This window comes from Chitinophaga sp. SVR4-12A (assembly GCF_056754765.1).
Genome location: NZ_JBPGWP010000001.1, coordinates 6,320,241 through 6,435,583 on the forward strand (window position 1 = coordinate 6,320,241; position 115,343 = coordinate 6,435,583).

Genomic DNA, 115,343 nt, shown 5'->3' on the forward strand with positions numbered 1-115,343 from the left:
AGAAACTGGTGTATGCCGCTGAAAGGAACGGCAACTGGGATATTTACCAGAGCACTATCGTAAGAAAAGAAGATCCCTATTTCTTTGCCGCCACCCTTTTAAAGGAAGAACCGCTGATCGCTACACCTGCTGAAGAATATCAGCCGGTATTCTCCCCGGATGGCAAGGAGATCGCCTATGTAGAAGACCGTAATGTGCTGAAAGTATTTACGGTGGCAAGCGGTAAAACCCGTGTAATATTGCCTAAAGGGCACAACCATTCTTATTCAGACGGCGACTGGAGCTTTACCTGGAGCCCGGATGGCAAATGGATCGTAACAGATGATCAGCAAGGCTTCTTCGGTTCGCGCAATGCCGCCCTGCTGCCTGTAGATGGTAAAGGTTCGATCATCTACCCTGTGAACAGTGGTTTTGGTGAGTCTAACAGCAAATGGTATGCAGACGGACGTATGCTTACCTGGGAAACCAGCCGCGATGGCCGTAAGTCACTGGCCAGGCAAGGCAGCCGGGAAACAGATATATACGCTGTATTCTTTGACCAGGAAACGTATGATAAATACAAGCTCACAAAAGATGAGTTCAACCTGCTGAAGGAGAAAGAAGACAACGCGGCAAAAGGGAAGGATACCAGCACTGGAAAGGCGAAGGATACTGCTGCCCCAAAGAAACCATTTACCCCGGATTTTGATAACCTGGAGAACAGGGTACTGCGCTTAACTATCAACAGCGCCTCTATCAGTGATTATGTGATGAATAAAGACGCCAGTAAGCTGTATTACACGGCATCTTTCGAGAAAGGCTATGATCTGTGGGTAACAGAACCGCGTACCGGCGATACAAAGATCCTGGCTAAACTGGGCGGTAGCCCCGGCAGCCTTGCCCTGAGCAAGGACGGCAATACCGTGTTTGTAAGCAATAACGGCAGTGTGGTGAAAGTGGAAACTGCTTCCGGTAAGATCACGCCTGTCACCATCAAATCAGAAATGATCCTGAACCAGGAAGCAGAGCGTGCATATATACTGGATCATGCCTGGAAACAGGTGAAAGAGAAATTCTATGATCCCACGATCCGCGGTATGGACTGGAAAATGTACCACGATAATTACGCCCGTTTTCTGCCGCATATCAGCAATAACTATGATTTCCAGGAGCTGCTGAGCGAAATGCTGGGAGAGCTGAACGGATCGCATACCGGCGGCCGTTATAGTCCGCAGCGTACGGATGGCGACAACACCGCTTCCCTGGGCCTGCTGTATGACGAAACGTACAAAGCCGACGGATTGAAAGTGGATGAAGTGATCGCCGGAGGGCCTTTTGATAAAGCCGCCAGCAAACTGAGGAAAGGCGCCGTGATCGAAAAGATAGACGGCGTACCGGTTAGTACGCTGGTTGACTGGGCAGCCCTGCTGAACCGCAAAGCCGGTAACAATGTACTGGTAAGCATTTACGACCCTGCCACCAAAACCCGTTGGGAGGAGACCGTGAAACCCATTAGCGAGGGAGACGAAGGAACACTGATGTATAAACGCTGGATCAATAACATGCGTAAAATGGTGGACCGCCTCAGTAACGGCAAAGTAGGCTATGTGCACGTACAAGGGATGAACGATGCCAGCTTCCGTTCTGTATACGATGAAGTGATGGGCAAGAACCGTGAAAAGCAGGCGCTGATCGTAGACACCCGCTTTAACGGCGGTGGATGGCTGCATGATGACCTGTACAATTTCCTGAGCGGTAAGAAGTACCTGGAATTTGCCCCGCAGGGAGAGAAACTGAAAGGCGGCGAACCGCAGGGCCAGTGGCAGCGCCCCAGCTGTGTGCTGATGAGCGAAAGCAATTACAGCGATGCGTTTATCTTCCCCTACGTCTATAAACAGGGGCATGTTGGTAAGCTGATCGGTATGCCGGTAGCCGGTACCGGAACGGCGGTATGGTGGGAGAGGCAGATCGATCCTTCGCTGGTATTCGGTATCCCGATGATAGCTACGATCGGTAAGGAAGGCCGTCCTACGGAGAACCTGCAGGTAGAGCCGGATATACGGGTGCCTTTGCGCTATGAAGATTTTCTAGCTGGAAAAGATACACAGCTGGAAGCGGCGGTGAAGGAAATGCTGAAAGAAATAGAGTAAGCGGATCATCTATAAATGCAGCCGGGCTATTCGGGGAGTCTTCCTTTGGATAGCCCGGCTGTTTTTGTATCTTGTCCGCATGTCCCTGGCTACCTATAGAAAGAAGACTATCCAATCCTGCTGTTTATTGCTGCTATCTGTAATCTCGTTTGCCCAGACCAGGCAGTCGCCCTATACTATCAAGCATTATACAGACGAAGATGGCTTACCCCAGAACAGTGTAAAATGCCTGACGCCGGATGAATATGGTTTTATGTGGATGGCCACGGAGAATGGCCTCGTGCGGTTTGACGGAAAACAATTCCTCGCTTTTAACGGCGGTAATCTTCCCATCCGTAGCAGCCGTATACTCCATGTCTGCCCGGATGTAAACAGGAAGGGTATTTTTGCCAGGACAACGGACCAGGAGGTACTGCTGATCCGGAACGGAAAGGCTGCTGTATCTGTCTCCAGGGATTTTAACTACATCTATTATACCGATACCTCTACTGTTTATCCTGTTACAGGGTTGCCCGATATTTTTTTACCCAAGCCGTTCACTGACCGTTACCTGATGGCGTTGGGCCCGGATGCATACTTCCTGGTCACGAAGGATGACATCTCTTTTTTGGAAAAGGGAAAAGTACGTTACACGATACGCAACCCGGGCATCATCCGCGGAAATCTTTTTATACTGGGCGAACAGCTTTGTTATATGGATAAGGACGGGCAATTTATCCTGCTTAACCAGGATGGGCCCCATTTCCTCAACCTGGAAGGAGACCTGTTACAACGGCGCAGCTTATCGGCCGCCAGGCAACAGGAAGAAATATATTGGAATTTTGCAGCCGGGCAGGCGTTTGTTTACACCGATCATTCCTGTTACCGTTTATCATTGGTGAATGCTACCACAGTCAGTTCCAGGCTGGTATTAAAAGATTTCGATTTTCATAGTAACGCTATTGTAAGCGTGTATCATGATGACAAACAGCAACGGGTATTCGTGGGCAGCCGTACTAAAGGATTATATGTATGCAAATGGCAGCAATTCAGCAATTTTAAAGCCGGAAAAGGAGAGGAAGTATATTATGCGCAGGCTCCCTTTGATAAGAACAAAATTGTAACCCCGGGCGGAGCTGTATTCAGCCCGGATGGAAAAGTGAACCGGCTTCCGCTGTTGAGCAGTGGGGATACTGTGGACAGGTATAGCATTGCCCGGGATATGAATGGTAACTACTGGTACAAAGGTTACTGGACCGTCATCAAATTTAACCCGGATATGAGCGCCATCCTGTGGTCGCAAAAACTGGAGGATGGTATCACCCAGCTCTATGTAGACGCCAGCGGCCGCTTATGGATAGGCAGCAGGAGAAAAGGTTTATATTTTCTGGAAACATCAGCGGCTCACCCGGTGGCTCAACATTACCGGGCAGACCTGAAGGATATCAGCTACCTCATGTCCGAGGGACCTGATACCCTCTGGGTGGGCACCGGAAATGGTTTGTACCGCATTCATTTATCCTCCGGGAAAACTGATACCATCCCCGCTTTCAATAACCGCTATGTTCGCAGCCTTTATATACCGCGAAACGGAGAGGTATGGATCACCACTTATAATTACGGGGTATTTCTTTATAAAGACGGGCGATTGACAAAGCTTCCCCTGGACACAAAAGGGTACCTGGAAGCTGCTCACTGTATTGTTGCCGACAACCGGGGCTTCCTGTGGATCACTACCAACAAGGGACTTTTCCAGCTAAGCTATGCGGATGTGATGGCTTATGAAAAAGGGGAGCGGCAGGAGCTGTTCTATCTTTATTACGGAAAAGACCAGGGTTTCAATACAAATGAATTTAATGGCGGTTGCCAGCCTTGCGCATTGAAATTACAAAACGGCGATATTTCACTGCCGTCGCTGGACGGGCTTGTTTATTTCTCGCCTGCTGCAATACAGCCGGAGCTGCCCGACAAACAAATATTCATAGACCAGGTGGAGGTGGATGGCAAAACGATCGACGCGGACAGCACGATCCTGTTGCCGGATCGTTTCCGTCACCTCGCGCTTTTTATCAGTACACCTTATTTTGGGGATCATAACAATCTTCGGCTATACTACTCACTGGAAGACGAAAACGACAGAGATAAAGCGCTGTGGTTAAAGGTGAATGACAGCAGGATCATCGAGTTTTCATCCACTCATTCCGGGCGGTATAAACTGCGCATCCGTAAAGTGAGCGGTTTTGGGAACGACCAGGTAATGGAGCGGGTATTTATGATCCGTGTGGAGGAAGCGTTCTATGAAACATCCTGGTTCCGCGTACTGGCAATGGTAGCGCTGATGCTGATGGCATTTGTGATCTTCCTGTTGCTGGTAGAAAGGGTGAAACGCAAAAACCGCATGCTGGAAGCGCATGTAAAGGAACGTACAAGAGAACTGAAGGAAACGCTGGATAACCTACAGCTCTCCGAGCAGCAGTTACGCAGGCAGGGCTTCATTCAACAGCAGTTAACGGCGGCGATGTCTCACGACCTCAAGACGCCTTTGAAATACATGATGCAGGTGCTGCGCAAAGGAGCCGGTGATAAAACTGAAATAGGGAAAGATGAAAGGAATGTGATCTATGAGAGCCTGTACAATATGTTTCACCTGGTGGAGAACCTGATCTCTTACATGAAATCGCAGTATATCAGTGATGACTCATCGCTGGAGATAACGGATCTCTATTTTCTGCTGGAAGAAAAGGTGGGAATTTTCCGCAGTGTTTCCGAAGCCAAGGAAGTAAGTATTGTAAATGATACGAGACCTGGCACCGTGGTGCTTGTAAACCGCCAGCTGCTGGCGATCGTGATCCATAACCTCCTGGACAATGCAGTGAAATATACACGTAAAGGATATGTGCGCTTACAGGCATCCTGCGATGAGGAAAATATTTATATCCGGATCACGGATACAGGCATTGGGATGCCAGCAGGGGTAGCCTCGTGGAGCAACCAAAGCGGGAACGGCATGCCTGTTACAGAAGGTAAGCCACCTTCCTATGACGGGATAGGCTTACTGATTGTGCTGGAACTGCTGCAACTGATCAACGGGAACATTGTAGTGAAGCCGAACGATGGTGGGGGAACTGTGATTGATATTACGCTGGCGATTGTTAAATAGGGACATTGTACAGCCTGATCTTTTCCAGCAGCTCTATGATGCCGTTGATCTCCAGTTTGGAAAAGATGCGTGTTTTATAAGTACTTACCGTAGAAACCTGTAAATGCAGCACATCTGCTATTTTCTGCAGCGGGATGCCTTTGGTGAGCAGGTTCATGACTTCGATCTCGCGCACGGAAAGTGCATCGAAAGGGTTGACTTCCGGTTGTTTGTGCTGGTTAAGCCTGTTCAGCATTTGTTGGCGCGTAACAGCGCTCATGTATTTTTCCCTTTTTAAAAGGGTTTGTATGGCTTGTTTTGTTTCTTCTTCAGACGAGTTTTTACTCAGGTAGCCATCGGCGCCAGCCAGTAAATAATCAATGGCATACATCTTCTCATCATAAGCGGAAAAAATAAGAACCATGATATTGGGACGCTGCAGCCTTACAGCGTGCAACATTTGTATGCTGTTGCCTCCGGGCAGGTTAATATCGAGGATGAGCAGGTCAAAAGACTGTTTTGACAGTATATTGACCGCATCGTCAAACGCCTCCACCGTTGATACAGTGACAGGTTCCGACAGCGTGGCTATGATTTTGGTAAGACCATACCGGACGATGGAATGGTCGTCGGCAATAAGGATGTTAAACATTTCCGGGACGAATGAGCGGGCAAAAATAGAATATTTCTCAAATATGTATCACTTTTTACTTGTAGTAAAAATACTACAAGGATTGTAGGGAATGGCTATTTGTGTGGTCTTTTCCGGGCTCTACCTTTGCGACGCCAACATAAATACATGAAGTAAATAGATAATACGATAACTGGCCTTTGATAACGCAGAAAACACAGGGCTGTTAGGCTATTGTTTTTTCTTCCCCTTAACTATATCCCTATTGAGACAGCCCTTAAAATAACGAAAAACATAACACTTTATACAGCGAACTATGAGCCAACTTTACAGGACCATTTCGTCTTACTGTTCCCTTTTGCTATGCCTGTGCCTATGCTTTGATAGCCATGCAGAAGGTTCGAAGGATCTTTATCCCAGCGGTGCAACCGGGCAAAGGGCTTACCTGATGAGCACCGATGTTTTTCAGGCAAGCTGGGTATATCCTTCATTGGGTGTTCATTATGCCTATGTTAAACCTGGTGAGACGATCGCTGCGGCTTCCAGTGCGCAGGGCCATGGTAATGGACAGATCAGGCTAACGGCTCCTGACGGTACTGTATATGCCACTACCGTGGGTTCTGCAACAGTAGGCCAGATAGCAAACCGCAACGAGGAAACCCTGGGCGCGTATACGGGCTATACGCCATTTACACGTGTAGCGGGCGCTGCACAGGGTGGTATCTGGAAGATAGAGTTCCTGGCTACCCGGACTCCGGGAGGAATTACCTTTAATAATCTTGCTCTTGTCAACGCAAATGCCAACTGGGCACAGGACAACAGCACCAGTGGAATTGCCGCCTGGGATATTTCTGTGAGTAGCGCGGGAACTGCTGCTACCATTATTCCCGGCAGGGTGTATGCCACTATGCTGAATATGTATGTAAATACAGGGGGGTACAATGGTAAGATATATGTGCAGACAAAGGACGGTTATGCGTATAGAGTGAATAATAACGGTCAAAAGGGTCAGGGCTTTGTTACTTTTATAAATAACAAAGGTATCACGACGGCGGCTGGCGATGCAGCGTCCCCGTCTTACCAGAGCTCCGGCACGACAGGCACTGGTGTAAATATTTGGGATCCTACCGCAACTGATGGTGCGCAGAGTATTACCCATAAGATCTTTTATGCAATGCCGGATGTGGGAATGCCTGCTTCTGCTTCACTAGCGGGAGGAGGCAGCACCTGGTTGAAAACGACCAAGATAATGCCTACCGCCAGCAATATCACTATTGACGGTGTGGAAGGAACACCCGGTCAGGTCAGCAGTAAAGGTGCTTACATTAGGTTCAACGCCAACGTGTCCGGTAATTTCAAGATCATTTTAACAGGTTCTGCAGGTTTTACGCAACGAACGATCACCGGAGCAGCAGTGGCAGGGAACAATTCCGTATACTGGGATGGTAAAGACGGAGCAAACACTCCTCCCGCCCTGGGAGTAGCCAATATTACGGCCAAAGTACAGTTAACGGGCGCCGAAGTGCATTTCCCGTTTATTGATGTAGAGGATAATCCTAACGGTATTATTATTGAACAGCTGAATGATGACGGTACGGCAAAGAGTGATCTTGTGTACTGGGATGACAGTAACCTGTCTACTGTTACCGGTTCACCTAACCCGATGTTCAACGGAAATTCCGGTAATGGTATTTCCAGTAATACGAATGGCCATAAATGGGATAATAACTATGGGAACAATAAGACCATGGACACCTGGACCTATGTGCTGGGAGATGCTGTAACGACTAATACTACGCTCAATATAAGACGGGCTGACCTGGAGGTGCTGCCTTTTGGCCCTTCGCCTTCGATGACCCAGATAGCGGTGGGACAAGCAATCACTTACCGGGTAACGGTTGTTAACAATGGTCCGAGTGATGTTGAAGGTGCGCCTTTCAAATTCGATGTGCCTGCAGGATTTACCATTGGCAGCCTGTCTGATATTACTGTGACTACCTCCTGCGGTACAGTGAATAACCCCTCGATAGATGCGAACGGAGATTACACGGCACTGTTGGATCTGCCTAATGGATGTATTATCACCTTCAATATAACGGGCAAGCCGGGAGCATCCCTTGCAGGAGGGGCCCTGGATATGGAGGCCAGTATCATGCGTCCTCATGACGTAACAGACCCTGACGCCACCAATCCGAATACAAACGTTCCTCCTACAGATCCCCATGTGGAATGTTTGAATGGTACCGGTACGGAGTCATGTAACAATATCAAGGATAATTCAGCTGTTACAGTATTAGCCAGTGCGGATATTGTGACGGTGAAGAGTACCGGTGCGGTGAATTATGTACCTGGAAGAAGTGTGGATTATACAATTACCATCACCAATAATGGTCCGAGTGATGCAACAGATGTGAGAGTGGTGGATAATGCACCTGGCACTACTACTATCAGCGGCTGGACAGCCGTTGTAACCAACGGTATAGTATCGTTACCTGCTACCACCGGTATTGGTAACCTTGATCAGACAATTGCAGCGCTTCCGAATGGCGCCGTGGTTGTTTATACTGTAAGGCTTGATATACCATCTAGCTATAATAGTAACCTGGTAAATACGGCGACGGTTACCAGTCCTACGCCTGATCCTGATCCTGCTTGTCCGGCTTGTACTACAGCGCCTTTGTCTCCCGCAGCGGAGGCAGATATTGTGACAGTGAAGAGTACGAGTGCAGCAGATTATGTACCTGGAAAGAGTGTAGATTATACTATCACGGTGACCAATAATGGACCGAGTGATGCAACGGATGTGAAAGTGGTGGATAATGCACCTACTGGTACTACTATCAGCAGCTGGACAGCTGTTGTGACTACTGGTACAGCTTCATTGCCTGCTACCAGCGGTACAGGTAATCTGGATCAGGCGATCGCTGCGCTTCCTAACGGTGCAGTGGTTACTTATACGGTGACGGTTGATATACCATCTAATTATAATAGCAGTCTGTCAAACACAGCTACTGTTAGCAGTCCTACGCCTGATCCTAATCCTGGATGTACCAGTTGTACAACACCGCCGATCAATGCAGTTCCAAGTGCGGACATCGTAACAGTGAAGACGACTAGTGCGGCTGATTATGTGCCTGGAAAGAGTGTAGATTATACTATTACTATCACCAACAATGGTCCTAGTGATGCAGCAAATGTGAAGGTGGTAGATAATGCACCTACGGGTACTACTATCAGCAGCTGGAAGGCTGTTGTGACTACTGGCACAGTGACATTGCCTGCTACCAGCGGTACAGGTAACCTGGATCAGACGATTACAGCGCTGCCGAATGGTGCGGTGGTTACTTATACGGTGACGGTTGATATACCATCTAATTATAATAGCAGCCTGGCTAATACAGCCACTGTTACTAGCCCTACACCTGATCCTAATCCCGGATGTACCAGTTGTACAACACCGCCGATCGCTGCCGCTCCGAGTGCGGATATCGTGACAGTGAAGACTACCAGTGCAGCGGATTATGTGCCTGGAAAGAGTGTAGATTATACTATTACTATCACCAACAATGGCCCTAGTGATGCAGCGAATGTGAAGGTGGTAGATAATGCACCTACTGGTACTACTATTAGCAGCTGGAAGGCTGTTGTGACTACAGGCACAGTGACATTGCCTGCTACCAGCGGTACAGGTAACCTGAATGAGACGATAGCTGCGCTGCCTAACGGTGCAGTGGTTACTTATACGGTGACGGTTGACATACCATCTAATTATAATAGCAGCCTGGCTAATACAGCCACGGTTACCAGTCCTACGCCTGATCCTAATCCTGGATGTACCAGTTGTACAACACCGCCGATCGCTGCCGCTCCGAGTGCAGATATCGTGACAGTGAAGACTACCAGTGCAGCGGATTATGTGCCTGGAAAGAGTGTAGATTATACTATTACTATCACCAACAATGGTCCTAGTGATGCAGCGAATGTGAAGGTGGTAGATAATGCACCTACTGGTACTACTATTAGCAGCTGGAAGGCCAGCGTAACAAGTGGTACCGTAACGCTGCCAGCTACCAGCGGTAGCGGTAACCTGAATGAGACAATTGCAGCGCTTCCGAATGGGGCGGTAGTTACTTATACAGTAACGGTTGATATACCATCCAATTATAGCAGCAGCCTGGCTAATACAGCCACGGTTACAAGTCCGACGCCTGATCCTAATCCTGGATGTACCAGTTGTACAACACCGCCGATTAGTGCAGTTCCGAGTGCAGATATCGTAACAGTGAAGACTACCAGTGCAGCGGATTATGTGCCTGGAAAGAGTGTAGATTATACTATTACTATCACCAACAATGGTCCTAGTGATGCAGCAAATGTGAAAGTGGTGGATAATGCGCCTACTGGTACTACTATCAGCAGCTGGAAGGCTGTTGCGACTACTGGTACGGTTTCATTGCCAGCTACCAGCGGCAGCGGTAATCTGAATGAGACAATTGCAGCGCTTCCGAATGGGGCGGTAGTTACTTATACAGTAACGGTTGATATTCCATCCAGTTATAGCAGCAGCCTGGCTAATACAGCCACGGTTACAAGTCCCACACCAGACCCTAATACCGGATGTACCAGTTGTACAACACCGCCGATTAGTGCAGTTCCGAGTGCGGATATCGTAACTGTGAAGACGACCAGTGCAGCTAACTATGTGCCTGGAAAGAATGTAGATTATACTATCACTATCACCAACAACGGTCCTAGTGATGCAGCAAATGTGAAAGTGGTAGATAATGCACCTACTGGTACTACTATCAGCGGATGGACAGCTGGCGTCACCGCCGGAACCGTGACGTTACCTAGCACTAGTGGTAGTGGTAATTTGAACGAGACGATAGCTGCGCTTCCTAATGGCGCCGTGGTTGTTTATACTGTAACGGTTGATATACCATCTAACTATAATAGTAACCTGGTAAATACGGCGACGGTTACCAGTCCTACGCCTGATCCTGATCCTGCTTGTCCGGCTTGTACTACAGCGCCTTTGTCTCCCGCTCCGAGTGCGGATATCGTGACAGTGAAGACTACCAGTGCAGCCAACTATGTGCCTGGAAAGAATGTAGATTATACTATCACTATCAGCAACAATGGTCCGAGTGATGCAGCAAATGTGAAAGTGGTAGATAATGCGCCTACTGGTACTACTATTAGCAGCTGGAAGGCCAGCGTAACAAGTGGCACCGTAACGCTGCCAGCTACCAGCGGTACGGGTAACCTGAATGAGACAATTGCAGCGCTTCCGAATGGCGCAGTAGTTACTTATACAGTAACGGTTGATATACCATCCAATTATAGCAGCAGCCTGGCTAATACAGCCACTGTTACCAGTCCGACGCCTGATCCTAATCCTGGATGTACCAGTTGTACAACACCGCCGATCAATGCAGTTCCAAGTGCGGACATCGTAACAGTGAAGACGACTAGTGCGGCTGATTATGTGCCTGGAAAGAGTGTAGATTATACTATTACTATCACCAACAATGGTCCGAGTGATGCAGCAAATGTGAAGGTGGTAGATAATGCGCCTACTGGTACAACTATTAGCAGCTGGAAGGCTAGCATAACAAGTGGCACCGTAACGCTGCCTGCTACCAGCGGTACGGGTAACCTGAATGAGACGATAGCTGCGCTTCCTAACGGTGCAGTGGTTACTTATACGGTGACGGTTGACATACCATCTAATTATAATAGCAGCCTGTCAAACACGGCTACTGTTACCAGTCCGACGCCTGATCCTAATCCTGGATGTACCAGTTGTACAACACCGCCGATCGCTGCCGCTCCGAGTGCGGATATCGTGACAGTGAAGACTACCAGTGCAGCAGACTATGTGCCTGGAAAGAGTGTAGATTATACTATTACTATCACCAACAACGGTCCTAGTGATGCAGCAAATGTGAAAGTGGTAGATAATGCGCCTACTGGTACTACTATCAGCGCCTGGAGCGCTGTTGTGACTACTGGTACAGTTTCATTGCCTGCTACCAGCGGTACAGGTAACTTGGATCAGACAATAGCTGCACTTCCTAACGGTGCTGTGGTTACTTATACTGTAACCGTTGATATACCATCCAATTATAGCAGCAGCCTGGCTAATACAGCCACTGTTACTAGTCCTACACCTGATCCTAATCCCGGATGTACCAGTTGTACAACACCGGCGATCAATGCAGTTCCAAGTGCGGACATCGTAACTGTGAAGACTACCAGTGCAGCTAACTATGTGCCTGGAAAGAATGTAGATTATACTATCACTATCACCAACAATGGTCCGAGTGATGCAGCAAATGTGAAAGTGGTGGATAATGCACCTACTGGTACAACTATCAGTAGCTGGAAAGCTAGCGTAACAAGTGGTACGGTAACCCTGCCCAATGCCAGCGGCGCAGGTAACCTGAACGAGACGATAGCTGCGCTTCCTAACGGTGCAGTGGTTACTTATACGGTGACGGTTGACATTCCGTCTAATTATAATAGCAGTCTGTCAAACACGGCTACTGTAACCAGTCCTACGCCTGATCCTAATCCTGGATGTACCACTTGTACTACCCCTGCGATCAGTGCAGTTCCGAGTGCGGATATCGTGACAGTGAAGACTACCAGTGCAGCAGCCTATGTACCTGGAAAGAGTGTAGATTATACTATTACTATCACCAACAATGGTCCAAGTGATGCGGCAAATGTGAAAGTGGTGGATAATGCGCCTACTGGTACTACTATCAGCGCCTGGAGCGCTGTTGTGACTACTGGTACGGTTTCATTGCCTGCTACCAGCGGTACAGGTAACTTGGATCAGACAATAGCTGCACTTCCTAACGGCGCTGTGGTTACTTATACTGTAACCGTTGATATACCATCCAATTATAGCAGCGGCCTGGCTAATACAGCCACTGTTACTAGTCCTACGCCTGATCCTAACACGGCTTGTCCTGGTTGTACAACACCTCCGATCAATGCAGTTCCGAGTGCGGATATCGTAACAGTGAAGACGACCAGTGCAGCAGACTATGTGCCTGGAAAGAGCGTAGATTATACTATTACTATCACCAACAATGGTCCTAGTGATGCAGCAAATGTGAAGGTGGTAGATAATGCGCCTACTGGTACTACTATCAGTAGCTGGAAAGCTAGCGTAACAAGCGGTAGAGTAACGCTGCCAGCTACCAGCGGTAGCGGTAACCTGAATGAGACAATTACAGCGCTTCCTAACGGTGCAGTGGTTACTTATACGGTGACGGTTGACATACCATCTAATTATAATAGCAGCCTGTCAAACACGGCTACTGTTACCAGTCCGACGCCTGATCCTAATCCCGGATGTACCAGTTGTACAACACCGCCGATCACTGCCGCTCCGAGTGCAGATATCGTGACAGTGAAGACGACTAGTGCAGCTGGCTATGTGCCAGGAAAGAACGTAGATTATACTATTACTATCACCAACAACGGTCCTAGTGATGCAGCAAATGTGAAAGTGGTGGATAATGCGCCTACTGGTACTACTATCAGCAGCTGGAGCGCTGTTGTGACTACTGGTACAGTTTCATTGACTGCTACCAGCGGTACAGGTAACCTGAACGAGACGATAGCTGCGCTGCCTAACGGTGCAGTGGTTACTTATACGGTGACGGTTGACATACCATCTAATTATAATAGCAGCCTGGCTAATACGGCTACTGTTACCAGTCCGACGCCTGATCCTAATCCTGGATGTACCACTTGTACTACCCCTGCGATCAGTGCAGTTCCGAGTGCGGATATCGTGACAGTGAAGACTACCAGTGCAGCAGCCTATGTACCTGGAAAGAGTGTAGATTATACTATTACTATCACCAACAATGGTCCAAGTGATGCGGCAAATGTGAAAGTGGTGGATAATGCGCCTACTGGTACTACTATCAGCGCCTGGAGCGCTGTTGTGACTACTGGTACGGTTTCATTGCCTGCTACCAGCGGTACAGGTAACTTGGATCAGACAATAGCTGCACTTCCTAACGGCGCTGTGGTTACTTATACTGTAACCGTTGATATACCATCCAATTATAGCAGCGGCCTGGCTAATACAGCCACTGTTACTAGTCCTACGCCTGATCCTAACACGGCTTGTCCTGGTTGTACAACACCTCCGATCAATGCAGTTCCGAGTGCGGATATCGTAACAGTGAAGACGACCAGTGCAGCAGACTATGTGCCTGGAAAGAGCGTAGATTATACTATTACTATCACCAACAATGGTCCTAGTGATGCAGCAAATGTGAAGGTGGTAGATAATGCGCCTACTGGTACTACTATCAGTAGCTGGAAAGCTAGCGTAACAAGCGGTAGAGTAACGCTGCCAGCTACCAGCGGTAGCGGTAACCTGAATGAGACAATTACAGCGCTTCCTAACGGTGCAGTGGTTACTTATACGGTGACGGTTGACATACCATCTAATTATAATAGCAGCCTGTCAAACACGGCTACTGTTACCAGTCCGACGCCTGATCCTAATCCCGGATGTACCAGTTGTACAACACCGCCGATCACTGCCGCTCCGAGTGCAGATATCGTGACAGTGAAGACGACTAGTGCAGCTGGCTATGTGCCAGGAAAGAACGTAGATTATACTATTACTATCACCAACAACGGTCCTAGTGATGCAGCAAATGTGAAAGTGGTGGATAATGCGCCTACTGGTACTACTATCAGCAGCTGGAGCGCTGTTGTGACTACTGGTACAGTTTCATTGACTGCTACCAGCGGTACAGGTAACCTGAACGAGACGATAGCTGCGCTGCCTAACGGTGCAGTGGTTACTTATACGGTGACGGTTGACATACCATCTAATTATAATAGCAGCCTGGCTAATACGGCTACTGTTACCAGTCCGACGCCTGATCCTAATCCTGGATGTACCACTTGTACTACCCCTGCGATCAGTGCAGTTCCGAGTGCGGACATCGTAACAGTGAAGACTACCAGTGCAGCAGACTATGTGCCTGGAAAGAGTGTAGATTATACTATTACTATTACCAACAATGGTCCTAGTGATGCGGCAAATGTAAAAGTGGTGGATAATGCGCCTAATGGTACTACTATCAGCAGCTGGAAAGCCAGCGTAACAAGTGGTACCGTAACGCTGCCAGCTACCAGCGGTAGCGGTAACCTGAATGAGACGATCGCTGCACTTCCGAATGGTGCAGTGGTTACTTATACGGTGACGGTTGACATACCATCTAATTATAATAGCAGCCTGTCAAACACGGCAACAGTTACAAGTCCCACACCAGATCCTAATCCTGGATGTACCACTTGTACAACACCTCCGATTAGTGCAGTTCCGAGTGCGGACATCGTAACAGTGAAGACTACCAGTGCAGCAGACTATGTGCCTGGAAAGAGTGTAGATTATACTATTACTATCACCAACAACGGTCCTAGTGATGCAGCAAATGTGAAAGTGGTAGATAATGCACCTCCTGGTACTACTATCACTAACTGGACGGCAGCTGTAACCAACGGTACAGTAACCTTGCCTGGCACTAAAGGCACCGGTAACGTGAACCAGACAATAGCTACGCTGCCAAATGGCGCCGTAGTAACTTACACCGTAACTGTTGCTATCCCGTCCGGCTTCACTGGTAACCTGTCCAACACTGCAGCTGTTACCAGTCCAACACCTGATCCAACACCCGGTTGTACAGCTTGTACCACCACACCGATCAGTGTTACGCCAAGTGCAGATATTGTAACAACAAAAACAACAAGTGCATCTGGATATGTACCCGGTGGAACCGTCATCTATACTATCACAGTAAAGAACAACGGTCCTAGTGATGCAGCAAATGTGAAAGTGGTAGATAATGCACCTACTGGTACAACTATCAGCAACTGGACAGCCGCTGTAACCACTGGTTCAGTAACACTGCCCAACACTAACGGCACTGGCAATTTAAATCAAACAATCACCACGCTGCCAAATGGCGCTGTAGTAACTTACACCGTAACTGTTGCTATCCCATCCGGCTTCACCGGCAACCTGTCTAACACTGCAGCCGTTACCAGCCCAACACCTGATCCAACACCCGGTTGTTCCGCTTGTACCACCACGCCGATCAGTGCTACGCCAAGCGCAGATCTCGTTACAGTGAAGACCACCCAAACTGCCGGACAAACCACCTTTACGCCCGGCCAAAATGTGGTCTACACCATCACGGTAACCAACAACGGCCCCAGTGATGCCGCCACTGTAAACGTAAAAGATATCGCGCCAAACGGTACTACCATCAGCGCCTGGACAGCCGCTGTAACCACCGGTACGGTAACCCTGCCCAATACCAGCGGCACCGGCAACCTGGATGAAACCATCGCAAGCCTGCCGAATGGCGCAGTGGTAACATATACAATAACCGTTCAGACACCGGCTACTTTCACCGGTACCCTGAGCAATACTGCAACCGTCACCAGCGCCACTCCTGATCCAATACCCGGATGTACCGCTTGTACTACTGCTCCGCTCACCGCTGTAACAGTAACAACAGCGCCAATAGCAGATAATGATGTACTGGAAGGAAAGGCTGATAACACACTGACCCTACCGGTACTCGATAATGATAAACCAGGTACCGGCGCCAGTCCGAGCCCGATCGATCCCGCAACACTCGAGATCGTTGAACAACCCAAACACGGCACAGTAAAGATCAGCGAAGATGGAACGCTTACATATACCCCAGATCGCGGGTACTACGGACAGGAAACATTTACGTACAGGGTACAGGATAAAGCAGGCAACTGGAGCAACGTGGCCACAGTAACGCTCAATATCGTGCCTAATGACCTGGATATACCCAACGTGATCACGCCAAACGGTGACGGCGCTAATGACCGCTTCGTTATCAAAGGACTGGAAAAATATACGCAGCATGAGATCATCATCTTCAACCGCTGGAATAACATGCTCTTCAGAAGCAAGAATTACCAGGGCGACTGGGAAGGCAAAGGCCTCAATGCAGGTACTTACTACTACACCCTGAAAGTGCAGGAGAACAACGGACAATGGCATACGTATAACGGCTATATCATGTTGATGAGATAATACTTTAACACACATGGTTGCCGGTGACTAACCGGCAGCCATGTTAACAGTAAAAAAGAGATGTATGTATAAAAGTTTTACAAAGATCGCCTTCCTCCTCACAGGTATACTTGCTTGCCTGAGCGCGTATAGCCAGCAGGATGTGCAGTTCAGCCAGTACATGTTCAATGGGCTGTATATTAACCCCGCCTACGCAGGCTACCGTGAACAATGGAATGTAAATGTATTTTACCGTACCCAATGGGCCGGTTTCCCGGGAGCGCCCAAGACCTTTTCTGCAGCAGCAGATGGTACCGTAAATGATGGTCGTGTAGGTCTGGGCCTGCAGGTAATAAATGATAAACTGGGCGCACAAAGCACTACCGCGCTCTATGGCAGCTATGCCTACCGCATCCCCATGGATGAAACCGGGGAAAGAACACTGGCCTTTGGTATAGGCGCAGGCTTCATGCAACAGCGGCTGGATATGGCAGCTTTAGACCCGGCCACACAGAATGATGCATTTTTGATGAATGCAAAAAAGACTGCCTTCATGCCGGATGCACGGGTGGGAATATTTTATAACAGTGAACGGATCTATGCAGGGGTATCTGCCGACAACCTGATCACCAATACCTTCCAGAAGGCCGACGGTCTGAAGACCTACCTGCCATTGAAACCACACCTGTATTTTACAATGGGCGGACTGATGCCCCTCTCCGAAGAGGTGCTCCTGAAACCGACATTGCTGGTGAAGGAGGACTTTGCAGGGCCTACCAGTCTTGACCTGGGCGCTTTCTTCCTGTTTAGTGAGAAGATATGGTTAGGCGGTTCTTATCGTACTGCTATCCTCAATAAAAATAATATAGATAACTCTGTAAAGAAAGCGGGCGCTGTTGTAGGAATGATGGAAGTCTTCGTTAACAGCAAGCTGCGGATAGGATATGCCTATGATCAAACCATAAATGGTACAGGCGCCACCAGTTACACCACGCATGAAGCATCCCTGAGTTATTTCTTTAACAGCAGGAAGGCAAGAATGTTATCTCCCAGATACTTTTAATTATTACCACAATGATGGAGAATAGAAACTTTAAGCTGCAGGCGCTGTTAAGCTTCTTAATGGCAACAGCTATGATGATAGGTATGATGGAAACTGCCAGCGGGCAGTATGCAATCAAGCAGGCCGACGCCCAGGCGGGCTTATACAACTATGCACGTGCGGTGCCCTTGTATGAGAAAGCATATGAAAAGAAGACTACACCGGAAGCAGCAAGAGGCGTAGCAGAGAGCTACCGGCTGATGAATAATTATGCAGCCGCGGAGCCCTGGTATGCAAAGCTGGTAGCAATGCCGGATCATACCCAGGCTGATGAGCTGCACTATGCAGGTGTTTTAATGAGCAACAGCAAGTATACTGAAGCAAAGCAGGTATTGGATAGCATCCTGGGCAGGGATGCCAGCCATACAATTGCGGCGGGCATGCGCAAGGGCTGCGACAGCGCTGCTAAATGGCTGCCCGTCCCCGTAAAGGGCGCGCTCGAAAATATGCAGGCGCTGAATAGTTCCTGGTCTGACTGGAGCACCGCATTCCATAACGGTACAATCGTCTTTGCTTCTGATCGTCCTTATGATGCCCGGTATGAAAAACCTAATCCTGGTAAGTCAGGTATCAGCAGGAAATACTATGGGTGGACTGGCAACAATTACCTGCATCTTTACGAGGGCAACGGACTGGACAGCGCCGCTACCAGGATCCTGGGGACAAACATCAATGGCGACTATCACAGCGCAAGCGTAAGCTACAGCAACAACGGAAAGTTCTATTATGCAGTAACGGGACTGTTGAAAGACCGGAGCAGCTTTCTTGGAAAGGACGGTCCATACACGTTGAATGTAATGATCGTAGAACAGCAATGGGACGCTAACAACAATACCTGGAAACAATCCGCTTTATTCCCTTACAATGGGATCTTCGAATATTCCCTGGGCGACCCTTACATCACGCCCGATGGCTCCGCCATCTATTTTGTTTCTACCAACGGAGACAATAATATGGGTGGAACGGACATTTTTTACAGCACGCTCGATGAGAACGGAAAATGGCGGGCGCCCGTGAACATGGGACCCCAGATCAATACAGCCGGTAATGAGCGTACTCCTATGTTTACGAAGGATGGTACATTTTACTTTGCTTCAGACGGCCGCCCTGGAATGGGTGGGCTGGATCTCTACAAGGCGATAAAAGTTGGTGATACCTCTTGGCAGGTAACAAACATGCGCAGTCCTGTGAATAGTGCCGGGGACGACTTTGCACCTGCATTTGACAGTACGGTTTTGTACTTCTCTTCCAACCGCTCCGGAGGTAAGGGCAGCGATGATATTTACCGGTTTATCGCTTTCAAAGTATTGGAATTTAGCCTCTCAGGCAAGGTGCAGGATCTGCATACCGCTGTACGTTTGCCCGGTGCAGAAGTGACGCTGCACAATAAGCAGACAGGCGCCTCAGAAAAAGTAGTCACAGATGCAAACGGCAATTATCATTTCACGCTGGACAGTCTTTCCAACTACGAGCTGAGTGTTGTAAAAACAGGCTTTACCGCCGTAACAGGCGTTAATATCACCACCAATGGTCTAACGGAAAGCGCTGCTTTGTATAAAGATATTACGATGGAAATGCCGCCACCGCCCAAACCGGTTGAGCCAAAGCGGGAGATCCGTTTCGGGCAGATGACGATCATCATGAACCAGCCGATTGAAATGAAAGGCATCCGCTTCGGTGTGAACAAGGCGGATATTACCCCGAGCGCGGCAGCTGAGCTGAACAACCTGGTGAAGCTATTAAAAGACAATCCTACACTGAATATAGAGTTATCCTCTCACACGGATGCACGTGGCAATGACGCCTATAACATGAAGCTGTCGCAACGCAGGGCCGAGTCCACGTTACGGTACCTGGTATCAAAAGGCATCGACCGGAAAAGGCTCACAGCAAAAGGTTACGGGGAATCGCAGCTGCTGAACCGTTGTGCAAACAATGTGCCTTGTACGGAAGAAGAGCATAGTATTAACCGGAGAACTGCGTTTACAATATTGGACAAATAAGAAGATGGCAAGCATGAGGAGGGTGGTTGAGAAGCTTGTCTGACAGCTGGCAAACAAGCTTCTCTTTTTATATTAGCTGGCGGCCACAGACCGGTTTGGTACTGTCTATAAGGGAAGATACAGCTTGCTTAAAGACAAGGGCTGCCGCAGGGCGGCCTTTTTCTTTGTATACATTTTTCCTCACAACGTTCAGATAGTGTCGCAAAGCTTGCTTACCGTAGTGCCTCATGCCCGGTAAACGCACAATTGGTACGGTTTTTCTGTTCCTTAAGTAAACCATTAACCATGCTTGCCATGAACTATCGCGGACCCTACAGGATCCGCCCCGATTTCAACAAGCCTTATCCTGAACTGCTACATCCCGGCGATGCCATTGTGCGCGTTACCCGCTCCTGCATCTGCGGGTCCGACCTGCATTTGTACCATGGCCTGGTGCCGGATACGCGTGTAGGATCTACCTTTGGGCACGAGTTCACCGGCGTAGTAGAAGCCGTAGGGACGGCGGTGCAACGGCTGAAACCGGGCGACCACGTGCTGGTGCCTTTCAATATTGCCTGCGGTGTTTGTCCCTTCTGCACGCAGGGTTTATTTGGCAACTGTCATGAATCAAATCCGGAGGCTACAGCTGTGGGCGGTATTTTTGGGTACTCGCATACTGCCGGCGGATATGACGGCGGACAAGCGGAATATGTGCGCGTGCCTTATGCCGATGTCGGTCCGGTTGTGATCCCTTCGGGGATGGATCCGGATGACGCCGTGCTGTTAACAGATGTTTTTCCTACCGGCTACCAGGCGGCAGAAATGGGCGGCATCAGGAAAGGAGATACGGTGGTGGTGTTCGGCGCAGGGCCTGTTGGCATTATGGCCGCTAAAAGCGCCTGGCTGTTCGGCGCTGGCCGTGTGATCGTTATAGATCACCTGGAATACCGGCTCGATTTTGTACGCACCTACGCACAGTGTGAAGCCTATAATTTCCGCTCTCTGGGCGACCCGGTATTGTTCCTCAAGAAGTCAACAGACTATTTCGGTGCAGATGTTTGTATTGATGCGGTAGGCTGTGAAGCAGCAGGCAGCGCTATGCAAACCATTACGGGGAGAAAGATGATGCTGCAGGCGGGATCGGCTACCGCACTGCACTGGGCTATCAATTCAGTAAAGAAAGGCGGTATTGTTTCAATAGTAGGGGTGTATGGCCCCACCGGCAACCTGGTGCCAATTGGTAACGTGGTGAACAAGGGCATTACCATCAGGGCCAACCAGGTATCAGTGAAACGCCTGCTGCCCAGGTTGATCGATCATGTGATGTCAGGAAGGGTGAAGCCCAGCGAGATCATCACTCACCGGATACCCCTGGAGGAAGTGGCAGACGCCTACCAGCTCTTCTCCTCAAAGCTCGATGGCTGTATCAAACCTGTTCTTATTCCACCATCTGCAAATGCTTAAAACAATTATCATGGAAGACCTGAACAACCAGTTTTCGCATATCAAAGGCTGGGGCATTGACGCTGACCCGGAAAATGATCCCACCTATCCCATGAAGAGATATAATGGCGACGATCATAAACGCTTATCTTATCAACGTCCGCCGCTCCAACCGCCGGATGTGGAAATATTGCATTCCAATGAGCGGCCTGTTGTATCAGCTGTTTTCGGTACATCTGTCCCGCCTTCCGGCTTTAGCGGAAAAATACGCCGCTATGCTTTTGAGCACAGCGAAGGCAGCTTTGCTCACTGGATACCGCTGTTGCTGGCAGACAGAGTGAACGTCGTAGAGGGCATCATCGACGACCTGAAGCAGGGACATGTTCCCAATATTTTTGCTGAATGGGGATGGAAAGCAGAATGGAAGCATAACCGCACCCGCCTGATAGCAAAGGTACTGGTATGCACAGTAGCCACTGCAGCTTTCATCGCTTTATGCTCGGGCAAAAAGAAAGGGAAGAAAGCCGCTAAGGCTATTCTCCCCACGCGGTGATGACAAGTCTTCTTTTCCCTCCGTGATCACGGTGCTCACATAAATAAACGCCTTGCCAGGTGCCCAATGCCAGCCGGCCGTTCCGGATAGGGATCATCACAGAGCTGCCAAGAATGGCGGCTTTCAGATGCGCTGGCATATCATCCGGCCCTTCGTCATTATGCACATAATCCGGGTCGTTCTCAGGCACGGCTTTATTAAAATAGGTTTCAAAATCCACCCGCACGGTAGGATCGGCGTTCTCGTTGATACAAAGGGACGCAGAGGTATGCTGGATGAAAACCTGGCACATCCCGCATGCCAGCCGGTTGATCTGTGGCAATGCGTGTAATACTTCTGTGGTAATGAGATGAAAGCCCCTGGCTCTTTCTTTCAGCTCAATAGCTTGCTGGTATATCTGCATGATGTATGTTCCGTTTTAATGATCTATTCAATGTGCACTTTTTTAATAGCCTCTCTGCCGTTAAATATAGGAAAATACATCATTTCCGCCTTGGCGGGGTTTAAAGTATAAACGCCGTTGTACCTGGGCAGCAATGAAACAGTGAACTCATGCTTGCCTTTGGACAAGCTGTTACAGAATATGCTTACTTTATTTTTGAAATACTCACGGTGAACTTCATTGTTGAGGTAAGCCTGGTTTTTATCCTTATAAGAACATCCTGCAGGGATGGGGACTTCTACCATTACATAATCGGCGTCTGCTTTTACATCTACCTTTACTTTCAACATTACCGGTGTGCCGGCCTTTAGCAATGTAACGGTCTGCCCGTCCTGCTCAAAGGAGCTGCTTACTTCAAAATTACCGGACAGCTTTGCAGGATGAGTGTCCCAATACCGGCGGTAGGCGGTGAAGTAGATGGGCATACTGCCTTGCTTGCTGATAGTGAGTGGCCCGGCGGTCCTGATCTCTTTGGAAAAAGGAAACGTAGTTACAGACATTTGCTCTTCGCCCTGGATCGTTAAAGTCGCTGGTTTTAAGCTTGCATCTGCACCCAGCAGGTCTGGCAAAATGGTCTCCAGTATCAGAGACGATTCATACGTATTGCGCCAGTGGCCGCTTCTTTTTTCCTCCAGCAGATAAGCCAGCGTTCTTTGTAAAAGATCCTCATGGCCGCCCGCCTTTTTTAGCATGCGGTACATGCACAGGGTGTTTTGTACAGCGTTGTTGAAAAACGCATATTTCTCTTCTCCCCAGTAAGTATTACCGAACACGGTATGCTGCTGTTTACGGATAAAGGTATCTAATACCACCGGCAGTCCAAGCTGTTGTTTAAGTTCCGCAAGGTGCAGCTGCTCATAAAGGGATGTAGTGAACAGGCGCTTTTCAATGGAATCTATATATGTTTTAAAATCGGCTTTGGCGCCCAGCTGTCGTAACAGCTGTAAAGTAGCGATCTTTTCAGTGCCTTGATAGCTTTCCACGTTATAGACCAGGTAATCCGTCAGCAGTTTTCGATCTATGGAAATTGAATAGCCGTTCTTTTCAGCATCCAGTAGCGCTTCTATGGCATGCAGCGTGATCCAGGCAGATGGCTGCGAGTTGGCCCACCATCCCCAGAGCCCGGCCTGTGATCTTCCCTGGCTAAGCTGCTTAATCAGCTCGCGGATATTCTTTTCTCTTTTAAAGGGTCGTTGAAGGCGCTCGTCTATTTTCTTTTGCGCCAGTAATGCTTTTAATTTGGAGGCCAGCTGTTCGTTACAAAAATATTCATAGCGATGAATGTTTTCTGCTTCCTCATACCATACCGGTAGGAGGGAAGTTTCAGCATAGAGTTGTATAGCGCTCGTATCTGGTTGTAATGTAAGCCGGAAAGTGGTATCCTTATACAGCGGAACAAAGATCCCGGATGTGGCAGATACACCTGGACGGAACACCGGTATGGTTCTTTCCTCCCCGTCAAAATAGCCGTTAGGTCTTTGTATGGTATATTTCAGGCGGAGCGAGTCATCATTGCCTGCTGTAATGGCGAATGTATCGATCCAGGCATTGCGCAGGCCGATCATATGCTCTTTAAACGGAGTGTCATTCACCGTAAAAGTTCTTTTTACCGTAATGCTGTCAGCAAGATAGTTGAGTGTTTTCCCGATCACGTGCATGGTGTCTCCCTGCACGGCAAACTGCGGCAGACTGATATTGCCGCTCAGGGCTTTGAACGAGCGGACCGTTTGCTCCAGGAAACCGGATTGTTTATGATCGCTCATGGCGATGGTGAAGGTTCGCCAGCTGGTGATATCATCCGGATAGGTAACCTCGAACGAAGCCTTGCCACTTGCATCTGTCACCAGTTTTGGCTGCCAGTAGCTGTGGTCCCGGAAGTTGCGGCGGAGTGAGCTGCCTGGCAGCGGAACGTTAGTTGTGTCGGCTTGAGCCATTTTTTTAGTGGTTACAATAATAACGCCTGCTGCGGCCCTGGAGCCATATATGGCTGTGGCGGCTGCTCCATTTAATACATTCATGTCAGCCAGGAGTCGCTGGTCCAGATCTTCCAGCTTGCCGCTCCAGGGTAAGCCGTCTACGATGATCAACGGGCTGGCCCCGGCGCTGTTACCACTCGCACCTCTGATCATCAATCCTGCCACTTTGCCCTGGAGCATATTTTGTGCGTCTACCACATAATCAGCATTGGTCCGTTTTGTTGTTCCATACCCAACCACTACAACTTCTTCGAGTTTATCCACCGAAACACTCAGCCGGATATTGTAGTAATCGCTTTCTGTGATCCTGATCTCCTCTTGGAGATAACCGATAGCATTCACCACGATCGTGCTGCCGGGGGGCACTTTCATGCTGAAACGGCCCTGCATATCTGTAGTGGTACCTACCCGCGTTCCCTTCACAACAATGCTCGCCCCGGATAAGCGCATACCTGAGTCATCGTAAACGGTACCGCCGATCACTGATGTGAATACTGCAGGGTCCAGGTATCTTTCATTGAATGTTTCCTTGATGCCATTCAGATCAGCGTTGGTCTGGCCGGAGAGATCATTCCTGTCGCGTTTCTCTATGATCCTGGCAATGCCCGAGCTGGTGCTGTCTGCTTCTTTTTCAATTAGGTCTGTTACCTCATAGTAATTTAAACCATCGGGCAGTACGGTAATGCTGTCTTTAATGAAGTAGCGGTTCTTCTTAAGCAGGAAAAGCAGGCGGTATTTTCCAAGGTTAAAGTAGCCCAGGTCCCTGTCAATGCCGGGATATATCGCAGTGAAGTCCGGATCGTCATAGCGGAAAACGATGATATTTTTTACGAATAGACTTTTATTGTCGGGGCCAGGCGGTATACTAATCCTTAAACGCCCGTTGCCCGCCTTATCGTTGTTGTCACTTCGGAACAGCCTTGTATTGCTGCTGCGGTTATCCAGGTAATCCTGCCAGAGACTGTCAATTTCAGGTGCTGTCAGCACGAAATCATGGAAATCATAATTGGGTGAGACGGTACCCAACATCGGGCTGAAAAGGTAGGGATTACATGACTGCTGCTGGCGGACCAGCCCTTGGGAAATGGTATAATCCCAGGAACCGGCTGTCTCAAAGTATTGCTCAAATTTATCTTTTACCACCAGCTTGGCCAGGTTGTTGGCAAAGGGCCCTGCCAGTATGGAGTAGGGGTTATAGGTATTGGGTCCGTTCAGTAAAACGTAATCACCATTTTGCTGTATGTAGGCGAAATGCTCACCAAAGTTGTTATTGATGAGCAGCATGTATTTGCTCCATAACTGCGTTTCATATTTAGTAAGCTGCTCCGGCATTTTGGTGATCTGCACATGACTGTTGGCCTGGTTCACGTCAACAGACAGGAAGGTCTTCATGCCTTTGGTGATCCATACACTATCTATTGTGATCAGCTTATCGCTGGTGCGGAGGCGGATGCTGTGCCTGCCTTCCGGCGCCCGGAAACTGTAGCGTTGCATTTGCCTGGCCTGGTGGAAGAAGACGGGCACCTCATCGATATAGACCAGGTGTACTGCTTGCAGATCCCCTTTATCAACAACAAAAGGAGCGATCTGGCTGATGCTGTCTGCGGCGGGCTCCAGGTTTACGTATATACTTTGGGGATGCAGGAATTTATAATATTCTATTGTATCCAGCTTCATTTCACGGCTCCAGCGTTGCCAGTTGAGAACAGCCTGGTACTCCATCGCTTCTTTTGCCTTGAGCCCGGGGAAGATGTAGAACTTCCGGTTCGGGTATATCTTGCCAAAATAAGGAACAGATGGTGGCGTCACTTCATCAAATTTCCGGGTAAAACCATAGGCAGTAATATCTGCATTTGGAACCGCTGCTCCGTTATGATCTGTTACTTCCACGCTTACCTGCACTTTCTGGCCCGGATATACGGCCTCCGGCTGATTGGTATGAATGCTCAGCAACCTGTCCTGGTAAGGAATGGTATAGTTTTCCTTGTACACACGGCCCGAATAGATATACTGGAGGGCCACAAAGCAGTTCCCGGGTTTGCCGGTTTTCTCACGGTAGAAAAGCGTATCGCCATAACCGCGCAATATTATTTTATTACCTGCAAAAACAGTATACCATACGGGAAGGTGATGCGGATTTACCAGGCCTACTGTTATGGAATCCCTGGTACGAAAGCCCTGGCAGGAGACCATGCCTGCAGACTGCTCAAACTCATAGCTGTCAGATGCGCTGTCTGCTACTACCTTATAGGAGCTGGCAAATGGATTTATTTTAATAATGGCAGGCAGCTGGATCTCGTGTGTCTCAATGGTATCGCTAACGCTGCCGGATGCATAGAGCTTACCCTTGCCCGTAACCGGTTTGCCGGAACGCAGGTAATTTATTATAAGACTGTCTTTCCGTGACTCAAATGAAAGCGACCAGGGAGAGTAGTGATAACGTTGATGAAGCACCTCTTCCTGTGATTCGTTATTGGTATTCAGGAATGTGCATCGTATATCATAGCTGAAGCTCATCCTGGGAAAGATACTGTCGGGGATATTGATTTTGGTTTCTCCCAGGCTTTCAAGCTGTTGGCTATGGTACCACAGGGTATCCGCCACGAATACCTTTGGCGCATGAAAGGTAGTGGCGCCATATTGACTTGCCGTTACCAGGATGTTCACGCGCCCGTCCATTACCGCCATCTCGTTATCGTCCACCGCCTTCAGGAAGACAGACAATTGTTCACCCCTGCTATGTGCTTCCTTACTGCTACGTGCATGAAAGGAAACAGACTGCAGCTCATATTCTTCATATTCAAATTTGCCACGTATCAGCACTTTGCGTTTAAGTGCGTATTCATCTTCATCAAGATCTCCCTCATACTCGTCCAGGTCATACTTTCTGCTGCTTTCTTCTTCGAGGGTAAGCATATACTTTTCGTCCAGGTCCAGGTCCAGTGAATCTGATAATACAAACTGGCAGGTATATCCTCCTGCCCGGTATGGTCTCACGCTTGCCAGGATAGTGTCTATCCCAAAATAGTTGTCGGTAATGCGCAGTATCAGGGGCCTGTTTACAGGCTTTCCTTTAGCAGTTTCCACAAAGGCTTTCATAAAAACGGTATCACCCGGTTTATACCTGGGTTTATTGAAAACCATAAAGCCTTTAAATTGCTGTTCATAAGCAGTAGCATCTTCGAAATACTCCCTTCCACCGTATCGTTTCTGACGTTTGTTCCGCAAAAGGGATGTAATGTACTTAAGCGGAAAGCTATGGGTTAACTGCTGGAAGAAAGGCCGGCTCCACCTGTCATAGACAAAGGGAAAGTAGTAGCTGGTATTATTATAGTATACGCGTATGGCTCCGGGTTTTTTCCTGCGTACCGGGCCATAGGTTTTCGTTGCTGTATTATACGCCAGTGATTTATGATTCAACCTTACGTCGGCATTGTCTATCAGCACACCCTGCGGGGTATGAACGGCAACAGCCAGGTCATGGTCGTTGCTGATCGTCTTAACCTCCAGGTCCCTGGTAGTATACAGCTGGTACACCAGTTTGTTGCCGTCTGCATGTACAAACAGGTAGTTACCCGGCCGCAGGGGAGGAGTGCTTGTTCCTGCCATGAACGAGTCAGCCAGGGAATGCAGGTGCTTTTCCTGAACCTTTTTAAGGCCCCTGAAGTTCAGGTCATCTGCTTCCCCGGGGTCGAGCCGGTATACATAGGTATAATGACTGTGTTTGATGCTTCCCGATAAATTGCCCTGGGCGAAGGACGAAAGGACGTTGAGCAGCATTATTAAGGCGAAAAATAGGTATCTCATGTAAGTCCGGGATATATATACAATATAGTTGTTACAGGCAGATGATGCAGGCAACGCCCAAAAATGCATAAAATACCACTAAATATTTTTCTTACAATCGATTGTTTTTTTATACATTTGTTTCAAGAGGACTAAATTATTCTACGTTAAAAGTTCAGTATGAGTTTTTAATAGGGAGTTCCACGTATAGAAGAGCGAAACAATCACGTCGTCAGCTTAAAACCAAAATCTTGTTCAACCGTTAAATTTCCAATTATGACCGTTTAGTTAGGGCTTTTTTTATGCCAGATAGTGCAAACGATTGCACTGATTATCCGTCAGACCAGACCACGATTCCTTTTTCAAAAAGATTAAACTTTCACTTTATGAACATGTAGTACAAAGAAATTGCAGCTATCTATGTGCAAACGATTGCATTGATAAAGGACTAATCTATGCAACTATCCTTATAACATACACGAAAAGTGTGTGCAGCTATCTTTTTGTCTTATACCAAACTAACACATCATGCAGAAATTTCTACTCATCAGATTTCCACGTTGGCTGCATGCCGTACAGGCGCTGCTTGCACTGGTACTGACAGCCATTGCCGCCCCTGCGGCCCGCGCTGCGTTACCGGTAACATCAGCTTTGTTCAGGCAGGATACCGCGCAGCCGCAACAGCGAACAGTCACCGGCCGCGTTACAGACGAAGCTAATCAACCCCTGCCCGGCGTTACCGTATCTATAAAAGGTACAGGCAACGGCGCCGTAACGGATAATGAAGGAAAGTTCTCACTGAATATAAGATCATCCAAAGCAACTCTCATCCTCAGCTCCATGGGCTTTGAGAAACAGGAGATCGCTTTTAATGGCCAGCATACCATTAACGCACAGCTAAGGCCCGATCAGAAAGCCCTGGGCGAAGTAGTGGTAGTGGGTTATGGCACGCAGAAGAAAGTGAACCTGGTAGGCGCCGTATCTGCCGTGAAGGTGGATCAGAAGCTGGCCAGCCGCTCTGTGCCTAACGCATCCTCTGCATTGTCTGGATTGGTGCCCGGCCTGTCTGTTACACAGGCGTCCGGTATGGCGGGCAAGAACTCGGCCGACCTGGTGATCCGTGGCTTGGGTACGGTGAACAATGCAAGTCCCCTGGTAGTGGTAGACGGTATGCCCGATGTAGATATCAACCGCATCAACATGAATGATGTGGAAAGCATTTCCGTGCTGAAAGATGCGACCTCCGCCGCAGTATATGGCTCCAGGGCCGCCAACGGCGTTATCCTGATCACTACCAAATCAGGTAAAGGACAACGTAAAACGCAGATCAATTTCAATTCCAATTTCGCGCTGGTAAAGCCTACCAAGGCATATAAGTTCCTGGCAGACTATCCCCGCGCGCTCACGCTCGAACAGCGCCTGGCAGCAGTAAATACATTGCCTTCGCTCTTCCTGTTCAAGAACGGTACCATCGATCAGTGGATGGCCATGGGCATGATAGATCCCCTGCGTTACCCGAATACCGACTGGTGGGATATCATTATGCGCGACGGCCAGATGCAGAACTACAATCTCTCTGCGTCAGGAGGTACAGAGAATACCAACTTCTTCATCTCTGTAGGCGTACAGGATGAAAAAGGCCTTCAGATCAATAACGACTTTAAAAGATACAGCGCCCGCTTTAACTACGATGCTAAACTGCGTAAGAACATGAACGTGGGCGTTAAGTTTTACGGCAACTGGACCAAATTCGTATATGCGCTGCAAGATGGCTTTACAGATGATGATCCAGGTAACACCGCCGGCTTTGATATGCGTTACGCTATTGCTGGTATCACACCCTATGATCCTGCAACGGATCACTACGGCGGTGTAATGGCCTACAATGAAGACCCGCAGGCCTATAATCCCTATACCGTTTACCAGAACACGCTGAACCGACAGAACAGGCAGGAAGCAAATGGAAGTATTTACTGGGACTGGTCGCCGCTCAAAGGGCTTACCGGCCGTGTTGACTACGCGCTGAACTATTACAACCAGTTCCGCTGGAACGCCAACAACCCGAACACGTCCTATAACTTTCAAACCAATTCTTTCGGCAGCCGTATTTATGTAGGCGCTAATGCCGGAGTGGGTAACTATACCAATACCGGTTACAAGACTATGCTTACCGGCCGTCTGAACTACGAAAAGACCATTGCCCGCCACCACCAGGTTAGTGCAATGGCGGCTTATAGTGAAGAATACTGGTATGACCGCTACCAGGGCAGCTCCAGGAATGATCGCCTGCATCCCACCTTGCATGAGGTGGATGCAGCCCTCACTGATATACAGGGCACCGGCGGTAATTCCAGCACAGAAGGCCTGCGCTCCTATATCGGCCGTGTTAACTATACTGCTTTTGATAAGTATCTGCTGGAGGCCAATTTCCGTTATGACGGCTCATCCAAGTTCCTGCCGGGCCACCAGTTTGGTTTCTTTCCCTCTATAGCAGCGGGATGGCATTTTACCGAAGAGAAATTCATCAACCGCTTTACCCGCAGCTTCCTTACCCGCGGTAAGTTCCGTGTGTCTTACGGCAGCCTGGGTAACAACAGCGGGGTAGACAGGTACGAGCAACAGACAACACTGGCGCAGATGAACTATTACACCAACGCGATCCAGAAAGGATTCATCAATGAAAAGATGGTGAACGCCGATCTGAGCTGGGAAACTACCCGCGTGCTCAACCTCGGCCTGGACCTGGCTTTCCTGGATAACCGCCTCACCGCAGAACTGGATTATTACAACCGCCTTACCACCGGTATGAACCGTCCTTCCGATATGTCCATCCTCCTCACCGGCGCGTATACCGCACCGCGTAAGAACATCGGCGACCTGCGCAACCGTGGGGTAGAACTGAACCTTACCTGGTCAGACAAAATAGGACAGATACGCTATGGCTTTAACATCAACGGATCCTACAACGCTACCGTGCTGAAATCATGGAACGAATTCCTCGCCAAAGGCTGGACATTCATCGGCATGCCCTACCATTTCCTCTATACCTATGAGGATAAGGGCATCGCACAAACCTGGCAGGATGTATACAATGCTACTCCGCAAGGCGCATCTCCCGGCGATATACTCCGTAAAGACCTGAACGGCGATGGTAAGATAGATGGCAATGATAAGAAAGCCTATCCGCATACACAGCGCGACAGGCCCACTACCAACTATGCGTTCAGCGGCAACATCTCCTGGAAGGGTATCGACTTCGCCTTCCTGTTCCAGGGCGCTGCCGGCCGTAAGGATTACTGGCTCAATAACTATAATGACGTCAACTTCTCTGCACAGCGTTATGCAGCTACAGAAGCCCACTGGACCAATCCCTGGTCAGTAGAGAACCGCGATGGTCTGTGGCCCCGCCTGGGCGGAAACGCCAACAAGGAAGAGACCACCTTCTGGTTGGATAACCTCAGCTACTTAAGGTTGAAGAACATCCAGCTGGGATACTCTATACCCGACAGATTACTGAAACACATCGGCATCAGCAGCTTCCGCATCTTCGGATCTGCGGAGAACCTGGCCACCATTACTTCCTTCCGTGGCCTCGACCCGGAGAAGACAGGCAACAGGAGCGATGCATATCCATTGAATAAATCTTATTCATTCGGGTTTAACGTGGGGCTTTAAAACATTGAAACTATGAAGAGATCATCTTTAAAAATATCATTCATTTGCGCACTGGCTGGCTGGAGCATCCTTACTGCAGGCTGTATGAAAAACCTGCTGGATCAGCAGCCTACTACCGAATTAGGCGCCGCATCCTACTGGAAAACAGAAGACGATGCCACCTATGCCATCATGGGCGCTTATGCCAACGTAAGGTCATTGTTTGACCGTGATTATTATCTCGATGGCCATGGAGAATACTTCAGGACACGCGGTACCAGCACCGTTGCTGACGATCTGCTGCATGGCGATGCCTATCGCGACGGCAACTATAACCCCAGCGGATATGGAGGCAGTTTCGACAGGATGTTCAAGAACCTGTACGGCGGCGTAAACCGCGCCAACTATGTGATAGATAACGTTACCAAAATGCTGCCTAATGCTACCGCTGCTTCTCTGCCCAACCTGGAAAGGATCATTGGCGAAGCACGCCTGCTGAGAGGCATGGTATATTTCAGGTTAATATCCATGTGGGGCCATGTGCCTTATATCGGCAGTACGGTATACAGTAACGCAGAAGTGGCCACTATTGCAAGAACGCCCATCGCACAGGTGAAAGACTCCATCATGGCAGACTTCACCTATGCATTTGAAAAGCTGCCTGTGAAAGCGCCTGAAATAGGACGCGCTTCCAAAGCGGCTGCGCTCGCCTTTCGTGGTAAACTGCAACTGTATTGGGCCTGCTGGAACGATTTCGGCTGGCCGGAACTGGAAGGCTTCACCGCAGATAAAGGAGCCGCTACCGCTGCCTATAATGCCGCTGCTGCAGACTTCCATAAAGTGATCAACGACTACGGCCTCACGCTCTTCCGTGGCGGCGCTCCCGGCGATATAGACAGCCTGGGGAAAGCAGATAAATTGCCGAACTACTATTATCTCTTCACACCCGCGGCTAACGGCGACGGTGAAATGATCATGGCCTTCAACCACGGTGGTACCGGTACAGGTCAGGGTGAAGAACTGATGCGTGATGTAGCCGGCCGCTCTCATGAGAACTCTCAATGCTGGGTATCGCCCCGTTATGAGATAGCAGACAGGTATCAGTCTACCATTACAGGCGATTTCGCGCCTAAGCTGATCCCCATGAACCCCGGTGCTCCTGATGCCAGAACAGCTCCTAATTCGGCCTTAAATCCCCGCAGCTATGCAGACCGCGATTACCGGATGAAAGCTTCCATCATGTGGGATTACGAAGTAAGCGTAGGCCTGGCCTCCCTGAAAGTTACCAACTGGGTGCCCTTCATTTATAAAACATGGAACCAGGCCATTACCATCAACGGCGTAAAATATATTACTTATAATACCGACGGCTGCAACTCCGGTTACGTGCTGCGCAAATTCCTCCGTAACTACGCTGGTCAGGGCCGCAGCGATGGCGATTACAATTTTCCTGTAATGCGCCTGGCAGATGTATACCTCATGTACGCGGAAGCTACCAACGCAGTAAACGGTCCGCAGGCCGACGCTATTGACCTGGTGAACAGGATCCGTCATCGTGGTAACCTGCCTCCCTTAACAGGTGAGAAAACCGGCAGCAAAACTGCCTTCTTCAGCGCCATCGAACAGGAGCGCATCATAGAGCTCTTCGGCGAAGGCCACCGCGGATTCGATCTGCGCCGCTGGCGTGCGCTGGAAAGAGTATGGGGACCTCCCGGTGGCCCGGGCGTATGGCGTATGGATACGCATAACGCACAGGTGACGCGCTACTATCAGAACACGCCGTCAAGAGAATACCAGCAGAATTATATTTTCAAGATCCCGCAGAGTGAGCGCGACCGCAATCCGAACCTCACACAGAATACACCATGGCTATAAAATATTACGACATGAAAAGATATTGCAACATACTGGCCCTGTTCCTGCTCACTGCTGTTGCATGGATGGGCTGTTCTAAAGACGATTTCCCTGTTGATGAGGACGGGCTGCTGATCACCACCCGCGCAGAATGTTATGTAAGCGATTTTCAATTGCTGGGATCAGACTTCCAGACCGTGCTGACAGCAAAGAAACCGGTGATAGATACTACCGCCTGCACCATCAATGCAGAAGTGCAGTACGGCACCGATCTGAAGAACGTATACCCGCAGTTCTCACTGGTGACCGATGCCAAGCTGGATCCCAAGATCACCGGCAAAGTGGATTTTTCAGACCTGGCCAACCCGCTTAAATACACAGTGGTATCCGGCAACCGGCAGGTAAGAAAGACCTACACCGTTTTCATTACCATTCAACAGTGACCATCACATCAAAACATGATCTATGAAGAGTAAATACTTTCAATATACATCCTGGCTCTTAGCGCTGCTCCTGCTGATGGCGTCCTGTAAGGAGGAACCGTATGAAGTGCCGGTGCCGAAAGATGCCCTGCAGAACGACTGTATCAAGCGTTCCCTGGGACCTAACATCGTAGGGAATAACATTGAGTTTGCCTATGCCATGGCACTCCCGGCTGCAAGAGGGAAGCTGGTTTCCGCACAGGTGGAAGCGTCTATCGCGGGCGCGGGAACTACCTACCTGGAACACCGTTCTTATTACACAGACGGTAGTGGGGTAGATGTGGGCGTTGAAGTTGGAGCGCCTTCCACTAACCAGGGCAATACCACTTCGGTTAATTTCAGCAAAGACACCAACGCCGTTACCCTCCGTTACTTCTATGCCATACCGGAAGAAGCACGTGGCAAAACAGTTAGCTTCAGGTTCTCTGCCAAAAGCAGCAACGGCGAATCTGTTACCTATTTCATGGGGCCTTATACAATTGCCAGAATGGATATGGCGCTGGACATTCCCGTAAAAGATGCAGAGAACTGCTTTATCTCCATCGCTGATATGAAAGCCTATAATGCTACAGATGCAGCTGCCAATGCAGCGAAGATCGATGTGGTATATCTCTATCGTGCTATGGCGAACGTGGCTTTCAACCATTCCTTTGTATCGCCTGGCACAAAAACGGAATACCTGCCGGGTGTGGTGCTCCCACCTGGCGTCAATAACGTTTCCAAGATCAGCAGGGCCTGGGCCTTGCGCGATAACAACCTGGCCCGCGACAAATACGGCATTTATATAGATGATATAGATTTCCAAAAACTGGATATTGCCAGCGCGCCTGATTATGCCATTAACCTGAAAGAGGAAGCCGGCGCCTGGATAGAAACTGCCGATGGAAAATACCGTGCCTATATTTACATCAACAAAGTAAATAATGGCTCAAAAAGCGCCGTGATCAGTATGAAACGCTATACAATGAAGTAATGATTATTTTAGTGTAGCTTAATAAATTCCCGGAAATGAAGATCAGGAAACTCTATGCTTTACCATTGCTGGCCGCTGTTATGTTAACCCGGCCAGCTTTTGCTGCGGAAGACACACCGCAGACCTTTCTGCTGAAACCTGCAGTGCTGCTGCATGGTAAACAGCTGATAGCACAGCACGACCCTGCTGCACAGCAGGCGCTGGCTGAGCTGGTGAAAGATGCCGACAAGGCGCTTACCAAAGGGCCTTATTCTGTAGTCTATAAAAGTAAGCTGCCTCCCAGTGGCGACAAGCACGACTATATGAGCGTAGGCCCCTACTGGTGGCCGGATCCGTCTAAGCCCGATGGATTGCCCTATATCCGTAAAGACGGGGAGATCAATCCCGAACGCTATGCAGTAAAAGACCTCGACTTCCATAACGCGCTTTGTAAGGACGTGTACCTTTTAGGTTTAGCCTGGTATTACACCGGCCAGTCAAAGTACGCCGCCCACGCGGCGCAGCTGCTGCATACCTGGTTCATTGATCCGGCTAGCCGTATGAACCCGCATCTCAATTACGGTCAGGCCATTCCGGGTATCACAGAAGGCCGGGGCATCGGCCTGATCGACATGCATAACGTTACCAGCCTGCTGGATGGGATCCAGCTGCTGAAAGATGCACCGGAGCTACCGGCTGCAGATTATAAAGCCATCCGCGAATGGTACAAACAATTCCTGCAATGGATGCGCACAAGCCCCATCGGCCTCGATGAAGCAGATGAAGAGAACAACCACGGCACCTGGTACGATGTACAGGCCGTGGCCATCGCCCTGTTCACCGGACAGACCGATATCGCCGCAGGGCTATTAACAAAGCAGACACAGACCAGGATTGATAATCAGTTGAGGGAAGACGGAAGCCAGCCGCATGAGCTGGCCCGTACCCTCTCCTGGAACTACTCCCAGTTCAACCTCAGCGCTTTTTTTGAGCTGGCACAACTGGCAGAGAACGTAAAGATCGACCTCTGGCATTATGAAAGCCCTGGTAAAAAGAGCCTGAAAAAAGCCTTCGCCTGGCTGTTACCATATGCAGAGAAAACAAAGACCTGGGAACATAAACAGATCAAACCTATGGACATCGATGGGTACCTTCGCCTGGCAAAACAGGCAGCGCAACACTATCCTGATATCGATCTGAAACCCTTGTGGGAACAGCATAAAGACTACGGCAGCAGCAGAATGCTGCTCACCGGTGACATTGACTGATTTACCATGCTAAACCTATTTCGTATGCAGCATTTTTCGTTATTGATCAAACGCTGGCTTTGCCTTTGTTGCCTCGCCATACCATTTGCCGGGAAAGCAAAAGCCGGTGTACCGAAAGATTCTATTCTCGGCGGACTGCGAAAAGAGCATCCCCGCCTCATGGCTACTGATGACGATTTCAAACGTATCGCCCGTGAAAAGGAAACAGATGAATATGTAAAGAAAGCATTCCAACAGGTATATGAAGAAGGAGAAAAGATCCTGACCCAGCCTGCTTCAAAATATGAGATCCCGGATGGCCTGCGCCTCTTAAGTACCAGCCGCCGCGTGGTAGACCGTATCTCCACACTGGGTTTCCTCTATCGCATCACAAAGGAGGAACGCTTTGCGGTCCGTGCCTGGCAGGAACTACAGGCAGCCGCTCAGTTCCCCGACTGGAACCCGAAGCATTTCCTGGATGTAGGAGAGATGACCTGCGGCTTTGCCCTGGGCTACGACTGGTTCTTCGATTACTGGAATACCGATCAGAAACAGGTCATTAAATCCGCCATCATAGAAAAAGGCCTGGCACGTGCCTTACTGGCTTACGAAGGGCTCTCCACCCGTGATAAAGGCTGGTGGATCAATGTGCCGCATAACTGGAACCAGGTATGTAACGGCGGTATCGGCGTAGGCGCGTTAGCGATAGCAGATGAAGAGCCTAAACTTTCCAATGCTATCCTGCAGCACGTACTGGAGCACCTGCCCACTGCCATGCAGCACTTTGCGCCTGATGGCGCCTGGAACGAAGGCCCCGGCTACTGGAATTATGCCACCCGCTACAACGTAGCCATTATCGCCTCCCTGCGCAGCGCACTGGGGCAGGACTTTGGCTTGTCGGCGATAGATGGCTTCTCTAAAACAGGGCTCTTCCCTTTATATCTCAACAGCCCTGTTAATAAGTCATTTAACTATGCAGATGGCGGCGATGAAGGCATCAAAGGTGCGCAGCTCTTCTGGTTTGCAAAGATGTTCAGTCAGCCCGCCGTTGCCGGATACCTGTACCAGTTCAAGCCCGCCGATCCATACGCATTACTATGGTATGATGCTGCGCTTTCAAAAGCTGCTGCTCAATTGCCACCAGACGCTTATTTCAGGGAGGCTGAAGTAGTAACCCTTCGCAGCAAATGGAACGATACCTCCGCCGTTTTTGTAGCGTTTAAAGCCGGCGACAACAAAGCCAACCACAGTCACCTGGACCTGGGCAGCTTTGTCCTCGATGCTTTAGGGGAGAGATGGATTCTCGACCTTGGCAAGGACAACTACAACGTGCCCGGGTATTTCAACGCGGGTAAAGATGGTAAGCGTTGGATCTACTACCGTAACCGTGCCGAAGGACATAACACACTGGTGATCCATCCCGCAGCAACTGCTGACCAGAATCCGCTGGCTGGCACTAAAGTCACGGGCTTTGAAAGCAAGCCAGACGGTGCATATGGCATTATGGACCTTACACCCGCCTACGCCGCTGACGCTTCCAGTGTGACCCGCGGTATCGCTTTGGAAAGAAAAAAAGGAGCAGTAGTGATACAGGATCATATCATCAACCGCAGCCCAACAGATGTTTACTGGTTTGCACATACGCGTGCAGCAATAAAGCCTGCTGCCGATAAAAAGTCAGTGATCTTAAGCCAGCATGGTAAGCAATACATGGCCTCGCTGCTGGCCCCTGCCAATGCCACCTTTGAAGTGGTACCTGCTGTTCCTTTACCTGCATCGCCTCATCCCGCAGAGAACAATCCTAACAATGGCATTCAAAAATTAAGTATACATATTCCTGCTGTAAGCGAAACACGGGTGGTAGTGGTGTTCCACCCTGTTGGCACAGCAGCCGGTAATGCCTATGAAAAGCCGCTGGAAAAGTGGAAGTAGTTGAAAGTAAAGAGGCTGTTCTCTGCCAATTGGCGGAGACAGCCTCACTTATATCTGTTTATCATTGGTGGAATCTATATCATAAGGTTAATATCCCAGCGTACTTTCACCGATTTCCTCGAATACCTCCGCACCGGCTCCGCATAAGGGACAGCCAAAATCCTCCGGCAACGCTCCAAACGCAGTGCCGGGCGCAATGCCCTGCTCTGCTTCACCCAGCGCTTCATCATATACGCTCATACATTGTTTGCATTGGTGCACTTTTCTTTCCGGCGGTTTTATATGTGATAAAGATTGCTGGCTGCTCATAAGGTCCTGCAGGGGATTTGCCTCACTGGCCTGCTCGTAAAAATACTTGCAGAGAGATACCAGGTAGGGACCAAGATGTTCCTTGCTGACATTTTCCCTGAAGGGTATCAGCGTAGACGAATTCGGGTTAAAGCCCGGCGTGTACAGGATATCATAGCGCTGCATGTATTTCAGCCTGCTGTTGTATTTGTTCTCCTGTTTGCGTATCACTACAGACCCGAATTCACTGGTGGCTGATTCCATGTGAACGCTGAAACAGAGTCCGTAGGTACGCACGTCTTCTTTGTCAAAATGGCGAATGATGTGGCGTTTCAGCACCAGCCCATCTTCCGAATTATCTTCTACCTGCCAGTTCAGTTCATTGGCGGCATGCCGCACATTGATCCGGTATTTGCCCAGCACATAATCCCACAGGGGACGGTGTACAGGATTTATATTTTTGATGATGATCGTCTTCCAGGGAGTAGCATACAGCTGTCCGGTTTTTGTTTCAAGACAGATGGCGCAGAGGTCCTGCAGAAAGGCCACCGGGAACAACTCATCCCGGCGATAAATGCCCAGCCAGTAGCTGTTTTCATGCCGGTTAAAACCCTCGTAATAGGGCAGGTGAAAGGTAGGTACTTCCAGCTCTTCTTTTACAGGGCGGCCCATATATTCCAGTGCAGACCTGGTGCGTTCGTACAGGTCGCTGCTGTTCACATCCCCTGCTTGCAGCAGCGTTTCTATCTGCCGGCTCACCCGGCTGATATGATTGGTATAGATCAGTTCCGGCCATGCCAGCAGCTGTCCGGTGCCTGGGAAACGTACAAACAGGTGCCAGTAATGCGCATGCTCAGACGTGATCCAGTTAATATGGCCTGTAAAGAAAGGCGTAAACGTTTGGTGACGGTCGCAGATATTCAGCTTCAGGGAAGGCGTATAATCAAACAGGTCAAACACATCTTTGTAATCGCCTTCAGACAGCCAGCTGTTGCCATGGGTAAAGATACCGGCAGCAGGGTAGGAGCTGGTAATGTTATGATTGATCTCCGGCTCATGGAATACGATTTTCTGTTGCTTGCATTGCTGGCTGAACTGCTTAAAATATTTTACCGGTACATCTATTAACAGCTGTTGCCGCAGGCCAAAATGTACTTCAGCTACTTTTGCGGCAGCAGCTATTTTCAGCGCTTCCTGTAAATAGCCCGGTGAGATGATCCCACCCGTAAAGTTGATGCTGACGGTATGTGTTTGCTTTCCCATTAGATTACCTCCTCCACCAGTTTTTTCTGTGTTTCTTTCGCGGGGCTTGCTCCTGTCATTCTTTCCAGTATCGCCTTTACCTCCGGTTTGCAGCTGCCGCAGCCAAGTCCTGCGCCGGATGCCTTGCACAGGCTCTCCAGCGTGGCATGGCCTTCCTTGATCTTATTGCAAATGTTGCCTTCGCCTACATTGCCGCAGGAGCATACCAGCGGGCCAATCACCGGTTCCGCTTTTTTACCGGAGCGTAAGAGCTCGAGCCGCTTTTCACTCAGCTCCATATTGTTCTGCATCAGTTCTTTGAACTCCAGGAATTCAGAGCGGTCACCGATGAGGATAGCGCCCATCAGGCGGTCGTTATGAATGACGCATTTCTTATAGTAACGTTTGGCTTTATCAATGAACACTACTTCCTCATAGGCAGGATCATCCGGTGTTTCCACCATGCCCAGCGAACAGATGTCAGTACCATGCATCTTCAGTATGTTCATGAATACTGAGCCCTGGTAATAGCTGCCGATATCGCCGCTCAGGAAACGGGCTACCACGGCCGCCTGCTGTTCTGCTGCGGCGGTAATGCCATACAGGGTGCCGTTGAACTCCGCTATCTCGCCAATCGCAAAAATATCAGGGTCGCTGGTCTGCAGGTATTCATTCACCACCACCCCGCGCTTACAGCTCAGCTGGATGGATTGAGCGAGTTCTGTGTTCGGAACAGTGCCAATGGCCACTACCACCGCCTGGCAGTCTATCTGCCGGCCGCTCTTCAGCTGTATGCCTTCCAGCTTTTTCAGGCCGTTAAAGCGGGCTATTTCATCATTGAACAACACTTCTATGCCGCGGTCTGTCAGCTCTTCACACAGCAGCTGGCTGCCAAGGGTATCCAGTTGGCGATCCATCAGCCGGGAGGTACGTTGTATCACGGAAACGGATATGCCCATTTCACGTAGGGAGGCTGCCAGCTCAATGCCCAGCAGGCCGCCGCCAGCTATGACCACTTTCCCGTTCTCAGGGTTGACATGCTTTCTGAAAGCGTCTGCATCCGGGCGGCTGCGCATAGTAAAGATCCCGGTCAGCGGCGGCACGTCCTTCAGTTGTGCCGCTCTGCTTCCGGTGGCCATGATCAGTATATCGTAAGGGTGTTTTTTACCCTGGCTGTCTGTAACGGTTTTACGCTGGCGGTCTATCGCGGTAATGCTGATGCCCTGGCGCAGCGTGATGTTATAGGAGTCTTCCTCATCCTGCGACATTTTCACCAGCTGTTCCCAGGCCTGTGCGCCGCTGATATAGTCAGGCAGCATCACGCGGTTATAGAAGGGCAGCGCCTCCTTGCTGAATATGGTGATCTCGTCGGTGCGGTTAATTTCCCGGTAAGACCTTACAAACCCGCATGCACCCGCTCCTGCGCCGATCACTACGATCTTTTGTTTGGGCTTACGGTAACGTTGTACCTGTACTGCTGCAAACTTGAGGTCCGGCTGTTTAGAGTAGGGGTCCAGCCTGCTTTCTGTAAGGTTGTTGGCTCTGTGCAGGTCGCGCTGTAAGATCTTGCCCCAGTGCATGGGCAGGAATACTACGCCTTTCTTGATGCTGGCGGTCAGCTTCGCTTTTACGCGCACGCTGCCGCGCTCATTGGTGATCTCTACAATATCATCCTGTGAGATCTGCCGTTGACGCGCATCTTCGGGATGTATTTCCAGGAAGGAATTGGCAATATGCTGCTTCAGCTTATTTACCTTGCCTGTTTTGCTCATGGTATGCCACTGGTCGCGTATACGCCCGGTGGTCAGTATCAGTGGATGCGTTGGTGTAGTGGGTGCGGAAGTATTTTCATCTTCAAAAGAATGGATCACTGCTTTTGAAGAAGGAGTATAGAAACGATGATCCGTGAAAAGCCTGGCGGTTCCACCGTTAACAGTTCCCTGTGGATAAGGCCATTGCACGCTGCGCTGTTCACGCAGGGTATTATAGTTCAAGCCGGTGATATCAATACGTGTACCGGCGGTAAGACGGCAATGCTCTTCATAGATCTCTGATGGTGACTGGTAGGAGAATCCATGATAGCCCATCTTCTGCGCAAAGCGGCAGATGATGCTGGCATCCGGTAAAGCTTCTCCTGGTGCATCCGTGATCTTATGCAGGTAAGTGATCCGTCGCTCCGCATTGGTCATGGTGCCTTCCTTCTCCGCCCAGGTGGCGGCAGGCAATATCACATCCGCGTATTGCAGCGTTTCTGCCCTGTTGGAGATCTCCTGCACCACTACAAACTTTGCTTTCTGCAGCGCTGCCTCGGCTCTTCTTACATCAGGCAGGCTCACCAGCGGATTACTGCCTACGATCCAGATGGCTTTGAGCCGTCCTTCTTCCAGCGCGGTGAACATTTCTGTGGCCGTTAGCCCGGGTTTGGGAGAAAGAGTAGTACCGCCCCAGAAGGCCTGCACCTCTTCTCTGTGTTGCGGGTTATCCAGCACACGGTGTGCGGGCAGCAGGTTGGCCAGCCCGCCTACTTCGCGGCCGCCCATGGCATTCGGCTGTCCGGTTAAGGAGAACGGACCGCTACCGGGTTTACCGATATGTCCTGTAATAAGGTTAAGATTGATCAGGCTCAGGTTCTTGCGTACGCCTACTGCGCTCTGGTTCAATCCCATGGTCCACATGGTGATGAAGCCTTTTGCTTTGGCAATGTAACCGGCTGCTTCATGAATAGCTGCTTCCGGGATGCCGCAGATAGCAGCTGCTTCCGCAATGCTGCGCTGCATCACTGAATCACGGTAGGCGGCAAATCCTTCCGTATGTTCCTGTATAAAGGTATGATCTGTAAAGCCATTAGTGATCAGCCACCTGCCGATAGCATGGTGCAATACAATATCGGTGCCGGGGTTCAGCTGCAGATGTACGTCTGCAAGTGAACAGGTTTGTGTGGCGCGGGGATCACTCACGATGATCTTCATCGCCGGGTTGGCCGCCTTGGCAGCCTCCACACGCCGCCATAAGATGGGATGGCACCAGGCAGGATTGGCGCCGGCTACAAATATGCAATCGGCCTGCTCAATATCATCATAACAAACAGGCACGGCATCTTCTCCCAAAGACATTTTATACGCAGCTACGGCACTACTCATGCACAGGCGGGAGTTGGTATCTATGTTATTGCTGCCGATAAAGCCTTTTATCAGCTTGTTGAGCACATAGTATTCTTCTGTCAGGCATTGTCCTGATGCGTAAAAGGCAACAGAGTCGGGTCCGTGTTGTGCGATCAGTGTGCGGAACACGGCAGCAGCCCTGTCCAGCGCCTGGTCCCAGCTTACACGCTGCCTGGATAACTGCCGGTTGTATCGCATTTCAGGATATAACAGCCTATCTGATTGGTCCATCACCGTGTAGTGAAGGTTCATGCCTTTTGAGCAAAGCATTCCCCTGTTCACCGGGTGGTCTTTATCCCCGCTTACCTGTAGCCGTCCCTGCCTGTCCTGCTGCACTACAATGCCGCAGCCTACGCCGCAATAACAACACGTTGTTTTGAAAGAAGATGCCTGCATGATAAAAAATTGATCAAATTTCCAGCGCCACCTGCACGTCTTCTGCAGACTGGTCAGCCGGTTTCTTTACAAAGCTGGTGATCATCACTATCGCCGCTACCGTGATCACGATATAGCCGATATAAGTGAACGCCTGTATGTATGTAATACTTTCTGACTTGAAAAGGAAACCGAACAACATGCCACCCAGGTTACCACCTGCACCTACTACACCACTTACCAATCCCACGTTCTTCTCATTAATGAATGGCACAATACCGTAGGTGGCGCCATTCGCCATTTTCAGGAAAAGCGCAAAGCTCAGCATGGCGATGATTGCCAGTCCTAAAGAGTTGGCCTGTGCAAACAGCAGCAGACCTGTGCCTTCCAGCAGCAGCATGAAGGCCAGCAAACGGCCTTTGCCTTTCATGCCCGATCTGGCGCCTACTTTATCGGATACGATACCACCCAGCGCGCGTGCAAAAATGTTCATGAAGCCAAAGATGCCTGCCCAGAAACCTGCACTGCTTTGTGAAAGATGGAAAGTATCCACAAAGTGAAGGGAGGCCACATTGTCAAAGGTGATCTCCATACCAAAGCACATGGCATAGGCCATCATCAGCGCCCAGATGCGCCAGTCGGCCAGTATGCTCCAATCCGTCTTGCTCTTGGTGGCGTTACGTCCTATCTCATCATAGTTACCTGCCGGTGTATCTTTGGTATAACGGTGATATAAAAAAGCGACGCCCAGCATCATCAGTCCGGGTAAGATCATGGCATAGCGCCAGGCTTCTTCTTTGGTAAACCCAAAGCCTACTATGGCCGCAAAGATCAATGGCATCACCATGTTGGTAACACCGCCACCCAGATTGCCCCATCCGCCGGTAACTGCATTGGCAGTGCCTTTGATAGAAGGTGCAAACATCATGGAGGTATGGAACTGCGTCACCACAAAGGAGGCGCCTATCACACTGATGGCTAAACGGAACAGCAGGAAGGTAGTATAATCATGTGCCAGTCCTACGAGGAACACCGGCAGCGAGCCGGCTAGCAGCAGGCGTATCGCTGTTTTACGCGGGCCCCAGGTATCGCATAAGCGGCCTATTACCAGGCGGGCAATGATAGTGCCTGAAACGGAAGCAATGATAATATTACCGATCTGGCCTTTGCTCAGTCCCAGGTCCTGGCGGATAGTAGGCATCAACGGAGCCAGGCCGAACCAGCCAAAGAAGCACACAAAGAACATCAGCCAGGTGATGTGAAAGGTGCGCATCTGTATAGAGCTCAGACTAAAGATCCGCAGTTTGTCTAAAGGTTGATTGTTAGGAGTAAAAGCCATAGCATATCTTTTTAAAAGTTGGTACAATAGATCATTTAAACAGGAATGAAGGCCGTATGCTCACCATCAGGTAAGCCCAGTTGCTGTTGCTGCTGGCATTGGTCACATTCTTTACCCCGGCTGCAGTTAAGGAGTTGGTGTTCCAGAAATGGCTGTAGCCTCCTTCAAAAGCGATCATTGGCGTCAGCGTGTAAACCGCTACCAGGTCAGCCTCTGTGCCGAAGCGGCGTGTCAATGCGGGTTTATCAACTGTCACCGGTATATCGCTGGCGCTGTAAAACTCGTGCGCATCGGCTGTGATCAGCCACTTCTTGCCTGGTTTGATCTTTGTCTTTATATAATAATCCTGCAATCCCCTGTTGCCAAAACCGCTCGCTGCATAGAAATAATCCATGAAGCCCCAGAACTTGTGCGGCGTGCCGTACAAAGGGTCAAATGCATGACTGGTATTGCCCTTACCTCCACCGGAAGTATAATCAACTCCGGCGCCTGCGCTGAAAGCAGGGTCTATTGCATATTGAAAAGCGCCCGACAATAAAGTACCGCTCAGGTCTATGCCATCGGCATTCTTACCAAACTGGTAATAAGCAGCTCCGGTAAGTGTAAGGCGCTGAAAAGTGTTATTGAAATAAAGGCCGGTGGTCATACGGCTATAGGTAGATCCTTCCCACACTTTCACCGGTGCATTGTTCACACTGTCAGTATGGTATTTGGAGAATTGGTCTGTCAGGAACAGGAAGGAGATATTGCCCTTGGCCAGCTTCCTGCCCGCATATACGAATTCCAGGCTCTTATAGTTATTGCCGCCATTAGTGTTACCAGTGTAATTGCCGGGAGGAGTGGCATCATAGATCGTGTTGGAAGCATTCTCCTTGTTCTGGTTGAACGCGCCGCCTGCATGCAGCATCCAGTCTGCCGTTTCATATTTTAACAGTACCGCATCATGACGCCTTGCCTGTTGCAGCCAGTCCAGGTTGCCCAGCAGGCGGGAGTCATCATACAGCAGCTCCTGGCGGCCGATCTTCAGGGCCAGGCGTTTGTTCTTAACGATCGTGTCTGTCAATAATATCTCGGCCCATGCTTCATGCAGCATCAGACCGTTATTATTGGCGGTAGTGGTACGGTTAATAGTAGAACCGTCCTGCCCCCATACCCGTACGTCCTGTATGGTTACGCCGAGTTGAATGCGATAAGCGCTGAAGCCCGCAGAAAGGCGGGTACGTTGCGATGTGAATACGGCGGGAGATGCATCGTGGGCCAGGGGAGCGCCTTGGCCATCACGGAATTCTGTGCGTGTTCTCAGCTGGGCATTGAGGGAGAATTGCCCGTAGGAAGGAAGAGACAAAGCCACACAGAAAAGTAAGCAGATAATCCCGCCAGGGAATGATTTTTTCATGTAACTTTGGTTGGTTTTAAATGTGATGCCTATCATATTAAGATCAGAAGCCCGGCTAGCCTGCCCGCTACCGGGTTTCTTTTTATGCCATTACTTCTACGTTCTGCCCGCCTGAGCCAATGCCGATATATACACGGTCTCCTTCCACCTTTACAGGGTAAGTGTTCAGTGAACATTCGTGCTCATCATTCAGACAGCGTCCGTCTACTAAGGAAAATGATTTTTTATGGAAGGGACATGCCACTTTAGGCTCACCTTCCTGTGTGCCGGTCATGCCGCGGCTGAGGGCCATCTGTCTGCGGTGCGGACAAAGATTCTGGGTGGCGTACCATTCGTTGCGCCTTGCAAAACGGAACAATGCGATCTGTTCATCAAAGTACTTTACACATACACCGCCATTGGCAGGTACGTCTTCTACTTTACAGGCATAGAACCAGGTGAGCGTTGCTGAATTTTCTAATGACATATGAATTGGTTTTTGAAAGTTTATTTCCATTCTGCGGCTTTCTTCTGTTCGCGCAGGTTATCAAATTTGATGGTCGGGTCTTTTTCTTCAGGTGCATTTACAAAGTGGCTGAAGCGTTTTCTCAGCTCAGGGCTTTCTACCACCTCTTTCCATTCGCATTTGTAATTGTCTACCAGTACCTGCATTTCAGCTTCCAGCTGGGCGGCGATGCCCAGGCTGTCGTTCACCACTACGTTGCGCAGGTATTCTATACCGCCGTCCAGTTTGTTCAACCAGGTGGCCGTACGGGTCAGCGGGTCGGCAGTCTTGATATAGAACATGAGGAAACGGTCAATTAAGCGGATACAGGTAGCGCTGTCCACATCTCCGGCCAGCAGCAGGGCATGTTGAGGCTTGGAGCCGCCGTTACCGCACACATACAGGTTCCAGCCTTTTTCAGTGGCAATGATGCCGAAGTCTTTGGACTGTGCTTCTGCACACTCGCGGATACAACCACTCACAGCTGATTTCAGCTTATGCGGCGCGCGTAATCCACGGTAACGTTGCTCTATCTGGATAGCAAAGCTCACACTGTCGTGCAGGCCAAAGCGGCACCAGGTGCTGCCCACACAGCTTTTCACGGTGCGCAGCGCTTTACCGTAAGCGTGGCCGCTTTCAAAACCCGCTGCCACCAGCTCTTCCCAGATCAGGGGCAGATCGTTCACGTGCGCGCCGAACATATCGATACGCTGACCACCGGTGATCTTGGTATACAGGTTGTATTTTTCTGCTACCTGGGCAATCACCATCAGTTGTTTGGGAGTGATCTCTCCGCCCGGTACGCGGGGCACAACAGAGTAGGTGCCGCCTTTCTGGATATTGGCCAGGTAACGGTCATTGGAATCCTGCACCGTATCGTTGCCTTTGGTCAGGATCATTTCGTTCCACAGGCTGGCCAGGATGCTGGCTACCACGGGTTTGCACACCTCGCAGCCGTCGCCATGGCCGTAATGGTCCAGCGCCTCGTCAAAAGTGCGCACCTCTTTTATTTTGATCAGGTCAAACAATTCCTGCCGGGAGTAGGAGAAGTGCTCGCACACCACGTTCCGGATATATTTGCCCTGCGACTTCATCGTGCTGGTGATCAGGTCTTTTACCATCGGAACGCAACCGCCGCAGCAGGTACCCGCTTTGGTACATTTCTTTACAGCGTCCAGGGTTTCATTGCCTGCTGTCACGGCATCGCAGATAACCGCTTTGCTTACGTTCTCGCAGCTGCAGATGGTGGCTTCGTCTGGCAAGCCCAGTACGCCCGCCCCGGATTCTGTCTGTCCGCCTCTTGCGCCCAGCAGCAGGTCTTCCGGGTTGGGAGGCAGTATCACTTTATTCTTGGCCGTTTGCAGCAGCATATTATAGGCATCTGCATCTCCGATCAGGATGCCGCCCAGCAGGTATTTACCATCTGTACTTACATTGATGCGTTTGTAGATGCCCTTTATCGTGTCCTCAAATACGATGGTCCTGCACTGGTCTGCAGGGGCGAAGGGGTTACCGAAGCTGGCCACATCCACGCCGATCAGCTTCAGCTTGGTGCTCATGTCAAAACCGGTGAAGGCTTTCTGCGTACCTAATATATGAGAGCAGGCCACTTCTGCCATTTCATAACCGGGGGCCACCAGGCCATAGATCATACCATTATATAAGGCACATTCGCCGATGGCATAAATGCAGGGGTCAGTGGTCTGCAGCTGATCATTTACCACGATGCCGCCACGGTGACCGGTTTCCAGGCCGCAAAGGCGGGCTACCTCGTCGCGGGGGGATATACCGGCGGAGATCACCAGCATATCGGCCTCCAGGATGCTGTCGTCAGCAAACTGCAGCCCGGTAATGGTGTCTTCGCCCATAATATTAGTGGTAGATTTGCTGGTGTGGATCTCCAGTCCCAGTGTTTCCAGCTTGGCTTTCAGCAGGTTGGAACCCGCCTCATCTATCTGCCGGGGCATCAGCCTGGGAGCAAATTCTATCACGTGGGTCTTTTGCAGGCCCAGGTCCAGCAGGGCTTTGGCAGCTTCCAGGCCTAAGAGGCCGCCGCCTATTACCGCCCCGGTGGTAGCCTTGGGCGCATAGTCCCGCATCATTTCAAGGTCTTCTATTGTCCTATATATAAAGACGCCCTTTTTGTCAACCCCCGGTATCGGCGGTACAAAAGCAGCCGACCCGGTAGCCAGCACCAGGTAATCATAGCTTTCAGTAATGCCTTTGTAAGAGTGGACGGTTTTCAGGGTCCGGTCTATCTGTTGTACCGGGTCGCCCAGATGAAGGGTAATGTTTTGTTCCGCATACCAGCTGGCAGGCGCCATTTCCAGGTCTTCCGCCGTTTTGCCGGAAAAGAATTCGCTTAAGTGTACACGGTCATAGGCTGGGCGGGGCTCCTCGCCAAAAACAACCAATTCTACTGCGCCAGGAGCGGCTTTGGCAATCATCTTTTCACAAAACTTGTAGCTGGTCATGCCGTTGCCGATAATTACAATTTTCATTGCCCGGGATTTTTTAATGTGATCTAGTTAATGGATAATGGATCCTCAGCTTTATATAATAATTATTTTAATATAATGTCTTGGATAAATATTCCGGGTTTGTTTTGGTCGTTTTGTATGATTTGCATCATGAAATTAGCAATTTTAATTTTAATTTTATAGCGGTTAGTATGATTAACATCATATAATTATTATTATCATATATCTTATTCTATGGCTATACCATTATTATCCCTGGTAGGAGCCGGGCCTGGAGACCCGGAATTGATCACCCTGAAGGCAATAAAAGCCATCGGGCAGGCAAATGTTATATTATATGATGCACTGGTGAACGAATCGCTCCTGCAGTACGCCGCCCCGGGGGCCATCACCCGCTTTACCGGTAAAAGATATGGCTGCCATATGCTGTCGCAGGAAGAGATCAACCGCCTGATCGTGTCGGATGCCCGGGCCTATGGCCACGTAGTACGCCTGAAAGGAGGAGACCCCTTCATATTCGGCCGGGCAGCAGAGGAAATTGGGGCCGCCCGCAGCGCCGGTATCCCGGTACAGGTAGTGCCGGGGATCTCGAGCGCACTGGCAGTGCCCGCCGGACAAATGATCCCGCTTACCTGGCGGGGAACCGCGGAAAGCTTCTGGGTTACAACGGGCACTACCCGGGACGGCAGCATCTCTAAAGATATCTTCCTGGCCGCCCGCTCCTCCGCTACCGTAATTATATTAATGGCTATGAGCCGCCTCGAAGCCATTATGGATATATTTATGGAGGCCGGGAAGGCAGACCTGCCCGCCGCCATCATCCAGGAGGGTAGCACCCCCAGGGAAAAAATGGTGAAAGGTACCGTTAAGGAAATTGCCTACCGGGCCGGGCACGCCGGATTAACTAACCCCGCTGTCATCGTAGTGGGCGAAGTGGTAAATCTCTATGACGCGATGTTGCCCACCCACATACAGGGCATTGCCGGTAACCTGAACACTCATTCCGCGTGAAAAAGAAAGACAAAGAGGGATGCGATCTCAAAAGCTGCATGCTGTGCCGCTTATGCATGAAGGAATGGGCACCGGCCATAGACGCCCACCGGAAGAATTTCTCGGTGAAGAAAGGCCAGCTGCTGTTCCGCGAAGGGGATAAGGTCACCGGTATCTATTTCGTATACGAAGGTCTCGTCAAAGTACACAAGCACTGGGGAAAAGACAAGGAGCTGATCGTGCGCTTCGCCCGCAAAGGCGATATCGTGGGGCACCGGGGGGTAGGACAGGAGCTGGTATACCCTGTTTCAGCTACCGCCCTGGAACCGGTGACCGTCTGCTACGTGGATATGGCCTTTTTCCAGTCCAGCCTCCAGGTCAACCATACGTTTTTATATGAGCTGATGCTTTTCTACGCAAAAGAGCTCCAGGAATCTGAAAAGAATATGCGGAACCTGGCCCACATGTCTGTAAAAGGCCGGGTGGCCAACGCCCTCTTGCAGCTGCAAAGCAAATTTGGCATTAATAAAGAAGGCGTATTAAATATCACCCTGAGCCGTCAGGACCTCGCCGCCTATACGGGCGCTACCTACGAAACCGTGTTCCGTACCCTGGCAGAACTGTCGCAGGACCGCATGATCAATATCAACGGAAAAGAGATCACGATCCTCCACCAGGGCAGGCTTGAACGCCTTGCAAAAGAGAACGGGGAGTAAGCGTAGCAGTTATAACTGCGTTAATCTTCGGGCACAGATCATCTTAGATTAAGATTATTTCACTATTTTAGCCCCGATGATCAATTGGCGAACTTCCCAGAACTATCTCCTGCTGTTTGCAATTGCCTTTAAGACATTGATATTGGGGACAGTGCTCACGCTGGCTACCCATAACATTTGCTTGGGGCAGTTGCTGAACGATGATATTAACTGGACGCAGATCGTCGGCAAACAACGCAAGAGAAATGACGATCATTCCTCTCATGTGCTTGTTTACATGCATACCGCCATTGTTCCTAAAGCGGGTTGCGATGTATGGACCATACGAAGCTGCATGTTGCCTGCATTGTTCTTTGCATGGCTCCTGGCTTTTCCCCGCCGCAACATCTTCCGGAGCAGTTTTATTGACCCGCTGCTCAGATTCATGCCTGATAAGATTTTCATCAGGCATTGCGCATTGCTCAGATGATGGTTTTAATCGTCAGAAGCCTGTTGCTTCTGCATCAAGATTGAAATTATCACCTAGAATCCGTGCGTTTAAATGAATCAGACTATTTTAATTATTGAGAAGAATATAGAGGCCTTTCTGTACTATAAGAAGATCCTGTTGAAAGAAGGATACCAGGTGCAGCATATATCATCAGACATACAGTTGTTAAAATATGAATTCAGTGTGCCGGCGCTCTTCGTTATCAGCGACCGTTTTTTAACACTGACAGCCGTTGAGATCTGCCAGCATCTGAAAAACAATCCCCTGACCGGTATGATCCCGGTGGTGATCGTTTCAACCATCCTCGATATCGAATCCCGGGCCCTGCAATGTGGAGCCGATGCCTTTATCGGAAAGCCGTTTGTGGTGAGTGATTTTCTGACAATCATCAGGCGCTGCCTGAATTTTTTATAAAAAATCCACCAACATGAAAACACTTGCAACACTTTCTTTCCTGCTGCTAACCCTGCTGGGAGCCAGGGCGCAATCTCCCGTGATCGGCGCCTGGAAAGCCACATCGGGTACCACCACCTCGGTGCTCCTCATCACGGATGGTTATTTTACCATTACCGCATATGATGGCAACACCTTTAAATACACTATGGGAGGCACCTGGCAGAGTAACTCCGAAGGTACCGCCACTACTACCATAGAATTCGATTCCCGGGATAAGTCAAAAGTGGGCACGCATCCCGAGGCCGATGCCGAGTTTACCGGAGACCAGCTCACCAGCAGCATAGGCAATGAAAAGAACACCTGGGACCGTATAGACGATGGCAACAGTCCTATGCTGGGTGTATGGCACATCACCGCCCGCGAGGCCAACGGCAAGATGAACGAAATGAAGCCAGGCGCCCGCAAAACCATCAAGATCCTCACCGGTACCCGCTTCCAATGGGTGGCCATCAACACCGAAACAGGAGAGTTCTTTGGCACCGGCGGCGGAACATACACATTCGAAAATGGCGCCTATACGGAAAAGATAGAGTTCTTTTCAAGAGATAGCAGCAGGGTGGGCGCGTCCCTCAGCTTTAAAGGCGCCGTGAACGGCAACAAATGGGACCATAGTGGCAACAGCTCAAAAGGCGATCCCATCCATGAGGAGTGGACCCGTAAGTGATCATGTCGCATTCAACCCCCGATTATGTCGCTTTCGCACAGCTTCGGGCTCGTTTTCCGAAAGTACCTTTGATGTAAACAGCAACTCATCAAAATCTTTCATACTATGGAAAAGACAATCACTTCGCCACAGCTGACCAGCTGCCTGTGGTTTAACACACAGGCAGAAGAAGCTGCCAAGTTCTACACTTCTGTTTTTAAGGATGGTAAGATCCGCCGGATAGCCCATTATACGGAAGAAGGATTTGAAGTACATGGAATGCCCGCCGGTACCGTAATGACCGTCGAGTTTGAGATCGGCGGGCAATCATTCCTCGGACTGAACGGCGGCCCTCACTTCACATTCAATGAAGCGGTATCTTTTGTCATCAATTGTAAGTCGCAGGAGGAAGTGGATTACTATTGGAACAAGCTCACCGACGGCGGTGATCCCAAAGCACAAATGTGCGGATGGCTGAAAGATAAGTACGGCCTTTCCTGGCAGGTAGTGCCCACGGTGCTGAATGAAATGATGCTGGACCCTGATAAGACCAAGGCCAATCGCGTAATGGCTGCCATGCTGAGGATGAAGAAGCTGGACATTCAGCCGCTGGAAGCAGCTTACGCAGGATAATGCTCAAAGCTATATAGCAAGGCGTCGGTGGCAACCGGCGCCTTTTCTGTTAAATAAGGTCTACCTTTGCCTTAACTGTAACCTCAAAACACTGAACAATGAAAAAGCTATTACTACTCGCCTGCGCGGGCGCTCTCTTCATTCCTGCGCTCTCTGCCCAGCAGCTGACAGAAACGGCCGCCCTGCTTTTCAAAGATGTCAAAACAAAGCTCTCGGTAAAAGAAAAAAATGAGATCGCCGCACAGTTAGGCTTTATTCCCTCCGGCAAGGATGATATGCCTTTCGCGCAGGACAAGGACAGTAAAGAGTATCCTTTTACTGCTGCCGTCTTTCCCGCCGATATGAACAAGGACGGCAATGAAGAGGTCTTCGTTGTTTTCGGTAACACCTTTACTTCCGGTAATGCCGGTTCCAGTGTTAATCTGTTCATCAAGGATGCTGCAGGTAAATATGTACCGCAGCTGGGATTTCCCGGTATGGCCCCCGACGTGCTGACCACCGTCAGCAAAGGCTATCCTGATTTGCTGATCGGAGGCCCCGGCATGGAGTTCCCTGTGTGGAGATGGAACGGCAAGGCTTATAACCTTTACCGGACGGTCAGTGATAAAGGATACGAAACACTCAGGAAGAAGGACCTGGCGGATGTCAGCAAAGCCTACACAACCACCATTCATTAACATTCCTTACCTGGAACGTATCTCCCTCCTCATAAAAGCAAAATAAGACACTGCGAAGCATAGCACCGTTGCGGCAATAAGGCCGGTCAGCTGTGGCCATACGATCAGCAGGCTTTGTCCCAATGGTAAAGGACTGGGAATGGCGCCGTATACCTGTTCCATAGTGAGCGGCCCCAGGCTGCGCACGGAGGGCATCAGCAAGGTAACGGTGGCATCACTGTATAACTGCGTGGGCACAATTCTCAGCAGGTTCAGGATCATCTCCTGGTACCTCATCACAGCTTCCGGCGGTGCAAACTGCGAGGGCATGAAGGCCTGTGCCACCAGTTTGATAATAAGCTGGTAAAAGATGCTGAAGAACAGCCACACTGCAATAGCGGCCAGCGCTGAAGTGGCGGGCTGCCGCAGCAGCACCGAGAACAGGATAGAAAGGTTGAGCCAGAAAGCTACATGCAGGATGTTGAGCAGTATAAAAAACACTACCCGCATAAATTCGCCTGGCGTGGGTGGTATACCGATGATCATCAGTCCCAGGCCCATTACCAGGAAACCCAGCGCAAAGAACAACACGCTGATCACCGCCAGCGATGCCGCAAACTTTGCATTGATCAGGTAATCTCGATGAATGGGCTGCGACAGGATCCGGCTGAGTGTACCGCTGTTCTGTTCTGAATTGATAGCGTCAAATCCCAGGCTGATGCCCAGCAAAGGCCCGAGGAACCCCATCAGCACATGGAAGGGTGGCATGCTGCCATCGGAAGCGGTAAACAGCTTCAGGAAGAAGAATGACCCATCAGGATCATCCGGTTTGATCGCTTTACTGAAGTTGCTGATAGAAATATACAATGATCCGAAACACGTGAGCAGGATCAGTGAGAGCAATATGATAAAACGCCAGCTGCGTACATGATCTGCGATCTCTTTATCTATGATCACCCGGAACGGATGTTTCGGTAAAGCCATGGTATCAGGAAGCCTTTTCATAAACATTGCTGCCTTCAAAATAACGGTTATAAATATCATCGAGCCCGTACGCTTTCCTGTTAAGATAGGTCAGCCCCAATCCGGTGCCTACAATGGCCCCGGCAATAAGCGCTGTTGCATCCTGCGTGCAACCTATCCTGAAAAGGCCTTTGTCGTACAATACGGAGCGAACGCCTTCCACTGCCTCCAGTTGCCGCTGAAGGCGCGCTATTACTGGTGATGTGTTATCCGGTTTGGAGGCGTCCCCTGCCGATGCAGTAACGCCTGCTTCAATGGTATAGGGCTCGCCTGCAAACAGGGTAGCCGACAGCGTAGGAATATCGCCTTCCGCCAGCAGTTTTCCCGCTACAAAGATGCCTACGCGGTCGCATACCTGCTGTACCTGGTGAAGATGATGGGAGGAGAGCAGCACCGTGATCTTTTCTGCGCGGCTCAGTTGCACAATGAGGTCCAGGAACTCCCGCACGCCTTTCGGGTCAATGCCCAGTGTAGGTTCGTCGAGGATAATCACCTCCGGATGCTTGATCAGCACATCGGCAAGCCCCAGGCGTTGACGCATACCGCGGGAGTAGGTCCTTGTTTTTTTATCCTTCACTTCATACAGCCCTACCCGTTGCAGCAGCTCATTTGCCCGTAGTGCCGCTTCTTCGTCGGATATGCGGTTCAGTCTTGCGGTATAGAGGAGATTATCAAGGCCGCTGCAGTTTTCATAGAAGCCCACTTCATCCGGCAGATACCCTACCCTGCGTTTAACATCAATAGGATGGGTGGTAGAGTCAATACCGCACACCTGTACTGATCCGGCAGTAGGTTCTGTTAGCCCAAGCATCATCAGGATGGTGGTTGATTTACCTGCGCCGTTGGGGCCCAGTAATCCGAACACTTCACCTTTTTTGATGTACAGGTTAAGGTTGTCAACAGCCTTCAGCGTGCCGTATTGTTTGGTAAGACCGGTCAGCGCAATAATGTTTTCGCTCATGGCTCACCTCCGTCCGTATTTTCTGAACAAATAATATACGCTGCTTAATGCGCCGAGGATGATGATGATCCCCAGCCAGCCAGACAACATCGAGGTGCCGACCGAAACCCGGAAAGCTGCTTTGGACGAAGCCTCCGGCGCCCGTGCCTCCAGGTTGGTCACATAGTCGCCGGCGATAGCTTTCTTATCGGCTTTGATCACCGCAGATACCTGTGCAATCTGTCCCGGCGCCAGCGATGCTATTTTCTTTGGATCAAAGCTCACTTCCCAGTTTGCAGGAGCGGCTGATTGCATATCGATATTCTTCAGCGGCGCAGAGCCCTTGTTGATCACCACCAGTTCAATACGTTTGTCATCGCCCGCCGTGAGGCTGGTGCTCAGGAGCCCCTGCGGAGTGCTCAGTTCCAGTGCATAGGACCCCGTGATAGCCGCCTGCAGCTCCAGCTGTGCCGATGTACTGCTGGTAGTGGCTACGATGGGTATCTTGTACGTGCCTGCCGCCAGCTGATCCGGCGGGTCTACTTCAATGGTGATGTCCTGGGTATGGTTAGCCTCTACATTGACAGAGGATACTTGTTTGTAATTGGCTTTAAAGGCCACGTTCCAGCCTGGCGGTGCGTAGGCGCTCAGCGCATACAGCTGGTTGTCTGCCGTTCGGTTTCTCAGTGTGGCGTTATAGGTAAAGGTGGAATTGGCCGCGCCTTCAATGTTAGGCTGTGTGGTGCTCAGCTCTGTTTCAAAAGTACCTGTTTGTGAAACGTTCACCGTAAGCGGTAGCTGGCTAAATCCCCTCGCCTGCAATGCGAAATGGTAGCTGCCCTTGTTGATCTTCAACGGTACCTGCAGCTGCAGCTCAAAGCTTTTCTTTTCTCCGGGCAGCACAGATAGCTGGCTGATGTTCCAGCCCCCTGATTTCATCACATAGGTCCAGTCTTTAGACAGGCCCGTTAAGATAATGTCCGCGTTTTTTAAACTGCCGCTTTTGTTGATCACATCCACTGAATAGGTGACCGACTCTCCCGGAGAAACTGAGATCTTGGTATAAGGGGTGTAAAGAACAACGCCCTGTGCGGCGCTGCTACCGTGGAATCCGCCTGTGAAAAATCCTGTCAGGAATAGTGGAATTAGGATCTTGATTAATCGATGTGCACGTACTGGCATAATATATAACAGTAAATGGTTTCAATGACTAATTAAGTGTGCCAAATTTATTTAAATGGAAGAAAAAGTGTCAAGGGTAGAGAAAATTTTTAAGGAAATTTTAAGAAATGGAGAAGGAGGAAAGTGGGTTGCAGCAGTCTTATTTTAATTGTTAACTGCCGATTAACGCTTCTATTCCTTTAGTGAATTTAAATTCCATTTTTAATTGCAACGAAATGACGAAAGAGAAAACCACAGTTAGCCCGGTAAATAACCTGGAAGGCCTTGCAAGAGCTATTCAAAAAACCAATCAGCTTTTTCTTAATCAGGTTCAGAAGCAGGTCAATACTGCAATGACACTTAGGAACTGGATGATAGGCTATCACATCTTCGAATATGAACAAAAAGGAGAAGATCGGGCCCAATATGGTGAAAGGCTGTTCCGAAACCTTGCTGAACGATTAAAAGCGCTCGATATTAAAGGCTTATCTTTTACCGCTCTCCATCTGTACAAGCAGTTCTATCTGACATACCCCCAAATTATTCAGGCAGCGTCTGAATATTTTCAAATAAATGATTATCAATTGAATGAAATTGTTCAGGCAGTGCCTGAACAATTTGAACGGCTCCCGGATACCCCAACGAATTTGCAGGGGCTTCTGCTTTGAAGCCAGGCAAAAACGCATCACCTTCGACAATACCCATTACCGGATCGATCTGGTTTTCTATCACCGCATACTGAAATGTCACATCCTGCTGGATTTAAAACTGGGAGATTTTACCCCTGCCGATGCCGGGCAAATGAATGTTTATCTTAATTATTACAAGGAAAATGAAATGCAGGAAGGTGACACACACCCTATCGGGATTATACTTTGTGCAGGGAAAAATGAAACATTGGTAAAGTATGCTACCGCTGGTTTACCACAGAAGGTATTTGTCTCAAAGTACCTTACCAATCTGCCCAGTGAAAAACAATTAAAAGAGATCATAGAAGAAGAACAAAAGAAAATACAGTAACGCTGAATTCTCCAGTCACTGCCTGAAAAATTTGACGCCAGTATAATTTTGCAGCAACCTGCTGCAAAATTTATACCTGAATATCAATGAATTACTCACCCCTTCTCCCTATCACCCCATCCACACTCCACCTCCCTGGTCCATACACCAACACCACTGCCAGCATGATCAGGTAATACAACGGGATCTCATACCCGTTATTCCCCGCCTCAAATCCATTTCCCCAATGTACCGTCTTAATGGCCACCAGCATTACGATCATCAATGGCACCGCTATGATCCTTGTTCCCAGGCCCAACACCAGCAACACCACGCCTGCTGCTTCTGTGGATGCTGCCAGGTAAGCATTTAAAGCTGGCGCTGGCATGCCGATACTCTTAAACCAATCTATGATGCTGTTTATATCGCTCCACTTCATTTTTGCCGGTGTATAAAATCCGTATGCCAGCGCTAGCCTGATCATTAACAAGGGTAAGTCCTTTAATTTTCCTACGCTTTCTACTCCTTTATAATATAATTGTATCGCTTTCATTGTTATTGCACTTTTAATTGTTAGATAAGAAACCTGCGATCAGTTTGTTCTGCAGGCCCTGGTCAACAAACAATTGCGTCATAGCCTGTATAGCTGGTGTGATCCCGATCTGCAGTTGCCTGCATATTTCCGCGGCCAGGGTTGTAACGCTCATCGGTCCTTCTTCCAGTAATTCGATCATCCTGGCCAGGGCAGGGGAGAGCTCCATAAATTGCACATCACCGCTCTCCGGTTCACGGAATATTACCAGGAAATAATCCCCCTTATCCGTTCCCGTTATTTGCTTTGCCTGCTTTAGATGTACAGGATATTCAAAATGTACCAGCTCATGTTCGGGATTCAGTGTTAAGCGCTCGCCGCCAGCATTACAGTCTACGGGCTTGTCTTCCATCATAAACAAGGCTATCTCCAGCCATTCGAATCGCAACAGATCAGGCAGGAATGGATATTTGCCCAACAGCGGATGTGTTTCCTGCAGTAGTAAATACTCGTACAGATCCTTCGGCATATGCCATACCTGTGGCGACTGACATGCATGCCCGGAAAAGAATTCCCGCACCAGCTCATCCCATTCATCCTGCGTCAGTAGTTCTTTGGTAAGCGGATAGGCCGATTGCAGCATATCATCCACCACGTTATATACCAGCCTGCGGTATTGAATAACATGCGCGGTCTTTACGCCCGGAATTGCTCTATAATCGCCGGTACGGCAGTAGTTTGCCAGGGCGGACTGATAATTCGGCGTATCCTTATTAAGCTGCTGCATATGCGGGGTGTTTTATACTGTTTGCTTTAATCGTTTGCAGCCGCTCTATTTCATGTTGCAAGGTTGCCAGTTCTGGTATGTTAAAATCCCGTTCCAGCAATACGGGTACATCCCTGTTCAGCTTTTGCATGGCATAGGCAAAGAGCTCATACACGGGGTCGATGATCGCTTCTCCGTGTGTGTCGATGATCAGATCTTCGGCTACCTGCTCATGTCCGGCCATATGTATATACCGTACGCGTTCCAGCGGCAGACGGTCAATGAATGCCCTGGCATCATAGTGGTGGTTGAAGCTGTTTACGTAAATATTATTCACATCCAGTAACAGATCGCAATCTGCAGCGGCGAGAATGGCATTGATAAAATCGATCTCCTCCATCTCCGGCGCCAGGGGCGTATAATAACTGACTATTTCGATAGCGATCTTTCTTTCCAGGAAGTCCTGCACGGTACGTATCCTTTGCGAAACATGCTTCACCGCGTCCATGGTGAACGGAATAGGCAGGAGATCATACAAGTGAGCATTGTCGCATTTGGAATAGCTCAGGTGCTCGGAGTATAACTGTGCATTGGTTTCCCGGAGGAAGTCCTTTATTTTTTGCAGGAAGACGAAATCCAGCTGATCCGGGCTGCCAATAGACAAGGAGAGCCCGTGAGTGAATAATGGATATTGTTCCAATGCCTGGCGGAACAGTTTTTTCCAGTAACCTCCAATACCGATCCAGTTTTCCGGCGCCACTTCTATGAAGGCCGGTTGAATAGCATTGCCCTGCAGCAGATCTGCTGCAAAATCTTTTCTGAAACCAATACCAACCATGTACGGTAATTTTTTAGTTGACAGTCGTCAGTTGCTAGTTGTCAGTTGCTAGTTGTCAGTTGTCAGTTGATCGTTCTCAGTACTCAGAAGAAAAATTTGCTTCAATCACTGATCACTGATAACTGTCAACTGACAACTTAAAACCGGTTAAGGTTTAGCTTTAGTGCCGGCCTTATCCTTTTTGTCACCGGCCTTCTTGGCGCCTCCGCATTTACCTTCTCCACATTTACCTTCGCCGCACTTGCCATCTTTACCTTTCTTCGCAGCGGTGCTGTCTGCTTTTCCTTTTTCGCCACATTTCAGTTCCAGGTGCAGGGCATTGGATGAGCCACCCATTAACTGGCTTCTTACTTCTTCTCCGGTGCCGAGGTTGGAAAAGCGGAACAGGTCTGCAGCATTTGCATTCAGGTTAGCGGTGGCGAACAAGGCGCCGGCGATCATAGAGCCAGTGATCAGGCTTTTCTTTTTAATGTCCATTGTGTCAGGTTTGTTGAATGAATAATTGGATTTGAAAGAATAGTCGCCAACCTGGGGTTTACCTGACAACAACAACAAACTTTTTTTTATTCTTCTTCTAATTTCCTGGTAATCCTTTCTTTAAGGTCTTGAGTTGTATCTTCAGGAAGATGAGGGGCATGGGTATGATCATGTTCGTGTTGGTTCAGCAGCTTATGTAACAAGTTACTTTGCTTTGTATAGATGGTACAGGCGTCGCACAACGTAAGGTGCCAGCGCAATTGCATCCTTTCCAGGGCAGAAAGTTTAAAGTAGAGCCTTTTCTCTATCAGCCCGGTTGCTTTCCTGCAGGAGAGCACAAAGAAATGTATGATCCGCTTCTTCATCGTTTACTTTTTAAACCAGTGTATCTCCAGGCACTTTCTTAATTGCAGCTTGGCACGGTGCAGGATCTGCCAGAAATTAGTCGACGAGATCCGCATTTCCTGACAAATTTCTTTGCCATCCTTTTCACTGAGATATTTTAGCTGTAATGCTGCCGACCAGTTACCTGGCAATCGCTGCATACACTCATCCAGGGTGGTCCTGAAATCGGCGCGGTCAAGCAGGTGGCTGTCATCCCCTGTCCATTCCTGTGGGCGGGAATGGTCGCCCCACTCGCCATGGTGATCAAAGTAATAATCAAGCCCTGCGCCTCCTTCATCTACTAAGGGGCTTTTCACTCTTTTCCGGAAATGGTCTATGATCTTATGGTTCAGGATGGAAAACAGCCAGGTTTTTGGCTGGCTTTCCTGCTTGAACCTGTCCAGCGACTGAAAAGCCGACAGGAATGTTTCCTGCACCAGGTCTTCCGCCGTAGCTTTGTCAGCTACTTTGTAGTAAGCCCATTCGTACATGCTGTGCGTGAATAATGTAACCCACGACTTCATCAGCTCATTCGCATCTGCTCGAACATTTTTTAGTGGCTCGTTCATGGATGGCATCCGTGTTTTAAGATATTGGAGGGTTGCTCGTAGATGCAAAATAGCAAAAGCCGCCTTCTTGTCCAATATTATGATCCTCTATATAATCACTGGCTCCGAATACCGCAAAATACCCCCAAAAAGTTGATCTAAATCAACAAATTCACCCCTGTGATCCGCCGTCGCAACTTTTCCCGTATATTTAATTAAAATCAAGCTTTATGGCGTTACAAACTGGTGTTTTTAAATTCACCGGCAGACTGCAAAACGTCATCGGCTACCGCAGAAATGGCAAATATTTCTTCCGTAGCATGCCGGAAAAAGTAAGACAGACAGCTCCCACTAAACGCGCTGCCCGTCGCTTCGGCATGGCCAGCCGGAAAGGAAAGCTCATTCGTAAAGCTGTCCGCCCTTACCTGGACATGCGCTACGACGGCACCCTCGTAAACCGCCTTAATAAGCTCTTTATCCAGGCCGGGAAGGATAATCTTCCCAATCTCCAGGGCTTTCACTTTAACAAGCATACCGGCATTGAAAAGCTCTTTGTTGAACAACCAGTTTTCACGGCAAACGGCACCTTACATATCCCTGCCCAGGAGCTTCTTCCACAAGGCAGCAACTCCCACGTAGAGCTCCGCCTTATCGCTACCCGCATCAGCTTCGCTGAAAACCGGGTGCTCAGTACCGATGTTTCTACCGCTATCATTGAGCTCAATGAGGACGAGCCTTTTAACGGCATGGCGATGAACGTCCCCATCGAGGGGGAGGGTACGCTCATGGTCATACTCCAATACCGTTCCTACAAGGAATGCAACGGCCATTGCTCTTTTTCCGGCGATCGCCGTTATATGGCGGCCGATGTGATCAGTGTCGCAACAGCTGCACAAGACCTTAGCCCTGGCAAACAAGCCCGCAAATTCCCCCGCCACCGCAAACCATTTAAATGGGGTACTGACCGGAATAACAATACGCCTCCCGCTATCTCACCCCGCCAGCGGGAATGATCTATTCACCACCTTCAGGCACTTTACGGTATTCTCTTTGTCCACGGGCGCTATGCTCTTGGAAAACCTATGCCTTACACGCTCCCAAATCAGCATTTTTACCCATCAAAAGACCTACTTTGCCGTAAACTGCCTTCAAACAGCCCAACTTTCAGCCGCTCAAAGCTTCCTGCCGCCCCAAAAACGCCTGCTACCTTCCCCTGACGGCCCTCCATTTCAAGCCGGCCTGCAGTCCCGATCAACTCCACCTTATGTCCACAATGCCTTGATTTTCAGTAGCCACTTACTGGCCGCATACTGGCCGATTACTCCGTATGTTTGCTATCTTAGCGTAACGTACCAGCTTACTGTCTGCCTATGAAGTCCTTACTTAGTGCCTTGTCACAGCTACCACCCGCCTTACTATGGCTCCTGTACAAGCGCTCATAGTTAATGATAAAGAAACTCCGCTGCTATCGGCGAAGCGTTGGGCTCACTTTCTTTTCTCCAGAAAAGAGGGGAGAACTGCTGCCCGCCCTTTTTACGCAAACCTTCTACTTTGATGGGGTAAAATCCTTTTTGTAAATAGATGATGAAAGACTGCCTGTGGATAGCCTGCTGTTCGTCAATGATCGTCTGCCCGCTTATCTGTACCCGTGCAGGGTTATTATTCCCTAATCCGAAAACGTAATAACCTCCTTCAGGCACTTCCAGCAATCCTTCCAGTGCGCAGGCAAATCCGTCTTGCCCGCCAAAACCGTTGATGTCAAAACCATCGTCTGTACTGCCTGTGCGGATAGGTTGCAGCTTATTCAGCGTCGGCAACTGATCCCAGTTGCCTTTGTAATACTTAAAGTGTACCCCGCCTTTTTTAAGATGCTTAGGCGCCTGTGTGGCCATTAACGGCGGCTCCACTTTATAATTACAGCGGATAGTTTTTTCATATTCCTTTCTGCTGCTCAGCGCTTTCACCGTCACGGTAGTACTGGATGAAAAATCAAAGGTATTTACATACTTCAACTGTGTGGAAGCAGTTGTCGGTTCACTTCCATCCACTGTGTAAGCCATATAATTTTCAGCGCCTGCATTATAACATCTCAGCCTGAACGGGTGGCCGCTCAGTATACGCCCGTTGCTTGGCGTAAGCAGGAAATTATCCTCCACCATGAAGCCCTTATAAGTAAACTTAAAACCATCATACAGTCCTTTCCAGATGGTAGAGAAATGTGTTTCATCCGGGTAAGCCTGCACCTTCCAATCCAGCGCCTTTGGAGCCTGTTGTCTGAGTACGGAATCAAAGCTGGCTACGCCCATATCATAAAAGAATTGACCGTCCCTTACAGATATCCAGTAGGTATTATCTGCGGTCTTCATATTGGGCAGCTTTTCACGCGCCAGCTTGCTCATTAAGCCATTGTCATACCACAAGCTTGGCTCAACCGTGAGATAGGATCTGAAAAGCGCAGGCGCATGTAGAAATGCATACGTTGCAAACAGCCCTCCCAATGAAGTGCCGTACAACGTATTATTCTCCGGCTTTGTACGGTATTGTTTATTGATATAAGGGATCAGCTCTTCTTTAAAGAAAGACAGGAAATTAGCTGCCCCGCCAGATATCGGGCTGAAATCCGTACGTGTAGGTGTAAAATCCCTGTCCCGGGAATTAATGTCTCCCTTATATACATTAGGAACACCCACTATGATCACGTTGTTGGGGACAAACTGTGCATACCCCAGGAACTGATATGCTTTTTGGGTGAGTGAAGTATTCCACTCCCCATCTATTACGTATAATACATCGTAACGGGTGCTGTCGCCTTTTTTATAGCCCTGAGGAAGCAGGACTTCAATCGGCCGCTTTTGTTGTAAAACGGATGAATAAAGGGTATCATTGCCACCGGCTGCCTCTTGTGCACTTGCGGGGGGGTGTAACAGAAGAAAAGCGATGATAGCTGTTAAGCTGAGCAGGATATTTTTCATACTTGTATATGACCGGAGGTTTACAAAACGGGTAATCCGAAAAGTAATATACAAAAAAAAGGACACTGAAGGATGAGGGTCACACTGCCGGCTGCATAACAAAAAGCCCTGCCGTTATTACGCTCAGCGATATCAACGGCAGGGCTTTATACTGGGGCAGTCAGCAGACCGCAAACATGTGATTGATATAGGTAGCTTTGTACCCGGTGTTTATTTCATGATCATAAAGTGATCTTATACAAGCCTGCACCATGCGGGTTAATCTCCGGGCTGAAACTGCCCGTGAATTTACCCAACACTTTACCTGTCCACAGATCCGTAACAGTGCAGGCTTTTGTTGCCCCTATCTGTGTAAGATCAACAGCAATATTAGCCTTATCAGTGCCCTTGTTAAATACAGCTACGTACCTGGCGCCTGCCCCGGGTGCGTCAGCTGTCCATATGGCCTTCTGCGCATCATTCAGCAAAGGCTTGTTATTGCTGCTGTTCTTTAAAACAGCGAGCACATTTTTATTGGTCAGCAATGATAATGTGAATGGATCATTATCCGGCAGGTTACCACCAAACATCAGCGGCGAGCGGAAGATGCTCCACAGCGTCATCAGCGTATACTGTTCATCCTTCGTGAATTTGGTCATACGCGGATTACCCCGCTCTGCACGGATCCCGATACGGCCCAGTGGCAGCATGTCCCCATCCGGCCATGCGCCGGTAGTACGCCATTTATTCCAGCGCTCAAACACTTCAAAGTGTGCATTCAACGGTTCCCAGGCATCCCAGAAATCATCTACCGTACGCCACATATTGGCATGCTGCTGTACATGTTCTCCCTGTGCAATAGGCGTCTCACCCGGGGAAGTGCTGAGCAGGATCTTACGCCCCGTACGGTCTATCGCCTTGCGGATCATCTCAATTTCTCCCGCGTGATAAATAGGCGCCGAGAGATCATCTACCTTTACAAAGTCCAGTCCCCAGGCAGCATACATATCGAAGAGTGAATTGTAATATTCCTGTGCGCCTTCCTTACCAGGAACAATCGTATACATATCTTTCAGCCACTTGCACTGCTCTTGTTCTGAATAAATATCCTTCGCCGTCACTTTGCTACCTTTGATCGGCAAGCCGCGTTTTACCGCTACCACCGGGATCCCACGCATAATATGAATACCGAATTTCAGCCCTTTGCTGTGCAGGTAATCTGCCAGCGGCTTAAATCCTTTACCGCCCGCAGCAGAAGGGAAGCGGTTCACCGCAGGAATAAACCTGCCATAGTCATCGATATTGTATTCCGCATTGGTCTCATTATATCCATGAGCCTTATCATTGCTGATATACCAGCGAATATCCACCACCACATATTCCCAACCATATGCCTTCATGTGTTTCGCCATATAGTCGGCATTGGCTTTTACCTCTGCTTCTGTCACTGTCGGACCAAAACAATCCCAGCTGTTCCATCCCATCGGCGGGGTAGGCGCCCAATTGTGAAAATCTCCCTTGCTTTGTGCCCGAACGCCCAGGCCAAGGATTACCAGTAGTAATGTGCATACCTGTTTCATAACGACCGTCTATTTTGTTTTAATACGGATAATGGTAAAAGAGTAGGGGGGCAGCGCTGTTTCAAATTGTTCTGCCACATCGCAGTCAGTAGTTTCCGGCTTAGCATCCTCGCTATCTGGCTTGCCCTGCAACACTACCTTTTCGGCTTTGCCACCAGCCAGTTCAATGCCGCTCAGGTCAACATTGGATTGAACCGGCGCAGGAAGCAGGTTCACCATCTTCACGATCACTTCTTTATTTTTTGTATTCCGCACAACAGACACCGCCACACGCTTCTGCACCGCTTCCTCCTTATTGGAAAGCGTTACTGCCCCCGGCAGGTATTCATTCCCTCCATATTGGCCATATAGCTGCTGTACATAGTAATCTACCGTAGGCTTCACAGTAGCATTATTGAAGTAGATAAGATCCGGCTTCCACTGGGTATGCCCTTCTTTTGCCAACAGCGGCGCGTACGATGCCATGCTCACCACATCCCCGTTCCGTTCCAGCGCCGTAAGGTACAAGGCTTCCGCCAGTGCCGACTCTATATTGCTGCGCCTTCCTGCTGTATGAGCGGCATACTCGCCCAGGTATACTTTTGATTTGGAACGGTCATAGCTGTCATAGAAATCCTGGTTGTTAATGAACCACCCCGGTGACACGTAATAGTGTTCATCCACCATCGGTACTTTTAATTTATTAGCCAGATCCCATCCTTCCTCATAATCAGTGCCCTCAAAGAATGGCCCTACTGTTCCTATCACCGTAATTTCCGGATGCTTTTCCTTCATCGCCTTATAGATCATCGCAAACCGCTCTTCAAAGATATCCGTGATCAGGTCCTCATTTCCGATCCCAATGTACTTCAAATGAAAAGGTTCCGGATGCCCTGCCTCCGCACGTTTCTTACCCCATGTTGTATGTACGTCTCCATTCGCATACTCTACCAGGTCCAGTATATCCTGCACATACTCATCCATCTCACTCATCGGGACGCCGCCTTGTTGCCCGCTTCCTTTATCACCCGGCCCTGAGTTCTGGCAAGGCACACCCGCCGCAACCACCGGTAATGGCGCTGCGCCTATATCTTCACAGAACCGGAAGTATTCAAAATACCCCAATCCTGCCGACTGATGATATCCCCATAAATTGCGCTGCGGCTTTCGCGCCTCCAGCGGACCAATCGTATTCTTCCAGCGGTAAATGTTGTTCAGTCCATCTCCATGCGCCACACAGCCCCCCGGGAAACGTACAAAGCGTGGGTGTATATCAGCAATCACCTGTGCCAGGTCTGCCCGCATCCCGTTCTTTCTTCCCTTAAACGTCTGCTGCGGAAACAGCGATACCATATCCAGCGCCACCCGTCCTGCCGCCACCGGCTGCAGTTCCAGCTGCGCGCTATCTGCATTGGCCGTTGCTGTCAGCACGGTCTTTACGTTTTTCCAGGAGCCCGCCGGTATTGTCACTGTTGTTTGTGCCAGCACCTTGCCTTTCTCATCCACCAGGCGCACCATCACTTTTCCGCTCTTTCCATCCAGTTGCTTACCAAACAGCGACAGCTCATATTGCGCTCCCTGCTTCACCGGTATCCCATCAAACCCGCTGTTCACCAATGCTGCTGCCGGCGCCTTTGTATCCAGCACTGCATAATGTTTGTTATTCACATGGATAGGCGCTGCCGAATCTATGCTAAAGCTGGTCTGTTCTCCGCGCAAGGTCCATGAATGCTTACTGTTCCAGCTTTGATCCCTTCCTTCCTTATCGCTCAAGGCATATTCAAAATCCCGGTTCTGCACCAGCTCCGCATACAACCCGCCATCTGCCGCATAGTTAATATCCTCAAAGAAGATCCCCAGCAGCAGATCACTGATCGGCTTCGCTTGGCCCGGCATCACCTTGATAGTTGCCTGTAAGGGTTGCAGCTTTGCAAAGCGCTCCCCATCCGTTCTGCTTGTCTCAGCTTCCTGTTCCCTTTTATATTGCTTCAGCTCATATGTTTTGATCAGCCGGTCTACCGTTGTCCACGCCACCCGGTGCATTTGTCCCCTGGCCATACCTCCCGGCAACGCAACGTTTACGCTTCCATCCGCATACTGCGCCGCCGGCACTTCTCCCTCCCGCTTGTAAGTTTTAAAATCAGCCGTACTAACCTTATAGTACTTTCCATCCGCACTGCTATGCGTAATGGTATACACATGCTGTCCGGCATCATACTTCACCACCGGCCGCAATACATTACTGCCTCCTCCTGCCTCGGGATAGCTCTGCCTTTTCCAGTTCACCAGGTCTGCCGACGCTGCATGTGCAAACAGATGATCCCCTTCATTCAAGCTCCACACGCAATGCCACATCCCATCCTCTCCCCGCACCAGGTAAGGACTGATCATCCGCTTATCCAATCCCCACCTTCCATAATCACTCCTCAGGTACGCGAACTCATTTCCAATAGCATACCACTGCTGCCCATCCCGGCTCCATGCAAAATGCAGCCCGTTATGGTCATTATTCTTTCCCGTAGCATAAGAAAACAGGTACACCGAATCCGGGTTATTTGCAGCCGCTCTTGCCGCTGTCCCTTTCGCAAATTGTATCGCCACACATACTATTAATAAATGGAGTAGCCAGCCCTTTTTCATAGTGGAATTATTTGTTTGTAAATGCAGACAACTATATTATGTCCACAAAATAATCATTTAAAGTGTAAAATTGACATTTAAACTTTGTTCACATCATTTCCGGGTTTCCACGTATTTGGTTATATGATTAATCTCTTTCCCGCAACATTTAAAAACGGGCTGCGCCTGGTTGTCCGGAATATCTATTGAACGTTGGATGGCGTATGAGCCATAGGGGCAATATGGAGCATTATCAATCGCATCACACCAGCCAAGGCCCGTTTTTAAACGTGCCGGTCTGCAGATAGCGGGGCACTTAGCGATGCGGCCATTCCTGAATTCATAGCCTGATACCAGATCTATTGATAACTGTCATGTCAGCTTTCCACCGTGCCGGCAGATTTAAAACGGGCCTTGTCTGGCGTGACCGGCTCGGCGCCGCCCCATCAAAGCCCCGCCGTTTCCATGCCCTCCCTCCGTTGAATCCCCATTCTCCCAGCCAGGCGCAGCCCGTTTTAAATACTGCCGGCAAAGCCTCCAAAAGCAACCCCTCCCTTGTATGGGGCATTACCCGGATCATCATCATGCAGCAGGCAACAAGATCAATGCAAAAGGATGCGGCACTTATTAGCGCCGCATCCTTTTCTTTTGCCGGGAAAGGTGCTCTTCAAACCAGTCGGCAGCCAGTGCCGCTGCTTTGTCCAGTGTGCCAGGCTCCTCAAACAAATGGGAAGCGCCGTTCACAATTTCCATTTGTTTTTCACACTTTAGCTTATCAAAAGCTTGTTTGTTCAGTTCAATAACATGGATGTCCAGCGAACCAACGATCAGCAGGGTAGGAGCCGCCACTGTTGGCAGGGCCTTTGCGAGGTCTGGCCGCCCGCCCCGGCTCACCACGGCTTTCACATTTTTCTCGAGCAGGGCCGCTGCCTGTAATGCGGCAGCTGCACCGGTGCTGGCGCCGAAATAGCCAATGTTCAGCGCATAGAGAGCGTCCTGGTCATAGCACCACTCGGTGATCTTTACCAGGCGGTTGCCCAGCAGGTCAATATTAAAGCGGTGCTCATACAGCTCGTCCTCAAACGGCGTTAAAAGATCAGTAAGGAGCGTTGCGATACGACGCTGGTTCAGTATGTCCGCAACAAACTGGTTCCTCGGGCTTAAACGGCTGCTGCCGCTGCCGTGTGCAAAGATCACCAGACCTTTGGCGGCTTCGGGTACCTGCAGATTACCGATCAGGCCGGGGGCATTGATCAGGTTAAACTTTACTTCACGCTTATCCATCACACCAGTATTTACATACTTTAACCAATCATTTTTCCAGATAAATGATCGTGCCAGAATACGGCTGAAAGCTGCCCTGGCTGCTGCAGTTTGGCGCAATTTTTTCGGGAAAAAAGTATGAGAACAATACTCGTTTGTACAGATTTTTCAGACTCAGCACATCATGCAATGGAGTACGCCTGCATGGTGGCTACCCGGTATAATTTTCCGCGCATAGTCCTGTATCACGCATACCAGGTAATGGCGCCTACCACTGATCTGCCGGTGGCTCCCTATGTAGGCACCGAACTGTATAATGCGGTAGAGCGGAGGCTGAATGAGCTGGCGGCAAAAGTGGCAGAGCTGACGGGAGCAGACGTGGTGGTGGACATAAGAGCCGAAGAGCTGATACTGGGTGAGAACATCAATGAGATCTGCAAAAAGGAAGATGCGCACCTGGTCGTAACAGGGGTATCCGAAAAAACCGGCCTCGAAAGAATGATCGTTGGGAGCACCGCATTAAGGATCTCGGAAGTTGGCCGTTGCCCTGTGCTGATGGTACCGCTTGATGCGGTTGTTACACCTCCTCAGCGGGTGCTGCTGGCCTGCGACCTCGAAAAGGTGTCCGAAGCCACACCGCTGGATGCGCTGGATGAAGTGCTGCAAACATTCCAGGCACAGCTGGTGGTGATCAATGTGGACGACGGCAACCGGCGTTTTTCACCTGCAACGGTGGAGGAAATACATAAGATGCATCATATCTTCGATAAGTATAAACCGGAGTATGCCTTTGTCGAAAATAACGACATCAGCGAAGGCATCATGGATTATGCAAAGCAACATGACATCTCACTGGTTATTACCATCCCCAGGTATTATAATTTTCTCCGCAACTTGTTCCATAAAAGCACCACCAAAAGCCTGGTTTATAACTTAAGGCTGCCGCTGCTTACCCTGCATGAGTAATTAAGCAGGCTGTTGCTGCTGCCGTTTCCGCTTCACCAGTATATAACAACCGTACAGGAACAGGATCCAGATCGGAATGAGGGCCACTGGTAAACGCATGCCTGTTATCCACATCAATATCAGGATACCGCTCAGGAACACCAGGCAGATGTAGTTGGATGCAGGATAAAGGAAAGAGGGAAATTTGGTCTTTATCTGCTCTTCTTTCTTGTTGCCTTTGAATTGCAGGTGCACAATACTGATCATCAGCCAGTTGATGATCAGTGAGGATACCACCAAAGACATCAATGCTTCCAGCGCTTTCTCCGGCATCAGCTTGTTCACCACAATACAAATGGCGGCAAACAGGCCCGATACCAGGATGGCGGTCACCGGAACATGGTTCTTATTCAGTTTTGACAGGAAAGAAGGCGCATTGCCCTGTTCTGCCAGGCCATACAACATCCGGCTGTTGCTGTATACACAGCTGTTGTAAACAGACAGCGCTGCCGTCAGCACGATCAGGTTCAGCACATGCGCTATCAGGCTGGTAAAGTAGATGGTCTTGCCGAAAAGGCTGAACTGAAAGCCCTTGAGGCTTTCGAATACCATCACAAAGGGGCTGCTGTCGGTAGTAATGCTTTTCCAGGGAGATAAAGCGAACAGGATCACCAGCGCGCCTACGTAAAAGATCAGGATACGGTAGATCACCTGGTTGGTGGCTTTAGGGATTGTCTTTTCAGGTTTATCAGCTTCCGCGGCCGTGATGCCGATCAGCTCCAGTCCGCCGAAAGAGAACATGATCAGCGCAATAGCGGCAAACAGTCCCTGGAAACCGCCTTTCCCGTCGCTTTCCAGCAATCCTTTCGGAAAAAAGCCGCCGTCGTTCCACAGGTTATTCACGCTGGCCTGCGAGCCGCCATGACCGGTGAACAGCAGGTAAATACCAAAGGTGATCATCGCGATAATGGCGGCCACCTTGATGATGGAGAACCAGAATTCTGCTTCTCCATACACTTTCACGGCGCTCAGGTTCAGGGCATTAATAGCGATAAAGAAGAAAAGGCTGGAAAACCATAAAGGGATCTCCGGCCACCAGAAATGCACATAGATACCAATAGCGGTTAATTCAGACATGCTTACCAGGATGTACAGCACCCAGTAGTTCCACCCCGCTGCAAAACCGGCAAAGCTGCCCCAGTATTTATAGGCAAAATGGCTAAAGCTGCCGGAAACAGGTTCTTCCACCACCATTTCACCCAGCTGGCGCATAATAAAGAAAGCAATGATACCAGCCATGGCATAGCCCAGGATAACAGAAGGGCCGGCCAGTACGGCGGCGGGGCCTATGCCCAGGAATAAACCGGTGCCAATGGCGCCCCCAAGGGCAATGAGCTGGATGTGACGGTTTTGCAGGCCGCGTTTGAGGCCTTGCGTTGTATGATTTTCGCTTGTTGGTTTCAATGTGGTACGGCCTCGCCGGTTTATAAATGATTGAATTCCGGCAAAAGTATAAACTTATACGGAGCACGATAGAAAAAAGGCTACAATAATGTAGCCTTTTTAAGAAATGTAACCGTTTTAAAAAGTTAAGCCCTACTGCATCTTCGCCACATACTCCTCCAGCCTGTCCAGCGTTTCCGCCATGCCGGCTTCCATGCCCATATCGATCACCTGCTTCAATGCTTCCGGAGAGGCGTAGTTGGCAACGCTCCTGATGATCGTTTTGCCACCCTCCTCAATAAATTCAGTTCTCACGGTTGTTGTCGGCAATGCGGGGTTCTTGTTGCCGTCTTTATCCGAAAAATTGTCTTCATACACGATCAGTTCCGGCGCTTTGATCTCTTTGTAAGTGCTCAGTCCCCACGCTTCGGTGCCGTCGGGACCTGTCATGCAGTAATGGTATTGACCGCCTACACGGAAATCCATTTTGCAATAGGTAAGTGGCCATTCCCTGGGGCCCCACCAGTTCTTTAAATGTTCGCATGCGGTATGCGCCCGGAATACTTTCTCTCTTGGGGCGTTAAACTGGCGGGTCATGATAAGCTGGGTTCCGTTGACTGTTACCTGAAGTTGATTGCTACTCATAATGATGAATTTTATTCCATGGTTTTTAAATAGTCATCCAAACGATCATAGCTCTCTGCAAAGAAGGAACGGTATTGGTTGATCCACTTCGCCACCTCACTGAGCTTTTCAGGCCGGGCACTGATATACCGGTCCCGCCCCTGCTTTTCTATAATTACCAGTCCGCACTCCGCTAAGATCTTGATATGCTTCGTTACAGATTGCCTGCTGATGTCAAAATTGTCTGTTAACGTAGTAAGGTTCAATTTTTCCTTCGCCAGTTTTCCCAGGATTGCCCTTCTGGTTGGGTCTGCAATCCCCTGAAATACATCTCTTCTCATAAATATGCACCCATTTGGATGCAAATATATATAATGCACCCAATTGGGTGCATATTATTTTATGGTTTTTTTTAGAAAATGTGGACAGCGTAAGCAACTTATGCTGAAGTCAGTCGTCTTTTCTTTGGCATATCCAGGAACTTCAGGCGCAATAAAGCGGTTTCGTCATGATGGAGTTTAACGATCAGATCCAAAGAATAAAAGATAAACTGCCTAAAGCAAAGAAGGCAGATAAGAACCTGGAAGTATTTGGGGCAAAGAGTCATAGGTATCAGCTGAATGATCCGGCAAGGATAGAAGAGGTGGCGGCGTTTGAACGAAAGTACGGTATTGAGCTGCCCGCCTGTTATAAGGCCTTTATACTCCAGGTAGGAAACGGCGGCATCGCTTATGAAGGCGCTGCGGCGGGGCCTTTTTATGGCATTTACCCCCTGGGTAAGCACGTGGATGAACTGATCTATTCTGACGCCCGGGAATGTCTGAAAGCCGATTGCCTTATTTACCCGGAAATGCCCGATGAATACTGGCGCTCATTAAATGAGAATATTGACAATGACAGTGATATCTCAGATGAAGACTATGAATTGGAGCTGGGAAAGATCTTCGGGGGAATTCTTCCCATAGGTTCACAGGGCTGCTCTTACCTTCATGGCATCGTTTTAAATGGTCCCTATAGAGGCCGGGTGCTGAACATAGACGCAGACAGGCATAAACCGCAGTTCACCTTTGAAGATAATTTCCTGGACTGGTATGAGCGATGGCTGGACGAGGTGATCTCCGGCGAATTGATAGGAGAGAGCCCCCGCTGGTTTGGCTATGTAATGGGAGGATCTGATACGGCATTATCCCAGGCGCTCCTGGATGCTGGCGCCGCTCAGCAAAGGTCAGACTGCCTGGACGGCATCCTGAACAAGAAAAAGGTGAAGGAAGAAACGATCCAGATCATCGAAGAGCAGCTCTTAAAAGACACCGGTGAACTAAGAACAAAGCTGCTCCAGGTACTTACAAAATTTGATTATAAAAGGGCAAAGCCTTATCTCGTTGAACAGAGCCAAACCGATCTGCTGCCTGTTTTCCAGTTCATCTACTGGTATGCAAAAGATAAAAGCGCTGAATGGCTTCCTTTGATCACAGAGCATATCGGCAACATAGATAATGACGAGACCTTTACCTACTGTACCTATTTACTGAGAGCCTCTGGAACTAATTTTGGGCAGCTGATAGTGCCTTTTACGGAGAGTGATAACGAGAGCATAAGAGCAACCGCATTTTACACCCTTGGTAAAGTAAAGAACAAAAAAGATTTTATCGATACCTTCATAAACGGTTTAGGTGATCCCTCCAATCGTGTGCTTGTTCACACCCTGCAGGCACTCATCGACGTAAAGGATACGCGGCTTTTACCACACTATAAACAAGTCGCCGAAAGGTTCCCCGAAGAAAAGGATTATGTGTTGTCAAACCTGAATCAGCGCCTGGCAGATTATGGTTTGTCCAATGAGACCATTCTCAGCACAAACGGGGAAGGCGCTAAAGGCAAAAAAGTGAGATGGGAAAAGAGGAAGTGGTACCAGATCTGGTAATTGCGCTGTTTATAAAGCTAAGCAGCAAGCCATTTCCGGCTTGCTGCTAATGGTCCATCCTGTTGATCCCTACGCTTACCCCTGGTTTATCATAGATATGGGCGCTTAGTTATTTTAACTCAGTTAAGATGAAATGCTGTGGTGACAGTGAGCGGTTTCATACGCTCAAATTCTTCCAGGGTGATGTTGCGCTTCTCCCTGACCCACCGGTAAACACCTTCTCCCAACAGTAATCTTAACGGCGGCTCTTTCTCATTGGCTACTTCGTAGATGGCCTTTGCGGCCAGTTCAAGGTCGCCCTGCTGTTTACCGTCGCCTTCCATCTTGTTTCCTCTGGTCCTGCCGGCGGTATTCCGGTAATCTGCAATATTTTTCTTTGCCACAAACAGCGAGTTATCCAGGAAATGGGTATGGAAGTAGCCCGGCTCTATGATGGTCACTTTAATGCCCAGTTCCGCCAGTTCGCCGTACAGGGCCTTGGAGAAGCCCTCCATCGCAGATTTTGTGGCATTATAAACGCCAAATCCCGGGAAAGCCGTGATACCACCAACAATGGAGAGGTTGAAGATGTGGCCCGACCTGGCGTTCCTCATGTAGGGCAATACATGCCGTATCATGCGCAGTGAGGAAAATACATTTGCTTCAAACACCTTGCTGATGTCTTCCTGCGATGCTTCCTCTACTGCGCCCAGGTATCCGAAGCCCGCATTGTTGATCAGCACGTCTATCTGGCCATAGCTTCGATGGATCTTTGCAATGGCTTTTTCCACCTCCGTTTCACTGCTAAGGTCCAGGCCAACCACGTCCAGTCGCGGGTGATGGAGGCCGGTTTTACGGAAGAAAGTACGCTTGTTCGCAGTGATGGCGATCACCTGCTGATGCCGTGACAATAAATATTTTACAGTGGCTAAACCTATGCCCTGGGAAGCGTCGGTAATGATCCATATTTTACGTTGTTCCATTGTTCGTAGTTTTGCATGGTAAAAGTGGCGCCAAATACTGATGTCGTCATTGCAAAGGTCTCGCTCTTTCCTAAAAGGGACTTAACTCCAGGGTCCAAAGTTTTTGATCGTTTGGCTTATTATGTTGGCCACATATCGTAATTTTAAATAGCCATTCCACCTGTATGCTTGCACTAATTATTGACGATAATGCAATAGCCAGGAGTACGCTTTCAGAGCTAAGCAGTCAGCTAAAAGGTATTGAGATCGCAGCAGAATGCGGCAATGCCATGGAAGCTTATAATTATCTGCAGGAGAAGCCTGTGGATCTGCTACTGCTCGATATAGAAATGCCAGGCATGTCGGGACTAGAGCTGACAAGGAACCTGGGCGATAAGCGCCCGGTGATCATTTTTACCACCTCAAAAAAGGAGTATGCCGCGGAGGCTTTTGAGCTGAATGTGGCAGACTACCTCGTCAAACCTATTACACCGGCCCGGTTCATACAGGCCATTGAAAGAGCGCGCCAGATCATCGAAAGCAATACGGAAGAAATGCAATGGGGGGAGGATGAATTCCTGTTTGTCCGCGATTCCAGCATTGTACGCAGGTTGCGACTGGACGACATCCTGTATGCGGAAGCAATGGGCGACTATGTAAAGCTACATACCGAAGAGAAGTTCTTTGCAGTGCATACTTCCCTTCGCCTCCTCGAAGAAAGGCTGCCCGGCGCCCGCTTTATCAGGATACACCGCTCGTTTATGGTGGCTGTGGACAAGATCGATACTTTGCAGGAGGGCGCCATCAAGATAAAAGACAGATCCCTGCCAGTAGCAGATGCGTATCGCAAAGCCCTCAACAAGAGAATGAACGTGCTTTGAGGGCCCTCCAGCCCTTTTACAGATTATACGCTGCAGAATGAACAATAATCGTTTTATATACTTTGTATTGGCTGCATTCCTGGCAGGCACCCTCTTATTGATCTTCATTCAGTATAATTATTCCAAGAACGTAGACCAGTTAATGAAAGGCCACCACAAGATGCTCCGCGAACTGAGGACTGTCCACTTGCTGCGCCTGGTTGAACGGGATATCACCTGGGTGGAAAGCCGCATTAGTGCAGCCATCGCTACCGACGACACCTCGCATATAGAAAGGGTGGACGCGAAGATCGCCGAGGTAAAAGCCAACCTCGACTCGCTAAGGAAGATGACCGCAGATACCGACGCCTGGGCAGACATCGAACGGCTGGAATACCTGGCAAAACAAAACCTGTATACCAAACAGCAATTGATCCATGAGTTCTTCAGAACAGGGAAGATGGACGATACCAACCTGATAGCTTACATACGTGACCATAAAATGGGCACCGAGGTGGGCCTGATAACCCGTAAGCTTTACGACAGCAGAGAGTCGAGCATGGCTGGTTTGAGCAACTCGATCAGCGGGAACAGCCGGCGGGCCCGTAACTGGGGCCTGATCCTGGTGGGGGTGATACTGGCAACCGCCGCCGGCGCCATGGGCTTCATCCTCAACCGGTTCGGGCACCAGCAACGGCTGATACGACGGCTGGACACCTCAGAAAGGAAGGTGCGGGAGACGGCGCGTATCAAAGAGAATTTCATGGCCAACATGAGCCATGAAATAAGAACACCCCTGAATGCCATATTAGGCTTTACCAACCTGCTGAAAACACGGCAACTGGATAATACATCCGCTGAATTTGTAGGCGCCATCCAGAAGGCAGGAGAAAACCTGCTTACCATTATCAATGACATCCTGGACCTTTCAAAAATAGAGGCAGGCATGGTACGAATAGAGACCAGCCCTTTCAGCGTACGCGGCCTGCTGCATTCAATACAGACCCTCTTCAGCGAAAAGGTAAAAGAAAAGGGCCTGGTGTTGCAGGTAGAAATAGCGCCCGCCGTTCCAGACACCCTGGTGGGAGACGCTACCCGGCTTACACAAATACTGGTGAACCTGATCAGCAACGCGCTCAAGTTCACGGAAACAGGCGGCATTGCCATACAGGTCTATGATAAAGACAGTAACCAGCACAATATTCAGCTGGGCTTTTCTATTGCCGATACCGGGATCGGTATTGAAGAGCACATGCTGGAGTCTATTTTCGACCGCTTTCACCAGGCGGAGAATTCCATCACCCGCAAATACGGAGGCACCGGACTGGGACTATCCATCGTAAAAGACCTGATATTATTGCAGGGCGGCGATATCACGGTAGAAAGCGAGCGGAGCAAAGGCACAACTTTCCGCTTCTTCATCCCTTATACCATCGCTTCACAGCAGGTACCCCTGCCGGAAGCGGTCAATATCAGCGAGTTCCGTCGCAGCGGTCACCCATCCGTGAAGATCCTCGTGGTGGATGATAATGAGATGAACCGCAGTTTAATGGAGCACCTGCTCAGTGAATGGAACCTCTCTTTTGACATGGCAGACAATGGTCGGGAAGCGCTTGCCCGCTTGCAGCAAGACAATTATAACCTGGTGCTGATGGATATACAGATGCCCGAAATGGACGGCTACAACGCCACCCGCAGGATAAGAACGGAACTGGGCCTGGATGTGCCTGTCATCGCCATGACCGCCCACGCACTGGCAGGAGAACGCGAGAAATGCCTGAGCAGCGGCATGAATGAATATATCTCCAAACCCGTCAATGAAAGAGAACTATATGAGCTGATCACCCGCTTCGCCAACCATGACGGCTACCGGTACATCAACCTGGATTATATGAAAGAAATAAGCAAGGGTAACCAGGCGTACGAAAAGAAGGCCACCCGGCAATTCATGGAATCTGTGCCCTCATCGCTGCAGCTGCTGGAGACTGCGTTCCTCCAAAATGACCTGGGTACCATCAACCGCTTAGCCCATGAGCTTAAAACAACCGTTTCGATCATGGGCCTCACAGAACGGCTCTATCCTATACTGAACGCACTGGAATACGCCAAAGAGATCACACCCGCCTTGCACGCCCAGCTGCAAAACCTCAGAACCATCACGGATCACGCCATAAAAGAAGCAGCAGATTTCTACTCCAGGAATTAAGCCCCCCTGGGCGACAGTTTTTGCCTGTTTGGCGAACAAGCCCCCATGCTGCATTCGATTTCCATAGTTTTATGATCGTAACCTTAAAATGCGAATGTCATGAAGGCAAATCATACAGACAACATCATCCGGCATATATCGCAGCTGCAGCGTCCATCGGCCCTGCATCCTGCGGAGGTATTGAGGCTGCAGGACAGACCGGTGATCGCATTGTTCTCCGGCGATAGCATGGCGGCAGGTTCCATTTTTACAGAAGAACAGCTGCTGGTTTTCGTCACTAAAGGAAGTGGCGCCATCCGGTTTGGAGAAACTTACCACACTGTTTGCAAAGACCAGCTGCTCCTCCTCCGGAAGAACATACTGGTGCATTATCATTCTTTTGATGCTGCCCAGCCGATGGAATGGCTGGTGTTCTATATGCGCGACGAAATAGTAACAGAATTTATACGCATCACAAAGACTACGCTATATACATCATCAGATCCTGCGCCCATTACGATTAACAGTGTGACAGAAAAGCTGCATACCTACCTGGAGTCAGTGATCATCCATTTCAGGGAAAAAAGCAAGATCGCCGCACAGCTCCTCAGGATAAAGTTGTTTGAATTGCTGTTTCACCTGCCGGATACAGAGCGCCAGGTGTTATTCAGCCTGGTGAAGAACAAACAAATGGAACGGCCTGATATCACCACAACAGTAGAAGGGAATATAATGAACAACATTTCACTGCGGGAGCTGGCGGCTTTGTCGGGCAGGAGCCTGTCCAGCTTCAAACGCGATTTCCAGGCCATCTACAATATGCCGCCTTCTCAGTGGATCAGGCAGCGGAGACTGGAAAAAGCCAGGGAGCTGGTCGCCCATACGTCTATGTCTGTAACGGATATCTGTTATACACTGGGTTTTGGACATATTGCGCATTTCTCACGGCTTTTTAAAGCGCATTTCGGCGTGGCGCCTACGCAGTACAAAGTGCAGGGGCGGCCGGCTTTTATGTCGGCAGTGGCGTAAGGAAATGTACAAGGCCTGTATACACCACATTACTTATCCTTTCTTATATCTAAGCAAGAACAAAAAAGGCTACTGAATAGTGGCCTTTTTTTATCAGTTGAATCCAATAATTGGTTTACATTCGATTATTCCGCGATGCAGGGCCCAAAGACCTGTCATAGACTGAATTTTTAACCACTTACGACGTGATACTATGATTCCCTAGTACTTAGTGGCCTGATAGCACATTCCCCCTCACAATCACCTTCGCTATTGACAGCGTATTTTTTATAGACAATAACGGGTTTTGATTCAAAAGAATAAACGATCCTTCTTTATTCACCTCTATGGTCCCGAATTTATCAGCCATGCCCATAAACGCCGCCGCATTAACTGTCGCAGACCGTAATGCCTCGTAGTTAGACAACCCCGCATCCACCATTTTTTGCAGCTCGCGGTGCAACGAATGACCTGGTACGAGGCCCGGTATTGTGGGAGCATCCGTTCCGGCCAGCAGCAATACTCCCTTTGCATTAAATGCCTTTATGAGGGCATACTGAAACGCATATCCTGTTTGTAACCTTTGTTTGCTCATGACAGAAACAAACTTCCGTGAATAGGGGTTCGATTGAAAATCCCAGTTCCATTCCTTTGCAATACGCTCATAACTTTTATGAGCGCTCAGGGAAGGATCTGCCGGGTCCATATTGGCTGCGCTAATGATGGAAGCAAAAGCGACCAGCGTAGGCGAAACAGCTTTCTTATACTTCCTTACCGAATCTGCAATGCCTGTTATTCCGCTCATATTGATGGGTTGGTCTGAACTAACATCACCCATCATATAATGTATGGGCTCATTGTACATAAATTCTTCAGCATGGGATATCAATGATTGGGTACTTCGTAACACGCCCCATGTGCCCACCTGTAAGGGTATGTGACCTATGATGCGCAAGCCAAGATGAGCCGCTTCCTGGTCAATGCCCGCAAAGCCTTCTTTTGACAAATACGAATACACTTTGATGAAGTCATACCCGCTTGCGTATAATGTATCTACAAGCGCCTTAGCGGCCTCTTTCGACAGCAGCGAGTCATTAAAAGGCGGACTAGCGCAAAATATTTTAGGCCCGGTTGTTTCCCCCTGGTTTATATTATCTCTATGGACAATGACCTTTTTATTTCCGTTTAGCGCGAACACATTCGTCACACCATAATGCAGGTAAAGGCTATCGTACAGGTCAAACAATTTTTCGTTATTGCCATAGTGAACATGTGCATCGGTAAAGGCCGGGATCAGGAACTTGCCTGTACCATCTATTCTATCGGCAGTTTTGTCGCCAAGGTCTTTGCGATGGTTGGCAATTTTTGCAATAATGCCGTTGTTGATCCATACATCCTGCTTGTACAAGACAACATTTTTCGTTAATGGCACGACATTGACGTTTTCTATAACCAGGTTGCCGGGATGAAAGCTCTGCACATCCTGTACCTTTTGTGATAATGCCATCCCATAAAGCAGGAAACAAACAACCGTAGCGCTGATCTTTTTGCTGTTAATTAGGATGCGGGCCGGTAATATAGAGTGATAAAGATCCATGAGCGTGTTTTGTTGAATCGTGGAGGTAACAAGTAAATATACAAACTGAAGGGGTAAGATCCTCACTGAGAGAGCTGTTAAATGCAGTCAATTTAGCTAGTGCTATAAAACAAAAAAGGCCGCTTTTTCAAGCAGCCTTTCATCGCCAGAAGACCGTTTCCAGCCTCGTACCCGGGACGGGGGTCGAACCCGTACAGCCATTGCTGGCCACAGGATTTTATTGTGGATTCAAATTTACAAATATGGTATTTTAAGTATTTGACCTATAATGGATGCACATTTGGCATATTAATGTATTGATAATCAATTAAACAACACCTGTTTTGAAAAAATAAAGAATGACTTCCGAAATACTAAAGGTTATCTTTATTTTTGCAAAACATGAAAACACTCCCTCGTCATATCACCCCGCGCCTCCTGGAAGCTTTAAATGTCAGTCCCGTCGTCTTTCTAAACGGCGCACGGCAGTCCGGCAAAAGTACTCTTGTGCAAAATCTGCGGGATAGGATTGGTAGCAAAGATGATCCAGCCGCTTACGTGTCTTTTGATCGTCCCACTCAAATGGCTGCTGCCGCCTCTGCGCCGGAAAGTTTTTTGTCCGCTTATCAAAACACGCTGATCGTTGATGAAGTGCAAATGGTGCCGGAGCTTTTCCGCGCCTTAAAAGTCGTGGTTGATGAATTGCGATTGCAAAACAGAGCACAGGCAAACGGCCGGTATTTGCTGACGGGGTCTGCGAATATTCTCGCTTTGCCAAAACTATCCGATCCGCTCGTCGGTCGCATGACGGTCCTCACGCTTTACCCCTTTTGCACAGCAGAGGCTTCAAACGGGAAAGGAAATGGATTGGACAGGTTGGTCAACCTGAATTTTGCCAATATAGATGACCGTGGATTGCGTGTGACAGATGCGATGAAACTGGCAACCTTTCCCGAGATTGCCGATAAAAATGCCAGAGAGCGCAGTATTTGGTTTGACGGTTATTTGACCACCATTTTACAACGCGATGTGAAAATGATTGCCGAATTGGAAAAAATAGCCGTCCTGCCGAATTTATTGCGCGTTCTGGCCACACGGGCAGGCAATCTTATCAATGACGCCGACCTGGCCCGTGATATCGGCTTAAATCCCGTTACGTCGAAATTTTACCGGAATATTTTGAAAATGATGTTTCTGAATTTCGATGTGCAGCCCTGGTACCGCAACATCGGCAAACGGCTTGTGAAATCCCCGAAAGGTTATTTGATCGATACGCTGATGTTGTGTCATATGTTGGATTTAGACTTGGATGATATGGAGAAAAATAACCCAGGACTTTTCGGGCATATATTAGAAAATTATGTGGCGACTGAATTGACAAAGCTGTTGACATTTAGCGAGGTCAAAGCGCAGCTTTTGCATTTCAGGACGAGTGACGGCAAAGAAGTTGATTTCGTGTTGGAAAGACCCGACGGCTCCGTGTTCGCTATAGAGATTAAAAAATCCGAATCCGTCAACATTCACGACTTCAAAGGCATTCAAACATTGGCGGAAGCCACGGGTAAAGATTTTATCGGCGGGGTAGTCCTTTACTCCGGTAAGGAAGCCGTGCCTTTTGGCAGAAACCTGTGGGCTGTTCCTTTTCATGTTTTGTGGCAATGACGGCTAAAAAAAACGTCCCCGCAAAAGCAAAGACGACGTTTTCCGTGACGATGCATCAAGTCGCTTCATTGATATCCTATATTTGTTTTTATTCCCAATTAGTACAAAAATGAACGAGATTTTTAATAGCCGTGAAGTGTCAAATTTTATATGGCTTATGGTCGTCATCCTGGCATTGTTGCTTATCCCTACAGTACGTAAGTCAATGTTGAGGGTGGTAAGACAGACATTTGTCAAACAGTTTGTCGTTATCTACTGTTGGATGTTTGCCTATGTGTCTCTGGTGGTTTATATTCTATTTCTTGTCGGCTTGTGGAATACCGGGCAGATAAAAAACACGATCACATGGGTGTTGTTTTCTGGTTTTGGCACACTGTTCAGTATTAATAAAGTAGAAGAACAGAAAGACTACCTTAAGCAAGCTCTCAGAGACATTTTCAAGTTTACAGTGGTTTCTGAGTTTTTTATAGGCTTGTTTACTTTCAACCTCGTTGCAGAGCTTTTCTTTATTCCTGTGGTAGCATTTCTTGTGATGCTGCATGAAGCCGCTAAAATTGATCCGAAAAATGCCCAGGCTGCAGAGTTCCTCAATGTAGTACTTACTCTTTTGGGTTGGGGCCTCTTTATTTATGCCGGATACCATCTGATCGTGGATTTTAAAAAGATCGCCACGATGGCAACTGTTTTTGAGTTTGTAATACCTCTTCTTTTATCACTCTTCTTTCTGCCTTTCATCTACTTCTTGTCTATACTCATGACTTATGAGCGTATTTTTATAGTATTAGTGAATCCAATAAAAGACCCTGTATTGCGTCGCTTTGCCAAAAAACAAGCAGTTATTCATTTCCATTTTCGTACGAAGGATCTGGAGCGTTGGAAAAACAGTATTTTTATTTTTCCTCCATCGTCAAAGCGCGATATTCTTTGTTCCATCAAGAAGTTAAAAGCTATTAAAGAGATTGAGAAAAGCCCGCCAGAAGTTGCAAAAGAAAGAGGATGGTCTCCCTATAAAGCGAAAGACTTTTTATTGAGTGAAGGAATTGAGGCTAGACATTATCAGAACATCTACGATGATGAGTGGTCTGCGATTTCAAACTATGTTGATCTAAAGGACGGAGTTGTTTCCAACAATATCGCATACTATATATCGGGCAACGGCGAAGTCGCCAAAGATTTAAACCTAACCTTAAATATACATTGGCCGGAAGCGGCGATCACGGCCCACGCCAAATTCTCTATCTATGGCGAAGTTTTATATAAGGCCGCTCTAGGACAAGATATGCCAAATACTATGAAAGAAGCATTATTACTTGGGAAATCCCGAACTATTCATGTTGGGAATAAGGTGATTTCTGTCAAAAAAGACCTATGGACCGGGCATAGGCTAGGAGGGTATAGTATCGCCGTGGGGTTTATAGTGAAAGGTTAAATACCTTTTTGCCTTCGATATTATCGCAACCCATTGTCTTTATATTTTTAAATTTTTGTCAGCGATCTGTTCAGCAGTTAACTTTTCAGATGATCATTTCATTTCGACAATTTCGATTGTTGTGATTGTTTCAGCTATTGAGTCGTTGTTATATCGTTAGAGGATCGTTTCTGAATCTGGTAGTTTGGATTCAGGGGTAGCATAGCATAAATTTAGTTCCTGTAGGCTTTGTATGCCATCTAATCTGAAGTTGCGCTGTGCATTTCTAAGCATGCAATGTCCGGTTAAATATATTATTTTCTTCTTTTCTGTCTTTTCGGATTTTTCAATTTCCGTAACATAGAATTCCATCAGCGTACGCATTGATAATTCCCCATGTCGATTTTTGTATTTGATTCTAATGTAACTTTTATTTATGCATGCAGTTTTTATAGATCTAATAAATTCCTCCTGTATAAATTCACTAGTTGCTGCACGAGCGTGACTTTGAATATCGAACTTGGGATGTTCGTTTAAGAATGGAGAATCGAGATAGTTTAAAATGGTATCCGGTAGCATGAGGTATTCAGATGGAATATTGTAAACAAAATCATAGCCGTGCAAGAGGTAAAACCCAGATCGGTATACAATTCTAGTTGGTTTAAGTATAGAGTTTATATTTTCACTAACCAAGTGTACGGCTTTTCCTCCAGTAATCGAATTTTGGATTTGAGTTAGTACCGATTCGTCTATTTCAGGTAATACCTGCAATGCGTCAATAGGTAAAGCTTCAGTGACAATTTTGTCAGTTGATGGGTTAAAGTAAGTACATTTTACAAGTAGGTCGGGGGACAAACGTACTATTTCTTCCTGAGCCTTGGCAGGCCTTTTAGAAATATATTTATCAATATTTGTGATAAGAAGAACGGGAGGAAGGTAAGTTAATAAGGGATGATATAAGGTTTGCGCATTCGATGTATCTTCAATAATAACTGATGATCTTACTTTTTTGAGCTCTAACTCCGCAGTTTTAAGCACTACTTTTGTCCCACGTTGTAAATTATTAATATTTGCGCTTTGAATAGACTTGACAAGTTTAATTTGATCCTCAAAAAACGAAGCGTCCTCAAACTTCCCTGTCGCGCCTGAGTACCACAGACAAGTATATTTGTATGCCACTTCTTTTTCGGGGGCTTGAAATTTTTGTTGGTCTGTCTTAAAGATTTCATTCACAACCATTAATGGGGGCAGGTGTCCATTTTCGCCACTAACGACAATGGAGGTTAGGTTCTCAAGGTAAGGGTGAGTTTTATAAGTAACGACGTCGCCTATTTGGAATAAGTTGTTCATTACAGAAAAGTAATGTTTTTTCCGTACTTTTGAAGCCGTCTTGTGACTTGAGGATTATGGACATCTAGTTTGTAGGCACTAAATTCTTTCTGAATAGGATCTATAAGGAAAGTTTTACTTTTAGGTTGAAACAGACCTGAATGGTAGAGAATTGCAATGAATGTGCCTTAAATCCGACCTTAGGGTCTTCACCAGTTCCCAGATGGTACACAGTACCAGGGAGCAGGTCACCCAAACTAGGTGCGGGTAGAAGCCATTCATGCAGTGCTCGAAGGTACGAAATATTAGTTGAATCAGTAGTGTCGTCATAGATGTTATTGCTTTAATCTGTATCACTGCCTTTGCATTGAACGAACAGCGTGACTCATATTTTGGGTGCTGCCTTCCGTTAAGGGTATGTTCATTAATGAATCCGTTACGCCAGGTCACAAGATTTTTTTATGCTTGATAATCCCCAAAGAAATAGGCCATCGTGGTTGAAAAGTAGAGGGTATCTTCACATTACCCCAAAGATTGACCTACAAAAAAGAACTAAAGAGTTTCTTTCAAAGGTTACGAATGAGAATTTCGTTGCCAATCATGCGTTTTTTCCTCTGATACATTCAGTTATAAAGGAACGGAAATACAAGAAAGTACCAGATAAATCTGGAAGAAGAGCACATTCTTACAAAGAGAGGGGAAAGCACAAAAGGTCAGAGAAGGTTCGCCCATTACACTATAGTACCCACATAGATGCATTGATTTTCGGCTATTATTCTTCCCTGCTTTTAGAAAGATATGAAAAGGCCATTGAGAATATTTCCGGCCTGTCAAGCTGTATTATTGCCTATAGAAAAATCCCAATTGATTTAAATGATCCTTTAAGTAAAGGAAAAAGCACAATTCATTTTGCTTTTGAAGCATTCAATGAAATTAAAAAAAGGGCTTCAACGGAGGATTGCGCAGTTTTAATGTTCGATATTAAGAGTTTCTTTAATGAGCTAAATCATGATATACTAAAAAGGGCATGGTGCAATTTAATGGGGGTTCAAAGATTGAATAGTGCTCATTTTAAAGTATTTAAGGCGGCTACTGATTTTAGATATATTTTGAAGGATGAACTTAGACTAAAAGGAAAAAAAGGGGAACAAGGTAAAAGACTTGGCTTTGATGAAAGAAAACTTCATGGGATAAGGAAGAAGTTTGGAGTTGAGGCGTTTTTCGAATCCCCGGAGGATTTTAGAAATGCATTAAAGAGTGGAATGTTTAAAGTATATAAGCATCCATTCAAAAAGAAAAAGAAGTTGGTAGGCATACCACAAGGTCTTCCAATCAGTTCTGTACTTGCCAATTTATATTTATTCAATTTTGATAAAGATATTCTTCACGAAATTGTGGTTCGACGGGGAGGATACTATAGGCGTTATTCTGATGATATAATGGTGATATGTAAGCCTAATGAAGTTGAAGAAGTTAAAAAATATGTTAGAACGCAGATCGAACAATCCAATTTGGAAATTAGCGAAAGTAAAACTGAGGTTTATCTTTTCAAACATTTCCAAATCGGCGCCAAGAAAAATAGGTTAGTTTCAATTTTATGTACAGAACTCAAGTCAATTATTAACAAACATTTGACCTATTTGGGATTTGAATTTACAGGAGAGAAAATTCTGTTGAAGTCCTCAAATGTTGCTCGATTCAATCGAAAAATTATCTATACGGTAAAAAAGGCGGCAAGGAGAGCAAAACGAATAGCCGAAGCGGATAGACAGCCAGAACCTATAGTCTATAAGGGGCGGCTCCTACGCATAATAAAGCAACAGGATAGGGCAGACTCGACGCCGGTTACCAGAAGGAAATTTTTAGTTAAGAACAAAGAAGGTGAGTTTGAGTTTAAGTTCAAAGAGATGGATAGGAAGAAACATTCCAATTACTTGGGATATGCCCAGAGGGCCAGGTGGATTACTGGAAATAACTCAATAATTGAACAAATACAGAAAAGAAAACGAATTTTTTACCAGGCGCTTGAGCGACACTTTAAGGGTAGGTAACCTCTGCAAAACACTATAGAGCATCCTGGAATCATTGCCTTTTAGATTGTTTCTTAAACATGCTCATTTATAAAGTAAGCGGCCTGCAAACTCCCAAAACAATAAAGGCTGCCATTCGACAGCCTTTATAAAATAATTGATAACCTCGTACCCGGGACGGGGGTCGAACCCGTACAGCCATTGCTGGCCACAGGATTTTAAGTCCTGCGTGTCTACCGATTCCACCACCCGGGTGAACCATCAGAATAACTAAAGATAATTAATCTGAAAGAACTTTAAACAAAAATTCCAAACCACTTGCGCAGTTTGGAATCTCCATCTGAGCGGAAGACCGGGCTCGAACCGGCCACCCCGACCTTGGCAAGGTCGTGCTCTACCAAATGAGCTACTTCCGCAGAGTGTTTAAGAACTGTTTCTTTTTTCGTTTGGGATTGCAAAGATAGGTATTGTTTTGAATTTGCCAATTTTTTCTTTCCAATTTTCTAAAAAAATTTCTCATCCATTAACGCATCAGTCCCAACACCTTAAAGCAGATCCAATAAAAAGCCCCGGTGAACCATCACCGGGGCCGTCATTAGTATTCCTTAACCTAGTTTTTAACTTATTTTCCAAAACCGTAAGCCACTCTCAGGCCCAGGAAATTGCTGGATTTTCCGCCGTCATTGAATTTGGAATAGCTCTCAAATTTAACGCCTGCATCCAGGTAGCTGCCATTACCCAGCGGGAACAGGTAACCCACCTGCGGAGAATAAGCAAATACAGCAGACTTGTCAGAACCAATATCGCTCTTGTTGCCAACAAACGCAGCGCCAGCCTGACTCTGTACGTAGAAATTACCTACCGGGTAGTATTTCAAACCAGCTTTTACGGGAATAATCTGCAGGTCATTGGTAGTGAAACCAGCGATATCCTTAGCAAAAAAGTTGGTATATCCGGCATTCAAAGTAACATACAGGTCCCTTTTCAGGATAGCATATTCACCCTGTACAGAACCGCCGATAGACCAGTCAAATGCATCTTTGAAATCGCCTAAAGGAAGGTTAGCTTCGGGGCCTACACTGATCAGGAAACGGGGCCTTTCAGTAGCAACGGCAGCCTTGGCGGGAGTGCCGTTATCTGTGCTCTGTGCCTGGGTTGTCAGCGCAAAAGCAGTTAAAAGAGCTAATCCTACAATACCTGTCTTAATTGTCTTTTTCATCTTCTATTGTTTTAAATTCTTACGAAACGATTATAATTTATTGCAGCTTTTATTCTTTGTTTGACGAGGCAAAGTTAGAGCACATGTTTACACCGGTAAAGGCCAATTTGGAGGATATTAGAACCAATTTTCCGGAACGGCTAACAACTCGCCACCCTCGTATACTCCGACGGATTAATCCCTGCAAAATGCTTGAAGAACCTGCTGAAATGCGAGCTCGTATCAAAGTTCAGCTTATCCGCCACCTCCTTCACACTGTACTGCGAAGTACCGAGCAGGTACTGCGCCTCCAGGAATATTCTCTTATGAATGATCATTAATGCATTCTCGCCCGTTTCCTGTTTCACCTGCTCACTCAGATGCTTCGCCGATACATGCAGCATCTCCGCATACTGCTGCACCGAATGCATGGCCACGAAATGTTCTTCCACCAGTTTCTTAAATTGCGTCACCAGCTGAGACTTGCGCCCCCCTGGCCTTACAGGCTGCTGCTGCGCTTTTTCATGCGAGCGGTTCACCTCGAACAACAGCTCCACTATCAGCAGCCGTACCATCTGCAGATAAAAAGGATTAGCCTGCCGGTACTCCCGTTCTATCTTTTCAAACAGTTCCTTGATTACCGCAAACTCCTGCTCATCCAGGTGATAGATAGGCGCATGCTCTCCCGGCTGGTCCAGCAGGTTTTCCAGAATATGCTCCTTGATAAAGCTCTCCGCAATAAATTCTTTCCTGAACAAAGCCATGTACAGTAACAGATCGTCTGATGCGTTTTCGAAGGAATGAAAATCCCGGGGAGATACGATGTGGATAGAATGGGGAACTACTTCAAATGTATGCGGGCCTACGGTCTTCAAACAATTTCCCTGTATGCACAGGATCACTGCAAAATGGTCCGTTTTAATAGGAGGGCCGTTCTTAAGGCCTCCTTCGTTGCTAAGAATGGCAAAGTGATCTTGTTCCAGTAACTCGCCATACTTGTCTATACCGAAATGTTGGGCCGCCTTCGGTGCCGCGGTGGATAGATAATACTTGATCGTATCGGAAATATCCATTCTAAGTGCTTCCTTACTCATGTCTGATGATCCTTAAATCCGGGACAAATTTAAGCAACTTTGAATTAAGACTCCCTACCCAAAAATGGTTACCTTTATTTGGTTAAGTACCTTTATTCCATGCAAACAGTTACAGCAGAGTGGCTCCATACTATAGAAGCCTTAAAGGAAGTTCCGGCCAGCCAGCTTCAATGGATGATAGATAACAGCGATCATTACGAAATGCCCGCCGGCGAATTGCTCTTTCAGCCCGGCCAGCCTATCACCGGAACGCATATCCTCGTTAGCGGCAGGTTAAAGGCCTACCAGGTTCAACAGAAAGAAGCCCGTGAGCTGGCCGTATGGGGACCTAAAAGCATCCTCGGGTACCTGCCCTTCTCCCGTGGCAAAGCGGCGATAGCTTTCGGCGAAGTCAGGGAAGATGCCCAGCTCATGACCCTGCCCATCAAAAAGATAGATGAGCTCATCCGCACCCATTTTGAGCTTACCCAGGCCCTGGTGCATATCATGACCAACCGCGTACGCGAGTTTACCTCCTTCCAGCTGCAGAACGAAAAAATGGCGGCGCTTGGAAAGTTGTCTGCCGGACTGGCGCATGAGCTGAACAATCCTGCCGCCGCCGTTGTACGCGGCGCTGTATCTTTAAAACAGCACCTGCAGATGATGCCTGAAACCTTCAAAAAGGTAATGGCTATCCGCATGAAGCCGGAAGAAGTGGATACCGTAAACGGGAAACTGTTCAACATCCTGAACCAGCCGAAAGGTCCCGCCCTTTCCATGATGCAGCGTTCAGACAGGGAAGATGACCTGGTGGACTGGCTCGATGATCATAAGATAGAGAACAGCGCAGAACTGGCAGAGAACCTGGTCGACTTCGGCTTTACCATCGATCTGCTCAACGATTTCAAGAAAGACATTCCCGATGCTGATCTGTCGCCCGTTTTTAACTGGATCAACAGCAACCTGGTCACAGAAAAAATGGTCACCGATATTGAGGAGGCTTCCAAACGGATCGCTACACTCGTAGGCTCCGTAAAAACCTTCACGCATATGGACCAGGGGCACGACCGCCAGCTGACAGACATTCACAGCGGTATACAGAACACGCTCAACATCCTGCAATACCGCCTGCGCAAAGGCAACGTCGAACTGCAGCAGCATTTTGATCAGAGCCTTCCGCAGCTGAAAGTTTGCATCGGGGAAATGAACCAGGTATGGACAAACCTCATCGATAATGCCCTCGACGCCATGGAGCCTGCCAAAAAAGGCATACTCGAAATCCGGACGGAACGCGATCACGATTGTGTACTGGTATCCGTTATCGACAACGGCCCCGGCATCCCGCCCGAAATGATCAGCAGGGTATTCGATCCCTTCTTCACCACCAAAGAGATCGGTAAAGGCACCGGCCTTGGCCTCGATATCGTCTGCCAGATCGTGAAACAGCACAAGGGCAACGTAAAGGTGACCTCAGAACCGGGTAATACCCGCTTCACCGTCACACTGCCCATGAACGGTAATTAGACCGGGTTGCGTCAACCTAATAATTGTATATTTAAACTTTTTAAACAGGCGGATATATGTCAACTCAGGCCGCAGATAATAATATGGATCTACCTTTAATTCTCTGTATAGACGATGATGCACAGGTACTACGCGCCATCGTCCGTGATCTTAAGACCCAGTATCGCGATAGCTACAAAATCATCAGCACCACCGTTGTCAACGAAGCGCTTGACAGCCTCCTGGAGCTGAAGAATAAAGGAGAGACCATCGCTATGTTTATCTCCGATCAACGCATGCCCGAAATGGAAGGCGTCGACTTCCTGGAAAAGACCAAACAGTTCTACCCGGAAGCCAGGCGCGTGCTGCTCACCGCCTACTCGGATACAGACGCCGCTATCAGGGCGATTAATGCCGTACAGCTGGACTATTACCTGGTAAAGCCCTGGGGCCCGCCGGAAGAAAAGCTGTACCCGGTGATTGACGACCTGCTTGAAGACTGGCAACACATCTACCAGCCTGCATTCAAAGGCATCAAGGTAGTAGGCTACCAGTTCTCCCAGCGTTCCCATGCCATCAAAGACTTCCTGGCAGGTAACCTCATTCCTTACCAGTGGCTGGATATACAAACGATGGAAGATGGCAGGCGCCTCCTGGAACTGAATGGCCTGGACCAGAAAGACCTCCCCGTTGTATTCTTTGAAGATGGCTCCCACCTGGTAGACCCCTCCATTATGGACATCGCCGGTAAAGTAGGCCTTAACCCGCATACCAAGCTTGATGTATATGATGTGGTGATCATTGGCGCAGGCCCTGCTGGCCTTGCAGCCGGTGTATACGGCGCCTCTGAAGGATTGAAGACGTTGTTGATAGAAAGGCGCGCACCCGGCGGACAAGCAGGTACCAGTTCCCGGATCGAGAACTACCTCGGCTTCCCTACGGGTTTGAGCGGGGCAGAGCTTACCCGCCGCGCTATCGCACAGGCTACCCGCCTGGGCACGGAATTTATCACGCCCCAATCCGTAAAGGAGATCCGCCAGAAAGACGGCTACAAGAAGATCATCCTGGAAGATGATACCGAAGTGAATACCCGCAGCGTGATCATCACCACGGGCGTGGATTACCGCAAGCTGGATACCAAAGGCGTGGCCGACTTTACAGGGGCAGGCATCTATTACGGTGCCGCCATGACCGAAGCCACCGCCTGCAAGGATAAGGAAGTGTTTATAGTAGGAGGGGGCAACTCCGCCGGACAAGCAGCTATGTACCTTTCCAAGTTCGCTAAGAATGTATATATACTGATCCGCAAGGATGATCTTAGCAGCACCATGTCGGCCTACCTCATAGACCAGATCAAAGCTACGCCCAATATCCGGGTACGGCCGAAGACCGAAGTGGCAGAAGCCCTGGGCTCCGACCGCCTGGAACACCTGGTGATATCAGACCTGGAGACCAAAACCAACACCACCGAAACGGCAGATGCCCTCTATATTTTTATCGGGGCCAAACCCTTCACGGAATGGATCCAGCTGGATATTATCCGCGACGAAAAAGGCTTTATCGAAACCGGCCGCCAGCTTAAAACCTACGACCAGTTCGGTAAAATATGGAAACAGCCGCGCGATCCCTACCTGCTGGAAACCAGCTGTCCGGGCGTTTTTGCCGCAGGCGACGTTCGCGCCGGGGCCATGAACCGTGTTGCTGCAGCAGTGGGAGAGGGCTCAATGGCCATCAGCTTTGTACATAAGTATTTGGCAGAAGTTTAAATAGCACACCATGGAAGAGCAACTCTGTAAACACCTTCAGGACATCCGGGAAGTAAAATTACCTGACGAAAATGAGCATGTCTGCGAAGAATGTATCAAGCACAACGGCCGATGGGTGCACCTGCGTACCTGCCAGACCTGTGGTGTGACCCTCTGCTGCGACGCTTCGCCCGCACAGCACATGACACAACATTACCACGAAACCGGCCACCCCGTAGTAGCTTCCGCAGAACCGGGCGAGCAATGGCTCTGGTGTTACCGCGACCAAAAATTTGCTGAATACTAACTAAGTAAAAAAGAAAAAATTAAAAAGAAAAGCTGTAGTACCCGAAATACAAAGGTGATATCCGTTTCTCCGAACATCACCTTTGTATTTTTCCTTTTAATTTTTTCTTTTTTACTTTTGAACAAATTGGTATTTGTACCTAACAATCCCCAGCATCTCCTTCTGCTTGTTATAGCATTCTTCCTTCAGCGGCAGCCCTTTGGCGTCGTACTGGTATTTCCAGGTGATATAATCAGACGTCTCCGCATTCACCGTGGTCATTTGCGATAAGCGCTGTTGCGCGTCGTATTCCAGCATATAATCAGGTAACATCCGTTTAGCGGCGGGATGATAACGCAGTACATCCGTTAGCTGTCCCTGGCTGTTATAGTTGTAATAAATACGGGGGCTCCGCAGGTTCTTTCCATATTCCTGTTCTTCGGTCACCCGTCCCTGGGCGTCCGTTTTGAACAGTACGGTGGTAGAATCAGCGCCCATGCTTTTCTTATGGATCATGCTGGCCAGGTGCCCTTTGTCGTCATACTGGTAGTTGCGCGACTCGGTGATCCTGTACTTCTGCCCGCTCACCTGCGAGAGGGAAAGGGTCTGGATATCCGTAATCCGCCCGGCACTGTCATAACGGTATTGGATAGTGGTAATGCTGCTCTCCGTACTGTCCACCGTCTTGGTCAGCAGCCCCTTGGCCGAAAAAGTGGAGGTCATGACAGACAGCCCGGTAGACCGCGACTGGGTAATAGAGCGCATCTGGCGGTAAGTGGGGCTGAGCACCCGCTCACACTTAAAGTCATTATCGGTATCCATATTGGCGTCCAGGCTTTGCACCTCCTGGACCCTCACCTCTTTTTCCTTCAGCAGGGCCAGGTTCTGGCTGGTCTGCCTGGCATTCCAGATATCCTGGTAATAATACTGGGCCATAGACCGGCCGGTGAGTAACAGCAGGCAAGCGCCCAGTAAACAGTACTTTTTAGTATTCATATTACTTTCCGAACATTATAAAAACGTTGCAAAAATACTAACGTTCCTTTCATCTGAAAATTTTTGATATATATACATTTATTATGCTGAAATATTGAATATTCTTTTCCTATTTTTAGGGGCCTAACCTAGCAAATTTGAAAACGCAACCACTGAGGCAGGATAAACACTGCCTGAACTGCGGAACGGAAGTTCCGGAAAGATACTGTACGCACTGCGGCCAGGAGAATGCCGTTCCCCATGAATCTTTTGGCCACCTGGTTAAGCACTTTGTCGGCGATGTGTTGCATTATGACTCCCAGTTCCTGACAACACTGAAGTACCTGCTGTTCAGGCCGGGCCGCCTCACAAAGGAATACCTGGCCGGGAAAAGGGTGTCGTATGTAAACCCCATCAAGCTCTATATCTTCATTTCCTTCGTGTTCTTCCTGGCTTTTGCCACGGTAATGCATAGGGAACATGAGAGCGAGAGCGAAGGACATGAAGAGAAAAAAGGCAGGAAAGAGCACAGGGACGATACTATTCCATCCGTGGCCTCCCTGATCCGTACGGTGCAAGACTCCATCTCTGCCGCCCGTGGCTTAAAGGAAGCGCATCTTGATGCCGACACGGCTGCAGGGAACGATAGCGTGTACCATTACCGCCCGCTCAAAACCGAAGCGGTGACTACCACCACCACTGCCGCTAAAAAAGATACGCCTAAAAAGGATACGCCTAAGAATACCGTTAAGAAAGATACTGCAAAGCATACAGCAACTGCCGCTGAAAAGGAGGATGATGAGTACAGCTCACTGGCTGCCTACGATTCCACCCAAAAGGCCCTGCCGGCCGATCAGAAGGACGGATGGCTGCAACGCTGGATGACCAGGAAAGTGCTTCGTATGGGAGGAGGATATAAGGGAGATGAACTGGAAGAAGCCATCAAGCATAACGCTCCCAAGATGATGTTCGTGCTGCTGCCTTTATTTGCCTTATGGCTGAAGATCCTGTACAGGAAAAGGTTTTATGCAGATCACGCCATTTTTGCCCTGCATGTGCATTGCTTCGCCTTCGTGGTGTTGCTGATCACCCTGCTGTTGGATAATTTGATGCATACCGACCAGTTTACGGGCTGGGGGATCTTCCTGATCTGCATCTATGTGTGGCTGGCGCTGAAGAACACCTATCAGCAGTCCTACCGGCGCTCATTCCTGAAAACATTCCTGTTGCTCACCGGCTATAGCTTCTCATTCCTCTTTGTGTTCGTGTTTTTTGTGGTCTGGCTATTTGCTGTAATTCTGTAAATTTAGTGATGCAACCGGAATTTATAATCATACACCAGGTGGCGCCCCATGTAGCCCACATCCAATTGAACCGCCCCGAAGCTTTGAATGCCCTGAACCTGCAGCTCATGTCGGAACTAAAGGAAGCCCTCCAGGCTCTGGATGTCGATGAACAGGTACGGGCAATCATAATCAGTGGCAATGAAAAAGCGTTTGCAGCAGGAGCTGACATCACGCAAATGGCGGGTAAAAGCGCCGTGGACATGTACAATATTGATCAATTCAGTACCTGGGATGCCATCAAAAAAACCAAGAAACCACTGATCGCAGCCGTTAGCGGCTTCGCATTAGGAGGGGGATGTGAGCTGGCCATGCTATGCGATATGATCGTAGCCAGTGAAACAGCCCGGTTCGGACAACCGGAAATAAAGATCGGTGTGATGCCTGGCGCAGGCGGTACCCAACGCCTTACCAGGGCCGTTGGAAAAGCCCTGGCCATGGAAATGGTGCTCACCGGCCGCTTTATTACCGTTACAGAGGCCTTGCAAGCGGGCCTTATTAACCGGGTGGCGCCCGTGGAGCTGTACCTGGAAGAAGCTGTAAAGCTGGCCAGGGAAGTGGCCGCCATGAGCCCACTGGCCGTTAAGATGGCCAAGGAATCGGTACTGAAAGCTTTTGACAGCACCCTCGATGAGGGACTGCATTTTGAACGTAAAAACTTTTACCTGCTGTTTGCCTCGGAAGACCAGAAAGAAGGTATGCAGGCGTTTATGGAAAAACGTCCGCCTTCATTCAAAGGGAAATAGTCGTTAGTCATCAGGCGTTAGTCGTTAGTAACCCACACAAGGCTAATCCCGCTGTATTTACTAACGACTTACGACTAACTGCTAACGACTGCCTAAATTGTATTTGTATAATTCGATGATGAGTATTTCAACCATGACTATGAGAAAGCTGCTGCCTTCAATAATGGCCATATGGGTACACACCTGCGCATGTAAGGAGCCCATTGCCAGGAAGCAGGAGCAACAGCCGAGGGAAACATCCGTTACCCCTTCCCCGGACACCATGATACCTGGTAATGATACCATTGTCGCTACCGAGATCACCTCCTGGAGCCGTTTTGAAGACTTCACCGGCCGCTATGCCGGAGAGGTGGACCTCCTGGAAAAAGAACCATTGAAGCAGCGTTTCCGCCAGCTGTTAGGCAGAGACACCGCGATCTTCTTAAAGCGCTACCAGGTAGCGCCTCCTATAGAAGTGGATGACGGCATTCTCTATAACGATGGCTGCGAACCGCACAACTGCTCCTCCGACGAAGCCTCCCTGGCGATCGATATGAAACGCGACCTCATCTTCGCCGGTATCGCCGTAAATGGCAGGGTAAAGCTCTACGCAGAAAAAAGGGATACAATCTATCCCCAACGGATATTGGAATGGCGGGAGAAGTTTGGAAGATAGTTGTCAGTTATCAGTCGTCAGTTGTCAGTCGTTAGTTGTAAGTCGTAAGTTGTCAGTCATAAGTTTTCAGTGATTAAGGCGAGGGTTATTCACATGAATTTACCCCAACTGACAACTGATAACTGACAACTGACAACTCATGACTAACGACTAACGACTAACAACTGACGACTGTTACACCATCGCAGCAGTAAACCTTAAATTACTGCTTCCTTAAAATGTTCCACTATGCGAAAACTCCAGCCTATTCTGTTCTGTCTGGCCATGGTATTGGCCATCACTGCGGCTTTTGCCGCCAAAAGGGTCACCCTGTACATCTACATCGATCCTCAAAGCGATGGCGTTTACACCCGTCAGCCGGGAGCCAGCTACAACATCAGGTATTGCCAGCCGCACCCGGGCACTTTCTGTTTCTACGGCACCAATAACACGCTGCCTACCAGCCTTACACAGGCGCAGATCGACGATTATATCGCCCGCGGCCTGATGAGCGCTCATTATCCCGACAGGCGCTATGAGCCTCTGGTCATTATTGAGTAACGTAAAAAGCTACAAGCCGTAAGCTTCGGGCTGCAAGTAGTGACCTGTTCATTACCTGCATGCTTAGCTTACGGCCTGTAGCTTACATTTATCGCTTCAATCAGCTTGTAGCTTGTGGCTTGCCGCTTGTAGCTTTTAATTAAACTTCTTCTTCAACTCTGCCAGCTTCGCCTGGAAATCATTCAACGGCGCTTGCTGTTGTTGTTTACCAGTTGGTTTACTATTACCACCACTATTATTATCCCTTCTCTCTCTCCTTTGGCCTCCGCCTCCGCCTTGCGCCGGAGCCTCATTATCCTTCATTGACAACGATATCCGCTTGCGTGCAACATCCACTTCCAATACCGTTACCGTTACTTTCTGGTTCAGTTTCACCACTTCATTCGGATTGCTCACAAAGCGGTTAGACAAATGCGAGATATGTACAAGGCCATCCTGCTTCACGCCTATATCCACAAAGGCGCCAAATGCCGTGATATTCGTTACCACGCCAGGTAATGTCATACCAGGCTTCACATCATCCATAGAATGGATGCCTTCCGCATATTCAAAGATCGCGATCTCATCACGCGGGTCACGGCTGGGCTTATCCAGCTCTTTCATGATATCTTCCAGTGTCAGTATGCCCACTTCTTCGCTCACATAGCTCTTCAGGTTGATCTTCTTACGCAAGTCTTCCTTGCTCATCAGGTCCTGTACGGAACACTGCTGCTGCGTGGCCATGGCTTCTATCAGCGCATAACGCTCAGGGTGCACCGCAGAATTGTCCAGCGGGTTATCGCCGTTCTCTATACGTAAGAACCCTGCGCACTGTTCAAACGCTTTCTCGCCCAGGCGCGGCACTTTCTTCAGCGCTGCACGGTTACGGAAAGCGCCGTTCTCCTTGCGGAATTTCACAATGTTCTCTGCCAGTGAAGGTCCGAGACCGGATACATACGCCAGCAGGTGTTTGGAAGCCGTATTGAGGTTCACGCCCACGTTATTCACGCAGCTCACCACCACGCGGTCCAGGCTCTGTTTAAGTTGCGACTGGTTCACATCATGCTGGTATTGTCCTACACCGATAGACTTCGGGTCGATCTTCACCAGCTCTGCCAGCGGATCTATCAGTCGGCGGCCAATAGACACGGCCCCACGCACAGTCACATCATGATCCGGGAATTCTTCCCTTGCCACTTCAGAAGCAGAGTACACAGAAGCGCCGCTTTCATTCACCATGAACACAATGATCTTGGTGCCGAAATCGATCTTCTTGATAAACTCTTCTGTCTCACGCCCTGCCGTACCATTACCCACTGCAATGGCTGCAGTATTATATTTCCGGGCCCAGTTCTTCAGCAGGGCCTCTGCGTCATCGCGTTTATAGTTCTTTTCCAGGGGGAAGATCACATCATTGTCCAGCATATTGCCCTGCTCATCCAGCGCTACCACCTTACAACCTGTACGGTAACCCGGATCCACCGCGATCACCGGCTTAGGTCCCAGCGGCGCCGCCAGCAGCAGCTGACGCAGGTTCTCCGCAAACACATCTATCGCTTCCGCATCAGCCTTTTCCTTCGCCTGGGCACGGAACTCGTTCTCCAGCGAAGGACGCAGTAATCGTTTATACGAATCCGTGATCGCCTTCTGCATCTGCACGCCGCAAGCCCCGCTACCCGTTACAAACTGCTTGTTGATGATCTCCAACGCTTCTTCCTCTTCCGGCTGTATAGAACCATACAGGATTCCCTCTGATTCAGCGCGCAATACCGCCAGCACCCTATGAGAGGGGAGAGACGTCAGCGGCTCCTTGAAATCAAAGTAGTCCTTATATTTATTACCTTCTTCTTCTTTACCCTCAATCACCTTAGAGCTCAGCACCGCCGTATGCGTAAACAGCTTACGCAGTTTATCACGCACCTCCGCATTCTCATTCACCCATTCTGCAATGATATCGCGTGCACCCTTCAGCGCCTCATCAACAGAAGCCACTTTATCATTGATGTATTGCTCTGCCAGCGCATCCGGCGCTCCTTCTTTCTGCTCAAATATGATCTTCGCCAGCGGCTCCAACCCTTTCTCGATCGCCACCGTTGCCCTGGTCTTACGTTTGGGCTTATACGGCAGATAAATGTCCTCCAGCTCCGCAAGGTTCCAGGTTCCTTCCAGTTTCTCCTGCAGTTCCGGCGTCATCTTCTCCTGCTCCGTAATGGTCTTGATAATAAACTCCCTCCGTTCATCCACTTCCTGGTAACGCTTTTTCAGATCCTCTATCCGGGCGATCTGCACTTCATCCAGGCTTCCGGTCACCTCTTTCCGGTAGCGGCTGATAAAAGGTACGGTAGCACCTTCTGACAACAAGTTCATGGTATTTTCCGCCTGCCTGGCCGAAATACCTAATTCTGTCGAAATGAGTGCAATGTGTTTGGTATTCATGAATTAACTAATAATGAATAATTAATAAGTCTGGCCCTTTCAAAAGCCGGCCGCAAATGTAATTAAATTGGTTTTTACCACCACGGAAAGTTGTCAACAGTGAAGGAGTCGATAATCCAGGGTCCATAGTCCATCGTCCATGGTCCATAGCAGCTGCCTGTTAAAGAGCTACCCGTCCCACCCGTATCTCCTTGCCCACTACCTGGCCTGATAACAAATTTGCGTTGCTACACCGTTCTTGCCACTCCCGACGCTCACCGTGCCGTCGGGTTTTAAAACGGGCCTTGGCTGGCGCGACCCGCTTGACCCCGCCTCATCAACCCCCTTCCGTCCCCACGCCCTCCCAAAGTTAAATCATCTCCCTCACAGCCAGGCGCAGCCCGTTTTAAAATCCCCGACGGCAAAGCGCCCAAGGCGGCCCCAAACCAGCCCCCAAGCATCACTAAATATTTTCCCTATTTTTATCTCATGGAAGAAACGCAAACCAACGCATCCTTCGATCAACTGCTCAAAATCATGGACGACCTCCGTGAAAAATGCCCCTGGGACCGCAAACAAACCCTGCAATCCCTCCGGCAGCTCACCATCGAAGAAATGTACGAACTCACCGACGCCATCACAGACCAGGACTGGAAATCCATCAAAGAAGAACTCGGCGACATCCTCCTTCATATCGTATTCTACGCCAAGATTGGCGCAGAACAACAGCAATTTACCATCCAGGACGTTATCTCCGGTATCTGCGCCAAGCTCATCCACCGCCACCCGCATATCTATGGCGACGTCAAGGTGGAAAACGAAGAACAGGTAAAACAAAATTGGGAAAAGCTCAAGCTCAAAGAAGGCAAAACTTCTATCTTGAGCGGCGTGCCCGTATCCCTGCCCGCCCTGGTCAAAGCTATGCGCCTGCAGGAAAAAGCCAAACAGGTAGGTTTCGAATGGGACAACACCCAACAGGTCTATAATAAGGTACAGGAAGAGCTGGCAGAACTGTCAGCAGCCGTACAGTCCAACAACCAGGACGAGATAGAAGCCGAATTCGGCGATCTGCTCTTCGCCCTCGTGAACTATTCGCGCTTCCTGAAAGTAGACGCCGAAAACGCCCTGGAGCGCACCAACAAGAAATTCATCCGCCGCTTCCGGCAGATGGAAGATATGGCCCGGGAACAGGGCCGCCAGCTCGCTGATATGACCCTGACTGAAATGGACGGGTTATGGAACGAAGTGAAGAAAACAGAAAATAAATAAAAGCTACAAGCCGCAAGCTACAAGCCGCAAGCCGTGGCAGCTATATTTGAATAACGGCATACATCTTGTAGCTTGCAGCTCGAAGCTTGCAGCTTTTTAATCATTACTCATTGCTCGACATCAAAGAAATACGGCTTTTCTTCCTGCGACACGGATATTTGCTGATCATCGCCGCATGGCTCTTCACCTTCGCTTTCCTGTTCAGTAATTACTGGTCTTACTACTCTTCCCCCCAGGGCGTAAAACGCAACCTGGAAAAGAGCCTGCATAAACGGGAACTGTCATTTGAACGCCTGGCGGCAGACGGCCGGCTGATGGATCATTTGTTCCGCCGCACCTACAACGAAAAGGAGCTGAAATTTGTACACGACCGCGATTATTACGTATTTGCCTACGATAGCAGCGCTATCGGCCGCTGGCTGGTATTCTGGAGTACCAACGACGTACAGCCGGACGACCAGGTGATCTATAAAGGAGGCTCCGGCTTTGTGAAGCTGAAGAACGGGTATTATGAAGTGATTAACCGTACGATGCCTGCTCCTTCGGGACATAAACGCTGGCTCGTCGGACTGATCCCCGTCAAGATGGAATACAGCATCAGCAATGACTACCTGGTAGATCACTTCTATGATAAACCCGCCCTGGGCAAAGAATACGAGATCCACCTGCGCCCTCCCGGCATCCCGGTGCTGAATAACAGGAATATCATCCTCTTCTACCTGCATTACGATCCCGCACTGAGTGTCAGTCCGCCTAACCTGCTCAGCGTCGTGCTCCGCGTATTGGGCGTGATCTGTGTGCTCATCTTCGTTAATCTCTTTGCTACGCTGATAGCCCGGCAGAAGAATCCCCTCATCGGTTTCTTTTTCCTGTTTTTCATGGTCCTCACACTCAGGATCCTCAGTTACATGTACCCGTTCCCGTTCGACCTGCGGGCGCTCAACATCTTCACTCCCTTCATTTACGCGAAGAACGAAATATTCCCTTCCCTGGGCGACCTGCTGCTGAACGTACTGCTCACCTTCTGGATGTTGCTGTTCTTCCGCGAGCACGTAAAGACCATCAACGCGACCAAGCTGAAAGAAGAATGGCAACGAATTGCGGTGATCGCCTTTTCCAGCCTGGTGGTGTATATCGTCGGCCAATTCCTCTCAGAGCTGATCCAGAGCCTTGTGATCGACTCCAGGATTTCTTTTGACGTTACCAACCCTTTCAGCCTGAACGAATACAGCGTGATCGGGTTCATCATCCTGGGATTCATTGCCTTCAGCTTCCTGTTCTTTTCACAGATCATCAATTACCTGCTGAATGAGCTGACGGGTTTCCGTCACCGCACCAAATATATCTTCCTGGCGGCCGTGGGCCTGGTATGGCTGCTGTTCCGCCTGAAGAACCCCGAGCTGCCTTATTTTATCGTGATGGTGATCTGGCTGCTGCTCTATGTAGTGCTGCTGGATATGTTTGCCCACCGCTTTGAAAAGAGCCTGGGCACAGTGTCTTTTGTATTCTGGCTGGTGCTGCTTACTGTCACCACCTCCGCCGTACTGGTATATTATAACAACAAGAAGGAGCTGACCCTGCGTGAGCGCCTGGCCGTAGACCTTTCCAAGCAGCGCGACCCTTACCTGGAAATGCTGCTCAATGATGTGAGCCGTAACATGGAAGACGACGAGCGCATACAGATCCTCTTCCAGGATATGCGCAGCGCCAGCCAGCTGCCTAAAGAGCTGCTGGTAAATGAGCTGCAGCAAAAATATTTCAAGGGTTACCTGAGCCGCTTCAATGCTACTTTCTATTTCTTTGACGAGAACGGCTACCCCGTCTTCCCTTCAGACACGGCCAGCATCTATTCCCTTAACCCGCGGATCCTGCAGCATTCCGACCAGGTAGGCAGTGATAATGACCTGTACTACAATGAACGCAGCTTTAACGACTACAGTTACATCGGCAAGAAAGTGTTCATGAAAGACAGTATCATCATCGGTTCCCTGGTATATGAGCTCACGCCTGCAGTCATCAACTCGCAGAAGCTTTACCCCGAGCTGCTGGTAGATGGTGAGATCAACGACCCGGAAAAAGAAACCTCCGCCGCCTATTCTTACGCCATCTATGATAAAGGGATCCTGGTAAGCAATATCAACGATTTCGCCTTTCCCATCAAGCTGTATGCCAGTGATATACCGGAGACCGACGTATCCGAAAAGAAGGTCAAGGGCAATTCCATGCTCATTTATAAAGCTTCGAAAGATAAGATCGTGATGGTGGTAAAGGAGAGCCGGAGCTTTATAGAGTTCATCACGCTCTTTGCCTACATGTTCTGCCTCTTCCTGCTCATTATCGTGATCTATAAACTACTGGATCTGCTGATAAAGGCCAGGATGCGCATTGGCCCGCTTCGTACATTGGTAGACGTGAGTATCCGTAAAAAGGTGCACGGCACGATCATCTTCGTAGTGGTATTTGCCTTCGTCATCCTGGGTGTTACCACCGTATTGTTCTTCATCAACCGCTCGGATGCAGAGAACCGCGAACGGCTCAGCAAAACCATGAGCGAGGTGGCCCACGACGTAGAAAAGGAATTCGACTCCCAGCGCATGTTCGATAACCTGGAAGATCTCTATGATCCCATTTTCCAGGCAGGTTTGCAATCTTCGATGAGCGACATCGCAGAAGACCGCGCCCTGGATATCAATATCTTTGACCGCGATGGCAACCTGCAGGTAAGTACCCAGCCCCTGATGACGGAGAAAGGGCTGCTGTCCCGCAAAATGCAGCCGCAGGCCTACTTCCATATGTTCCGGCTGAACGAGATCCAGTATATACAGAAAGAGGAAATCGGTTCGATGAACTACTTCTCCGGTTACGTACCTTTGCGTGATACCACCGGAGAGGTATTTGCTTACCTGAACGTGCCTTATTTCGCAACGCAGACGGAACGTAACCAGCAGATCTCGAACTTCCTGGTAGCCCTGATCAATTTCAACGCCTTCATCTTCCTGATAGCCGGTATGCTGGCACTGCTGATCACCAACTCCATCACGCGGTCCTTCTCCCTGGTAACGGAAAAACTGCGGAATGTAAGCCTCGGACAAAGGAACGACGAGATCGAATGGGATAAGGATGATGAAATAGGCGCCCTCGTGAAGGAATACAACAAAATGGTGCGCAAGCTGGAAGTGAGCGCCGCCAAGCTGGCCAAGAGCGAAAGGGAAGGAGCCTGGCGGGAAATGGCGCGGCAGGTGGCCCACGAGATCAAGAACCCGCTTACGCCCATGAAGCTGAGCATCCAGTACCTGCAGCGGGCCATAGATAATGATAGTCCCAATGTAAAACAGCTCACCAACAACGTGGCCCATACGCTGGTAGAGCAGATAGAGCACCTGTCCAATATCGCATCGGACTTCTCCGCCTTTTCCCGCATAGGGGAGGCCGTGAATGAGGTGATGCTCCTAAATGAGGTGCTGCATTCCCTCCATGGCCTTTACCAGGGCCAGCCCGGCTGCGAGATCCTGTATAATGAGCCGGAGCGTCCCTGCCATGTATATGCCGACAAAACCCAGATGAACCGCCTGTTCACCAACCTGCTGCAAAATGCTATACAGGCTATTCCCGAAAGCCGGGCCGGACGTATCGTCATGCACATGGAGGCCACCACAGACGACAAATGGGTGGTGGTCAGCGTGCAGGACAACGGCGAAGGCATCTCTCCTGAGATCCAATCCCGTATCTTTGTACCTAACTTTACTACCAAAAATTCCGGTACCGGCCTGGGTCTTGCCATGTGTAAAAACATCGTAGAACAGGCAAGGGGCGAAATCTGGTTCCTCACCCGGCTGAATGTAGGTACTACCTTTTATGTGAAACTTCCCCTGGTAGTTAAATAAGCCATTTCCTTGCGTTTGCCAGCTAAAACCCGTTAGCGATCTAACGGGTACATCGTATTTCCGGTATTATTCATCCGGTTTTCTGCTCTATATCGGCTATTTCTAAACTAGTTTTAAGCAGGATAACTGCTATCTAAAAAGGGGGCTTATATCCCGGTTATATCTGGCATACAACCCGCTTATATATGGGAAATATCCCCAGGAAAAGCGGCAACTGTACTGGGTTTCAGGTGAATAAGCACTAGTAAAGCACTGGTTTTTAACGCATTAGGAGGGAGGGGTATAAAAATGAAAAGAGGGCATATCTGAGTGATATACCCTCTTTTATAATGATTTTCAATATTTTATCGCTCGTTTAGCCGCTCTTTATGCCTTTCCGTTGAAGCTTTCTTTTATCTTGTCCAGTAACTTACTTTCTATCATCTGCTGCGCCAGCAATATCATATTCTTAAACGCGATCCCTTTCGATATACCATGTCCGATGATCACCGGGTGGGAAACCCCTAATACCGGCGTTCCTCCGTAGCTTTCAAAGTCAAACTGCTCGAGGTAGCTGTCATTGATCTTGCGTTTCACCGCGATATCATGGAAGGACTCTGCCATTTTCAGCACAACGTTCCCGGTAAATCCTTCACAGACAATCACATCTGCTTTTGTGGAGAAGATATCTCTTCCTTCCACGTTGCCGATAAAATTGATCTGCGGGTGTTCCTTCAGGAGGGGATAGGTGGCTTGCGCCAGCAGGTTGCCTTTACCTTCCTCTTCGCCGATATTTAGCAGTCCAACGGCCGGTTTGCTGTGGCCAAGGATATGCTGGGCGTACAGGGAGCCTAATATGGCAAACTGTACCAGGTTCTCGGGCTTGCAGTCAGCATTGATACCCACGTCCAGCAGCAGGCCATAGGTGCCGTCCTGCCTGGGCACGGGAGTGCTGATAGTGGGCCTTTGCACGCCTTCTATCGCTTTGATGGAATAAAAAGTGCCTACCATCATGGCGCCTGTGTTGCCGGCGCTGATAAAGGCGTCTATTTTACCATTCTGTAAAAGGTGAAAGCCGATGGCAATGGAAGATTGCTGTTTTTCTTTCAGTGCTTTGGTAGGGTGCTCATGCATGCCAATGATCTGGGATGCGTGAACGATGGTATAGGTCAATGGGTCTATCTGCGCATCTGCCAGCAGGGGTTTTACTGCCTGCTCATCACCGATTAGCACCAGGTGCACGTTCTTTGGGGCAGAGGCCAGGAATAATTGTACTCCGTTAACAGCTTCCTGGGGGCAAAGTCACCTCCCATCATATCAAGCCCAATTCGCATGTAACTTTAATTTGGTCTTAAGGGTAGTATATAAGTACGCTGAATGCCCAAGGCTAAATACCAAACGCTTAAGTATAGCAAGCGTTCAGCATTTAGCGTTTAGCGTTCAGCGTAGTGGTGCCATTTAAAGTAAATGACCTGGCCTATTTAGCGGCGCCGGCTTGTTTCTCCAGCACTACTTTACCTTTGTAGTATAATTTGTTCTCTACCCAATGAGCACGATGTCTCAGATGCACTTCGCCGGTTGCAGTATCAGTGCTTAAAGTGTCTGCAACTGCCTTGTAATGCGTTCTTCTCTTCGCTGATCTTTGCTGAGAATGTCTGCGTTTAGGATTTGGCATTGTATTGAATTTTTAATTGTCTCGTTATTAATTAATTTTCTCTGAATTTGTCCAGATCTTTCCAAATCGGGTTCTTTTTCTCACCCGCCTGTTGGTTCATCTTGTCCAGCATTTCCAGCACCTTGGGATCACAACCGCTCTTACCGTTGGCGTCGTCCGGGTGTATCTTCTGCATCGGAATGCTCAGGTTGATGAATTCGTATATCCATTCTGCCACATTTAAGTGGGATTCTGTCTTCGAAATATAGGAAACTTCCGGATCCTCATCACTATCCATTTCTTCCGGATTTTCCACCAGTTTCACTACCTGGTCAAAATCGTCCCATAACTGCAATTCAAAAGGTGCGCCGCATCTATCGCAAATTACAGTAACAGTGCCACCTATCTCGAATTTCAGCAGGAAAAAGTTGCTCTTTTTGTCTAATTGCAGCTTTACCGTTGCATTTGTATTGCTGAAATCCTGCGGACCGTAATTTTCAAAAAAACTATCCGTAATTTGGTACTGAAAGGTATGCACTCCGGGCTTCAGTCCTACAAAGGCTATATCAAATTCACGGAGTGGTTTCATCTGTCAATAAATTTTATGTCAATGGTCCGATGGAACTTGCGCAAAGTTATTTACTTTTATAAAGAAAGAACTAAGGCTTGTTTCATAAAATTAGTCCTCCACTTTTAGAGGGATGCAAAGGTAACTAAATTATTGTAAATGTAAAAATTTCCTAAATTTGTTGATTATCAATGCAGCCCGGAGGGTATAAGCATTAATATGAAAACCTTGATCATACCCCGTTCCATGAAATTACTACCATGAAGGCCAAAGTTAGAATGGGACACCGGAATACGCCATCTGTCAACACCAATATGCCAATATCGGATGTGGTGGACGTTTTTTCCCTCCCGCTATCAGTATTGTTGCAAAATTCTAACGCCGGTATCTTCGTCACGGACCCCAAGCACAAGTTCATATGGGCTAATGATGTGATTGTCAGATCGTTCGATATGGGGCCTGACGCCTGCAAGGTGGTCAACCAGCCTTTCGCGGCCGTCATAGAATTTTTTCGGCCCTTTGTCAGGGAGCCGGATGCCTTTGAAGAAAAAATGAAAGAACTGCGCCGCCGGAAAAAGACCTTTTTCGGCTGGCCGATCCTGTTTTTAGACGGGCATATCCGGGAGGTGAGCTATATGCCCCTGCAAGACAAAGGCCGTTTCCGTGGCGCCATCTGGCAGGTGGTGGACGTCACTAAAAACCGCGTACCTCAACAGGAGCTGGAACGGGCCCGGCAGGAAGCCGAAGAGGCCCAGCGTGCCCAAAAGGATTTCCTGGCCAATATGAGCCATGAGATCCGTACCCCGCTCAACGCCATCATCGGGATGACCCATCTCCTGGAAGAAACGAACCTCGACGAACGGCAGGATGAATATGTAAGGACGCTGAAACATACTTCCGGGATCCTCCTGGGGCTTATTACCGATATCCTGGACCTCTCCCGTATCGAAGCCGGCGAACTGCAGGTGAACCAGCGGGAGTTTAACCTCGGAGAGCTGATTCATTCCCTGAAACATACTTTTGAGTTGAAAATGGGCCAGCGGCCCATCAAAATATCGGCTTCGGTAGATACCCGCCTGGAGCACCTCCTGGTAGGAGACGACCTGCTACTGAACCAGATCCTCATGAATTTGTTAGGAAATGCAGACAAATTCACGAAAGAAGGGGAGATCGCCCTCAGCGCAGAGCTGGAAAGCTGGCAGGAAAATACACTCTGGGTGCGGTTCAGGGTATGCGACACCGGTATCGGCATCCGGAAGGATAAACTCGAGCTGGTTTTTCAGAATTATAAGCAGGCAGAAAAAGAAATTCGCGAAATTTATGGCGGCACAGGCTTAGGCCTGGCCATTGTCAAGCAATTGGTCGAGCGGCAGGGAGGCCATATCCTGATAGAGGAACATCCTGGTTACCGGACTTGTTTTTCATTCAACCTTCCTTTCATTGATACCAACAAGCCGGTGGTATCCGGGAGCATCCTGAAAAAGCGCCGCCGGCAGATAGATTTCGGCGGGGCCAGGGTACTGATCATTGAGGATAACCCGATGAACCTCCGCTATATTATCAGCCTGCTGGAGAAATATAATATTCATTGCCAGCTGGCCACCAACGCACCGGATGCACTGTATTTCCTGGATTCCCGGCTATATGAGCTGATCTTGATGGACATCCGCATACCGGGAATGGATGGGTTTGAGCTGACAAAGAGGATCAGGGCCGATGAGCGACTGCCCAACGTAGCCACCCCTATCGTGGCCACCACTGCCGTAGCCATGGAGAGCACCGCCACCATGGCCCGGAACATAGGCATCACGGATATCCTGACTAAACCGTATACGCCGGATCAGTTATTGCAGATCCTTAACAAATACCTGAACGAAGACGAAACCGCGTTACCAATGGAGGAAGAAGAAGACATTAATGGTTACGAGTTCCACGAAGAACTGAATACAAAGTACCTGCGCGCTTTGTACGAGAATAATATTGCCTATGCGGCCGACCTGTTCGAGATCTTCATTAAAACCATACGGGGCGAAGTGCGCAAGCTGGAAAATTTTGTACATAAAAAAGACCTGGAAAACCTCAAGATCCAGGTGCATAAACTGAAACCGAATTTCGCCATGGTAGGCCTTACCTGGGTCAGCGATAAAATGCAGGAAATGGAAGATGTGCTGAAAGATGAACAGGAAGCCACTGCCACTAAAATTGCGTCCCTGTACGCCGAGATCGCTGCCGATATGAACCGCTATTTCCCGGTGGTGGAAGAAGAATTCAGCAGGATGATACAATTCATGAAAGAGCAGGGGGTTAAAAGATAAAAAAGTTTGAGGTTTGAAGTTTGAGGTTGGTTAGATGTTAGAGGTTGGCAACAAGTGTCAGGTAAGATTTCATCCATCAACCTTTAACCTTTAACGAACTTCAAACCTTAAACCTCAAACCTCAAACCTCAAACTAACTGTTCTCACGTAAAATCTCCTTCACATTATCAATATAACTCCCTCCAAACAATAACACATGCACCAGCAATGGATACAGCTGGCAGATGCCAATACGCTGCTGCCACCCATTTGCCAGGGGATACATGTGCTGGTAACTATAATAAAAACGGGTGTCAAAGCCGCCGAAGAGGCGTGTCATAGCCAGGTCCATTTCGCGGTGGCCGTAATATACGGCAGGGTCGTAAATGCAGGCGCGTCCGTCTGGTCCTACCATGAAATTGCCGGACCACAGGTCTCCATGCAATAAGGCCGGCTTTTCTTCGGGAAAGATGGAGGGCAACCGTTTACACAACTTTTCCAGCAGCTGGAGGTCGCTTTTGTCGATCAGGTGCTTATCATAAGCCTGCCTGCCCAGTGGCGTCAGGCGGTTAAAAGCATAGAATACGGCCCAGCTGCTGTACGGCGTATTATATTGTTTAATAGAGCCGATATAGTTAGATTCATTAAAACCGAAATGAGGTTGCGTGTGCTGATGCATTTTGCCGATGGCCGCTGCAAAGCCTTCCCAGAAATCAGGTACGGCGCCGCCCTTTTGCATAAAGGTGGTCACCAGAAATGCCTGTCCGTTCTTTGCACCGAAACAGATGGGCTGGGGCAGGGTGATGGCGGCCGTTTTACGCAGGGCCTCCAGCCCCCTGAACTCCTTGGCGAACATATCCGGGTAGCGCCGTGCATCATTCAGCTTCAGGAAAAAGGGACCTTCATTGGTAGAGAGTTTATAGGTTTTATTTATATCTCCACCATGTACGCTTTCTGCGTGATTAATTGTTATTTTCACTCCTAGTTGTGTAGTAAGTGTGGCAGACAGCTCATACAGTAATATGTCATCGGTCATCGTTGTCACCGGTTATAGATCATTATGGAACATAAAGCTACGATTAAAAGGACAGGGATTCGTATAGTCATAACAGTGCTCAGCCTGCTGCTGTTGAATCTGTTATTCGCGGTAAGTGACGGCTTTGCTTCATTCTACTTTCATAGGTTTTATGTTTCGATAAGTGCTGTCTTCAGGCGAGTAACGGGACTGGTGCCTTTTAGCGTCGGAGACCTAATTTATGCCGCCTGGATTATAACCGCTATAGTTTTTTTGTTAAAACTATGTTATAAAATGATCAGGGGCCGCTGGATCGAGGCGGGCGCCCTGCTCCTAAAAGGGCTGGGAGCCTTGCTGGGCGTATACTTGGCCTTCCTGCTGCTGTGGGGCTATAACTACCGGAGGCACTCTTTGTCGGCGGATATGGGCCTGGATGTGAAGTCTTATAATACCGCCCAGCTTTACAAACTGGCCGATACCCTGCTGCTGCAGGTGAACACGCAGAAAGCCGCCCTGGGCGATACCATCGGCCTGGTGGCGCCCGATCGGGACAGCGCCATGCTGTTCAGTAAGGCCGTTCATGCCTACGAGCAGGCTGCCACCAAATGGCCCTCGCTCCGGTACCAAAGCCCCTGCGTAAAGCCCGCCCTTTTTGGCAAATGGCTGAACTATATGGGGGTGACCGGCTATCTCAACCCCTTTACTAATGAGGCCCAGGTAAATACCACGACCCCGCTTTTTATGCAGCCCTTTACCACCTGCCACGAGATTGCCCACCAATTGGGCTATGCCCCCGAGGAATCGGCCAATTTCATAGGATACCTGGTGGCCGACAATACCGGCGACCCCCGTTTCCGCTACGCCGCCAATTTTGAAATGTTCCTGTACAGTACCAGCCAGCTGTCCCGCCGGGATACCACCCTGGCCAAAGACATCTGGCGCAGGGCCGTGCCCGGAGTAAAAGCGGATTATAAAGCGATGATCGATTTTTACAAGGCCTACCGCGGTCCCCTGGATGATTATTCCGGTATGTTGTATGATCAGTACCTGAAGGCGAATAAGCAGGAAAAAGGAATTTACAGTTATAGTGAGGTGGTGGGTTGGCTGGTGGCATATTTTCATTTGAATTAAGGGAGGGGCCATCCCCTTCCGCATTGCGGGATATCCCATCCCCGTCATTGCCAGCAGTTATTGCCAACAGTTAAGGAAGGTTACACCACTCGCGTCATTGCGAGGCCCGCAGGCTCAGTGCGGAGCCGGGCCGAAGCAATCTTTTAGTTGCTCTTTAGCGGCGGTTGTGTTAAAAGATTGCTTCGTCGTGCCGCGCTCTAAGGCTTTGCGGCTCCTCGCAATGACGGGATGAAGACCCTGGTAGTGACGGGGATGAAGACCCACTTGTCCGCAATGACGTTATGTTGAAGACCGCCTATAACATCTTACTCCTCGCTTCCAGTGATCGGTAATAACTATGGCTGATATGGTAAACGATCATCTCATACCTTCGCTGCGAAGTATGGAACAGCCTGTTAAAATGCATATGCAGCAGATCGCCAACAAGGGCCTGAATGCCGGGCGCATGTGAATCCCTGCTTTGCAATAGCTCCTGAACAGCGGCGGCCAGGCGCTCGCTGTGCCCCTGTATCAATGCTGATAGCTCCGGGTAGGCTGCTGCCGCCAGCGAAGGGTCCAGCAGGGTGCCTATCAGGGAGTGATGGTCCCGGAAGTATTGGGCAAACAATTGTTTTTCTTCTTTGCAGGGACTGAACTCCTTATTGAAAGCATCCCTGTAATGGCCGGTGAAGCTGGTTTTCTCCGCCAGCGTAAAAGAGAATTGCTGCAAGATCAGGTCCAGATCTTTCAATGCGATCATCAGTAGGGGAGGATGATGCGGATGCCCGGCAATATACTGTAGCAGCTCCAGCACATAGTTGCTGTCCATACAGAAGAAATGCTCAGCGGCCGCTATGCTGCTGGCGCCATAACGCTCTATTTCCCGTATATAGGTATCTGTCTGCACTTTCCAGATGTACTGTTCTCTTTCCGCATCCGCCAGCGCCGCTTTCATATGCTGTACCACTTCCCCGGTATGTTGGGTGTTGCTCAGCCGGAAACGAACACGCAGATGTTCTTTGGTGTTGCCGTAGCGTATAAAGAACCAGGCCCTGATGAGCCCTTCATCGGTCAAAAGATCTACCGTAGGTGCAATGATATTTTTCAGTATTTCATTCGCGTAATGATGATTGCCATAGAGCTTAAAGTACAACCATTCCGATCCGATGGAAAAATGCCTGACAGGAAGCGCATGATGGTCTGGCTGTAGCGCCGGCCGGGCAACAGGCGCGTCATTCTTTACAATGCCGATCAGCTGATGTACATAAGGGCGGCCGTTTATATCTTTAGTGATCGTACTGTCTGATGTATACAGGAACTCTTTCAGGATGATCTGCTGGCTGTCTTTTATCTCTCCTGTAAAAGCTGGTATAAGCTGCTCATCTTCCGTATCTATCAGTAATTCCTGATCGCCATTGGACAGCACAAAATAGCGCGGCAGTTTCCAATGAGAAACGAATTGCCGGAAGGCAGCCGGCCGCGCTGCCGGTTGTGCATCCAGTAGTCCTTGATACGTATCGGAGGGCAGATGCCATTGCGCCGGGCTAAGAATAACCTCTTTATACTGCAGTCGGGGATAAAAATAAATACCCGGCAAACGGATGTTCCATGCAAAGGTGAGCCCCGTTTGCTTTCCTTCTCCTTGCAATTCTCCCAGCAGGCGGTAGAGAGGAAGCGTGTTATGCACATAATTATGCGCGCTGTCTATCCTGGGCAACACGTTTTTTCCATGCTGTTTTGAGTACAGGGTCATCTCTTCATGCTGCAGGGAGACATAAAGGTCCGACACTGGCAGCTGTTCATGAGGACAACGGGAAGAGAGCCCCAGGTAAGGAATCTCGAATGGCCGGATACCGGGATGCTGCATAATATTGCCTGTTCTGCTTTCAGGCAGATGCACTACTGAGGCAATGAGACTGTCGGCCCGTTTATCCTGTTCAAACGCTTGAACGGACTGCAGCAGTTCCCGTATATGCGCATCCGTATATCCAAAGCGCCCGGCCAGTGAAGTACCGGTGGCGCCGCCTGCACTCTCGATCACCATATTGGCGCCGGGTGTATTGATGAAGCTGAACATGACGGAGAAGGTATCAGGCAATGCAGGGAGGCTGATCTCTTCACGCAGCCCGGCGATCTCTTGATCTGTGATGAAAATGGTAGTAGCGTCTGTTTTAAAGGCGGCTAACAGCTTTTTTATGAGCAGGTGCTGTACCGGCTGCCCGCTGGAAGGCAGCTCTTCCCCGCCAAGCGCAGAAACATTGACAGAAGAGGGTTGCTGCAGTTCATCCAGCTCCGTTATACCGCTTGTTTTATCTGACAGGATCCCGATATCCGGATCTGCGAGGAAGGGCAAGGGAACAGGCGCGGTTTCATACCTGGCCCTGAATTTTTCCTTTATATCGCTCAGCCATTTGCTGGAGCTGTGGCCGGAGCAAAGTATCTGCAATACCTCCAATGCAGACAGCAAGGGCGGCTGCCATTGCTGGTCAATAGTTTGTTCATTGCTTTCCAATGTACAATCGATCTGGAAAAGGCGGTCAGCACGGAAGGGGATAGATAATGCTTCCACCTTGTGGGTGGCCTGTTCCAGCGCCCCGCGCAGGCAGGGCGCGCAACGTGCATGAAGCAGCTGCTCGTGCATTTGCTGCAGCCCGCTAAGGTATTGTTGTACCATATCGCTGCCGGTGCCCTGGTGCACCTGTTGTAATACCCGGATGATCTGTTCCAGGAAATCGTCTCCGGCGCCCTGGAATCCCAGGTTGCTGATGAGCAGCTGTGAATCGATCATCTCATCTATATAGGCGGCCGCTTCCTCGTGAGAGACACTTTCCATTTCCATTACTCTGCCGCAAAGCACGTCGAATTGCATCGCGGAGCATTTACACTGATCCGCCAGGGCGGATAGTAACGGCGAAGCGTCTACGGAGCTGACCTGGTATTTACGCTGGTTGTTATCCAGTATATATTCATAGTACCTGTATTCATTGCCTACCTGGTACAGGGAGGAGTTGAAACGGTAATACAGCTGGTGACGCACTTCCGGGAGCGCCTCCAGCAGCTGCACCAGGTTGCAGAGGAAGTCGGTATCAAAGCGGACATGCCGGATCCATTTGTCTGTAAGCAGCGCAATGCGGTCCTTTTCTCCCCATTGCAATACCGTGCAGCCGGAAAAAAGGCCGAAGGGTGTTGGCCGGCTGCGCATGCGGCTGTAATATTTGATCAGGGCGTTAGTGACCTTCTGCTGTTTGCGCGGGTCTGTTATATTGCCGGACTGGTATTTCAGGCATTGTTCGTACAGTGCAGGAGAGGCCAGGTGAATAGCTTCCATCAGCGCAGTATCATTCAATAGCTCGGCTGGCAAAGGTGTTGTAACAGATTTCT

General features: G+C 49.0%; 79 protein-coding genes and 2 tRNA genes (2 of these 81 cut by a window edge). 42 read left to right on the forward strand and 39 right to left on the reverse strand.

The genetic code is table 11. From position 1 onward, the window contains the following. Together ACR9Y8_RS25515 and ACR9Y8_RS25520 are read left to right on the forward strand one after the other, a co-directional pair. Positions 1-2,129 carry the 3' portion of a S41 family peptidase gene (locus ACR9Y8_RS25515; RefSeq protein WP_481216083.1) on the forward strand. The gene continues 1,105 nt to the left of window position 1, outside the view, so only the last 2,129 of its 3,234 coding nucleotides appear in the window; the start codon falls outside the window, past its left edge; it ends in the stop codon at positions 2,127-2,129. Positions 2,130-2,256: 127 nt separating this feature from the next. Continuing rightward, positions 2,257-5,268: a two-component regulator propeller domain-containing protein gene (locus ACR9Y8_RS25520; RefSeq protein WP_481216084.1), complete on the forward strand. Its 3,012-nt coding sequence runs from the start codon at positions 2,257-2,259 to the stop codon at positions 5,266-5,268. Here ACR9Y8_RS25520 and ACR9Y8_RS25525 read toward each other — a convergent pair. Continuing rightward, the gene (locus ACR9Y8_RS25525) at positions 5,261-5,899 is read right to left on the reverse strand and encodes a response regulator (protein WP_481216085.1); all 639 of its coding nucleotides are present in this window, start codon (positions 5,897-5,899) and stop codon (positions 5,261-5,263) included. The two genes, ACR9Y8_RS25520 and ACR9Y8_RS25525, sit on opposite strands and share 8 nt — an antisense overlap. 295 nt (positions 5,900-6,194) lie before the next feature. Between ACR9Y8_RS25525 and ACR9Y8_RS25530 the strand changes: the two genes are divergently transcribed. The 5 genes from ACR9Y8_RS25530 (at position 6,195) to ACR9Y8_RS25550 (ending at position 22,062) form a co-directional block, all read left to right on the forward strand. Beyond that, positions 6,195-17,003 (forward strand): T9SS type B sorting domain-containing protein, encoded by a 10,809-nt coding sequence (locus ACR9Y8_RS25530; protein WP_481216086.1) that lies wholly within the window; start codon positions 6,195-6,197, stop codon positions 17,001-17,003. Between the two features lie 64 nt (positions 17,004-17,067). Beyond that, a complete protein-coding gene (locus ACR9Y8_RS25535) occupies positions 17,068-18,045 on the forward strand; it encodes a PorP/SprF family type IX secretion system membrane protein (protein ID WP_481216087.1) in 978 nt (325 codons plus the stop codon). Between the two features lie 11 nt (positions 18,046-18,056). Then, positions 18,057-20,087 carry an OmpA family protein gene (locus ACR9Y8_RS25540; RefSeq protein WP_481216088.1) on the forward strand — a complete coding sequence of 677 codons (2,031 nt, stop codon included), beginning with the start codon at positions 18,057-18,059 and terminating at the stop codon, positions 20,085-20,087. Between the two features lie 294 nt (positions 20,088-20,381). Then, on the forward strand, positions 20,382-21,530 hold the full coding sequence (locus tag ACR9Y8_RS25545; protein WP_481216089.1) for a zinc-dependent alcohol dehydrogenase: 1,149 nt from the start codon (positions 20,382-20,384) through the stop codon (positions 21,528-21,530). Between the two features lie 10 nt (positions 21,531-21,540). After that, positions 21,541-22,062: a hypothetical protein gene (locus ACR9Y8_RS25550; protein WP_481216090.1), complete on the forward strand. Its 522-nt coding sequence runs from the start codon at positions 21,541-21,543 to the stop codon at positions 22,060-22,062. On the opposite strand, the gene ACR9Y8_RS25555 is transcribed toward ACR9Y8_RS25550, so the two are convergent. Together ACR9Y8_RS25555 and ACR9Y8_RS25560 are read right to left on the reverse strand one after the other, a co-directional pair. Further along, positions 22,043-22,465, reverse strand: coding sequence for a secondary thiamine-phosphate synthase enzyme YjbQ (locus ACR9Y8_RS25555; protein ID WP_481216091.1), 423 nt, complete (start codon positions 22,463-22,465; stop codon positions 22,043-22,045). The genes ACR9Y8_RS25550 and ACR9Y8_RS25555 overlap by 20 nt on opposite strands. Positions 22,466-22,488: 23 nt before the next feature. Beyond that, positions 22,489-28,287, reverse strand: coding sequence for an alpha-2-macroglobulin family protein (locus ACR9Y8_RS25560; protein ID WP_481216092.1), 5,799 nt, complete (start codon positions 28,285-28,287; stop codon positions 22,489-22,491). 507 nt (positions 28,288-28,794) lie between these two features. On the opposite strand from ACR9Y8_RS25560, the gene ACR9Y8_RS25565 reads away from it, so the two are divergent. From ACR9Y8_RS25565 to ACR9Y8_RS25590, 6 genes are read left to right on the forward strand one after another with little or no spacing between them, the layout of a single operon-like run. After that, the gene (locus ACR9Y8_RS25565; protein ID WP_481216093.1) at positions 28,795-31,941 is read left to right on the forward strand and encodes a SusC/RagA family TonB-linked outer membrane protein; all 3,147 of its coding nucleotides are present in this window, start codon (positions 28,795-28,797) and stop codon (positions 31,939-31,941) included. A gap of 12 nt (positions 31,942-31,953) precedes the next feature. Then, a complete protein-coding gene (locus tag ACR9Y8_RS25570) occupies positions 31,954-33,795 on the forward strand; it encodes a RagB/SusD family nutrient uptake outer membrane protein (RefSeq protein WP_481216094.1) in 1,842 nt (613 codons plus the stop codon). Between the two features lie 11 nt (positions 33,796-33,806). Continuing rightward, positions 33,807-34,217: a hypothetical protein gene (locus ACR9Y8_RS25575; protein ID WP_481216095.1), complete on the forward strand. Its 411-nt coding sequence runs from the start codon at positions 33,807-33,809 to the stop codon at positions 34,215-34,217. 22 nt (positions 34,218-34,239) lie between these two features. Then, positions 34,240-35,229, forward strand: a complete 990-nt coding sequence (locus tag ACR9Y8_RS25580) for a DUF4466 family protein (protein ID WP_481216096.1) — start codon at positions 34,240-34,242, stop codon at positions 35,227-35,229. Between the two features lie 35 nt (positions 35,230-35,264). After that, positions 35,265-36,476 (forward strand): alginate lyase family protein, encoded by a 1,212-nt coding sequence (locus tag ACR9Y8_RS25585; RefSeq protein ID WP_481216097.1) that lies wholly within the window; start codon positions 35,265-35,267, stop codon positions 36,474-36,476. Positions 36,477-36,500: 24 nt separating this feature from the next. After that, positions 36,501-38,387: a heparinase II/III domain-containing protein gene (locus ACR9Y8_RS25590; protein WP_481216098.1), complete on the forward strand. Its 1,887-nt coding sequence runs from the start codon at positions 36,501-36,503 to the stop codon at positions 38,385-38,387. Positions 38,388-38,474: 87 nt separating this feature from the next. Here ACR9Y8_RS25590 and ACR9Y8_RS25595 read toward each other — a convergent pair whose 3' ends face one another. The 6 genes from ACR9Y8_RS25595 to nirB all read right to left on the reverse strand — a co-directional run bounded on the left by ACR9Y8_RS25595 (position 38,475) and on the right by nirB (position 49,173). Beyond that, positions 38,475-39,938 (reverse strand): rubredoxin, encoded by a 1,464-nt coding sequence (locus ACR9Y8_RS25595; RefSeq protein WP_481216099.1) that lies wholly within the window; start codon positions 39,936-39,938, stop codon positions 38,475-38,477. Beyond that, positions 39,938-43,474: a molybdopterin-dependent oxidoreductase gene (locus tag ACR9Y8_RS25600; RefSeq protein ID WP_481216100.1), complete on the reverse strand. Its 3,537-nt coding sequence runs from the start codon at positions 43,472-43,474 to the stop codon at positions 39,938-39,940. Before ACR9Y8_RS25600 ends, ACR9Y8_RS25595 begins: the two co-directional genes overlap by 1 nt. A gap of 13 nt (positions 43,475-43,487) precedes the next feature. Continuing rightward, positions 43,488-44,792: an MFS transporter gene (locus tag ACR9Y8_RS25605; RefSeq protein ID WP_481216101.1), complete on the reverse strand. Its 1,305-nt coding sequence runs from the start codon at positions 44,790-44,792 to the stop codon at positions 43,488-43,490. A 31-nt stretch (positions 44,793-44,823) separates the two neighbouring features. After that, positions 44,824-46,188 carry an alginate export family protein gene (locus ACR9Y8_RS25610; RefSeq protein WP_481216102.1) on the reverse strand — a complete coding sequence of 455 codons (1,365 nt, stop codon included), beginning with the start codon at positions 46,186-46,188 and terminating at the stop codon, positions 44,824-44,826. 82 nt (positions 46,189-46,270) lie between these two features. Further along, complete coding sequence (nirD, locus tag ACR9Y8_RS25615) at positions 46,271-46,654, reverse strand: nitrite reductase small subunit NirD (protein WP_481216103.1); 384 nt, start codon at positions 46,652-46,654, stop codon at positions 46,271-46,273. Between the two features lie 20 nt (positions 46,655-46,674). Further along, positions 46,675-49,173 (reverse strand): nitrite reductase large subunit NirB, encoded by a 2,499-nt coding sequence (nirB, locus tag ACR9Y8_RS25620; protein ID WP_481216104.1) that lies wholly within the window; start codon positions 49,171-49,173, stop codon positions 46,675-46,677. 213 nt (positions 49,174-49,386) lie between these two features. On the opposite strand from nirB, the gene cobA reads away from it, so the two are divergent. From cobA to ACR9Y8_RS25655, 7 genes are all read left to right on the forward strand, one after another. Continuing rightward, on the forward strand, positions 49,387-50,163 hold the full coding sequence (cobA, locus tag ACR9Y8_RS25625; RefSeq protein WP_481216105.1) for a uroporphyrinogen-III C-methyltransferase: 777 nt from the start codon (positions 49,387-49,389) through the stop codon (positions 50,161-50,163). Continuing rightward, positions 50,160-50,858: a Crp/Fnr family transcriptional regulator gene (locus tag ACR9Y8_RS25630; protein ID WP_481216106.1), complete on the forward strand. Its 699-nt coding sequence runs from the start codon at positions 50,160-50,162 to the stop codon at positions 50,856-50,858. The genes cobA and ACR9Y8_RS25630 overlap by 4 nt, the downstream gene beginning before the upstream one ends. A gap of 76 nt (positions 50,859-50,934) precedes the next feature. Next, positions 50,935-51,327: a hypothetical protein gene (locus ACR9Y8_RS25635; RefSeq protein ID WP_481216107.1), complete on the forward strand. Its 393-nt coding sequence runs from the start codon at positions 50,935-50,937 to the stop codon at positions 51,325-51,327. Between the two features lie 72 nt (positions 51,328-51,399). Then, on the forward strand, positions 51,400-51,762 hold the full coding sequence (locus ACR9Y8_RS25640; RefSeq protein WP_481216108.1) for a response regulator: 363 nt from the start codon (positions 51,400-51,402) through the stop codon (positions 51,760-51,762). 13 nt (positions 51,763-51,775) lie between these two features. Beyond that, positions 51,776-52,468 carry a hypothetical protein gene (locus ACR9Y8_RS25645; protein WP_481216109.1) on the forward strand — a complete coding sequence of 231 codons (693 nt, stop codon included), beginning with the start codon at positions 51,776-51,778 and terminating at the stop codon, positions 52,466-52,468. Between the two features lie 105 nt (positions 52,469-52,573). Continuing rightward, the gene (locus ACR9Y8_RS25650; protein WP_481216110.1) at positions 52,574-53,080 is read left to right on the forward strand and encodes a VOC family protein; all 507 of its coding nucleotides are present in this window, start codon (positions 52,574-52,576) and stop codon (positions 53,078-53,080) included. Between the two features lie 98 nt (positions 53,081-53,178). Next, positions 53,179-53,757, forward strand: a complete 579-nt coding sequence (locus tag ACR9Y8_RS25655) for a hypothetical protein (RefSeq protein WP_481216111.1) — start codon at positions 53,179-53,181, stop codon at positions 53,755-53,757. A gap of 6 nt (positions 53,758-53,763) precedes the next feature. On the opposite strand, the gene ACR9Y8_RS25660 is transcribed toward ACR9Y8_RS25655, so the two are convergent. From ACR9Y8_RS25660 to ACR9Y8_RS25670, 3 genes are read right to left on the reverse strand one after another with little or no spacing between them, the layout of a single operon-like run. Further along, a complete protein-coding gene (locus tag ACR9Y8_RS25660; RefSeq protein ID WP_481216112.1) occupies positions 53,764-54,720 on the reverse strand; it encodes an ABC transporter permease in 957 nt (318 codons plus the stop codon). A 4-nt stretch (positions 54,721-54,724) separates the two neighbouring features. Next, positions 54,725-55,720: an ABC transporter ATP-binding protein gene (locus ACR9Y8_RS25665; protein WP_481216113.1), complete on the reverse strand. Its 996-nt coding sequence runs from the start codon at positions 55,718-55,720 to the stop codon at positions 54,725-54,727. Positions 55,721-55,723: 3 nt separating this feature from the next. Next, the gene (locus ACR9Y8_RS25670) at positions 55,724-56,881 is read right to left on the reverse strand and encodes a COG1470 family protein (RefSeq protein WP_481216114.1); all 1,158 of its coding nucleotides are present in this window, start codon (positions 56,879-56,881) and stop codon (positions 55,724-55,726) included. A 215-nt stretch (positions 56,882-57,096) separates the two neighbouring features. On the opposite strand from ACR9Y8_RS25670, the gene ACR9Y8_RS25675 reads away from it, so the two are divergent. Together ACR9Y8_RS25675 and ACR9Y8_RS25680 are read left to right on the forward strand one after the other, a co-directional pair. Next, on the forward strand, positions 57,097-57,528 hold the full coding sequence (locus ACR9Y8_RS25675) for a DUF1016 N-terminal domain-containing protein (RefSeq protein WP_481216115.1): 432 nt from the start codon (positions 57,097-57,099) through the stop codon (positions 57,526-57,528). Further along, positions 57,479-57,880: a PDDEXK nuclease domain-containing protein gene (locus tag ACR9Y8_RS25680; RefSeq protein ID WP_481216116.1), complete on the forward strand. Its 402-nt coding sequence runs from the start codon at positions 57,479-57,481 to the stop codon at positions 57,878-57,880. The genes ACR9Y8_RS25675 and ACR9Y8_RS25680 overlap by 50 nt, the downstream gene beginning before the upstream one ends. A gap of 91 nt (positions 57,881-57,971) precedes the next feature. Here the strand turns inward: ACR9Y8_RS25680 and ACR9Y8_RS25685 are convergent, their stop codons facing one another. From ACR9Y8_RS25685 to ACR9Y8_RS25710, 6 genes are all read right to left on the reverse strand, one after another. Then, on the reverse strand, positions 57,972-58,412 hold the full coding sequence (locus ACR9Y8_RS25685; RefSeq protein WP_481216117.1) for an HvfX family Cu-binding RiPP maturation protein: 441 nt from the start codon (positions 58,410-58,412) through the stop codon (positions 57,972-57,974). Positions 58,413-58,425: 13 nt separating this feature from the next. Further along, entirely contained in the window at positions 58,426-59,178 is a 753-nt protein-coding gene (locus tag ACR9Y8_RS25690) for an HvfC/BufC N-terminal domain-containing protein (protein WP_481216118.1), read from the reverse strand. Beyond that, positions 59,165-59,995 (reverse strand): HvfB family MNIO-type RiPP peptide maturase, encoded by an 831-nt coding sequence (locus ACR9Y8_RS25695; protein WP_481216119.1) that lies wholly within the window; start codon positions 59,993-59,995, stop codon positions 59,165-59,167. The genes ACR9Y8_RS25690 and ACR9Y8_RS25695 overlap by 14 nt, the downstream gene beginning before the upstream one ends. Positions 59,996-60,142: 147 nt before the next feature. Further along, the gene (locus ACR9Y8_RS25700) at positions 60,143-60,472 is read right to left on the reverse strand and encodes a hypothetical protein (protein ID WP_481216120.1); all 330 of its coding nucleotides are present in this window, start codon (positions 60,470-60,472) and stop codon (positions 60,143-60,145) included. 86 nt (positions 60,473-60,558) lie between these two features. Next, the gene (locus tag ACR9Y8_RS25705) at positions 60,559-60,837 is read right to left on the reverse strand and encodes a hypothetical protein (protein ID WP_481216121.1); all 279 of its coding nucleotides are present in this window, start codon (positions 60,835-60,837) and stop codon (positions 60,559-60,561) included. A gap of 3 nt (positions 60,838-60,840) precedes the next feature. Continuing rightward, positions 60,841-61,425: a sigma-70 family RNA polymerase sigma factor gene (locus tag ACR9Y8_RS25710; protein ID WP_481216122.1), complete on the reverse strand. Its 585-nt coding sequence runs from the start codon at positions 61,423-61,425 to the stop codon at positions 60,841-60,843. A gap of 209 nt (positions 61,426-61,634) precedes the next feature. Here ACR9Y8_RS25710 and ACR9Y8_RS25715 point away from each other — a divergent pair, with 209 nt between their 5' ends. Next, positions 61,635-62,417: a hypothetical protein gene (locus ACR9Y8_RS25715; protein WP_481216123.1), complete on the forward strand. Its 783-nt coding sequence runs from the start codon at positions 61,635-61,637 to the stop codon at positions 62,415-62,417. A gap of 429 nt (positions 62,418-62,846) precedes the next feature. Here ACR9Y8_RS25715 and ACR9Y8_RS25720 read toward each other — a convergent pair whose 3' ends face one another. From ACR9Y8_RS25720 to ACR9Y8_RS25735, 4 genes are all read right to left on the reverse strand, one after another. Continuing rightward, complete coding sequence (locus tag ACR9Y8_RS25720) at positions 62,847-64,376, reverse strand: alpha/beta hydrolase-fold protein (protein ID WP_481216124.1); 1,530 nt, start codon at positions 64,374-64,376, stop codon at positions 62,847-62,849. A gap of 221 nt (positions 64,377-64,597) precedes the next feature. Beyond that, positions 64,598-65,935: a glycoside hydrolase family 27 protein gene (locus ACR9Y8_RS25725; protein WP_481216125.1), complete on the reverse strand. Its 1,338-nt coding sequence runs from the start codon at positions 65,933-65,935 to the stop codon at positions 64,598-64,600. 9 nt (positions 65,936-65,944) lie between these two features. Then, positions 65,945-68,554, reverse strand: coding sequence for an alpha-L-arabinofuranosidase C-terminal domain-containing protein (locus ACR9Y8_RS25730; protein ID WP_481216126.1), 2,610 nt, complete (start codon positions 68,552-68,554; stop codon positions 65,945-65,947). Between the two features lie 606 nt (positions 68,555-69,160). Then, positions 69,161-69,817 (reverse strand): dienelactone hydrolase family protein, encoded by a 657-nt coding sequence (locus ACR9Y8_RS25735; RefSeq protein WP_481216127.1) that lies wholly within the window; start codon positions 69,815-69,817, stop codon positions 69,161-69,163. A 117-nt stretch (positions 69,818-69,934) separates the two neighbouring features. Here ACR9Y8_RS25735 and ACR9Y8_RS25740 point away from each other — a divergent pair, with 117 nt between their 5' ends. Beyond that, positions 69,935-70,762 (forward strand): universal stress protein, encoded by an 828-nt coding sequence (locus ACR9Y8_RS25740; RefSeq protein WP_481216128.1) that lies wholly within the window; start codon positions 69,935-69,937, stop codon positions 70,760-70,762. Here the strand turns inward: ACR9Y8_RS25740 and ACR9Y8_RS25745 are convergent, their stop codons facing one another. The 3 genes from ACR9Y8_RS25745 to ACR9Y8_RS25755 all read right to left on the reverse strand — a co-directional run bounded on the left by ACR9Y8_RS25745 (position 70,763) and on the right by ACR9Y8_RS25755 (position 73,149). Beyond that, complete coding sequence (locus ACR9Y8_RS25745) at positions 70,763-72,205, reverse strand: amino acid permease (RefSeq protein ID WP_481216129.1); 1,443 nt, start codon at positions 72,203-72,205, stop codon at positions 70,763-70,765. Positions 72,206-72,337: 132 nt separating this feature from the next. After that, complete coding sequence (locus tag ACR9Y8_RS25750; RefSeq protein WP_481216130.1) at positions 72,338-72,829, reverse strand: SRPBCC domain-containing protein; 492 nt, start codon at positions 72,827-72,829, stop codon at positions 72,338-72,340. Between the two features lie 11 nt (positions 72,830-72,840). Further along, on the reverse strand, positions 72,841-73,149 hold the full coding sequence (locus ACR9Y8_RS25755; RefSeq protein ID WP_481216131.1) for an ArsR/SmtB family transcription factor: 309 nt from the start codon (positions 73,147-73,149) through the stop codon (positions 72,841-72,843). 167 nt (positions 73,150-73,316) lie between these two features. Between ACR9Y8_RS25755 and ACR9Y8_RS25760 the strand changes: the two genes are divergently transcribed. Next, entirely contained in the window at positions 73,317-74,732 is a 1,416-nt protein-coding gene (locus ACR9Y8_RS25760) for an SMI1/KNR4 family protein (protein WP_481216132.1), read from the forward strand. A 119-nt stretch (positions 74,733-74,851) separates the two neighbouring features. Here ACR9Y8_RS25760 and ACR9Y8_RS25765 read toward each other — a convergent pair whose 3' ends face one another. After that, positions 74,852-75,694, reverse strand: coding sequence for an SDR family NAD(P)-dependent oxidoreductase (locus ACR9Y8_RS25765; RefSeq protein ID WP_481216133.1), 843 nt, complete (start codon positions 75,692-75,694; stop codon positions 74,852-74,854). Positions 75,695-75,858: 164 nt separating this feature from the next. Here ACR9Y8_RS25765 and ACR9Y8_RS25770 point away from each other — a divergent pair, with 164 nt between their 5' ends. The 3 genes from ACR9Y8_RS25770 to ACR9Y8_RS25780 all read left to right on the forward strand — a co-directional run bounded on the left by ACR9Y8_RS25770 (position 75,859) and on the right by ACR9Y8_RS25780 (position 79,747). After that, complete coding sequence (locus ACR9Y8_RS25770; RefSeq protein ID WP_481216134.1) at positions 75,859-76,554, forward strand: LytR/AlgR family response regulator transcription factor; 696 nt, start codon at positions 75,859-75,861, stop codon at positions 76,552-76,554. Between the two features lie 37 nt (positions 76,555-76,591). After that, a complete protein-coding gene (locus ACR9Y8_RS25775) occupies positions 76,592-78,739 on the forward strand; it encodes a response regulator (RefSeq protein WP_481216135.1) in 2,148 nt (715 codons plus the stop codon). Between the two features lie 99 nt (positions 78,740-78,838). Continuing rightward, positions 78,839-79,747, forward strand: coding sequence for a helix-turn-helix transcriptional regulator (locus ACR9Y8_RS25780; RefSeq protein WP_481216136.1), 909 nt, complete (start codon positions 78,839-78,841; stop codon positions 79,745-79,747). A gap of 208 nt (positions 79,748-79,955) precedes the next feature. Here ACR9Y8_RS25780 and ACR9Y8_RS25785 read toward each other — a convergent pair whose 3' ends face one another. Further along, the gene (locus ACR9Y8_RS25785) at positions 79,956-81,323 is read right to left on the reverse strand and encodes an amidohydrolase family protein (RefSeq protein ID WP_481216137.1); all 1,368 of its coding nucleotides are present in this window, start codon (positions 81,321-81,323) and stop codon (positions 79,956-79,958) included. 381 nt (positions 81,324-81,704) lie between these two features. Between ACR9Y8_RS25785 and ACR9Y8_RS25790 the strand changes: the two genes are divergently transcribed. Next, positions 81,705-82,964 (forward strand): ATP-binding protein, encoded by a 1,260-nt coding sequence (locus ACR9Y8_RS25790; protein WP_481216138.1) that lies wholly within the window; start codon positions 81,705-81,707, stop codon positions 82,962-82,964. Positions 82,965-83,073: 109 nt separating this feature from the next. Next, positions 83,074-84,393 carry a hypothetical protein gene (locus tag ACR9Y8_RS25795; protein WP_481216139.1) on the forward strand — a complete coding sequence of 440 codons (1,320 nt, stop codon included), beginning with the start codon at positions 83,074-83,076 and terminating at the stop codon, positions 84,391-84,393. Positions 84,394-84,549: 156 nt separating this feature from the next. On the opposite strand, the gene ACR9Y8_RS25800 is transcribed toward ACR9Y8_RS25795, so the two are convergent. Beyond that, on the reverse strand, positions 84,550-85,722 hold the full coding sequence (locus ACR9Y8_RS25800; RefSeq protein WP_481216140.1) for a hypothetical protein: 1,173 nt from the start codon (positions 85,720-85,722) through the stop codon (positions 84,550-84,552). Positions 85,723-86,162: 440 nt separating this feature from the next. On the opposite strand from ACR9Y8_RS25800, the gene ACR9Y8_RS25805 reads away from it, so the two are divergent. Further along, on the forward strand, positions 86,163-87,752 hold the full coding sequence (locus ACR9Y8_RS25805; RefSeq protein ID WP_481216141.1) for a reverse transcriptase domain-containing protein: 1,590 nt from the start codon (positions 86,163-86,165) through the stop codon (positions 87,750-87,752). 148 nt (positions 87,753-87,900) lie between these two features. Here ACR9Y8_RS25805 and ACR9Y8_RS25810 read toward each other — a convergent pair. The 4 genes from ACR9Y8_RS25810 to ACR9Y8_RS25825 form a co-directional block, all read right to left on the reverse strand. Further along, a tRNA-Leu gene (locus ACR9Y8_RS25810) sits at positions 87,901-87,986 on the reverse strand. A gap of 88 nt (positions 87,987-88,074) precedes the next feature. Continuing rightward, positions 88,075-88,147 (reverse strand) — tRNA-Gly (locus ACR9Y8_RS25815). 206 nt (positions 88,148-88,353) lie between these two features. After that, on the reverse strand, positions 88,354-88,950 hold the full coding sequence (locus tag ACR9Y8_RS25820; protein WP_481216142.1) for a transporter: 597 nt from the start codon (positions 88,948-88,950) through the stop codon (positions 88,354-88,356). 140 nt (positions 88,951-89,090) lie between these two features. Beyond that, positions 89,091-90,023 (reverse strand): AraC family transcriptional regulator, encoded by a 933-nt coding sequence (locus ACR9Y8_RS25825; RefSeq protein ID WP_481216143.1) that lies wholly within the window; start codon positions 90,021-90,023, stop codon positions 89,091-89,093. Between the two features lie 99 nt (positions 90,024-90,122). Between ACR9Y8_RS25825 and ACR9Y8_RS25830 the strand changes: the two genes are divergently transcribed. Genes ACR9Y8_RS25830 through ACR9Y8_RS25840 form a run of 3 tightly spaced genes read left to right on the forward strand, consistent with a single transcriptional unit; the run spans position 90,123 to position 93,557 of the window. Next, positions 90,123-91,526 (forward strand): sensor histidine kinase, encoded by a 1,404-nt coding sequence (locus tag ACR9Y8_RS25830; RefSeq protein ID WP_481216144.1) that lies wholly within the window; start codon positions 90,123-90,125, stop codon positions 91,524-91,526. 56 nt (positions 91,527-91,582) lie between these two features. Then, entirely contained in the window at positions 91,583-93,271 is a 1,689-nt protein-coding gene (locus ACR9Y8_RS25835) for an FAD-dependent oxidoreductase (protein WP_481216145.1), read from the forward strand. Between the two features lie 10 nt (positions 93,272-93,281). After that, positions 93,282-93,557 carry a UBP-type zinc finger domain-containing protein gene (locus tag ACR9Y8_RS25840; RefSeq protein ID WP_481216146.1) on the forward strand — a complete coding sequence of 92 codons (276 nt, stop codon included), beginning with the start codon at positions 93,282-93,284 and terminating at the stop codon, positions 93,555-93,557. A 111-nt stretch (positions 93,558-93,668) separates the two neighbouring features. Here the strand turns inward: ACR9Y8_RS25840 and ACR9Y8_RS25845 are convergent, their stop codons facing one another. Then, positions 93,669-94,532, reverse strand: a complete 864-nt coding sequence (locus ACR9Y8_RS25845) for a hypothetical protein (RefSeq protein WP_481216147.1) — start codon at positions 94,530-94,532, stop codon at positions 93,669-93,671. Positions 94,533-94,669: 137 nt separating this feature from the next. Here ACR9Y8_RS25845 and ACR9Y8_RS25850 point away from each other — a divergent pair, with 137 nt between their 5' ends. The 4 genes from ACR9Y8_RS25850 to ACR9Y8_RS25865 all read left to right on the forward strand — a co-directional run bounded on the left by ACR9Y8_RS25850 (position 94,670) and on the right by ACR9Y8_RS25865 (position 97,795). After that, complete coding sequence (locus ACR9Y8_RS25850; RefSeq protein WP_481216148.1) at positions 94,670-95,815, forward strand: DUF3667 domain-containing protein; 1,146 nt, start codon at positions 94,670-94,672, stop codon at positions 95,813-95,815. Positions 95,816-95,823: 8 nt separating this feature from the next. Further along, complete coding sequence (locus ACR9Y8_RS25855) at positions 95,824-96,600, forward strand: enoyl-CoA hydratase-related protein (RefSeq protein WP_481216149.1); 777 nt, start codon at positions 95,824-95,826, stop codon at positions 96,598-96,600. A gap of 139 nt (positions 96,601-96,739) precedes the next feature. Then, positions 96,740-97,255 carry a hypothetical protein gene (locus tag ACR9Y8_RS25860; protein ID WP_481216150.1) on the forward strand — a complete coding sequence of 172 codons (516 nt, stop codon included), beginning with the start codon at positions 96,740-96,742 and terminating at the stop codon, positions 97,253-97,255. A gap of 228 nt (positions 97,256-97,483) precedes the next feature. Then, positions 97,484-97,795 (forward strand): hypothetical protein, encoded by a 312-nt coding sequence (locus ACR9Y8_RS25865; RefSeq protein ID WP_481216151.1) that lies wholly within the window; start codon positions 97,484-97,486, stop codon positions 97,793-97,795. Between the two features lie 135 nt (positions 97,796-97,930). Here ACR9Y8_RS25865 and ACR9Y8_RS25870 read toward each other — a convergent pair whose 3' ends face one another. Next, positions 97,931-100,210, reverse strand: a complete 2,280-nt coding sequence (locus ACR9Y8_RS25870; protein WP_481216152.1) for a Tex family protein — start codon at positions 100,208-100,210, stop codon at positions 97,931-97,933. Positions 100,211-100,678: 468 nt separating this feature from the next. On the opposite strand from ACR9Y8_RS25870, the gene mazG reads away from it, so the two are divergent. Continuing rightward, positions 100,679-101,458, forward strand: coding sequence for a nucleoside triphosphate pyrophosphohydrolase (mazG, locus tag ACR9Y8_RS25875; protein WP_481216153.1), 780 nt, complete (start codon positions 100,679-100,681; stop codon positions 101,456-101,458). Between the two features lie 110 nt (positions 101,459-101,568). Next, positions 101,569-105,342, forward strand: coding sequence for a sensor histidine kinase (locus ACR9Y8_RS25880; RefSeq protein ID WP_481216154.1), 3,774 nt, complete (start codon positions 101,569-101,571; stop codon positions 105,340-105,342). Positions 105,343-105,708: 366 nt separating this feature from the next. Here ACR9Y8_RS25880 and plsX read toward each other — a convergent pair whose 3' ends face one another. From plsX to ACR9Y8_RS25895, 3 genes are all read right to left on the reverse strand, one after another. Then, the gene (gene plsX / locus ACR9Y8_RS25885) at positions 105,709-106,563 is read right to left on the reverse strand and encodes a phosphate acyltransferase PlsX (RefSeq protein ID WP_481216155.1); all 855 of its coding nucleotides are present in this window, start codon (positions 106,561-106,563) and stop codon (positions 105,709-105,711) included. 235 nt (positions 106,564-106,798) lie between these two features. Continuing rightward, entirely contained in the window at positions 106,799-106,996 is a 198-nt protein-coding gene (gene rpmF / locus ACR9Y8_RS25890; protein ID WP_481216156.1) for a 50S ribosomal protein L32, read from the reverse strand. 31 nt (positions 106,997-107,027) lie between these two features. After that, complete coding sequence (locus ACR9Y8_RS25895; RefSeq protein ID WP_481216157.1) at positions 107,028-107,564, reverse strand: YceD family protein; 537 nt, start codon at positions 107,562-107,564, stop codon at positions 107,028-107,030. Between the two features lie 239 nt (positions 107,565-107,803). Here ACR9Y8_RS25895 and ACR9Y8_RS25900 point away from each other — a divergent pair, with 239 nt between their 5' ends. Next, complete coding sequence (locus tag ACR9Y8_RS25900; protein ID WP_481216158.1) at positions 107,804-109,858, forward strand: response regulator; 2,055 nt, start codon at positions 107,804-107,806, stop codon at positions 109,856-109,858. 133 nt (positions 109,859-109,991) lie between these two features. Here the strand turns inward: ACR9Y8_RS25900 and ACR9Y8_RS25905 are convergent, their stop codons facing one another. Then, positions 109,992-110,873, reverse strand: a complete 882-nt coding sequence (locus ACR9Y8_RS25905; protein ID WP_481216159.1) for a fructosamine kinase family protein — start codon at positions 110,871-110,873, stop codon at positions 109,992-109,994. 24 nt (positions 110,874-110,897) lie between these two features. On the opposite strand from ACR9Y8_RS25905, the gene ACR9Y8_RS25910 reads away from it, so the two are divergent. Next, positions 110,898-111,983, forward strand: a complete 1,086-nt coding sequence (locus ACR9Y8_RS25910) for a DUF3810 domain-containing protein (protein WP_481216160.1) — start codon at positions 110,898-110,900, stop codon at positions 111,981-111,983. Positions 111,984-112,278: 295 nt separating this feature from the next. Here the strand turns inward: ACR9Y8_RS25910 and ACR9Y8_RS25915 are convergent, their stop codons facing one another. Next, positions 112,279-115,343 carry the 3' portion of a lantibiotic dehydratase gene (locus ACR9Y8_RS25915; RefSeq protein ID WP_481216161.1) on the reverse strand. Its footprint extends 55 nt past the window's final position, so the window shows 3,065 of its 3,120 coding nt (coding positions 56-3,120); its start codon lies beyond the right edge, outside the window; its stop codon occupies positions 112,279-112,281.

Bases quoted from the DNA above. Each gene is read 5' to 3' on its own strand.
- ACR9Y8_RS25645 (WP_481216109.1), top strand. From the start codon at position 51,776: ATGAAAACACTTGCAACACTTTCTTTCCTGCTGCTAACCCTGCTGGGA.
- ACR9Y8_RS25835 (WP_481216145.1), top strand. From the start codon at position 91,583: ATGTCAACTCAGGCCGCAGATAATAATATGGATCTACCTTTAATTCTC.
- ACR9Y8_RS25665 (WP_481216113.1), bottom strand. From the start codon at position 55,720: ATGAGCGAAAACATTATTGCGCTGACCGGTCTTACCAAACAATACGGC.
- ACR9Y8_RS25775 (WP_481216135.1), top strand. From the start codon at position 76,592: ATGAACAATAATCGTTTTATATACTTTGTATTGGCTGCATTCCTGGCA.
- ACR9Y8_RS25635 (WP_481216107.1), top strand. From the start codon at position 50,935: ATGATCAATTGGCGAACTTCCCAGAACTATCTCCTGCTGTTTGCAATT.
- ACR9Y8_RS25685 (WP_481216117.1), bottom strand. From the start codon at position 58,412: ATGAAAGCGATACAATTATATTATAAAGGAGTAGAAAGCGTAGGAAAA.
- ACR9Y8_RS25590 (WP_481216098.1), top strand. From the start codon at position 36,501: ATGCAGCATTTTTCGTTATTGATCAAACGCTGGCTTTGCCTTTGTTGC.
- ACR9Y8_RS25655 (WP_481216111.1), top strand. From the start codon at position 53,179: ATGAAAAAGCTATTACTACTCGCCTGCGCGGGCGCTCTCTTCATTCCT.
- ACR9Y8_RS25555 (WP_481216091.1), bottom strand. From the start codon at position 22,465: ATGCAGATATACCAGCAAGCTATTGAGCTGAAAGAAAGAGCCAGGGGC.
- ACR9Y8_RS25740 (WP_481216128.1), top strand. From the start codon at position 69,935: ATGAGAACAATACTCGTTTGTACAGATTTTTCAGACTCAGCACATCAT.
- ACR9Y8_RS25805 (WP_481216141.1), top strand. From the start codon at position 86,163: ATGCTTGATAATCCCCAAAGAAATAGGCCATCGTGGTTGAAAAGTAGA.
- ACR9Y8_RS25545 (WP_481216089.1), top strand. From the start codon at position 20,382: ATGAACTATCGCGGACCCTACAGGATCCGCCCCGATTTCAACAAGCCT.
- ACR9Y8_RS25605 (WP_481216101.1), bottom strand. From the start codon at position 44,792: ATGGCTTTTACTCCTAACAATCAACCTTTAGACAAACTGCGGATCTTT.
- ACR9Y8_RS25700 (WP_481216120.1), bottom strand. From the start codon at position 60,472: ATGGACATTAAAAAGAAAAGCCTGATCACTGGCTCTATGATCGCCGGC.
- rpmF (WP_481216156.1), bottom strand. From the start codon at position 106,996: ATGCCAAATCCTAAACGCAGACATTCTCAGCAAAGATCAGCGAAGAGA.
- ACR9Y8_RS25570 (WP_481216094.1), top strand. From the start codon at position 31,954: ATGAAGAGATCATCTTTAAAAATATCATTCATTTGCGCACTGGCTGGC.
- nirB (WP_481216104.1), bottom strand. From the start codon at position 49,173: ATGAAAATTGTAATTATCGGCAACGGCATGACCAGCTACAAGTTTTGT.
- ACR9Y8_RS25640 (WP_481216108.1), top strand. From the start codon at position 51,400: ATGAATCAGACTATTTTAATTATTGAGAAGAATATAGAGGCCTTTCTG.
- ACR9Y8_RS25550 (WP_481216090.1), top strand. From the start codon at position 21,541: ATGGAAGACCTGAACAACCAGTTTTCGCATATCAAAGGCTGGGGCATT.
- ACR9Y8_RS25575 (WP_481216095.1), top strand. From the start codon at position 33,807: ATGAAAAGATATTGCAACATACTGGCCCTGTTCCTGCTCACTGCTGTT.
- ACR9Y8_RS25765 (WP_481216133.1), bottom strand. From the start codon at position 75,694: ATGGAACAACGTAAAATATGGATCATTACCGACGCTTCCCAGGGCATA.
- ACR9Y8_RS25560 (WP_481216092.1), bottom strand. From the start codon at position 28,287: ATGAGATACCTATTTTTCGCCTTAATAATGCTGCTCAACGTCCTTTCG.
- ACR9Y8_RS25695 (WP_481216119.1), bottom strand. From the start codon at position 59,995: ATGGTTGGTATTGGTTTCAGAAAAGATTTTGCAGCAGATCTGCTGCAG.
- ACR9Y8_RS25910 (WP_481216160.1), top strand. From the start codon at position 110,898: ATGGAACATAAAGCTACGATTAAAAGGACAGGGATTCGTATAGTCATA.
- ACR9Y8_RS25610 (WP_481216102.1), bottom strand. From the start codon at position 46,188: ATGAAAAAATCATTCCCTGGCGGGATTATCTGCTTACTTTTCTGTGTG.
- ACR9Y8_RS25530 (WP_481216086.1), top strand. From the start codon at position 6,195: ATGAGCCAACTTTACAGGACCATTTCGTCTTACTGTTCCCTTTTGCTA.
- ACR9Y8_RS25720 (WP_481216124.1), bottom strand. From the start codon at position 64,376: ATGAAAAATATCCTGCTCAGCTTAACAGCTATCATCGCTTTTCTTCTG.
- ACR9Y8_RS25870 (WP_481216152.1), bottom strand. From the start codon at position 100,210: ATGAATACCAAACACATTGCACTCATTTCGACAGAATTAGGTATTTCG.
- ACR9Y8_RS25650 (WP_481216110.1), top strand. From the start codon at position 52,574: ATGGAAAAGACAATCACTTCGCCACAGCTGACCAGCTGCCTGTGGTTT.
- ACR9Y8_RS25840 (WP_481216146.1), top strand. From the start codon at position 93,282: ATGGAAGAGCAACTCTGTAAACACCTTCAGGACATCCGGGAAGTAAAA.
- ACR9Y8_RS25760 (WP_481216132.1), top strand. From the start codon at position 73,317: ATGATGGAGTTTAACGATCAGATCCAAAGAATAAAAGATAAACTGCCT.
- ACR9Y8_RS25715 (WP_481216123.1), top strand. From the start codon at position 61,635: ATGGCGTTACAAACTGGTGTTTTTAAATTCACCGGCAGACTGCAAAAC.
- mazG (WP_481216153.1), top strand. From the start codon at position 100,679: ATGGAAGAAACGCAAACCAACGCATCCTTCGATCAACTGCTCAAAATC.
- ACR9Y8_RS25865 (WP_481216151.1), top strand. From the start codon at position 97,484: ATGCGAAAACTCCAGCCTATTCTGTTCTGTCTGGCCATGGTATTGGCC.
- ACR9Y8_RS25710 (WP_481216122.1), bottom strand. From the start codon at position 61,425: ATGAACGAGCCACTAAAAAATGTTCGAGCAGATGCGAATGAGCTGATG.
- ACR9Y8_RS25900 (WP_481216158.1), top strand. From the start codon at position 107,804: ATGAAGGCCAAAGTTAGAATGGGACACCGGAATACGCCATCTGTCAAC.
- nirD (WP_481216103.1), bottom strand. From the start codon at position 46,654: ATGTCATTAGAAAATTCAGCAACGCTCACCTGGTTCTATGCCTGTAAA.
- ACR9Y8_RS25820 (WP_481216142.1), bottom strand. From the start codon at position 88,950: ATGAAAAAGACAATTAAGACAGGTATTGTAGGATTAGCTCTTTTAACT.
- cobA (WP_481216105.1), top strand. From the start codon at position 49,387: ATGGCTATACCATTATTATCCCTGGTAGGAGCCGGGCCTGGAGACCCG.
- ACR9Y8_RS25705 (WP_481216121.1), bottom strand. From the start codon at position 60,837: ATGAAGAAGCGGATCATACATTTCTTTGTGCTCTCCTGCAGGAAAGCA.
- ACR9Y8_RS25905 (WP_481216159.1), bottom strand. From the start codon at position 110,873: ATGACCGATGACATATTACTGTATGAGCTGTCTGCCACACTTACTACA.
- ACR9Y8_RS25780 (WP_481216136.1), top strand. From the start codon at position 78,839: ATGAAGGCAAATCATACAGACAACATCATCCGGCATATATCGCAGCTG.
- ACR9Y8_RS25585 (WP_481216097.1), top strand. From the start codon at position 35,265: ATGAAGATCAGGAAACTCTATGCTTTACCATTGCTGGCCGCTGTTATG.
- ACR9Y8_RS25845 (WP_481216147.1), bottom strand. From the start codon at position 94,532: ATGAATACTAAAAAGTACTGTTTACTGGGCGCTTGCCTGCTGTTACTC.
- ACR9Y8_RS25600 (WP_481216100.1), bottom strand. From the start codon at position 43,474: ATGCAGGCATCTTCTTTCAAAACAACGTGTTGTTATTGCGGCGTAGGC.
- ACR9Y8_RS25565 (WP_481216093.1), top strand. From the start codon at position 28,795: ATGCAGAAATTTCTACTCATCAGATTTCCACGTTGGCTGCATGCCGTA.
- ACR9Y8_RS25800 (WP_481216140.1), bottom strand. From the start codon at position 85,722: ATGAACAACTTATTCCAAATAGGCGACGTCGTTACTTATAAAACTCAC.
- ACR9Y8_RS25770 (WP_481216134.1), top strand. From the start codon at position 75,859: ATGCTTGCACTAATTATTGACGATAATGCAATAGCCAGGAGTACGCTT.
- ACR9Y8_RS25540 (WP_481216088.1), top strand. From the start codon at position 18,057: ATGATGGAGAATAGAAACTTTAAGCTGCAGGCGCTGTTAAGCTTCTTA.
- ACR9Y8_RS25660 (WP_481216112.1), bottom strand. From the start codon at position 54,720: ATGGCTTTACCGAAACATCCGTTCCGGGTGATCATAGATAAAGAGATC.
- ACR9Y8_RS25735 (WP_481216127.1), bottom strand. From the start codon at position 69,817: ATGGATAAGCGTGAAGTAAAGTTTAACCTGATCAATGCCCCCGGCCTG.
- ACR9Y8_RS25670 (WP_481216114.1), bottom strand. From the start codon at position 56,881: ATGCCAGTACGTGCACATCGATTAATCAAGATCCTAATTCCACTATTC.
- ACR9Y8_RS25535 (WP_481216087.1), top strand. From the start codon at position 17,068: ATGTATAAAAGTTTTACAAAGATCGCCTTCCTCCTCACAGGTATACTT.
- ACR9Y8_RS25525 (WP_481216085.1), bottom strand. From the start codon at position 5,899: ATGTTTAACATCCTTATTGCCGACGACCATTCCATCGTCCGGTATGGT.
- ACR9Y8_RS25755 (WP_481216131.1), bottom strand. From the start codon at position 73,149: ATGAGAAGAGATGTATTTCAGGGGATTGCAGACCCAACCAGAAGGGCA.
- ACR9Y8_RS25860 (WP_481216150.1), top strand. From the start codon at position 96,740: ATGAGAAAGCTGCTGCCTTCAATAATGGCCATATGGGTACACACCTGC.
- ACR9Y8_RS25855 (WP_481216149.1), top strand. From the start codon at position 95,824: ATGCAACCGGAATTTATAATCATACACCAGGTGGCGCCCCATGTAGCC.
- ACR9Y8_RS25895 (WP_481216157.1), bottom strand. From the start codon at position 107,564: ATGAAACCACTCCGTGAATTTGATATAGCCTTTGTAGGACTGAAGCCC.
- ACR9Y8_RS25825 (WP_481216143.1), bottom strand. From the start codon at position 90,023: ATGAGTAAGGAAGCACTTAGAATGGATATTTCCGATACGATCAAGTAT.
- ACR9Y8_RS25675 (WP_481216115.1), top strand. From the start codon at position 57,097: ATGACGAAAGAGAAAACCACAGTTAGCCCGGTAAATAACCTGGAAGGC.
- ACR9Y8_RS25580 (WP_481216096.1), top strand. From the start codon at position 34,240: ATGAAGAGTAAATACTTTCAATATACATCCTGGCTCTTAGCGCTGCTC.
- ACR9Y8_RS25795 (WP_481216139.1), top strand. From the start codon at position 83,074: ATGAACGAGATTTTTAATAGCCGTGAAGTGTCAAATTTTATATGGCTT.
- ACR9Y8_RS25595 (WP_481216099.1), bottom strand. From the start codon at position 39,938: ATGGGAAAGCAAACACATACCGTCAGCATCAACTTTACGGGTGGGATC.
- ACR9Y8_RS25785 (WP_481216137.1), bottom strand. From the start codon at position 81,323: ATGGATCTTTATCACTCTATATTACCGGCCCGCATCCTAATTAACAGC.
- ACR9Y8_RS25725 (WP_481216125.1), bottom strand. From the start codon at position 65,935: ATGAAACAGGTATGCACATTACTACTGGTAATCCTTGGCCTGGGCGTT.
- ACR9Y8_RS25690 (WP_481216118.1), bottom strand. From the start codon at position 59,178: ATGCAGCAGCTTAATAAGGATACGCCGAATTATCAGTCCGCCCTGGCA.
- ACR9Y8_RS25750 (WP_481216130.1), bottom strand. From the start codon at position 72,829: ATGAGTAGCAATCAACTTCAGGTAACAGTCAACGGAACCCAGCTTATC.
- ACR9Y8_RS25730 (WP_481216126.1), bottom strand. From the start codon at position 68,554: ATGAAAAAGGGCTGGCTACTCCATTTATTAATAGTATGTGTGGCGATA.
- ACR9Y8_RS25830 (WP_481216144.1), top strand. From the start codon at position 90,123: ATGCAAACAGTTACAGCAGAGTGGCTCCATACTATAGAAGCCTTAAAG.
- ACR9Y8_RS25790 (WP_481216138.1), top strand. From the start codon at position 81,705: ATGAAAACACTCCCTCGTCATATCACCCCGCGCCTCCTGGAAGCTTTA.